The 88,979-nt window shown below is 63.6% G+C and carries 91 protein-coding genes, 1 tRNA gene and 1 riboswitch (1 of these 93 only partly in view); of the genes, 45 read left to right on the forward strand and 47 right to left on the reverse strand.

All coding sequences use genetic code 11. From position 1 onward, the window contains the following. On the forward strand, positions 1–1,794 hold the 3' portion of the coding sequence (locus tag NKG99_RS12415) for a M23 family metallopeptidase (protein ID WP_352867761.1). It extends 174 nt beyond the left edge of the window; 1,794 of the gene's 1,968 nt are visible here — the last part of the coding sequence; the start codon falls outside the window, past its left edge; its stop codon occupies positions 1,792–1,794. 30 nt (positions 1,795–1,824) lie between these two features. Here the strand turns inward: NKG99_RS12415 and NKG99_RS12420 are convergent, their stop codons facing one another. Continuing rightward, positions 1,825–3,384 (reverse strand): MFS transporter, encoded by a 1,560-nt coding sequence (locus NKG99_RS12420; RefSeq protein ID WP_352867764.1) that lies wholly within the window; start codon positions 3,382–3,384, stop codon positions 1,825–1,827. 152 nt (positions 3,385–3,536) lie between these two features. Here NKG99_RS12420 and NKG99_RS12425 point away from each other — a divergent pair, with 152 nt between their 5' ends. Then, entirely contained in the window at positions 3,537–4,169 is a 633-nt protein-coding gene (locus NKG99_RS12425) for a TMEM175 family protein (RefSeq protein ID WP_352867765.1), read from the forward strand. Here NKG99_RS12425 and NKG99_RS12430 read toward each other — a convergent pair. The 8 genes from NKG99_RS12430 to NKG99_RS12465 form a co-directional block, all read right to left on the reverse strand. Further along, the gene (locus NKG99_RS12430) at positions 4,143–5,663 is read right to left on the reverse strand and encodes a L,D-transpeptidase family protein (RefSeq protein ID WP_352867958.1); all 1,521 of its coding nucleotides are present in this window, start codon (positions 5,661–5,663) and stop codon (positions 4,143–4,145) included. The two genes, NKG99_RS12425 and NKG99_RS12430, sit on opposite strands and share 27 nt — an antisense overlap. A 150-nt stretch (positions 5,664–5,813) precedes the next feature. After that, positions 5,814–6,179 (reverse strand): MmcQ/YjbR family DNA-binding protein, encoded by a 366-nt coding sequence (locus NKG99_RS12435; RefSeq protein WP_352867768.1) that lies wholly within the window; start codon positions 6,177–6,179, stop codon positions 5,814–5,816. A 60-nt stretch (positions 6,180–6,239) separates the two neighbouring features. Beyond that, complete coding sequence (clpB, locus tag NKG99_RS12440) at positions 6,240–8,846, reverse strand: ATP-dependent chaperone ClpB (protein ID WP_352867770.1); 2,607 nt, start codon at positions 8,844–8,846, stop codon at positions 6,240–6,242. Positions 8,847–9,068: 222 nt separating this feature from the next. Further along, positions 9,069–9,986 carry a DUF4167 domain-containing protein gene (locus NKG99_RS12445; protein WP_352867773.1) on the reverse strand — a complete coding sequence of 306 codons (918 nt, stop codon included), beginning with the start codon at positions 9,984–9,986 and terminating at the stop codon, positions 9,069–9,071. Between the two features lie 307 nt (positions 9,987–10,293). After that, a complete protein-coding gene (gene prmC / locus NKG99_RS12450) occupies positions 10,294–11,172 on the reverse strand; it encodes a peptide chain release factor N(5)-glutamine methyltransferase (protein WP_352867776.1) in 879 nt (292 codons plus the stop codon). Then, the gene (prfA, locus tag NKG99_RS12455; protein ID WP_352867779.1) at positions 11,165–12,244 is read right to left on the reverse strand and encodes a peptide chain release factor 1; all 1,080 of its coding nucleotides are present in this window, start codon (positions 12,242–12,244) and stop codon (positions 11,165–11,167) included. Before prfA ends, prmC begins: the two co-directional genes overlap by 8 nt. A gap of 10 nt (positions 12,245–12,254) precedes the next feature. After that, positions 12,255–14,525: a phosphoenolpyruvate--protein phosphotransferase gene (gene ptsP / locus NKG99_RS12460; protein WP_352867781.1), complete on the reverse strand. Its 2,271-nt coding sequence runs from the start codon at positions 14,523–14,525 to the stop codon at positions 12,255–12,257. A gap of 83 nt (positions 14,526–14,608) precedes the next feature. Further along, positions 14,609–15,862: an aspartate kinase gene (locus tag NKG99_RS12465; RefSeq protein ID WP_352867783.1), complete on the reverse strand. Its 1,254-nt coding sequence runs from the start codon at positions 15,860–15,862 to the stop codon at positions 14,609–14,611. Between the two features lie 259 nt (positions 15,863–16,121). Between NKG99_RS12465 and NKG99_RS12470 the strand changes: the two genes are divergently transcribed. Further along, positions 16,122–17,963, forward strand: coding sequence for a CHASE3 domain-containing protein (locus NKG99_RS12470; RefSeq protein ID WP_352867786.1), 1,842 nt, complete (start codon positions 16,122–16,124; stop codon positions 17,961–17,963). Between the two features lie 27 nt (positions 17,964–17,990). Here the strand turns inward: NKG99_RS12470 and NKG99_RS12475 are convergent, their stop codons facing one another. Beyond that, the gene (locus NKG99_RS12475; RefSeq protein ID WP_352867788.1) at positions 17,991–18,227 is read right to left on the reverse strand and encodes a putative glycolipid-binding domain-containing protein; all 237 of its coding nucleotides are present in this window, start codon (positions 18,225–18,227) and stop codon (positions 17,991–17,993) included. A gap of 256 nt (positions 18,228–18,483) precedes the next feature. On the opposite strand from NKG99_RS12475, the gene ubiG reads away from it, so the two are divergent. Further along, positions 18,484–19,233 carry a bifunctional 2-polyprenyl-6-hydroxyphenol methylase/3-demethylubiquinol 3-O-methyltransferase UbiG gene (gene ubiG, locus NKG99_RS12480; RefSeq protein WP_352867791.1) on the forward strand — a complete coding sequence of 250 codons (750 nt, stop codon included), beginning with the start codon at positions 18,484–18,486 and terminating at the stop codon, positions 19,231–19,233. Positions 19,234–19,348: 115 nt separating this feature from the next. On the opposite strand, the gene NKG99_RS12485 is transcribed toward ubiG, so the two are convergent. Then, on the reverse strand, positions 19,349–20,263 hold the full coding sequence (locus NKG99_RS12485) for a DMT family transporter (protein WP_352867793.1): 915 nt from the start codon (positions 20,261–20,263) through the stop codon (positions 19,349–19,351). Positions 20,264–20,360: 97 nt separating this feature from the next. Here NKG99_RS12485 and NKG99_RS12490 point away from each other — a divergent pair, with 97 nt between their 5' ends. Then, on the forward strand, positions 20,361–20,846 hold the full coding sequence (locus tag NKG99_RS12490; RefSeq protein WP_352867960.1) for a MarR family winged helix-turn-helix transcriptional regulator: 486 nt from the start codon (positions 20,361–20,363) through the stop codon (positions 20,844–20,846). 4 nt (positions 20,847–20,850) lie between these two features. Here the strand turns inward: NKG99_RS12490 and NKG99_RS12495 are convergent, their stop codons facing one another. Genes NKG99_RS12495 through NKG99_RS12510 form a run of 4 tightly spaced genes read right to left on the reverse strand, consistent with a single transcriptional unit; the run spans position 20,851 to position 23,248 of the window. Further along, positions 20,851–21,276, reverse strand: a complete 426-nt coding sequence (locus NKG99_RS12495; protein ID WP_352867796.1) for a DUF1178 family protein — start codon at positions 21,274–21,276, stop codon at positions 20,851–20,853. After that, complete coding sequence (locus NKG99_RS12500; RefSeq protein ID WP_352867798.1) at positions 21,273–22,139, reverse strand: carbon-nitrogen hydrolase family protein; 867 nt, start codon at positions 22,137–22,139, stop codon at positions 21,273–21,275. Before NKG99_RS12500 ends, NKG99_RS12495 begins: the two co-directional genes overlap by 4 nt. Before the next feature lie 11 nt (positions 22,140–22,150). Then, positions 22,151–22,420, reverse strand: coding sequence for a glutaredoxin 3 (grxC, locus tag NKG99_RS12505; RefSeq protein ID WP_352867801.1), 270 nt, complete (start codon positions 22,418–22,420; stop codon positions 22,151–22,153). A 27-nt stretch (positions 22,421–22,447) separates the two neighbouring features. Next, the gene (locus NKG99_RS12510; protein WP_352867962.1) at positions 22,448–23,248 is read right to left on the reverse strand and encodes a ComF family protein; all 801 of its coding nucleotides are present in this window, start codon (positions 23,246–23,248) and stop codon (positions 22,448–22,450) included. 64 nt (positions 23,249–23,312) lie between these two features. Here NKG99_RS12510 and NKG99_RS12515 point away from each other — a divergent pair, with 64 nt between their 5' ends. After that, entirely contained in the window at positions 23,313–24,185 is an 873-nt protein-coding gene (locus tag NKG99_RS12515) for a methyltransferase domain-containing protein (protein WP_352867803.1), read from the forward strand. Between the two features lie 89 nt (positions 24,186–24,274). Here NKG99_RS12515 and NKG99_RS12520 read toward each other — a convergent pair whose 3' ends face one another. The 5 genes from NKG99_RS12520 to argJ form a co-directional block, all read right to left on the reverse strand. Beyond that, on the reverse strand, positions 24,275–24,454 hold the full coding sequence (locus tag NKG99_RS12520; RefSeq protein ID WP_352867806.1) for a Flp family type IVb pilin: 180 nt from the start codon (positions 24,452–24,454) through the stop codon (positions 24,275–24,277). Positions 24,455–24,563: 109 nt separating this feature from the next. Then, positions 24,564–24,878, reverse strand: a complete 315-nt coding sequence (locus NKG99_RS12525) for a hypothetical protein (protein WP_352867808.1) — start codon at positions 24,876–24,878, stop codon at positions 24,564–24,566. Between the two features lie 128 nt (positions 24,879–25,006). Further along, entirely contained in the window at positions 25,007–25,429 is a 423-nt protein-coding gene (locus NKG99_RS12530) for a (deoxy)nucleoside triphosphate pyrophosphohydrolase (protein ID WP_352867810.1), read from the reverse strand. Between the two features lie 8 nt (positions 25,430–25,437). Further along, positions 25,438–26,190, reverse strand: coding sequence for a GNAT family N-acetyltransferase (locus NKG99_RS12535; RefSeq protein WP_352867813.1), 753 nt, complete (start codon positions 26,188–26,190; stop codon positions 25,438–25,440). Positions 26,191–26,219: 29 nt separating this feature from the next. Then, positions 26,220–27,461: a bifunctional glutamate N-acetyltransferase/amino-acid acetyltransferase ArgJ gene (argJ, locus tag NKG99_RS12540; protein ID WP_352867815.1), complete on the reverse strand. Its 1,242-nt coding sequence runs from the start codon at positions 27,459–27,461 to the stop codon at positions 26,220–26,222. Here argJ and NKG99_RS12545 point away from each other — a divergent pair. Together NKG99_RS12545 and NKG99_RS12550 are read left to right on the forward strand one after the other, a co-directional pair. Further along, positions 27,391–27,804 (forward strand): hypothetical protein, encoded by a 414-nt coding sequence (locus NKG99_RS12545; protein WP_352867969.1) that lies wholly within the window; start codon positions 27,391–27,393, stop codon positions 27,802–27,804. The genes argJ and NKG99_RS12545 overlap by 71 nt on opposite strands. Positions 27,805–27,959: 155 nt before the next feature. Next, positions 27,960–28,559 carry a TetR/AcrR family transcriptional regulator gene (locus NKG99_RS12550; protein WP_352867818.1) on the forward strand — a complete coding sequence of 200 codons (600 nt, stop codon included), beginning with the start codon at positions 27,960–27,962 and terminating at the stop codon, positions 28,557–28,559. Between the two features lie 81 nt (positions 28,560–28,640). Here NKG99_RS12550 and NKG99_RS12555 read toward each other — a convergent pair whose 3' ends face one another. After that, entirely contained in the window at positions 28,641–29,558 is a 918-nt protein-coding gene (locus NKG99_RS12555; protein ID WP_352867820.1) for a peptidylprolyl isomerase, read from the reverse strand. A gap of 247 nt (positions 29,559–29,805) precedes the next feature. Between NKG99_RS12555 and secA the strand changes: the two genes are divergently transcribed. Then, positions 29,806–32,538, forward strand: coding sequence for a preprotein translocase subunit SecA (gene secA, locus NKG99_RS12560; RefSeq protein WP_352867822.1), 2,733 nt, complete (start codon positions 29,806–29,808; stop codon positions 32,536–32,538). A gap of 366 nt (positions 32,539–32,904) precedes the next feature. Here secA and NKG99_RS12565 read toward each other — a convergent pair whose 3' ends face one another. Beyond that, positions 32,905–33,159 (reverse strand): hypothetical protein, encoded by a 255-nt coding sequence (locus NKG99_RS12565; protein WP_352867824.1) that lies wholly within the window; start codon positions 33,157–33,159, stop codon positions 32,905–32,907. Positions 33,160–33,253: 94 nt separating this feature from the next. On the opposite strand from NKG99_RS12565, the gene NKG99_RS12570 reads away from it, so the two are divergent. Continuing rightward, positions 33,254–33,676: a hypothetical protein gene (locus NKG99_RS12570; RefSeq protein WP_352867826.1), complete on the forward strand. Its 423-nt coding sequence runs from the start codon at positions 33,254–33,256 to the stop codon at positions 33,674–33,676. Positions 33,677–33,699: 23 nt separating this feature from the next. On the opposite strand, the gene NKG99_RS12575 is transcribed toward NKG99_RS12570, so the two are convergent. After that, positions 33,700–33,975 carry a DUF6471 domain-containing protein gene (locus tag NKG99_RS12575; protein WP_352867829.1) on the reverse strand — a complete coding sequence of 92 codons (276 nt, stop codon included), beginning with the start codon at positions 33,973–33,975 and terminating at the stop codon, positions 33,700–33,702. Between the two features lie 105 nt (positions 33,976–34,080). Here NKG99_RS12575 and NKG99_RS12580 point away from each other — a divergent pair, with 105 nt between their 5' ends. Both NKG99_RS12580 and NKG99_RS12585 read left to right on the forward strand, forming a co-directional pair. Continuing rightward, on the forward strand, positions 34,081–35,481 hold the full coding sequence (locus NKG99_RS12580) for a lipopolysaccharide biosynthesis protein (RefSeq protein WP_352867831.1): 1,401 nt from the start codon (positions 34,081–34,083) through the stop codon (positions 35,479–35,481). After that, positions 35,481–36,761, forward strand: coding sequence for a GNAT family N-acetyltransferase (locus NKG99_RS12585; RefSeq protein ID WP_352867834.1), 1,281 nt, complete (start codon positions 35,481–35,483; stop codon positions 36,759–36,761). The genes NKG99_RS12580 and NKG99_RS12585 overlap by 1 nt, the downstream gene beginning before the upstream one ends. Positions 36,762–36,803: 42 nt before the next feature. Here NKG99_RS12585 and NKG99_RS12590 read toward each other — a convergent pair. After that, positions 36,804–36,888, reverse strand: a tRNA-Leu gene (locus NKG99_RS12590). A 238-nt stretch (positions 36,889–37,126) separates the two neighbouring features. Here NKG99_RS12590 and NKG99_RS12595 point away from each other — a divergent pair. Together NKG99_RS12595 and NKG99_RS12600 are read left to right on the forward strand one after the other, a co-directional pair. Continuing rightward, positions 37,127–37,714, forward strand: coding sequence for a YqaA family protein (locus NKG99_RS12595; RefSeq protein WP_352867836.1), 588 nt, complete (start codon positions 37,127–37,129; stop codon positions 37,712–37,714). Positions 37,715–37,749: 35 nt separating this feature from the next. Then, entirely contained in the window at positions 37,750–38,268 is a 519-nt protein-coding gene (locus NKG99_RS12600) for a disulfide bond formation protein B (RefSeq protein ID WP_352867839.1), read from the forward strand. Positions 38,269–38,538: 270 nt separating this feature from the next. Here NKG99_RS12600 and NKG99_RS12605 read toward each other — a convergent pair whose 3' ends face one another. Both NKG99_RS12605 and NKG99_RS12610 read right to left on the reverse strand, forming a co-directional pair. Then, complete coding sequence (locus NKG99_RS12605; protein WP_006328497.1) at positions 38,539–39,096, reverse strand: HNH endonuclease; 558 nt, start codon at positions 39,094–39,096, stop codon at positions 38,539–38,541. Between the two features lie 128 nt (positions 39,097–39,224). Then, positions 39,225–39,866, reverse strand: a complete 642-nt coding sequence (locus tag NKG99_RS12610) for a DNA-3-methyladenine glycosylase family protein (RefSeq protein ID WP_352867842.1) — start codon at positions 39,864–39,866, stop codon at positions 39,225–39,227. A gap of 74 nt (positions 39,867–39,940) precedes the next feature. Between NKG99_RS12610 and gluQRS the strand changes: the two genes are divergently transcribed. Further along, entirely contained in the window at positions 39,941–40,816 is an 876-nt protein-coding gene (gene gluQRS / locus NKG99_RS12615; protein ID WP_352867845.1) for a tRNA glutamyl-Q(34) synthetase GluQRS, read from the forward strand. A gap of 150 nt (positions 40,817–40,966) precedes the next feature. After that, positions 40,967–41,842 carry a DMT family transporter gene (locus NKG99_RS12620; protein ID WP_352867848.1) on the forward strand — a complete coding sequence of 292 codons (876 nt, stop codon included), beginning with the start codon at positions 40,967–40,969 and terminating at the stop codon, positions 41,840–41,842. A 161-nt stretch (positions 41,843–42,003) separates the two neighbouring features. On the opposite strand, the gene NKG99_RS12625 is transcribed toward NKG99_RS12620, so the two are convergent. Continuing rightward, positions 42,004–42,855 carry a YihY/virulence factor BrkB family protein gene (locus tag NKG99_RS12625; protein WP_032906951.1) on the reverse strand — a complete coding sequence of 284 codons (852 nt, stop codon included), beginning with the start codon at positions 42,853–42,855 and terminating at the stop codon, positions 42,004–42,006. A 55-nt stretch (positions 42,856–42,910) separates the two neighbouring features. Here NKG99_RS12625 and NKG99_RS12630 point away from each other — a divergent pair, with 55 nt between their 5' ends. The 7 genes from NKG99_RS12630 (at position 42,911) to NKG99_RS12660 (ending at position 48,438) form a co-directional block, all read left to right on the forward strand. Then, a complete protein-coding gene (locus NKG99_RS12630; protein ID WP_352867851.1) occupies positions 42,911–43,777 on the forward strand; it encodes an SDR family oxidoreductase in 867 nt (288 codons plus the stop codon). Between the two features lie 23 nt (positions 43,778–43,800). Beyond that, positions 43,801–43,992, forward strand: a complete 192-nt coding sequence (locus tag NKG99_RS12635; protein WP_352867854.1) for a twin transmembrane helix small protein — start codon at positions 43,801–43,803, stop codon at positions 43,990–43,992. Positions 43,993–44,016: 24 nt separating this feature from the next. Next, positions 44,017–44,598: a cob(I)yrinic acid a,c-diamide adenosyltransferase gene (locus NKG99_RS12640; RefSeq protein WP_352867857.1), complete on the forward strand. Its 582-nt coding sequence runs from the start codon at positions 44,017–44,019 to the stop codon at positions 44,596–44,598. Positions 44,599–44,625: 27 nt separating this feature from the next. Further along, on the forward strand, positions 44,626–45,426 hold the full coding sequence (locus tag NKG99_RS12645; protein WP_352867860.1) for a rhomboid family intramembrane serine protease: 801 nt from the start codon (positions 44,626–44,628) through the stop codon (positions 45,424–45,426). 180 nt (positions 45,427–45,606) lie between these two features. Then, entirely contained in the window at positions 45,607–46,356 is a 750-nt protein-coding gene (locus NKG99_RS12650; RefSeq protein ID WP_352867864.1) for an electron transfer flavoprotein subunit beta/FixA family protein, read from the forward strand. Between the two features lie 157 nt (positions 46,357–46,513). Continuing rightward, complete coding sequence (locus NKG99_RS12655; protein WP_352867866.1) at positions 46,514–47,443, forward strand: electron transfer flavoprotein subunit alpha/FixB family protein; 930 nt, start codon at positions 46,514–46,516, stop codon at positions 47,441–47,443. A 116-nt stretch (positions 47,444–47,559) separates the two neighbouring features. Then, positions 47,560–48,438: a 3-hydroxybutyryl-CoA dehydrogenase gene (locus NKG99_RS12660; protein WP_352867869.1), complete on the forward strand. Its 879-nt coding sequence runs from the start codon at positions 47,560–47,562 to the stop codon at positions 48,436–48,438. Positions 48,439–48,739: 301 nt separating this feature from the next. Here NKG99_RS12660 and NKG99_RS12665 read toward each other — a convergent pair whose 3' ends face one another. Beyond that, on the reverse strand, positions 48,740–49,378 hold the full coding sequence (locus NKG99_RS12665; protein WP_352867871.1) for an NrsF family protein: 639 nt from the start codon (positions 49,376–49,378) through the stop codon (positions 48,740–48,742). A 1-nt stretch (position 49,379) separates the two neighbouring features. Next, entirely contained in the window at positions 49,380–49,931 is a 552-nt protein-coding gene (locus NKG99_RS12670; RefSeq protein ID WP_352867873.1) for a sigma-70 family RNA polymerase sigma factor, read from the reverse strand. 203 nt (positions 49,932–50,134) lie between these two features. Between NKG99_RS12670 and NKG99_RS12675 the strand changes: the two genes are divergently transcribed. The 3 genes from NKG99_RS12675 (at position 50,135) to NKG99_RS12685 (ending at position 53,976) form a co-directional block, all read left to right on the forward strand. Next, complete coding sequence (locus NKG99_RS12675) at positions 50,135–51,142, forward strand: iron ABC transporter substrate-binding protein (RefSeq protein WP_352867876.1); 1,008 nt, start codon at positions 50,135–50,137, stop codon at positions 51,140–51,142. 174 nt (positions 51,143–51,316) lie between these two features. Continuing rightward, a complete protein-coding gene (locus NKG99_RS12680) occupies positions 51,317–52,897 on the forward strand; it encodes an ABC transporter permease (RefSeq protein ID WP_352867964.1) in 1,581 nt (526 codons plus the stop codon). Further along, the gene (locus tag NKG99_RS12685; RefSeq protein ID WP_352867879.1) at positions 52,894–53,976 is read left to right on the forward strand and encodes an ABC transporter ATP-binding protein; all 1,083 of its coding nucleotides are present in this window, start codon (positions 52,894–52,896) and stop codon (positions 53,974–53,976) included. Before NKG99_RS12680 ends, NKG99_RS12685 begins: the two co-directional genes overlap by 4 nt. Before the next feature lie 38 nt (positions 53,977–54,014). Here NKG99_RS12685 and NKG99_RS12690 read toward each other — a convergent pair whose 3' ends face one another. From NKG99_RS12690 to NKG99_RS12710, 5 genes are all read right to left on the reverse strand, one after another. Beyond that, on the reverse strand, positions 54,015–54,824 hold the full coding sequence (locus tag NKG99_RS12690) for a phosphodiesterase (protein ID WP_352867966.1): 810 nt from the start codon (positions 54,822–54,824) through the stop codon (positions 54,015–54,017). Positions 54,825–54,886: 62 nt separating this feature from the next. Beyond that, entirely contained in the window at positions 54,887–55,987 is a 1,101-nt protein-coding gene (locus NKG99_RS12695) for a sn-glycerol-3-phosphate import ATP-binding protein UgpC (RefSeq protein WP_352867882.1), read from the reverse strand. Between the two features lie 18 nt (positions 55,988–56,005). Continuing rightward, complete coding sequence (locus NKG99_RS12700) at positions 56,006–56,920, reverse strand: ABC transporter permease subunit (protein ID WP_352867885.1); 915 nt, start codon at positions 56,918–56,920, stop codon at positions 56,006–56,008. A 7-nt stretch (positions 56,921–56,927) separates the two neighbouring features. Beyond that, entirely contained in the window at positions 56,928–57,812 is an 885-nt protein-coding gene (locus tag NKG99_RS12705) for a carbohydrate ABC transporter permease (RefSeq protein ID WP_352867887.1), read from the reverse strand. Between the two features lie 111 nt (positions 57,813–57,923). Continuing rightward, positions 57,924–59,276 carry an extracellular solute-binding protein gene (locus tag NKG99_RS12710; protein ID WP_352867890.1) on the reverse strand — a complete coding sequence of 451 codons (1,353 nt, stop codon included), beginning with the start codon at positions 59,274–59,276 and terminating at the stop codon, positions 57,924–57,926. A 244-nt stretch (positions 59,277–59,520) separates the two neighbouring features. Between NKG99_RS12710 and NKG99_RS12715 the strand changes: the two genes are divergently transcribed. Further along, on the forward strand, positions 59,521–60,561 hold the full coding sequence (locus tag NKG99_RS12715) for an endonuclease/exonuclease/phosphatase family protein (protein WP_352867893.1): 1,041 nt from the start codon (positions 59,521–59,523) through the stop codon (positions 60,559–60,561). 64 nt (positions 60,562–60,625) lie between these two features. On the opposite strand, the gene tlpA is transcribed toward NKG99_RS12715, so the two are convergent. Next, positions 60,626–61,315, reverse strand: coding sequence for a thiol:disulfide interchange protein TlpA (tlpA, locus tag NKG99_RS12720; protein ID WP_352867897.1), 690 nt, complete (start codon positions 61,313–61,315; stop codon positions 60,626–60,628). 34 nt (positions 61,316–61,349) lie between these two features. Here tlpA and argH point away from each other — a divergent pair, with 34 nt between their 5' ends. The 3 genes from argH (at position 61,350) to lysA (ending at position 64,415) form a co-directional block, all read left to right on the forward strand. Next, positions 61,350–62,750, forward strand: a complete 1,401-nt coding sequence (gene argH / locus NKG99_RS12725) for an argininosuccinate lyase (protein WP_352867899.1) — start codon at positions 61,350–61,352, stop codon at positions 62,748–62,750. A 117-nt stretch (positions 62,751–62,867) separates the two neighbouring features. Then, a complete protein-coding gene (locus tag NKG99_RS12730) occupies positions 62,868–63,074 on the forward strand; it encodes a lipoprotein (protein WP_352867902.1) in 207 nt (68 codons plus the stop codon). A 72-nt stretch (positions 63,075–63,146) separates the two neighbouring features. Further along, positions 63,147–64,415 (forward strand): diaminopimelate decarboxylase, encoded by a 1,269-nt coding sequence (lysA, locus tag NKG99_RS12735; RefSeq protein WP_352867905.1) that lies wholly within the window; start codon positions 63,147–63,149, stop codon positions 64,413–64,415. 32 nt (positions 64,416–64,447) lie between these two features. On the opposite strand, the gene NKG99_RS12740 is transcribed toward lysA, so the two are convergent. Then, positions 64,448–64,750, reverse strand: coding sequence for an ArsR/SmtB family transcription factor (locus tag NKG99_RS12740; protein WP_352659115.1), 303 nt, complete (start codon positions 64,748–64,750; stop codon positions 64,448–64,450). Positions 64,751–64,800: 50 nt separating this feature from the next. On the opposite strand from NKG99_RS12740, the gene NKG99_RS12745 reads away from it, so the two are divergent. The 3 genes from NKG99_RS12745 (at position 64,801) to NKG99_RS12755 (ending at position 68,992) form a co-directional block, all read left to right on the forward strand. Beyond that, entirely contained in the window at positions 64,801–65,742 is a 942-nt protein-coding gene (locus NKG99_RS12745; RefSeq protein WP_352867908.1) for a threonine/serine dehydratase, read from the forward strand. Between the two features lie 218 nt (positions 65,743–65,960). Continuing rightward, entirely contained in the window at positions 65,961–68,549 is a 2,589-nt protein-coding gene (locus NKG99_RS12750; protein ID WP_352867911.1) for a TIGR02302 family protein, read from the forward strand. A 116-nt stretch (positions 68,550–68,665) separates the two neighbouring features. Beyond that, on the forward strand, positions 68,666–68,992 hold the full coding sequence (locus tag NKG99_RS12755) for a glyoxalase superfamily protein (protein WP_502910934.1): 327 nt from the start codon (positions 68,666–68,668) through the stop codon (positions 68,990–68,992). On the opposite strand, the gene NKG99_RS12760 is transcribed toward NKG99_RS12755, so the two are convergent. After that, a complete protein-coding gene (locus tag NKG99_RS12760) occupies positions 68,958–69,839 on the reverse strand; it encodes a LysR family transcriptional regulator (RefSeq protein ID WP_352867914.1) in 882 nt (293 codons plus the stop codon). The genes NKG99_RS12755 and NKG99_RS12760 overlap by 35 nt on opposite strands. Before the next feature lie 208 nt (positions 69,840–70,047). Here NKG99_RS12760 and NKG99_RS12765 point away from each other — a divergent pair, with 208 nt between their 5' ends. Then, entirely contained in the window at positions 70,048–70,995 is a 948-nt protein-coding gene (locus NKG99_RS12765) for a DMT family transporter (protein WP_352867917.1), read from the forward strand. On the opposite strand, the gene NKG99_RS12770 is transcribed toward NKG99_RS12765, so the two are convergent. From NKG99_RS12770 to NKG99_RS12780, 3 genes are all read right to left on the reverse strand, one after another. Then, positions 70,996–71,367: a response regulator gene (locus NKG99_RS12770; protein WP_352867920.1), complete on the reverse strand. Its 372-nt coding sequence runs from the start codon at positions 71,365–71,367 to the stop codon at positions 70,996–70,998. A gap of 75 nt (positions 71,368–71,442) precedes the next feature. Further along, a complete protein-coding gene (gene hpt, locus NKG99_RS12775; RefSeq protein ID WP_352867923.1) occupies positions 71,443–71,985 on the reverse strand; it encodes a hypoxanthine phosphoribosyltransferase in 543 nt (180 codons plus the stop codon). A gap of 20 nt (positions 71,986–72,005) precedes the next feature. Beyond that, positions 72,006–72,647: a hypothetical protein gene (locus tag NKG99_RS12780; RefSeq protein ID WP_352867925.1), complete on the reverse strand. Its 642-nt coding sequence runs from the start codon at positions 72,645–72,647 to the stop codon at positions 72,006–72,008. A 195-nt stretch (positions 72,648–72,842) separates the two neighbouring features. Between NKG99_RS12780 and ftsE the strand changes: the two genes are divergently transcribed. From ftsE to NKG99_RS12795, 3 genes are all read left to right on the forward strand, one after another. Next, on the forward strand, positions 72,843–73,502 hold the full coding sequence (ftsE, locus tag NKG99_RS12785; protein ID WP_010911739.1) for a cell division ATP-binding protein FtsE: 660 nt from the start codon (positions 72,843–72,845) through the stop codon (positions 73,500–73,502). Further along, on the forward strand, positions 73,495–74,490 hold the full coding sequence (locus NKG99_RS12790; protein WP_352867928.1) for a cell division protein FtsX: 996 nt from the start codon (positions 73,495–73,497) through the stop codon (positions 74,488–74,490). The genes ftsE and NKG99_RS12790 overlap by 8 nt, the downstream gene beginning before the upstream one ends. Before the next feature lie 86 nt (positions 74,491–74,576). Next, on the forward strand, positions 74,577–75,302 hold the full coding sequence (locus tag NKG99_RS12795; protein ID WP_352867930.1) for a YdcF family protein: 726 nt from the start codon (positions 74,577–74,579) through the stop codon (positions 75,300–75,302). Positions 75,303–75,306: 4 nt separating this feature from the next. Here the strand turns inward: NKG99_RS12795 and NKG99_RS12800 are convergent, their stop codons facing one another. After that, positions 75,307–75,957 carry a pyridoxamine 5'-phosphate oxidase family protein gene (locus NKG99_RS12800; RefSeq protein WP_352867931.1) on the reverse strand — a complete coding sequence of 217 codons (651 nt, stop codon included), beginning with the start codon at positions 75,955–75,957 and terminating at the stop codon, positions 75,307–75,309. Positions 75,958–75,978: 21 nt separating this feature from the next. After that, positions 75,979–76,449, reverse strand: a complete 471-nt coding sequence (locus NKG99_RS12805) for a nuclear transport factor 2 family protein (RefSeq protein WP_352867932.1) — start codon at positions 76,447–76,449, stop codon at positions 75,979–75,981. A gap of 122 nt (positions 76,450–76,571) precedes the next feature. Here NKG99_RS12805 and NKG99_RS12810 point away from each other — a divergent pair, with 122 nt between their 5' ends. Together NKG99_RS12810 and NKG99_RS12815 are read left to right on the forward strand one after the other, a co-directional pair. Further along, positions 76,572–77,474, forward strand: coding sequence for a LysR family transcriptional regulator (locus NKG99_RS12810; RefSeq protein ID WP_352867933.1), 903 nt, complete (start codon positions 76,572–76,574; stop codon positions 77,472–77,474). A 116-nt stretch (positions 77,475–77,590) separates the two neighbouring features. Beyond that, entirely contained in the window at positions 77,591–78,379 is a 789-nt protein-coding gene (locus NKG99_RS12815; RefSeq protein ID WP_352867935.1) for a lysophospholipid acyltransferase family protein, read from the forward strand. A gap of 22 nt (positions 78,380–78,401) precedes the next feature. On the opposite strand, the gene NKG99_RS12820 is transcribed toward NKG99_RS12815, so the two are convergent. From NKG99_RS12820 to NKG99_RS12830, 3 genes are all read right to left on the reverse strand, one after another. Beyond that, entirely contained in the window at positions 78,402–79,028 is a 627-nt protein-coding gene (locus NKG99_RS12820; RefSeq protein WP_352867937.1) for a LysE family translocator, read from the reverse strand. A 90-nt stretch (positions 79,029–79,118) separates the two neighbouring features. Further along, complete coding sequence (locus tag NKG99_RS12825) at positions 79,119–80,066, reverse strand: aldo/keto reductase (RefSeq protein WP_352867939.1); 948 nt, start codon at positions 80,064–80,066, stop codon at positions 79,119–79,121. Between the two features lie 122 nt (positions 80,067–80,188). Continuing rightward, the gene (locus NKG99_RS12830; protein WP_352867940.1) at positions 80,189–80,710 is read right to left on the reverse strand and encodes a gamma-glutamylcyclotransferase; all 522 of its coding nucleotides are present in this window, start codon (positions 80,708–80,710) and stop codon (positions 80,189–80,191) included. A gap of 151 nt (positions 80,711–80,861) precedes the next feature. Between NKG99_RS12830 and NKG99_RS12835 the strand changes: the two genes are divergently transcribed. Next, positions 80,862–81,860: a DUF2125 domain-containing protein gene (locus NKG99_RS12835; protein ID WP_352867943.1), complete on the forward strand. Its 999-nt coding sequence runs from the start codon at positions 80,862–80,864 to the stop codon at positions 81,858–81,860. A gap of 10 nt (positions 81,861–81,870) precedes the next feature. Next, positions 81,871–82,794, forward strand: a complete 924-nt coding sequence (locus NKG99_RS12840; RefSeq protein ID WP_352867945.1) for a sugar kinase — start codon at positions 81,871–81,873, stop codon at positions 82,792–82,794. Positions 82,795–82,801: 7 nt separating this feature from the next. Here NKG99_RS12840 and NKG99_RS12845 read toward each other — a convergent pair whose 3' ends face one another. Together NKG99_RS12845 and hisC are read right to left on the reverse strand one after the other, a co-directional pair. Further along, positions 82,802–83,737 (reverse strand): prephenate/arogenate dehydrogenase family protein, encoded by a 936-nt coding sequence (locus tag NKG99_RS12845; RefSeq protein WP_352867948.1) that lies wholly within the window; start codon positions 83,735–83,737, stop codon positions 82,802–82,804. 6 nt (positions 83,738–83,743) lie between these two features. After that, positions 83,744–84,853, reverse strand: coding sequence for a histidinol-phosphate transaminase (gene hisC / locus NKG99_RS12850; RefSeq protein WP_352867949.1), 1,110 nt, complete (start codon positions 84,851–84,853; stop codon positions 83,744–83,746). Positions 84,854–84,988: 135 nt separating this feature from the next. After that, positions 84,989–85,066: riboswitch (SAM riboswitch) on the forward strand. Positions 85,067–85,178: 112 nt separating this feature from the next. Here hisC and metX point away from each other — a divergent pair. The 4 genes from metX to NKG99_RS12870 all read left to right on the forward strand — a co-directional run bounded on the left by metX (position 85,179) and on the right by NKG99_RS12870 (position 88,900). Further along, positions 85,179–86,348, forward strand: coding sequence for a homoserine O-acetyltransferase MetX (gene metX / locus NKG99_RS12855; protein ID WP_352867951.1), 1,170 nt, complete (start codon positions 85,179–85,181; stop codon positions 86,346–86,348). Further along, the gene (gene metW, locus NKG99_RS12860) at positions 86,345–86,959 is read left to right on the forward strand and encodes a methionine biosynthesis protein MetW (protein WP_352867954.1); all 615 of its coding nucleotides are present in this window, start codon (positions 86,345–86,347) and stop codon (positions 86,957–86,959) included. The genes metX and metW overlap by 4 nt, the downstream gene beginning before the upstream one ends. An 11-nt stretch (positions 86,960–86,970) precedes the next feature. Next, the gene (locus NKG99_RS12865) at positions 86,971–87,771 is read left to right on the forward strand and encodes a Stf0 family sulfotransferase (protein ID WP_352867968.1); all 801 of its coding nucleotides are present in this window, start codon (positions 86,971–86,973) and stop codon (positions 87,769–87,771) included. Between the two features lie 121 nt (positions 87,772–87,892). Continuing rightward, a complete protein-coding gene (locus tag NKG99_RS12870) occupies positions 87,893–88,900 on the forward strand; it encodes a glycosyltransferase (protein WP_352867956.1) in 1,008 nt (335 codons plus the stop codon). Positions 88,901–88,979 lie beyond the last annotated feature (79 nt).

Here is an 88,979-nt window from a genome sequence, read left to right on the forward strand (position 1 = left end):
GACGGCCGCCAGCAGCTGGCCACCCCACCCGAGATCGCCGAGTTGATCAGTCTTGCCGGCAACGGCGATTCCGGCGAGGTCGCCAAGACGACCAGGCTGGTGGCGCCGCGTCAGATCGCCAAGGCCAAGGACCGCCGGCGCATGGAAGTGTCGATGGTGACAAAGGTCGGCGACCGCGACGTCATCCACACCATGCCTTTCGTGCAGATCAAGATGGCACTCGCCGCGGGCCACACCACCAGCCGCGCCTACCCGCCCTTCGATCCGATGCAGGTGTTCGGCGACGATGGCGACGACGGTGCTCAGCCGGCGTTAGCCTCGGCCGCCTCCGGCCAGATCTACGGCGCCAAGGTCGAAAGCGAGATGAGCCTGAAGACCGTCGATTTCCCGGTCGAGACGGCTTCCTTCGACGAAAAGAGCGACCTGTCTGCCGACGAGGTGGAAAAAGTGGTGCGCGAGGCCGGCACCGATCTCAGCGACGGCGCCGTGCAGGTTGCTTCGCTTCACTATGTCGACCCGCAGCGGTTCGGCGAGGCCTTTGCCGAGAGCATGGCGGGCTCCTATGACGTCAAGATCGTGCCGGAGAACGTCTCGGTGGCGCCGCGCGCCGCCGCCGACGACCAGGCGCCGGCTTTCGCCGAGGAAATCATCCCCTTCACCAAGGATCTCGATGTCACCGAGGCTTTTGCTGATTCGGGCTACACGGGTGAAGACGCCACCGGCATGGCCGAAGCGATCGCCAAGCTGTTGAACGCGACAGCGCTCAAGGCCGGAACCGTGCTGCGTGTCGGGCTTGAGGTTCATGGCGATACCGCCAAGGTCGTGCGCACCAGCGTCTACGACAGAACACAGCACATCGTCACCATCGCGCTCGACGATCGCGGCCAGTATGTGCCGGCGCAGGAACCCGATCCGAATCCCGAATTGCTGACGGCCTTCGATGATTCGTCGGCTCCGGTGGTGGTGCGCGGCAACCTGCCCAACATCTATGACGGCATCTACCGCACAGCCTATTCGTACGGCATGTCCAAGGCGATGACCAAGCAGCTGATCAAGCTGCTGGCGTCTGGCGTCGACTTCCAGTCCCGGCTCAACCCCGCCGACCGCATCGAAGTGCTGTTTTCGCAGCCCGATGGCGACGACCAGACCTCGGACAGCTCCGAGCTTCTCTACGTCTCGGCGACGTTCGGCGGCCAGACGCGCAACTTCTACCGCTTCCAGATGCAGGACGGCAGCACCGACTATTTCGACGAGAACGGCTCGAGCTCCGAGCAGTTCCTGCTGCGCAACCCGTTGCCCAACGGCAGATTTACCTCCGGGTTTGGTGCCCGCAGACATCCGATCCTTGGCTATGTCCGCATGCACACCGGCACCGATTGGGCCGCTCCCATCGGATCGCCGATCATCGCCGCTGGCAATGGTGTCGTCGAGAAGGCGGGTTGGTCCGGCGGCTATGGCAAGCAGATCATCCTGCGCCATGCCAACGGCTACGAGACATCATACAATCACCAAAGCGCCTTCGCCAAAGGCATCGAACCCGGTGTGCGCGTGCGCCAGGGGCAGATCATTGGTTATCTCGGCCAGACCGGTCTCTCCACCGGTCCGCACCTCCACTACGAGCTGATCGTCAACGGCACCAAAGTCGATTCGATGCGCGTCCGGCTGCCGGTCGGCAAGGTGCTGAAAGGCGATGACCTCGTCGCCTTCAAGCGCGAGCGCGAGCGCATCGACGATCTGCTGAAGCAGGAAGACAGTGACTCGCTGAAGGTTGCGAGCGCCAAGATCGACGGTTGATTCCGTCGGCCTCCATCCTTGCTGAATTTCTCAGCCTTGCGGATTTTCGGCATCCCGCGGCCATGGCAGCGGTTGCCCGGAAATGGTCGTCCAGGCGATGACAGCCGAAAGCAGGCAAAGCAGCGCTGTCACCGCGGAGACAGCGGCAAACGCAGCGTCGCTCGCGGCAAGCCTTGCCGCGTCGACGGCGGGCGCAAGCGCTACCGTTGCCGGTTCGCCAAAGCCAGGCACGCCGGGCGTTGCATTGCCATCCAGCGCATGCGCGTAGACCCAGGCGGCGAGCGAACCCATTGCCGCCACCGCGATCAGGCCGCCGATGCGCGAGACGGCATTGTTGATGCCGGAGGCCGCACCCGTATCCTTGTCTTCCACCGCCGTCATGATCGCGGTCGACAATGGCGACACGACCAGCGCCATGCCCAGCCCCATCAGCGCCATCAGCGGGAATGTTCCCGTCCAGAAATTGTGGATGCCGGCATGGGCGAGCAAGGCAAGTCCGGCAAAGGCGAAAGCCACGATGAGGCTGCCGCAGGCGATCGGAAAACGCGGGCCGATCCGGTCCGACAACTGGCCGACCGGCCCTGACAAAAGCGCGATCGATGCCGACAGTGGCAGGAAGATGAAGCCGACCTCGGCCGTACTCAGTCCCCAGCCGGCGATCAGCAGCATCGGCAGATAGAAAAGATTGGCCGACAGCGCGAAATAGAGGAAGAACGTCGCGACATTGGCGCCGGCGAAAGCGCCGACGCGAAACAGCGACAGGTCGATCATCGGCTCGCGCTGCCGAAGTTCGAAAAAGATAAAGACGACAAGCAGCGCGACACCGGCTGCAATGCTCGGCCCCGACATGTGGTCCTCGCCGCTGGCACTTGTCGAGGTTAGTCCATAGGCGAGCGCGCCGAAGGCCAATGTGGCGAGCGCGGCACCGCCAAGCTCCAGGCTGCGTTTCTCCGTCGCCGCATCGGCTGGAACCTTGGCCAGCAGGAGATAGATCGAGATCAGCCCGAGCGGCAGGTTGATGGCGAAGATCGCCCGCCAGATGCCGTCGCCGAAGGCCGACAGCACGAAGCCGCCAAACACCGGGCCAAGTGCCGTGGTCAGTGCCGACGCCGCCGCCCAGATGCCGATGGCGCGGCCGCGTTCTTTCTTCGGATAGGCCTTGGCGATGATGGCGAGACTGCCCGGCACCATGATGGCCGCACCGATGCCCTGCACCGCGCGAAATCCAATCAGCACAATTGCATTCGGCGCCAGCGCACAGGCAAGCGAAGCGGTAACGAACAGCGCAATGCCCGCCACGAAGGCGCGGCGCAGCCCGAATCGGTCACCGGCGGCACCCCCGGCAAGGATCAGCGCCGAGAGCGTCAGCGCATAGGCGTTGGAAATCCACTGCGCTTGCGCCAGGCTGGCGCCGAGGTTGACGCGGATCGCCGGCGTGGCGATGGCGAGGATCGAGCCATCGATGAAGCCGAGCGCCGAGGCCAGGATGGCCGCTATCAGCACAAATCGCCGCTGCGCTTGCGGGCAGAAGGTTCGATTCGTGCCCGGACTGGTAAGCGGGACGGCGGCGGCGGCACTTGGTGAATGCATGAAACCTTGCTTAGACCTCCAGTGCATCGGCAACAACGAGCCAGTGGCTTGCTGTCGTTGAAACCAGCCACATTGCCGGGATTGCGCCTGTTCTGATGCAAACGGCGGCAGCCATGTTAGGTTTCCTGGGAATTTGCAACGGGGAGAAATCGATGAAGCGGCCACTTGAAGCATCGGCGGAAGGACGCGGCCGTATCGTCGGCATCACCGACGGGGTGTTTGCCATCGCGCTTACCCTGATCGTTCTCGAAATCAGGGTGCCGGCGCACGAGGCGATCCATTCCGAAGGCGAGCTGCTTGCCGCGATCGCGGCACTGGCGCCACGCTTCCTGACTTACGCCTTGAGTTTCCTGACGCTGACCATCTTCTGGTTCGGCCAGCAGGCGCAGCATGGTCTGATCGCCAGATCCGACCGACGGCTTGCGACGTTGAACCTCTGCTTTCTCGCCTTCATCGCGCTGCTGCCGTTCTCGACCGACCTTCTGGCCGACTTCCTCGAGTTCAGAACCGCCGTGCTGGTCTACTGGCTCAATCTGCTGATGCTCGGCGTCACCCTGTTCGCCAGCTGGCGCTATGCGGAGAAGAACGGCTTCCTGGCAGAGGGCATCGACGCGGAAACGAAACGCACGGTCTATCTGCGCATCGTCAAGGCGCAAATCCTGTGGGCGATCGGCGCCGCACTGTCATTCGTCAATCCCTTGCTCGGCATCGGCTTCATCCTGGTCGTGCAGTTGGTCTATGCCGCCGCGCTTCGGAGTTCACTGCTGCGCAAAGTCATCGGCTGAAGGTCCGCCGACAAACTCCACCGTCACGCCCGGCGAAACCAGCTTGGCCAGCTCACGGGCATCCCAGTTGGTCAGGCGCACGCAGCCATGGCTTTCAGTCTTGCCGATCTTCGATGGGTCCGGTGTGCCATGAATGCCGTAGGTCGGCTTGTCCAGCGCGATCCAAACCGAGCCGACAGGACCGTTCGGGCCTGGCGGAATGGTCAGGACCTTGTTGTTTTGACCCTGCTTGAAATTGATGCTGGGGTTGTAGGTGTAGTTCGGATCGAGCGCGACGCGCGACACCGCATGCGTGCCGGACGGTGACGGCGTATCCGACGAGCCTATGGTGGCGGGATAGGCTGCCACCAGCTTGCCGCCGGCATCATAGGCGAAAACCTCTTTCTTGTCCTTGTCGGCGACGATGCGGGCCACCGGCGTCGACACCAGCCTGCCGAAATTGGCGACCTTGATGATCGTGCCGGGGCGATTGAAATTGAGGTCCGGGTTGAGCGCCTTGAGATAATTCTCGTCCATGTGGAAGCGCTCCGCCAGTGCTTCGGTCACCGACGTATAGCCCATCCGGTCGAGCTGCGCCTTTTGGCTGTAGTCTTCCGGGATCGAGGCGACATACGGGCCGGCCGCATCCTCCGGCGTGATCGTGTAGTTGGCGAAAGCGTCGCCGCCGGATTGCGCCAGTGCCGACTGGATGCCGACAGCATCCGTCGATCGCAGATTGCTGCCGGTGATCTGGTTGTAGGCGGCGAGTGCCTTGTCGACATTCGAACCGAATCGCCCGTCGATGACGCCAGGCGAAGCGCCACCCCGGTCGAGCAGCACCTGCAGCGCCGCGACGTCCTGGCGTGCTCCCAGCGAAAGCGACGGGTCGATGGTCTTGCCGCCGATCTTCGGCGGCAGTCCCGCCTGATCCTCGGGCATGGCCTGTTCGGTAGGTGCCGCGGGCTCGACAGAGTCTATCGAGGCCTCGTCCAGCGGCTGACGCGTGATGGTGCGCGGCTCTGCCGGCTGCGGTGCATCGGGAAAATTGTTGTCGTAGCTGCCATCGTCCTGCAGTGGCGGCGGATAGGCCTCCACGGAATTGTCACCGTTAGGATCGTATTCGTCCGCCGGCGGCGGGATGACCCGGCCTTCCTCTTCCAGTTGCTTGCGGCGGAACCGCGCCATGTCTTCCGGATCGTCGAGATAGTAGCGGTCATTGTCATCGGGGGCGCGGCCCAGTTCGCGCAGCCGTGTCTCGCGACGCAGCACTCGACGGTCGAGCCGCGTCTGCGGCGGTTGGATGGCGATGACCTTGCCGGTATCGGCATCGACAATGACGCGGTTGCCCCTGGCGTCGTAATAAATGTCCACATTGCCGTCCTGCGCGAGCAGGACGCCACCGTTATTGGCGGCACGGACAATCGTTGGTGCGCTGTCCTGCGTCGGCGCGGCAAGGGCATTGGAAGACAAAAACCCGCCGGCAAGTACCGAGAGGGTGAAGATCGTGCGCAGCATGGTGGCGAAGCTCTCCGGTCCGTAATTGCCGCCGCCCGGCAGTGTCCCTGTAAGGCGAACCCCTTCGCCAGCAAACCAGTTAGTCACCATATGGTTCCAACATGAACCGGGCATGAAGATGGCGGTTTCCGGCGCATCGGCGAATATTATCTAGCTTGCGGCAAGTCCCAATTCCTTGCGCACCTGCTTGGTCAGCTTCAGGGCGACAAGGCGATGGCTCTCGCGCAGATAGTCCTTCAGCGCACTATCATCCATGCTCTGGCTTGTCCGACGCTGGATCCATGTCATGCCGCGCGAGGCAAGATAGGGCGCGGGCCGCAGACCCGGCTGCTCCTTGAGCACATCATAGGCGATATCGGAGCATTTGAAGGTCACGAAAAGTTGGTCGCCCTGGCCCCAGCCGCCGATCGCAAAGACCTTGGCTCCGACCTTCCAGACATGGGCACCGCCCCATTGGACGACATGGGTCGTCGAGGGCAGCGAGGCGCAGAAGCTGTTGTAGTCGTCCAGCGTCATCAGTGCTCTCGTTTTTCGTATGAAAACGCCGCGCGTCCAGAATGGACGCGCGGCGTTGGATCAGGCCGCCGCTTCCGCCGCGACGATCGTCGGCTTCGATCGGAAGTTCAGCCGGTCGGAACCGGCTGTCGCCTTGACTGTCGAGCCGTCAAGAATGTCGCCAAGCAGTATCTTCTCCGCCAGGGGATCCTGCAACTCCTTCTGCATCACTCGCTTCAGCGGCCGCGCGCCGTAGGCCGGGTCGTAACCCTTGGCCGCCAGCCAGTCGATCGCCTCCTGATCCAGCGAAAGCGTGATCTTGCGGTCGACAAGCAGGCTCTCCAGCCGCTTGAGCTGGATCTCGACGATGCGGCCCATATCCTGCCGGCGCAGCCGGTGGAACAGGATCACCTCGTCGACGCGGTTGAGGAATTCCGGCCGGAACGATGCCCTCACCACGCCCATCACCTCGTCTCGCACGGCGTCGACATCCTGGTCCTCGCCGAGATTGACGAGATATTCAGCACCGAGGTTCGAGGTCATGATGATCAGCGTGTTGCGGAAGTCGACCGTGCGGCCCTGGCCATCGGTCAGGCGGCCGTCGTCGAGCACCTGCAACAGCACGTTGAAGACATCGGGATGCGCCTTTTCGATCTCGTCGAACAGCACGACCTGATAGGGCCGCCGCCGCACCGCTTCGGTCAGCGCGCCGCCTTCCTCATAGCCGACATAGCCGGGAGGCGCGCCGATCAGCCGGGCAACCGAGTGCTTCTCCATGAACTCCGACATGTCGATGCGCACCATGGCGCTCTCGTCGTCGAACAGGAAGCTCGCCAGCGCCTTGGTCAGTTCGGTCTTGCCGACGCCTGTCGGCCCGAGGAACATGAACGAGCCGATCGGCCGGTTCGGATCCTGCAGGCCCGCACGCGCCCGACGCACGGCTTTCGAGACGGACTGCACCGCTTCGCCCTGGCCGACGACGCGCCTGCCGATCTCGTCTTCCATGCGCAGCAGCTTGTCGCGCTCGCCCTGCAGCATCTTGTCGACCGGAATGCCGGTCCAGCGCGAGACGATATGGGCCACGTGGTCGGGAGTGACCACCTCTTCGACCATGCCGACCTTGCCGTCCTGGGCCTCGGCCTCCTTCAGCTTCTTTTCCAGTTCCGGGATCTTGCCATAGGCAAGCTCGCCGGCGCGCTGGAACTCACCCTTGCGCTGGGCGATGGCAAGGTCGTTGCGCGCCTCGTCGAGCTGCTTCTTGAGGTCGGCGGCGAGCCCGAGCTTCTGCTTCTCGGCCTGCCACTTGGCGGTGATCTCGGCCGATTCCTCCTCGAGGCCGACGAGTTCCTTTTCCAGGCGGGCGAGCCGGTCCTTCGAGGCATCGTCCGTCTCGACCTTCAGCGCTTCGCGCTCGATCTTGAGCTGCATGATGCGGCGATCGATCTCATCCAGTGCTTCGGGCTTGGAATCGACCTGCATACGCAGTCGCGAAGCGGCTTCGTCGACGAGGTCGATCGCCTTGTCCGGCAGGAACCGGTCGGCGATATAGCGGTTGGACAGCGTCGCCGCCGCCACCAGCGCCGAATCCGAGATACGCACCTTGTGGTGCTGCTCGTATTTTTCCTTCAGGCCGCGCAGGATCGATACGGTGTCTTCCACCGTCGGCTCATCGACGAACACCGGCTGGAAGCGGCGGGCAAGGGCTGCATCTTTCTCGACATGCTTGCGGTACTCGTCGAGCGTGGTGGCGCCGACACAGTGTAATTCACCGCGCGCAAGCGCGGGCTTCAACAGGTTCGACGCATCCATGGCGCCGTCCGCCTTGCCGGCGCCGACCAGCGTGTGCATCTCGTCGATGAACAGGATGATGTTGCCGCTGGCCGAGGTGACTTCGGAGAGCACGGCCTTCAGCCGCTCCTCGAACTCGCCGCGGTATTTGGCGCCGGCAATCAGCGCGCCCATGTCGAGCGCCATCAATTGTTTGTCCTTCAGCGATTCCGGCACGTCGCCATTGACGATGCGCAGCGCCAGACCCTCGGCGATCGCCGTCTTGCCGACGCCCGGTTCACCGATCAGCACCGGATTGTTCTTGGTGCGGCGCGACAGCACCTGAATGGTGCGTCGGATCTCGTCGTCACGGCCAATCACCGGATCGAGCTTGCCGGCACGCCCATCCGCGGTCAGATCGCGCGCATATTTCTTCAGCGCGTCGTAGCCCTGTTCGGCACTCGCTGAATCGGCGGTGCGGCCCTTGCGGACGTCGTTGATGACCTGGTTGAGCGCCTGCGCGGTGACACCGGCCTTGGCCAGGATGTTGGCGGTCTTGGCCGATTTCTCCATGGCGAGCGCCTGCAGCAGCCGCTCGACGGTGACAAAACTGTCGCCGGCCTTCTTGGCCAGTTCCTCGGCGGTCGAGAACACTTTTGCCAGCGGCTGCGCCAGATAGAGCTGGCCATTGCCGCCCTCGACCTTGGGCATCGCCTCAAGCGCCGTCTCGACGCCAAGCTTGACGTCGCGGACGTTGCCGCCGGCGCGCTCGATCAGCGATGCGGCTAGGCCCTCGTCATCGTCGACGAGCACTTTCAGGATGTGTTCAGGCGTGAACTGCTGGTGGTTACGGGAGAGCGCCATGGTCTGCGCGGACTGGATGAAGCCTCGCACGCGCTCGGAGTATTTCTCAAGATTCATATCTGTCTCCTTCCATCACCGGCCCGCTTTGCGGCACCGGATCAGATTGCGGTGACGAATCCGCCCATTCGAGCCGGATCCTGTTCAGCCGAGATATGGTGCATAGGCCATGCTGTCTCAAGGCGCCTTGATGTCGGTCAACGCATAATATTCCATCGCGGCACAAAACAAAAACGGCGGGGATTTCTCCCCGCCGCTCAAAGTGTTTGAAATGTCGTTCGATCAGTTGTCGATGTCGACAATGGCCGGTTCAGCGTTGCCGCCGTCGGCCGGGGCCGCAGCCACCTCGCCAGCTTCGGCATTGTCGCCACCGCCCTCGACCTGATTGGCGTTGACGCGCGGACGGCGCGGACGCCTCGGGCGACGGGCAGCACCGCTTTCGGCGGCCGCCTCATTGAGCTCGGCCCGGGCGGCAAGGCCCGCTGGCGAAAGGTTCTCGAACAACGGAGCAGGTTCGGCCGCCGCAACGGACTCGGTCGGCGAAGCGGCTTCGCCCTGAATTGCGGGCTCGTTGCTCTGGGGCTGACCACCTTGCTCGGCGGACGATGAATAGTCGCGCTGGCCGCTCTGGCCGTAACCGCCATTGGGGCGACGATCGCGATGGCGTCCACCATTGTTGTCGCGGCCACCATTGTTGCGCCCGCTATTGTCGCGGCCACCTTCCCGGTTGAGCGCAACCTCGGCCGGCATGCCTTCGATGACCGGCTGCGGGCCGGCGCCATGGTTGATCACCGGCACCTGGGCGTCGGAAACAGTGTTGTTGTTGCCGGTATTGTCGAAATCGTCGCGATCCTCGTCGCCGTCATCATCGAAATCATCGCGATTCTGCTGCGTGTTCTGGATCGGCATCTGCGCCTGCGCGGCCGCGATGATGCGATTGTAGTGTTCGGCGTGCTGGAGATAATTCTCCGCCATGACCCGATCGCCGGAGCTTTGCGCGTCGCGGGCAAGGGTGGCGTATTTTTCGGCGATCTGCTGAGCCGAACCGCGGATCTTGACGTCCGGGCCATTGCTCTCGTAGTTGCGCGTCAGGGGGTTCGGCCCCTTGCGGTTGTTGTTGTTATTGTTGTTATTGTTGCTACCGCCGCCGCCACTGTTGTTGCGACCGCGCATGCGCCTGTTCTGCTGTTGTGGCCTCATCAAACTCTCTTCATTGTCATCTTGAAATTTTCGAAAACTCTTCACGAACGGAGGCGCTCATGCAGCCAGCCGCTTCGTCTCTTCACCGGCGTTCGCCCGCATCAATTGCGTTGGCGCCACGTGCCATCCTGTTCCGGTTACATCACTTGCCGGACGATTCCCGCACGAAGCTTGGGCATCGGTTGCGCAAGAAGGCAGCTATTTCCAAGGAAAACCGAATCGCTAAGAGCACTGCCTGCTTCGTCTCATCCGGTTAAGGCGACCCTAGCCGCATTCCCCGGCATTGCCAAGCGCTTTTTGCACTGCGTCAAGGCTTTATCCTTTCAAAGACAAGAACCCTGTCGTTTCCGCCAAAATCCCGAAAAGCACCGCCCGGCACGTAGCCGGCAGCAGTGAATATCTCCGAGACTTGGTCGCGCTGCGTGTGGCCGATCTCGACCGCAATCCTGCCTTCAGTTTCCAAAAATCTCGCCGCCTCCGCGGCGATGATCCTATAGGGGTTCAGACCGTCCGCGCCGCCATCCAAGGCAAGGCGCGGGTCGAAATTGCGGACTTCGTCCTGCAGATTTCCAATGTCTTCGGAGGGTATATAGGGAGGGTTTGCGGCAATTACATGGTACCGGCCCGAAACTTTTTCGAACCAGTCCGACTGGAGCGCTGTGAACCGCCCTGCAAGGCCCAGTTGCCCGGCATTGCGGGTCGCCGTCGCCAGCGCGCCCGCGGACAGATCGACACCGGTGGCGATCGCGGCCGGCACGGCGCTGAGCAGCGCCAGCGCGATGGCGCCGGTACCGGTGCCTAGATCGAGGATGCGGCATGCGCCATCCCGGACCGCAATTGCCTTGACGAAAGGCAGCATCGCGTCGACCAGCGTTTCGGTATCCGGCCGCGGCTCCAGCGTTTCCGGCGACAGCGACAGGCGCAAACCATAGAATTCGCGATAGCCTAGGATGCGATGCACCGGCTCGCCGCCGGCCCGGCGCCTTAAGGCGGCATCGATTTGGGCAACGACGCCAGCGTCGACCTTGCGTTCGGGGTCCGCGATGGCTTGCGTACGCGTGGTGCCGGAAAAATGCTCGACGATCAGCCGCGCATCGAGCGCCGGATCATCGGTAGCGGCAGCGGCAAGCCGAGCCTGCGCTTCCCGCAGCAGCGGCCCGAGCGTCTCGGGCAGTTGATCAGCCATCGATACCGATGTCGGCAAGCAGCTTCGACTGGTGATCGGCGATCAGCGCGTTGATGATCTCGTCGAGCTCGCCCATCATCACCCGGTCGAGCTTGTAGAGCGTCAGGTTGATGCGGTGGTCGGTGACGCGGCCTTGAGGGAAATTGTAGGTGCGGATGCGCTCGGAGCGGTCGCCGGAGCCAACCTGCGACTTGCGTGATTCGGAGCGCTCCTCGTCGGCCTTGCCACGCTCGAGGTCATAGAGGCGGGCGCGCAGGATCTGCATGGCCTTCGCCCGGTTCTGATGCTGCGACTTCTCCGCCTGCACCACCATGATGCCAGTCGGCAAATGAGTGATGCGCACAGCCGAATCGGTGGTGTTGACGTGCTGGCCGCCCGAACCCGAGGCGCGCATCGTGTCGATGCGGATGTCTTCGGGCCTGATATCTATGTCGACCTCCTCGGCTTCCGGCAGCACGGCGACGGTGGCGGCCGACGTGTGGATGCGCCCGCTCGCCTCGGTCGCCGGCACGCGCTGCACGCGGTGCACGCCGGATTCGAATTTCAGATGCGCAAAGACGCCCTTGCCCGACACCGTGGCGATGATTTCCTTGTAGCCGCCGGCGTCGCCGTCGCTGGCCGAGGCCGTCTCGAAACGCCAGCCGCGTTCGGCCGCGTAGCGCTCATACATGCGAAACAGGTCGCCGGCGAAAAGCGCCGCCTCATCGCCGCCTGTGCCGGCGCGGATTTCGAGAATGGCGTTCTTGTCGTCGGCGGCATCCTTGGGCAACAGCAGGATCTGGATGTCCTTCTGCAGCGCCTCGATGCGTTCCTCGACCTCCGGCAGGTCGGCCTCGGCGAGCGCCCGCATCTCGGCATCGGTGCCCTTGTCGGCAAGCATGGCTTCGAGGTCGGCCTGCTCATGCTCGGCCAAGCGCAGTGCCCTGACTTTGGCCACCATGTCCTGGATTTCAGCATATTCGGACGCCATCCGCACATAGGCATCCGGCGCCGGGCCAGCCGACATCTGCGCTTCGAGCATCTCGAAACGCTTGACGACTTGATCCATACGATCGCGGGGCAGGTTGACCATGATGAGGCTGCTACAATGGAATCGAACGGTCGTCGGCAAAGGCCTGCAGCAGCGCCCGCATCGGCAAACCCTGCGCCGGCGCCATCAGATTGTCGTCGAAGAATGCCTCCAACTCATCCAGCGGCAGTTCCGTCAGCATCGCCTTGACCGGGCCGATCGAGGCCGGCGACATCGAGATCGAGCGGAAGCCGAGGCCGATCAGCGCCATCGCCGAGATAGGTTTTCCGGCGAGTTCGCCGCACAGGGTTACCGGCGTGTGGTTGCGGACACCGGCATCGGCGATCTGCTTCAGGACGCGCAGGAACGGCGCCGACAGCGTGTCGAAGCGGTTGGCCAGTTGCGTGTTGCCGCGGTCGACAGCCATGACGAACTGGAACAGGTCGTTCGAACCGACCGAGACGAAATCGACCGCTTTCATCAATTCGTCGAGCTGGAACAAGAGCGACGGCACTTCCAGCATCGCCCCGAGCTTCAGGCTGGTCGGCAAATGATGGGCAAAGCGTGACAAATGCCGCACTTCGCGGTCGATGATCTCGCGTGCCTGGGCGATCTCGCCAAGCTCGGTCACCATCGGCAGCATCAGCTTGAGCTCACGCCCGCCGCTGGCTTTGAGCAAGGCGCGGATCTGGGTGCGCAGCAGCCCCGGCCGGTCAAGCGTCAGGCGGATCGCCCGCCAGCCAAGCGCCGGATTCTCTTCCTGGATGGAGCCCTTGAAGTAGGGCAGCACCTTGTCGCCGCCGATATCGATGGTGCGGAAGGTGACGGGCTTGCCGCGCGCCGCCTCCAGCACGTCTCGGTAGAGTTTTTCCTGGGCCTCGGCCCGGGGAAATGTCGAGGCGACCATGAACTGCAGCTCGGTGCGAAACAGGCCGATGCCGGCCGCACCCGATTCGACGAGCTGCGGCAGGTCGACGGCAAGGCCGGCATTCATCAAAAGATCGACCTGGACACCGTCCCTGGTCGTCGACGGCTTCTTGCGCAGCTCGCGATAGACCTCTTGCCGGCGCGCCCGGAACCGCACCTTTTCGGCATAGGCGGCTTCGAGATCGGCCTGCGGCCGCAAATGGATCACGCCCTCTTCGCCATCGACGATGATGGCATCGCCGTTTTCCGCCATGGAAACGGCGCCCTTCATCTGGCCGGCGACAGGGATGCCCATGGCGCGCGCAACGATGACGACGTGGCTGGTCGCGGCACCGTCCTCGAGCACCAGCCCGCGCATCTTGTCCCTGGGATAGTCGAGCAGTTCGGCGGCTCCCATGGAGCGGGCGACGATAATGGCGTCCTTCGGCAGCGATGCGGCGACATCCTCCGGCCCACGCCCCATCAACTGGCGCAGCAGCCGGTTGGCGAGGTCGTCGAAATCACTCATCCGTTCGCGCAGATACGGATCGGTCATGTGCAGCATGCGGGCGCGCATGTCGCTCTGCACCTTTTCCACGGCAGCCTCGGCGGTCAGGCCGTTGCGGATCGCCTCCTCCAGCCGGCGCACCCAGCCGCGATCGTTGGCGAACATGCGATAGGCTTCCAGAACCTGGCGATGCTCTCCCTCGAAGGCGACGTCGCGGCGTTCCAGCATGTCGTCGATGGAGAGCCTTAGCGAGCCGAGCGAGGTTTCGAGCCGGCGGACCTCTTCCTCGCTGTCCTCGTTGAACAAATTGGTGACGACGATGCGCGGCTCGTGCAGCACGACATGGCCAAGCCCGACGCCTTCATTGAAGGACAGGCCAGTGAAGCTGACCGGGCGGCGCAGATCAAGTTCGAGGCCTGGCCTGGTCAGCCGCGCCAGATCGCCGGTGGCGATCATCTCGGCGATCACCATCGCCGTCGTTTCCAGCGCCTCGACCTCGTCGTCGCGGTAATGGCGCATGGTCTTGTTCTGCACCACCAGCACGCCCAGCGTGCGCCCTGCCCGCAGCACCGGCACGCCGAGGAAGGAATTGTAGATCTCTTCCCCGGTCTCCGGCAGGTAGGCAAATGCCGGGTGTTCCTGCGCATTGGAAAGGTTGAGCGGCCGCGCACTGGCCGCGATCGTGCCGACCAGGCCTTGCCCCAATCGCAACTGCGCCAGATGGACGGCGTTCGGGTTCAAACCCTCGGTGGCGTAGAGTTCGAGCACCGAATCGGAGCGCAGCACATAGAGCGAGCAGACTTCGGCGACCATATTGGAGGCGATGTCGCGCACGATCCGGTCAAGCCGCTCCTGCGGCTCCAGCGGCTCTTGCATGAGCTCGCGGAGCCGTTTCAGCAAAACGCGCGGGCCACTGGCCTGATCACGCATCGCGGCTTGTTCTCCAATGGGCATTCTGCCCGACGCAGTTTCCACCGCGACCGGCGCACACGCAACAACTCAAATCGTTCTCGCTACTGCTTATCCAGACCGTAGACGGAATGCAAAGTACGAACCGCAAGTTCGGTGTACGGACCGTCGATCAGGATCGAAATCTTGATCTCCGAAGTCGTGATGGCACGGATGTTGATCGACTTGTCTGCCAGCGCCTTGAAAGCGGTGGCGGCGACGCCGGCATGGCTCCTCATGCCGATGCCGATAACCGAAACCTTCGACATGCCCGCCTCCGACTGCACGACATCGTAGCCGATCTCGGCTTTCAGCCGCTCAAGCACGGCCAGCGCCTTGTCGACATCGCCCGACGGCACGGTGAATGTCATGTCGGTAGACTTTCCGTCCTCGGAAATGTTCTGGACGATCATATCGACGTTGATGTTGGCCTCGGCCAGCGGTCCGAAGATGCCGGCGGCAACGCCCGGCCGGTCGCCGACCCGGCGCAGCGAAATCTGCGCTTCGTCCTTGGCATAGGCAATTCCGGTGACGACCTGCTGTTCCACGATCTCTTCCTCGTCGCAAATGAGCGTTCCGGGCGGATTGAGCAAATCCCCCATTCCGGGCGCGTCGGGATCGTCGAAGGACGACCGCACGAAGGTACGCACCCTGTGCACCATGGCAAGCTCGACCGAACGCACCTGCAGAACCTTGGCACCGAGCGAGGCCATTTCAAGCATTTCCTCGAACGATATCTTGGCCAGACGCCGCGCCTTGGGCTCGATGCGCGGATCGGTGGTGTAGACCCCGTCGACGTCGGTGTAGATGTCGCAGCGATCGGCCTTGACCGCCGCCGCGATGGCAACCGCGCTGGTATCGGAGCCGCCGCGGCCTAGCGTGGCGATGCGATTGTCCGGGCCAATGCCCTGGAATCCGGCGATCACCGCCACCTGGCCCTCGCCGAAGCGCTTGATCAGGAACGCGCCGTCGATATCGAGGATGCGCGCCGCGCCATGCGCATTGTCGGTCTTGATCGGGATCTGCCAGCCCTGCCAGGAGCGTGCATGCACGCCCATGTTCTGCAAGGTGATTGCCAGAAGGCCGGCCGTGACCTGTTCGCCGGACGCGACGACCGCGTCATATTCGCGTGCGTCGTGCATCGGCGAGGCCTCGCGCGTCCAGCCGACCAGTTCATTGGTCTTGCCGGCCATCGCCGAGACGACCACCGCCACCTGATGGCCGGCGTCGACCTCGCGTTTGACGTGACGCGCCACATTGCGGATGCGGGCGATGTCTGCGACGGAGGTTCCGCCGAATTTCATCACGATGCGCGCCATGGAAGCGAAATGCCTTTGACTGAAACCGGACCCCAGCCCAAAAGCGGAATCCCGAAAAGCGGAAGACCGGCTGACGCCGGCCGCTGAATGCGCGCCTCCTTAGCCAAATGACGAAGGTTTCGCAAGGCTGGCGGCGGATTGCCGGCTTCAAGAAGGTTGGCATATTGCGTTCCGCCGCCGCGCCGCTTACGAAATACTGCCCTTTGGGGGAATTCCTGTTGGCTCGGTCTGGCAAATGATTGCTCGTCTTCGACGCGCCATGCGATGGCAATCGCTCCCGCTCTTCACTGGCTTCGCGGTGTTGGCGCTGATCGTCGGCAGCCGCGCCATGCTGGTCGAGGGCCAAAGGGCCAATCGCGCCGCCGCGCGAGAGGCAAGCGAGTATCAGGAACTGCTTTCCGGCCTGCTTTCGCTGGCGCAAGACGCGGAGGGCGGCCAGCGCGGCTATCTGCTGACCGGCGAGAAATCCTATCTCGAACCCTATCGGCGGGCTGTCGGCGCAATTCCGGGGCAACTTGCACGCATCGACAGCATGACGGCCCCGGACGACCAGGTCGTCCAGCAGATCAACCATATCAAGGACGCGCTTTCGCAAAAGCAGGCTGAACTGGCCGAGACGATTGCGCTGTACGACCAGGGCAATGCGACGAAGGCGCTGGATCTGGTCCGCAGCGGCCAGGGCAAGGCCGTCATGAACGAAATCCGGACCAGCATGGATACGATCCGACGCATCGGCGCCGCCGCCGTCGCCGCGCGCGACAGCCGTACCGACCAGGTCGAAGCCTGGCTGCGCATCGTTTCATTGGCGGCGCTGCTGGCGATCTTCCTGCTTGGCGCCTACACGATCAGGCAATCGCGCCGCCGCTTCCGCGAGGTGGTCCTCGCCCAGGAAGAACTGATGCGCAATAACATCGCGCTCGGCCATGAGATCCAGACGCGCGAAAAGGCCGAATCCCAGATACGCCAGATGCAGAAGATGGAAGCGGTCGGCCAGCTGACCGGCGGTATCGCCCACGATTTCAACAACATGCTGGCTGTGATCATCAGTGCCATGAACCTCGCCCAGCGCAAGCTCGGGCGCGGCGAACACGACATCGAAAAATTCATCGAAGCGGCGGTCGACGCGGCAAACCGTGCCGCCAATCTGACGGCCCGGCTTCTCGCCTTCTCGCGCCAGCAGCCGCTGGCGCCGCAGATCGTCGACGCCAACCGTCTGCTGACCGGAATGTCGGACCTGATCCGGCGGGCGCTCGGCGAAACCATCCGCATCGAAACCGTGCTGGCGGGCGGCTTATGGAAGATCCATGCCGACCCGAGTCAGATCGAGAACGCCATTCTCAACCTCGCCGTCAACGCGCGTGACGCCATGGGCGATGGCGGCAGGCTGACCATCGAGACCGCCAACAGCCATCTCGACGACAGCTACGCCGCCACCCATGCCGATGTCGAGGCGGGCCAGTATGTGATGATCGCCGTCAGCGACACCGGTTCGGGCATGGCCCCCGAAATCATAGCCAAGGCCTTCGAGCCCTTTTTCACCACCAAACCGGTCAACAAGGGAACCGGCCTGGGACTGAGCCAGGTGTTCGGCTTCGTCAAACAGTCGGGTGGCCACGTCAAGATCTATTCCGAACCCGGCGAAGGCACGACGGTCAAGATCTACTTGCCGCGATTCTTCGACCCGGAGGAGCCTGTCGTGCCGAGCGGGCGCGGCGAGAATCCCGCGGCTCCGATCACCGAAACGATCCTTGTCGTCGAGGACGATGCCCGCGTGCGGGCCTCCACCACGGATGCCTTGCGCGAACTCGGCTACACCGTCATCCATGCCGCAAGTGGCCAGGAGGCGTTGCAGAAGCTGGCGGAAAACCCCGGCATCGCACTTCTGTTCACCGATATCGTCATGCCGGTCATGAACGGCCGCAAGCTGGCGGAAGAAGCGGTCGCGCGCATGCCGCGGCTCAAGGTCATCTTCACCACCGGCTTCACCAGGAACGCCGTGGTCCACAATGGTGTGCTCGACCATGACGTGCACTTCCTGGCCAAGCCCTTCACCATCGAACAGTTGGCGGCGAAACTGCGCGACGTGCTGGACACGAATTAGGCCGTATCGGAAATGATCCTGGTCGCTTCAGCCTGACGCAGCCGAGCTTGTCCACAGGCCGGGATAATCGACTACGAACCCGCGCGGCGAAACCTCGAGGACCTTGTCATAGCCGAACATGGGCGCGGCATAGGCGTAGCGAGCCTCATCGAGACGGCGGTAACTCTGTTCGAGGCGCACCAGCTTGATCTCGGGGAAGGTCAGGTAGGCGGCCGGGGCGGGCGTCGCCTCGCCGATGCCGAGGTCGAACCGGCGGATCGCCAACAGCTTCGATGCGCCCGGCGGGCCAATTGTGTTTCGATGAGGTTCCCGACAGGTGACATGTCCTGACTGAACCTGTTGCTTTGGCCGCATCGAAAAATGCTGCCTTGACATTCGCGGTGTCACGCCCGACTTCCTAGCGCATGACCCGAAATCGGAGTCGATTTCGAAAAGGATCATGCGCAGAATCTAAAGTGCTACAGCGTCCTTTGCGCATCCAAAAGGACGCGCGGCGCTGTAGTGTCGAGGAGACCAACCGATGCCAGAGCCCCGACGATCGACGATCGATGCCGGAGAAGTGGAACGCTTTTCCGCTCTTGCCGCCGAATGGTGGAACCCGAACGGCAAGTTCCGTCCGCTGCACAAATTCAATCCGGTCCGGCTGTCCTATATCCGCGACCAGATAGCGACGCGCTTTGGCCGCGATCCGCGCGCTGCAAGACCATTCGAGGGCCTGCGCATCCTCGACATCGGCTGCGGCGGCGGCCTGTTGTGCGAGCCGATGGCGCGTCTTGGCGCCGAGGTGGTGGGCGCGGATGCCTCCGAAACAAACATCGAAGTGGCGAAGCTGCACGCGGCCGAGGGCAATGTCAGCGTCGACTACCGCGCCACGACGGCCGAGGACCTTGCCGACGCCGGTGAGAAATTCGACGTCATCCTCAACATGGAAGTGGTCGAGCATGTCGCCGACATCGACCTGTTCGTCGCCAAATGCGGCGAGATGGTCCGGCCGGGCGGCATCATGTTCGTGGCCACCATCAACCGCACTCTGAAGGCGCTCGGTCTGGCCATCATCGGCGCCGAATACGTGCTGCGCTGGCTGCCGCGCGGCACCCACCAGTTCGGCAAGCTGGTGCGCCCGGAAGAGCTTGAGAAGGCACTTGGCAGGGCTGGCCTCACCGTCATCGACCGCACCGGAGTCACCTACAATCCGCTCGCCGACCGTTGGGCGCGCTCGAAGGACATGGACGTCAACTACATGGTGCTGGCGGAAAAAAGTTCGGTCTGACCCTATTCAGAATCGAGCGGCCGATAGCCGCCGCGCCAGTAGATCACCTTGGGCGGCTCGGCCGACACCGGTGGCGAAGACAACGAAACCGGCGCCGGCTGAGGCGCGAAGGCGCTCACGCCGCCTGGCGTTGCGCCTTCGTGCTGATCTGATTTTGTGCACTGGTGGTGATGAAAACGCCGGCGGTGATGATGACCGCGCCCGCCCAGGTCAGCAGCTGATAGTGCTCGCCCAGAAAGATCGTGCCGGCAAACAAGCCGACGGCCGCCGCCACGTAGCCGATCTGGCTGAGATAGACCGGACCGCCGACCGCCTGCAGCCGGAAGAAGAAGGCGAACATCGCCGACGCCGACGCAGCCTGCGCGACGACCACCATCGGCACGCCGCTCAGGGGAGCGAAGGCCGTGACGCCGAACAGAGCGAGAATTCCGACCAGCAGTATCGCCGCCGATGCCAGATGGCTGCCGACGGCAAGCTCGATCGGGCCAGTGCCTTCCGGCCAGTCGACCGTGCGGTAGATGTTGCCGGCGGCAAGGCTGACCGGGATGAGCAGCCCCATCACCACCCAGAACAAATCGGCCGGCTCGCCGGCCTCGCCGCGCGTCACCGCCACCATGATGGCGCCGACAAAGCCGACGGCAATGCCGACAATTCCCAGCACGTTCGGGCGCCGGACACGCAGCAGGATCGAGAACACCAGCGTGATGACCGGCGACAGCGTGAACATGATGCCGGTGTAGCCGGCGCCAAGATGCGGGATGGCCGAGAACATCAGGAGATTGGGCACGGCATAGGACACTGCGGCGGTGACGAAGAAATAGCGCAATTTGTGCGCGGTGAGTTGGACACGCTGGCCGCGCAGCAGCAAGGAGCACAACAGCACGCCGCCGGCGCCAAGTGAGATGACGAAAGCCCAGACCATGGCCGGAACGCCGGCCGCCGTGGCGAGCTTGCCGAAGGGCAGCGTCAGGCCGAGCAGGCCGCCGGTGACGACCAGCAGGCCGAGCGCCGAATCCCAAAGAAATTTCATAATCGAACCCTGTCGCGAGCGGCCCTTGGCCAGCATTGCATCTTGCGGTAAGATAATGGAAAGATTCTTAACGTCAAGATATATGATGGTGAGACTGTTGGACAGGGCGGCAAGAGCGATCGAGCAATGGAAGCGGGAGCGGCCCGATCTGGACGTCTCGCCGATGGCCGTGCTCGGGCGGCTGAACGAGGCCTCCTCGCTGATCGCCCGCGAGCGGCTGGCGCCGTTGTTTGCCCGTTACGGACTGCAGTCCGGGGAATTCGATGTGCTGGCGACGCTGCGCCGCTCGGGATCACCTTACGCGCTGACGCCGACCGCCCTCTATGAAGCGACGATGGTGACGTCCGGCGCCATGACCAACCGGCTCGACCGGCTCGAAACGTCCGGATTGATCCTGCGCGGACCACATCCCAACGATCGGCGCGGCATTGTCGTGCGGTTGACCGAAAAGGGTCTCGCTTTGATCGACGAGGCAGTTACCGCCCACGTTGCCAACGAGCACGAGATTCTAGCGAGCCTGACACATGCAGAAAAGGAAACGCTCTCTCGGCTGCTTGAGAAATTGATCGGCAGCGTGAGCTAGCCGGTCAATTTCGATCATCCGGGAACACCGGAATCGGCATGAACTCGACGCCGTCCTCGGCCAGGCTCTTGGCCTCGTCCAGCGTCGCCTCGCCATAGATGCCGCGCGCGTCGCTTTCGCCGAAATGGATTTTTCGGGCTTCCTCGGCGAATTTGTCACCGACATAGTCGGCATTCTCGCGCACCTTCTCGGCCATCGCCTTCAGCTGCGCCAAAGCCTGCTTCTGCGCCTCGCCCATGGCGAGCGCGATCGTTTCCTGCTTGCGCGCCGTGGAGACGGCCGGCGCCATCAGCGCTTTCCGCACCTTGTGCGAGCCGCAGGTCGGGCAATCGACAAAGCCGCGCTTCTTCTGGGTGTCGAAATCGTCGTTGCTGCGAAACCAGCCTTCGAATTCGTGCTCATGCTCGCAGATCAGGGCAAAACGGATCAAGAGGCCGCTCCCCTGAGACGCGGCGCCTCGCCCAGGCCGGCATTGACAGCAAAATCCCGCGCATTTTTCAAATTGGGGATCTTCTTGCGCGCGGCAAGCGACTGCGCCGGGTCGATCTCCGCGACGATCACCGCCGGCTCGTCATGCGCGGCTTCCGCGATGATACGGCCCCACGGATCGACGATCAGCGAATGACCGTAGGTCTCGCGGCCGTCTTCATGCAGGCCGCCTTGCGCGGCGGCAACGACATAGGCGCCGTTCTCGATGGCGCGCGCCCTGAGCAGCACATGCCAGTGCGCCTCGCCCGTCTGGCGGGTGAAGGCGGCAGGCACGGAAAGCAGGTCGGCGCCAGCCAGTGCCTCGGCGCGGAACAATTGCGGAAAGCGCAAATCGTAGCAGACCGCGAAACCCAGTTTCGCGCCGTCGATCTCGGTGACGACGGCCTCGGTGCCCGGCTCGTAGGCGGCGGATTCGCGCCAGCTCTCGCCATTGTCGAGATCGACGTCGAACATATGGATCTTGTCGTAGGTGGCGAGCGTGGCGCCATCCGGGCCGAACAGCAGCGCCCGGTTGGCGAGCTTGCCGTCGGCGCGCAGGATGGCGGTCGAGCCGATATGCAGGAAGACGCCGAGCTCCTCGGCCAGTCCGCGCGCGGTCGCGACGATGATGTCCTTGTCCTCGGACGTGAAGGAGGCGGCGCGCGCTTGCCTGTCGCGGATCAGCGCGCCGGTCATTTCCGGCGTCTGGATATAGGTCGCACCCTGCCCGGCCGCTTCACGCACCAGCCGTTCGAGATCGACCGCGTTGCGCTCGGGGCTTTCGCCTGAACGCATCTGGATTGCAGCGGCCTTGAAAACACCCATCGCCATCTTCCTCAATTCGTCGCGCCGTTGGCGAGCAACCTGTCCAGCCGGCCTTCGGCTTCCAACTCGTGGAGGTCGTCGCAACCGCCGACATGCGTATCGCCGACGAAAATCTGCGGAAAGGTCGAGCGGCCGTGGGCGCGGGAGATCATCTCCTGGCGCAGCTCCGGCGAGAAGGAGGCATCGTGTTCGGTGAAGGCGACGCCTTTGCGTTCGAGCAGCCGCTTGGCTGCCGTGCAATAGCCGCACATCATGCGGGTATAGATGGTGACATCGGTCATGACGAAATTCCGCTGTTCGTTGCCGACTTATATAGTCGTGGACTCGTCCGCCCGGAAGTCCCCCGGCAACACGCGCGCGAAGGTCAGCACGTCGACGGCGGCCGCACCTCCTCTTTTCAGCGCCTTGGTGGCGGAACGCACGGTGGCGCCGGTGGTGTAGACATCGTCGATCAAAAGCACTCGGCGGCCGGCGATCTCGATTTCCGCCTCGGCGGGCACGCGAAAGGCGGCCCGCACATTCTCCTCGCGCTCAGCCCGCTCCAGCCCGACCTGCTGGCGGGTGAGTTTTACGCGCCGCACCGCCGAGGGCGCGAAGGGCAATTCGCTGAGCGCCGAGACCGCCCTTGCCAGTTCCGCCGACTGATTGAACCGTCGCCTGAAAAAGCGCCGCCAGTGCAGAGGCACCGGCACCACCACATCCGCCTGCGCGATGAGATCGGCACCGGCGCGCACCATCCAGCGCGCCATCCATGGCGCGAGATCGGTGCGATCCTGGTATTTCAGCCCCTGCACCATCTGGCGGGCGACGCCGGAATAAGCGACCGCCGCCCGCGCCCGCTCGAAAGGCGGCGGATCGGCAATGGCCTCGGCGGATAGAAAGCCTTCGCCCATATGGTGGGTGAACGGGGTGCCCATCACCGGGCACCATGGTCGTTCCAGCAGCCTGAGCTTCGGCCAGCAGGCGCCGCACAGCACGCCGGGCTGCGAGACATGCCGCCGGCAACCGGCGCAGACCGGCGGAAACAGGATGCGAGCCGGCCAGCCGAGAGCCGATCGGGCGAGACTGCGTATCTCGACGGACTTGATCTTGGGCATCGGATCGGCCACGTGGTTGGTCCTGCGCGTCACTATATCCACTATCTTAGAGCATGGACAAACAAGGATCCGCCCGTTGCAACCGATAATGGATACCTCTCTGTGGCTGGCGCACAAGCGGCGCGCGCTTGCCCAGCCGGCCGACGGCGCGGACTTCCTCATGCGCCGCACCGCCGAGGATCTTGCCGACCGGCTGGGTGCCGTCGAGCGCCGGTTCGGCAAGGCGGCTGTGCTGTTTTGCCAGACGCCGACGGCAGCCGAAATGCTCGCCGAGAGCGGCAAGGTCGCCGACATTGTCCGCGTCGAGACGGACACGGCTTTCCTGAACGGCGGCGCCGGCTTGATCGCACCGCTCGAAACCGTGCCGTTCGAGCCGGAGAGCCTCGATCTGGCGGTCTCGCTTCTGTCGCTGCAGGCGATGAACGACGTTCCCGGCATGCTGATCCAGATCCGCCGCGCGTTGCGGCCGGACGGGCTTTTCCTCGGCGCCTTTGCCGGCTCCGGCACGCTTTTCGAGTTGCGCGAAAGCCTGCTTGCGGCGGAGACCGAGCTTTATGGCGGCGCCAGCCCGCGTGTCATCCCGTTCACCGACGTGCGCGAGGCCGGTGCGCTTCTGCAGCGCGCCGGTCTCGCTCTGCCGGTCGCCGATGTCGAGACGGTGACGGTGCGCTATGACAGCCTGTTTAACCTGATGGCGGACCTGCGGGCCATGGGCGAGACCAGTGCGCTCACCGATCGCAGCCGGAGGCCGGGCTCGCGCGCGCTGTTTGCCCGCGCGGCGGAGATCTACGCAGAGCGGTTTTCCGACCCCGATGGCCGCGTGAGGGCAAGTTTCTCGATTGTCTGGATGTCCGGCTGGGCGCCCGATGCATCGCAGCAAAAACCGTTGAAGCCGGGTTCGGCCAAGGTTTCGCTGAAGGCAATCCTGGAGGCGCCAGACGGGCAATGATCCTGCCCGCGGGCGCTAGAGCATGATGCCGAAAAGTGTGAAGCGGTTTTCGGACGACATCATGCTCTATCTCTTTGAATTAGTCCGGATCAAGGTGTGAAAGCGTTCGCAAGCCTGCTGCTGTTGTCGCTGAACAGCCAGATGATCCCGTCGCGGACCTGACCGATACCGCCGACTATGGCCAATGACAGCACGGCGATGATCACGCCATATTCGACGGCCGTGGCGCCCGTCTCGTCTTTCAGAAAACGCAGCAGCACTGCTTTCATGGCCTGAACCCCTCTCGCCCGGACCTTACCGCCGACCTGTTAAGAAAGGTTAACGGCAAAGGCTTAACAGGCGGTGAAACCGCCGCCTTTGCGAAAACTCTTAACCATGTCAGCAGTCGCCGCTGCTTCTGCCATTGGACCTGATGATGCAGACCGAACCGGGCTGCGGCTGCAGCACACTGCGGCGCAGCGTATAGGTTTCGCGATGGCTCACCGAGCCGGTGGCCGTCATGTCGAGCCCGGCAAGACCGTCGCGAGCAGACAGCGGGCGTGTCTGGTTGTCGAGGAAAGAGGTTGCGATCAGCGCCAGCGCCACAGCGGCCGAACCGAACAGCAGCGTTACGCGCAATATCCCCATGCCCGCGTCGGCGGCGCGAAAGCCGCGTTCGGGCCGGATCGGGTCCCAATCCCTGTCTAGGCTCATGCTATCGCTCCCCAGCGTATCGGCGGCGCGGCCGCGAACGGCCATGCATCAATTTTTCACGATGAGATAAATCTTCCATTAACGCTGGCTGATACGACGCCTCGATCGGCAATCGGACGGGAGCGCCCTCAGAGAAGATCGATGAGGAACGGGATCAGCGGCGCATCGGCCGGCGGCATCGGGTAGTCGCGCATCTGCTTTGGCCGCACCCATTTCAGCGCCTGCCCTTCCCTCGGGTGGGCGATGCCGCGAAAGCGCCGGCAGATGAACAGCGGCATCAGCAGATGGAAGTCCTCATAGGAGTGGCTGGCGAAGGTGAGCGGCGCCAGGCACGGAATGTCGGTTTCGACGCCGATTTCCTCGCTCAGCTCGCGAATGATGCATTGTTCGGGCGTCTCGCCGGGCTCGACCTTGCCACCGGGAAATTCCCACAGCCCTGCAAGCTGCTTGCCCTCGGGCCGCTGCGCCAGCAGCACCCGGCCGTCGGCATCGACCAGCGCGCAGGCGGCGACCAGAAGCAGGCGCTTGCCGGCGATCGTCACATCAATCATGCCCAACTTCACTCATGCCCGGGCGGCCGGCGGTAGTGGTAGCGATAGACTTCGTCGAAGCCGAGCGAATGGTAGAGCGCCAGCGCCGGCACATTGCCGGCCTCGACCTGCAGCCAGGCTTCCCGCGCGCCACGCAACCGCGCCCATTTCAGCGCCGACAGGATCAGGTTGCGGCCGTGGCCCTTGTTGCGCGCCGACTTGTCGGTGGCGATCTCGAACAGGCCGGCCAGATCGCCGTCATGCACGCAGATAAGCGTTGCCAGCGGCTCGGTTCCATCTTCGAGCGCGAACAGTCCGGCCTCGGGCTGGATGGCACCGATGATCTCCGACAGCCCAGGCCGCAGCGAAACATCCGAACCGCTGACCTTGAGCGAGGCGCCGATAAAGCGGCTGATGTCCTTCAGCGGAATCTGGTCCATGGCGGCGTCGAGTTGCGCGTCGGCCAGCGGCAGCCGCATCACCAGCGACTCGTCGAACCGGCTCCAGCCTTCCTTGTCGAGATGGCTGGCGAGATCGGGACCCGACAGCGGCGACATGCGGAACGTCAGCGGCCTGCCATAGGCATCGAAACGGCGGCTGGCCCGGCCGATACGGTCGGCAATGTGCTGGATGTCACCGGGATCGAGCGGATTGACCGAGTTCAGCCGCTTGGCCGGATGGCCGGCGGTCAGCCGCACCACCCAGGTGCCGTCATAGTGGACGGCGGCTGCCGGCCAGGCGCGAAAGCCGGCCGCCTCGTAGCGGCGCACGATCGCGAGCATGCTTGCCGGATGCCTGGAGCCCAAAACCATCAGCTCCGATAATCGCCATTGATGGCGACATATTCCTTGGTGAGATCGCAGGTCCACACCGTCGCCTTGCCGCGGCCGATGCCGATATCGGCGCGGATGCGGATATCGTCGCGCTTCATATAGGCCGACGTCGCCTGCTCGGAATAGGAGGGATCACGCTCGCCTTCATGCGCCAGCCTGTTGTCGCCGAACCAGATCGACAGCCGGTCGCGATCGGCGGGCTCGCCGGCCTTGCCGACAGCCATGACGACGCGGCCCCAATTGGCGTCCTCGCCGGCGACCGCCGTCTTGACCAGCGGCGAATTGGCGATCGACAGCGCGATGCGCTTGGCCGAGCGCGCCGATTTGGCGCCGGTGACGGTGACTTCGACCTGCTTGCGGGCACCCTCGCCGTCGCGCACCACTTGCAGCGCCAGCGATTTCAGCACCTTGCCGAGCGCCCGGCGGAACGCGCCAAGGCGGGCATCCTTAGGGTCGGTTATCTCAGGCGCGCCACGCTTGGCGGCCTTGCCCGTGGCGAAGATCAGCAACGTGTCGCTGGTCGAGGTGTCGCTGTCGACGGTGACCGCGTTGAACGTCTTGGCCGTGCCGCGCGACAACAGATCCTGCAGGACAGGGGCGGCGATCGGCGCGTCGGTGGCGACGAAGGAGAGCATCGTTGCCATGTCGGGCGCGATCATGCCGGCGCCCTTGGAAATGCCGTTTATGGTAACGTCGGTGTCGCCCAGCTTGACAGTCGCTGTCGCCACTTTCGGATAGGTATCCGTGGTCATGATCGCCTTTGCCGCTTCGGTCCACAGGTCAGGCTTGCCGTTGCTGACCAGACCGGCCAGCAGATGGCTGAACTTGCTGGTGTCGAGCGGCTCGCCGATGACGCCGGTCGACGCCAGGAAAACCTCGCTTGCCTTGCAGCCCGCCGCCTTCGCCGCCGCCTCGCCCGTCAGTGCGGTCGACTCGCGGCCCTTCTTGCCGGTGAAGGCGTTGGCGTTGCCGGAATTGACGACCAGCACCCGCGCCTTGCCGGCGCCGAGATTCTGCCGGCAGAAATCGACCGGCGCCGAGGGGCATTTCGATTTCGTGAACACGCCAGCGACGGCAGTGCCTTCATCGAAGACCATGGTCAGCAGATCGGTGCGGTTCTTGTACTTTATCCCCGCCTCGGCGGTGGCGATGCGCACCCCCTCGATGGCCGGCATTTTGGGGTACTTCTTCGGCGCAAGCGGCGAAATCGTCGTGGACATGCAGACCTCGGGCGGCAAAAATCGCAAGGGAAGGCCGGTTTGCCCGATACGCCGCGCGGGCGCAAGGGCGTTGTCTTCGCTTTGCAGGACGGGCCAACTCGGGATTAAGCTTGCATTTCAAATCTGTTGGCGTCGCCGCGAGCTATGGCGTTATGAGGTGATCGAGGGCAATGACCTCGGCAAGCGTGAACTCGAACGCAGTATCGGCGAGTTCTCCCCATTCATGCCGATAGGAATTTCTTCCTTGACCCGTGAGGGCAGCTATGCTACATGTTCGACCATGGTGCTGATTGCGCCAGTGACCCGCCGCACAGGCGGGTTTTTGCGTTGGGGGCTTCGCTAACCAACACGCTGATAAAGGCTCCAAAGGAATTGGTTATCGCGGACTCGTTGCCCGGCGCGACCATCACCGCCCTCCAGAAGCTTGAAAACGGTCCGTTTCGTTTCACCGGGACCTCACCTATACTGCCAGCAAACTTGTTGGCGAGGATGACAGAAATGACCGAGGACGCCGATCCGGCGCGCAGATCGATCGGTGCGCGGCGCAACCCCGACAGCGCCGATGCCATTCTCGAAGCCGCCGAGGCCGTGCTGGTCGAGGCCGGCTATGCCGGTTTCTCGATCGAGGCGGTGGCGCGGCGGGCGCGTGCCGGCAAACCCACCATCTATCGCTGGTGGCCGAGCAAGGCGGCATTGCTGCTCGAAGTCTACCAGCGCCAGAAACGCGTCGACGTTCCCGATACCGGGCGACTGGAGGAGGATCTCGTCGGCTTCCTGAAGAACCTGTTCTCGCACTGGCGCGAGACGTCGTCGGGCAGCGTGTTCAGGTCGCTGATCGCCGAGGCACAGTCGGATGATACGGCGGCGGCGGCCCTTGCCGACTATGCGCTGGGCCGACGGTCCCATACCGGCCAGATCATCGAACGCGCAAAGGCAAGAGGCGAAATCCCGGCCGACATCGATTCGGCTGTTGTTGCCGACCTGATCGCCTCCTTCGCCTGGAGGCATCTGTTGACCAACCGGCTCGACGAGGACGAAGCGACGATACGCAAGGCAGTCGGTTACGTGATGCGAGGCATAGCGGCGCCCGGAAGGTAAAAGGCGACCGATGCTGGCCAACGAAAAAGGGGCGCGGCAACCCTTGGCTGCCGCGCCCCTTTGCAAAGAATTCTTTCAGGCTTACTTGGCGCTTTCCAGCGTATCGACCGCCTTCTTCAGTTTCGCGTCGGGGATCTCGACCTTGGCGCCGGCACGCAGCGACTTGACCAGCGCGAAATACTTGTCGCGGATGACCGCCTGCTTGGCCTGGTCCTTGACGTCGTCGAAGGCCGGCGGCTGCTTGGTGCGCTTGTCCTCGAGCTTGATGACATGCCAGCCGAACTGCGACTGCACCGGCTGCTCGGTGTATTTGCCGACCTCGAGCGCGAAGGCTGCCTTGTCGAACTCCGGCACCATCTGGCCGGGTCCGAACCAGCCGAGATCGCCGCCGCTGGTCTTGCCCGAGGGATCGCTGGTGTGCTCGTTGGCGAGCTTCTGGAAATCGGCGCCGCCGTCGAGCTGCTTGATGATGGCCTCGGCCTCTTCCTTCGTCTTCACGAGGATGTGACGGGCGTGCACCTCGTTGGTGGGCGGCGTGTTGGCGATCTCCTGGTCGTAGCGGGCGCGAACCTCGGCGTCGGTGACCTTGTCGACAACGCCCTTCTCGACCATCTCGCCATGCAGCGCGCGCTGCTGCAGGAAGGCCATGCGGCGCTGGAAGTCGGGATCCTTGTCGAGCCCTGACGCGACGGCCTGGGCGGCCATGACGCGGATTTCGATGGCGGCCGAAAGGGCGGCGGCGCGGCGCTGCTCGGGCGGCAGCTGCGAGAACTGCTGCGACAATTCACCTTCGGCAAGCACCAGGTCGGCCTCGGTCAGGGGCTGGCCGTTGACCGTGGCGATCACCGTATTCGGATCGACCGGTGCCGCGGCCGGCGCTGCCGCATCCGCCGGAGCGGGAGCGGTTTGCTGCGCCATAAGCGGCGACAGCGAAAGGGCCGACAGGCCGAAGGCCAGACCGAGGCTGGCGAGCGACGCGCGGCGGAACAACAAGGACATAAGGTGACTCCGGTGGGGATTGTAAGGAGGGGTGGCTTCCAGATCAGCCAGATCGTGGCGGAATTTGGCGCGCCCGGCAGGGCCAGCGCGGCGTTGACATCAGTTGAGCCCCCTCTTATCTGTCCAACGACTTTGCGTCCAGAACCGTTTTCCGGGCGCTTTTTGTGTTTGTCCACGTTCACGTGGAATTGATGGGGCCGGCCGGCGCCTATCTCAAGATTGAGAATTCTATCGAAAGGACCATTGGATGGTCAGTCTCGGCGGTCTCGCCCGTAAGGTTTTCGGTTCCTCCAACGACCGTCGGGTCAAATCGACCCGGCCTCGTGTCGAGGCGATCAACGCCATGGAAAACGAGATGCGGGCGCTCTCCGACGAGGAGTTGGTCGGCCGCACCGCGAAATTCCGCCAGGACATCGCCAACGGCGCCACGCTCGACGACCTTCTGGTGCCAGCCTTTGCCACCGCCCGCGAGGCGGCGCGCCGCGTGCTCGGCATGCGTCCCTTCGATGTCCAGCTGATCGGCGGCATGGTGCTGCACAATGGCGGCATTGCCGAGATGCGCACCGGCGAGGGCAAGACCCTGGTGGCGACGCTGCCGGTCTACCTCAACGCGCTCGCCGGCAAGGGCGTCCACGTCGTCACCGTCAACGACTATCTCGCCACCCGCGACTCCGAATGGATGGGCCGCGTCTACAAGTTCCTCGGCCTCTCGGTCGGCGTCATCGTGCACGGCCTGTCCGACGAGGAGCGCAGCGCCGCTTACGCGTCCGACGTCACTTACGCGACCAACAACGAGCTCGGCTTCGACTATCTGCGCGACAACATGAAATACGAGCGCGCCCAGATGGTGCAGCGCGGTCACAATTACGCGATCGTCGACGAGGTCGACTCCATCCTGGTCGACGAGGCGCGCACGCCGCTGATCATTTCCGGTCCGCTCGAGGACCGTTCGGAAATGTATAACACCATCGACACCTTCATCATCCAGCTGCAGCCGCAGGATTATGAGATCGACGAGAAGCAGAAGACCTCGATCTTCACCGAGGAAGGCACCGAGAAGCTCGAAAACCTTTTGCGCGACGCCGACCTGCTCAAGGGCGAGTCGCTCTACGACGTCGAGAACGTCGCCATCGTCCACCATGTCAACAACGCGCTGAAGGCGCACCGGCTGTTCCAGAAGGACAAGGACTACATCGTCCGCAACGGCGAAATCGTCATCATCGACGAGTTCACCGGCCGCATGATGCCGGGCCGCCGCTATTCGGAAGGCCTGCACCAGGCGCTCGAAGCCAAGGAGCATGTGGCGATCCAGCCGGAGAACCAGACGCTCGCCTCCGTCACCTTCCAGAACTACTTCCGCCTCTACAAGAAGCTTTCCGGCATGACCGGCACGGCGCTGACCGAGGCCGAGGAATTCGGCAACATCTACAATCTCGACGTCACCGAGATCCCGACCAATTTGCCGGTCATCCGCATTGACGAGGACGACGAGGTCTACCGGACGGTCGAGGAGAAATACAAGGCGATCGTCAGGGAGATCCGCGAAGCCAGCGCCAAGGGTCAGCCGACGCTGGTCGGCACCACCTCCATTGAAAAATCCGAGCAGCTGGCCGAACGCCTGCGCAAGGAAGGCTTCAAGGACTTCGAGGTGCTGAACGCCCGCCACCACGAGCGCGAGGCGGCGATCGTCGCCCAGGCCGGCAAGCCCGGCGCCATCACCATCGCCACCAACATGGCCGGTCGCGGCACCGACATCCAGCTCGGCGGTAACGCCGACATGCGCATCGCCGACGAGCTGGGCGACATGCCGGAAGGCCCCGAGCGCGAGGCCATGGAAAAGGCCATCCGTGACGACGTCGAGCGCCTGAAGGAAAAGGCGCTCGCCGCCGGCGGCCTCTATGTGCTGGCCACCGAGCGCCACGAATCGCGCCGCATCGACAACCAGCTGCGCGGCCGCTCCGGTCGTCAGGGCGACCCCGGCCGCTCGAAATTCTTCCTGTCGCTGCAGGATGACCTGATGCGCATCTTCGGCTCCGAGCGTATGGACGGCATGCTGCAGAAGCTCGGCCTCAAGGAAGACGAGGCGATCATCCATCCCTGGATCAACAAGGCGCTGGAAAAGGCGCAGAAGAAGGTCGAGGCGCGCAACTTCGACATCCGCAAGAACCTTTTGAAATACGACGACGTCTCCAACGACCAGCGCAAGGTGGTGTTCGAGCAGCGCATCGAGCTGATGGATGGCGAAGGCCTCTCTGAAACCATCGGCGAGATGCGCGAGGGCGTCATCGACGAGATCGTCGCCAAGGCCATTCCCGAAAACGCCTATGCCGAGCAGTGGGATGTCGCCGGCTTGAAGGCCGAGGTCGCCGAGTTCCTCAATCTCGACCTGCCGATCGACGAGTGGGCCAAGGAAGAGGGCATCGCCGAGGACGACATCCGCGAGCGCATCACGCAGGCCGCCGACGCCGCCGCCAGGGAGCGCGCCGAGCGCTTCGGCCCGGAGGTGATGAGCTATGTCGAACGTTCGGTGGTGCTGCAGACGCTCGACCATCTGTGGCGCGAGCACATCGTCAATCTCGACCATCTGCGTTCGGTCGTCGGCTTCCGCGGCTATGCCCAGCGCGATCCGCTGCAGGAGTACAAGAGCGAGGCGTTCGAGCTGTTCCAGGCGATGCTGGGCAATCTGCGCCAGGCCGTCACCGCGCAGCTGATGCGCGTCGAACTGGTCCGCCAGGCCGCCGAAGCACCGCCTCCGGAAGCCCCCGACATGTTCGGCACCCACATCGACGGCACCACCGGCGAGAACGACTTCGAAGGCGGCGAGACCGCCCTGCTGGTCCGCCCGGAGACAACCGCCATCGTCGCCCCCGAAGACCGCGACCCCAACAATCCTGCCACCTGGGGCAAGGTCGGCCGCAACGAAGCCTGCCCGTGTGGGTCGGGGAAGAAATACAAGCATTGCCACGGCGCGTTCGCGTAAGCGCGGCGCCTCTTTCCCTTCTCCCCGTCACTATACGGGGAGAAGGTGCCCGAAGGGCGGATGAGGGGCGGCGCAAGCGTTTGCGACTAGCCAAGCCAATCTCCCCACCTGAGGGGGAGATGGCCGGCAGGCCAGAGGGGGGTGCTGTCCCGCCGCGCCTACGCTGCTTTCAGCCGCACCATCTCAGCCTCGAACTCGAACCTCAACTGCGCGGCTTTCCTCATTCGGTGTGGATAGGCTGTTGCGAACGGGCGATGGCCGCAGCGCAAATCTCCGGTCTAATGTAGCAAACGGACCAGAGGTGGCGCGGGGATCGCTAGCCGCATAGACCGCCCCCCTGCCCGAGCTTCTTTTGCCTTGTCGCGGCTAGGTCCGCTTGGCTGCCTGCTTTTCGCGGCGCTCTTTCTCGCGGGCGGACCGCATTGCGCGGCGGTAATCAACAATCCAGCCGGAACTGAACTGCGGCATGAGTTGCATAGGAAGCCGCAATCGCTTGCCGTCTTGGATTGCTTTTGCGATCTTTGCCCTGCTCGGCCCGAACAAGAACAGGAACGTCGATTCCATATCAGTGTTTCCCGTTTTCATATCGAAAACGGTTTGATATTCCAGAAGTCCGTCCAAATTGAATCCGAGGCCTCGTTCGTCAGTTTTCCCAAAAGCGCTAAGCAAATAGTCGCCCTCGCTATCCGGCTGTATGATCTTTGCAATTTTGGAAATGGGCAGTGACGTCGAAGGCCGGCGAGTTCCCGGCATTTCGCACCCTTATGAAAACCTGGGGATCGCTGCTGCCGTAATAAACAGCCGTTCCGCCGGTGACGGCAAGATACGCACGGGTCTCCAGTTCGCCCATTTCGCGAGTGGTGGCAACGGCATCTTCGGCGGCGGCGGTCGCTCGTTGATTGACAACCAGCGTGTTTCTGACCAGCCACACAGCCCAAGTGCTAACGCATACGCTGAAGAGAGCGGAGAACGCTGCGATCCACTGTGCGTACGTATCAGACGGCGTAGTGTAGGTTTTCCAGAAGCTGGGCGGCTGGACTGGCTTTTCGTCCCCGTCGGCTTTCTGCTCGTTGTGCTGCTGTCCGTTTTTGCTATCGGCTGGATCACGAAACCCCGGAACCGCCCAGACAAGAACTAAAAGGGCAATCCCGAGGCCTATGGCTAGGCCAAGTGCAGTGTCTGCGATCCTATCGCGCTGAGACATTGAAGTAAAAACGCCGCCGTGAATTTGCCCCTAGAGAGCTTATTGCGCACGTTTACCTCTTTCTCGTCAACGCCCATCGCATTCAGCTTTTCAACGAGCTGCGAATAGGTGACGCCCTTCCGCCGAAAGCCGCACCGCCTGCCGGCACCTAGCCCTTCGCTATCGCTCCGGGCGTTCGCCGTTCGAAAAGCCAAGCAATTGGCTTTTCGTCCGCTGCGCGGACCACGCCTCACCCCCGTATAGGGACGGGGCGAAGGAGAAGCTCACCCAACCGTTTCTTAATGTGTTTTCGCTACACCCAACCTCGAAAAAGAAGCGGAAAACGGAGAGAAATCGGGGTGCGCTTTTCCGCGGCCACGACTGCCGGGCGGTTCTTGCCGCAGCGTTGGGCGCTGCGCATGGGGCCGCTGCTTGGCCGCATCGATGCCGTGCTGTTCACCGCCGACGAGCGCGGCGAGGCCGGCCGCATGTCGGTCATCGCCTTCTCCATCCGCATCGTCAGCGCCGTCATCGCCTTCATCAGCCAGGTGCTGATGGCGCGCTGGATGGGCTCGTTCGAATACGGCATCTTCGTCCTCGTCTGGGTGACGATGGTCATCGTCGGCAACCTCGCCTGCCTCGGCTTCCACACCTCGGTCATCCGCTTCATTCCCGAATACCGCGAGCGCGGCCTGATGGACGAGCTGCGCGGCATCGTGCTGGCCAGCCGCCTGTTCGTGCTGATCGCCTCCACGCTCATCGCCGGGCTCGGCGCGCTCGGCGTCTGGCTGGCGGCACCCTGGATCGAAAGCTACTATGTGATCCCGTTCATCCTCGGCGTCATCTGCCTGCCGATGATCGCCATGTCGGACCTTCTGTCGGGACTGGCACGCGCCAACAGCTGGGCGCTGTTTGCCCTGTCGCCGACCTATCTGGTGCGACCCATCCTGATCCTGCTGTTCATGGCGCTGATGCTGGCGGCGGGCTACGCCCCCGACGCCAGGACGGCGATCTTCGCCTCGATCGCCGCCACCTACGCCACCACGCTTGGTCAGCTGATCGGTGTCACCCAGCGCATGGAACGGCAGATCCCGGCCGGGCCGATGAAGGTGCATTTCGCGCAGTGGTTCGTCGTCTCGCTGCCGATTTTCCTGGTCGAAAGCTTCTTCTTCCTGCTCACCAATGCCGACGTGCTGATGGTCGGCGCCTATATGGATCCCAACGACGTCGCCGTCTATTTCGCCACGGTGAAGACGCTGGCGTTGGTGCATTTCGTCTATTTCGCCGTCAAGGCCGGCGTTGCCCAGCGCTATGCGCAGTTCACCCATGGCGACCCGCAAAGGCTCGCCGCCTTTGCCCGCGAGACGGTGTCGTGGACGTTCTGGCCATCGCTGTTGATGGCGCTGCTGGTGCTGGCGCTCGGCGAACCGATGCTGGTGCTGTTCGGCCCTGAATTCAGCAGCGGCTATCCCTTGCTGTTCCTGCTCGTCTTCGGCGTCGTGGCCCGCGCCGCCGTCGGCCCCTGCGAAAGCCTGCTGACGATGAGCGGCAACCAGAACATCTGCGCCGCCGTCTATGCCATGACGCTGGCCTTCAACATCGCCCTCAACGTGGTGCTGATCCCGATGTTCGGCCTATGGGGCGCGGCAATGGCCACCGCCTTTGCCATGATCTTCGAAGCCGGCGCGCTGTCCTTCACGGTGTGGCGCAAGCTCGGCATCGTCATGCTCATCTTCGTGCCCGCGAAAGGAGCCGCGTGATGGCCGCCATCCCGTTGCTTGAGGAAACCAGCGGCGGCACCGCCGGCGCCATGGTGTCCGGCCTTGCCGGGCTGGCCCGCGACCCCGACCCCGCTCATATCGAGATCTTCGCCAACAACCGGCCCGAGCGCAAACTCGCCATCTACCCGGCATCGGCCGGCTTCGACCTGGTCGAGGAGCTGGATTACCTCTGCGCCCGCGCGATCGAGCCCAACGTCTTCTTCAACCCGCGCTTCCTGGCGCCGGCCATGCCCCGGCTGGAGGATCGCGAGGTGCGGCTGGCGGTCATCCGCGACGGCGACGAATACCGCAACCGGCTGCGCCTTCTGGTGCCGTTCTCGGTGGAACGGCCGGCCATGCCGCTCGGCGTGCCGGTCATGCGCACATGGTCGAGCCCGTTCGGGCCGCTCGGCACGCCGCTGGTCGACCGCGACGACCCGGTCGGCGTCGTCGAGGACTTCTTCTCGATGCTGTCGCGCCCTCACCTCAAGCTGCCGAAAGTGTTCGTCCTGCCCGATATCCGGCTCGATGGCCCGGTGGCGAGCCTGCTTGCCACCGTTGCCGAGACGCGCGGCCTGATGCTGGTCACCACAGGCCAGACCCAGCGCCCGGCGCTCGAGAGCGAACTCGATGGCGACGACTATCTGAAGGCCTCGCTGCGCCCGCACCATAATCGCGAGTTCCGCCGCCTGAAGCGCCGCCTTGGCGACCTCGGCAGACTGGAGCATGTCGTGGCGCGCGGGCTCGAGGACATCCGCCACGCCATCGAGAGCTTCCTGACCCTGGAAGCGGCCGGCTGGAAAGGTCGCGAACGCACCGCCATGGCAATCGACCGCTACCGCGCCGCCTTCGCCCGCGAGGCCGTGCACCGGCTGGCCGAGCAGGACATGTGCCGCATCCATTCGCTGACGCTCGACGGCCGCACCATCGCCTGCCTGATCGTCTTCGTCGAAACCGGCGTCGCCTACACCTGGAAGACGGCCTATGACGAGACGCTGGCCAGCTATTCGCCGGGCACGCTGCTGATGATCGAGGTGACCAGGCAGCATCTCGACGATCCCAACATCATGATGACCGATTCCTGCGCCGTGCCCGACCACCCGGTGATGAGCCGGCTGTGGGCCGAGCGCAAGCCGATGGGCACGCTGGTGATCGGCCTGACGCCGGACGCCGACCGCCTGACCCGCCAGGCCGCCTCGCAACTGCACCTCTACCGCGAAACCCGCAACATGGCCCGCCTGCTGCGCAACCGCATGAAGAGCCTGCTGGGGCGGCGGTAGGAGCCTGTCCCAAAACACGGATTGGCTGCCGGGAGAAAAGTTTGGTGCCCCTAGCCGGGATCGAACCAGCACTCCTTGCGGAACTCGATTTTGAGTCGAGCGCGTCTACCAATTCCGCCATAGGGGCTCAGGCCGGGCGGCCTGGATGGCGCGGGACTATACGGTTGGGGGCCTGTTCGTCAACTGGCCAATTCTCCGGCATGAGTTCTCCGGCATGCCGGATGCGACCAAACTGCGTCTTTCGATTTCGTGACGGCGCTGCCATTGTGCAGTGCGGAAAATCTTTCTAGACAGGCGGCGCGTCAAAGCGCGGCATGTTCGGAAAGATCGCCGCGCACCTTTGGGGCGACATGCTAGGAGTGGCGATGCTTCGCGGACTTTACGACTGGACCTTGTCGCTGGCGGCCCGCAAATCCGCCGAATGGTGGCTGGCCTTCATCGCCTTCGTCGAAAGCTCGGTGTTTCTGGTGCCGGCCGACGTGCTCTATCTGCCGATGGCGCTGTCGCGGCCGGATCGCGCCTACCGCTATGCGCTGATCGCCACCGTCGCCTCGGTGCTGGGCGGCATCGCCGGCTGGTTTATCGGCCATTACGCCTATGACGCGGTGGCGCGGCCGATCCTCGAATTCTACGGCAAGTACGACGAGTTCGAGACGCTGCGCGCGGGCGCGGGTGTCGGCTTCATCATCCTGATGCTGGTCACTTCGGGCGCGGCCCATTTGCCGCCGATCAAGGTGGTGACGATCCTGTCCGGCGTCATCGGCGTCAATTTGCTGCTGTTCATCGTGCTGGCGATCGTGGCGCGCGGCGGCCGCTTCCTGCTGCTCGCCTGGCTTTTGCGCCGCTATGGCGAGCCGATCCGCGAGTTCATCGAAAAGCGTCTCGGCCTGATCGCCGGTGGCGCGGCGGCTGCCCTGATTTTGCTCTATATAACAGTCAAATACGCCCTCTGAAGACAGCCATCGCGAGCCGGACGGAGCCGATTGAAATGACCGCGACGATGAATGCCGATCCCGCACGCCAGCGGACGCGCACGGCCCTGTTCCTCGCCGTCGCCATGGCCGCCACCGTCGGCTCGGCGCTCGGCTTCCAGTATCTCGGCGGCTACATCCCTTGCCACCTCTGCCTGGAGCAGCGCACACCCTACTATATCGGCGTGCCGCTGATGGTGCTGGCGGCGATTGCGTCGATGCTGCACGCACCGGCTTGGCTGACGCGTGGCCTGCTGGCTGTCGGCGGCCTGCTGATGCTCTACGGCCTCTATCTCGGCGTCTATCACTCCGGCGTCGAATGGCAGTGGTGGGCCGGCCCGACCGATTGCACCGCGGGTGCTGGACCGGTCGACACCGGCGGCAAGGGCGTGCTCGACGCGCTCGACAAATTCGTGCCGCCATCCTGCGACAAGGCCGCACTGCGCATCCTTGGCCTGTCGCTGGCCGGCTGGAACGCCATCGCCAGCCTGATCCTCGCCGCCGTCGCCTTCCGCGGCGCTTTCGCGCGCGACTGAGCCAGCGCGAGACAGAAACTCGCGCCGCCCGGCCTGTGGCTGGACTTGAGGTGTTGCCGCCGCCCCTTTGCCCTGCCGGGCATTTCTCCCGGTATGGCGACGGGGAGAAAGACGCTGTCATCGCCGATTTCGCCAATCACCAACGTTGCGAGGCCGAGGGTGCCGCAGCTTCCCTTCTTCCCGTCACTATACGGGGAGAAGGTGGCGGCAGCCGGATGAGGGGCAGCACCAACTTCGGCAGTTGCCTTGCCATAGCTGATGTGCCGAACTCTACGGCTCCAGCTCGACATCCCAGTAGAGGTAATCCATCCAGCTCTCATGCAGATGGTTGGGCGGGAACAGGCGGCCGTTATTGTGCAGATCATGCACTGTCGGCTGGAAGGGCTTCTGCAGCGGCCACATCTTGGCGTGCGCCGGCATCATGCCGCCCTTCCTCAGATTGCAGGGCGAGCAGGCGGCAACGACATTCTCCCACGTCGTGGCACCGCCGCGATGGCGGGGGATAACGTGATCGAAGGTCAGGTCCTCCGGCGTGCCGCAATACTGGCACTGGAAGCGGTCACGCAGGAAGACGTTGAAGCGGGTGAAGGCCGGATGCCTCGACGGCTTCACATAGGCCTTGAGGCTGACCACGCTCGGCAGCTTCATCGAGAAGGTCGGCGAGGAGACGGCGTGCTCGTATTCGGCGACGATGTTCACCCGATCGAGGAACACCGCCTTGATCGCGTCCTGCCAGGACCAGAGCGACAAGGGGTAATAGCTGAGCGGGCGGTAATCCGCATTCAGCACTAGTGCTGGAAGCCCATCCGGAGATACGGCAACCGTCACGTGTTTACCTCCTTGGTTCTAGAACCGAACGGCGAGGATACTGTAAGCCCGACATGACAGGGATGTGAAGCGGATTGTCGCGTCGTCGAAGCGGCAAAAAGACATGATTTTCAGGCTTTTTTGCGGTTTCAGGCCGGCGGTGCGGCGTCTCGCCCTCTGGTTTCGCGATAATAGGACCAGAAAAGCCGCGACGCGACACCTCGCCAGGGGCTCCATGATTCGGCGAGTTGGATCAGTGTTTTCTCCGGCGGACGCGGGTCGATGCCGAGCGCGTGGCCGACCGCGCTCTGCAAGGCGACGTCGCGCGCTGGGAAGATGTCGGGGTGCCCAGCGGCAAACAGCAGGTACACTTCCGCCGTCCATGGACCGATGCCGGACACCGCCGTCATCGTCGTAATCGCCTCCTGGGCATCGAGCGAACAGAGGTGATGCAGGTCGAGGCCGTCGACCACCGCCTGGGCAACAGCGATCAGGCCACGCTGCTTCGGCCGCGACAGGCCGGCCTCGCGAAACATGTCTTCGCCGGCGGCAAGGATAGCCCGCGGCGTCAGCGGATCGACGAGTTTGACCAGCCGGCCGAAGATCGCATCGGCGCTGGCGCGCGACACTTGCTGAGAGACGACAATCGAAGCCAGGCTTCGAAACCCCGGTTCGGAAAGCCGCAGCGGCACCTCGCCGGCCATGCCGCGTACCTTTTCCAGGCGCGGGTCGATCACGCAAAGCGCATCGAGCCCCCGGGCAATGTCGTCCGATGTCACGATACGCTGCATGCTTTCTTGTTCCTTGAGCGGCTGCACGGTAGCAATTGGCAGAACCGCCGCACAACCCGATTGCCGCCCAAGAGATGACACTCCTGACATTCCGCTTCGCGCCCAGCCCCAATGGCGACCTGCATCTCGGCCACGCCTACTCGGCGCTGCTCAACCAGAAGCTGGCGAATGCCGCGGCCGGCCGGCTGCTGCTGCGCATCGAGGATATCGACACGGTGCGCTGCACGCCGCAATTCGAGGCCGGCGTGCTTGCCGACCTGAAATGGCTGGGGCTTGGCTGGGAAGAGCCGGTGCGCCGCCAGTCCGAGCATTTCGCCGAGTACAAAGCGATGCTTGACCGGCTGATCGCGGAAGAACTCGTCTATCCCGCCTTCATGAGCCGTGGCGAGATCCGCGCCTTTATCACCGACAGCGAAAAGCACGGACGCGACTGGCCGCGCGATCCCGACGGCGTACCGCTCTATCCCGCCGCCGACAAGGCGCTGCCGATGAAGGAACGCAAGCGGCGGATCGCCGAGAATACGCCCTTCGCCTGGCGACTGGATGTCCGCGCCGCCATGGCGCGTGTCGGCAAGGCCCTGTCATGGACCGAGTATTCCGACGAGACACTGCTTGCGACGCGCTCTGTCGAAGCCCGCCCGCGGGAGTGGGGCGACGTGATCGTGGCGCGCCGCGACATCCCGACCAGCTACCACCTCGCCGTCGTCATGGACGATGCGCTGCAAGGCATCAGCCACGTCGTGCGCGGGCAGGATCTGTTTTCCGCCACCGGCGTGCAGCGCCTGCTGCAGCAACTCCTCGGGCTGCCGCAGCCTGCCTATTTCCATCATCGTCTCATCCTCGGGCCCGATGGACGAAAGCTGTCCAAGAGCCTCGGCGACACCGGCCTTGCCGCCTTACGCAACGCCGGCGCATCGCCTGATGACGTCAGGCGGATGGTCGGGCTTTAAGCCGGGCGAGATCAGAGAAACCACCTGCCAAACGTCCCGGCCGTTGAATTCCGATGATGCATGGATCAATGGTTTCGCTTTGCGCGTCGGATTGAAGCGCAGTAGAGCAGCGTCACGGTCAACTCTCCCCAGCACGGCGGTCTCCGGAACATGCACAGCATAAAGCGGTTCATTCCCGCCACCTTCGTTGTCCTGTGGGCCACCGGCTTCATCGGCGCGCGCTACGCCATGCCGTGGGCGGAGCCGTTCACCTTCCTTGCCGCGCGTTTCGTCATCGCCGCCATTCTGCTGGCTGTTTTGATGCTTGTGCTGGGCTCCAAGAGAGCCACCCGCGAGGAAGCGCTGCATGCCACCGGCGCCGGCATCCTGATGCACGGCGTCTATCTCGGCGCCGTCTTCTGGGCCATCCACAGGGGCATGCCGGCCGGCTTTTCGGCCCTGATCGTCGGCCTGCAGCCGCTGATCACGGCGGTGCTCGCCGGCAAGTTTCTCGGCGAGGCGATTCTGCCGCGCCACTGGCTTGGCCTTGGCATCGGCCTCATCGGCATCGTCATCGTGCTGTGGCCGAAGCTCGGCGCGCTCGGCGGCGGCGTAACGGCGGCGACACTGACCGCCTCGCTGGTCTCGGTGCTCGGCATGAGCGCCGGCACCATCTGGCAGAAGCGCTTTGCCTCCGGCGGCGACCTCGTCGCGGCGACCATGTGGCAATATGTCGGTGGTGCGTCGCTGATGATACTGGCCGCGCTGGCCTTCGAGACGCACACTGTCGTCATCAACGGCGAATTGATCTTCGCCATGGCCTGGCTGGTGCTGGTGCTGTCGCTCGGCGCCATCTTCCTGCTGATGGTGATGATCCGCGACGGCGAGATGTCGAAAGTGGCCTCGCTGTTCTACCTGGTACCGGCGGTGACGGCCATCATCGCCTGGGCCTTGTTCGACGAGCAGCTCAACGCGCTGCAGATTGTCGGCATGGCGATCACGACATTCGGCGTTGGCCTGGCAACAGCTCGGCCGAACAAGGGATGAATTGAGGAACTGAGGAATTGAGGAACTGAGGAACTGAGGAACTGAGGAACTGAGGAACTGAGGAACTGAGGAACTGAGGAACTGAGGAACCCAAGCGACAGCCCATTCTTCAATTCTTCAATTCTTCAATTCTTCAATTCCTCTATCCGCCCAGCACCGACTCATCCGACCCGCGCGCGTGCCTCAAGATAGCGGCTGATCGCTGCATTGAGCTCGCCGCCAAGGATGAAGATCGCCGAGACCATGTAGAGGAAGACCACGGCGATCATGATCGAGGCGAGGCCGGCATAGGTCGTCACGTAGGACGAGAAATGGTCGAGATAGGTGGCGAAGACAGTCGAACCGACAAGCCATCCGGAAAGCGTGAAGATGATGCCCGGGACGATCGACACCAGGCGGCGCTTGCCCGCCGGCAGCCAGAAATGGACGGCAAACAATCCGCCGACGATGACCGCCGAGGCGATCACATAACGCCACAGCGTGATGGTGCCCATATAAGGCTTGATCCAGTCGATATGGGCTTCGGCGAGTCGCGCCAGCAGCGGCGCGAACACCAGGAGCACGCTGATCGCCAGAAACCCGGCCGTTGCGATGAGCACGAAGATGATGCTCTGGACCCGGCGGTAGATGATGCCGCGCGTTTCCGAGACGCGATAGGCGCGGTTGAGCGATGTGCGCAGCGCCTCGATGCCGTTCGAGGCAAAATAGGCGGCAAGCAGCACGCCGTAGGTCAAGAGGTCGGTGCGCCTGACGGTCAGCACATTGAGCACTTCGCGCGCGATCGGCTTGGCGATCTGTTCGGGCCAGGTGTCGAACACCAGGTGCACGGCCGTGTCGGAGAACGCCTGCGCGCCGAGGAAGCTCGCCAGCGTCGTGGCGAAAATCAGGAACGGGAACAGCGCCATCAGCGATGTGATCGCCAGATGGCTGGCCATCGCCCAGCCATCATCGGTATTGAAATGGCCAAGCGCGTCGTAGAGGACCCGTTTGAGGGCAACGATCTTCCGCAACAAGAACCGTGCCCTCCAATTGTCTCCACGCCGGGAATATGGGAAGGGATTGCGGCAAATGGCAACCCTTGGCGAAACCACGAGCAGTCCGGCGCAAGAATTGCGCTCGATCATCGTCACCGGCGCATCCTCGGGAATAGGCGCGTACTGCGCCCGCGCGTTGAAGGCGGAAGGCTGGCGGGTGTTCGCGACGGCGCGCAAGCCCCGGGACATCGCCGCACTCGAGGCCGACGGCATCGAGGCCTTCTATCTCGATTATTGCGAGCCGGACTCCATCGCCGCGCTGGTTACGGCGGTGCTCGACCGCACGGGCGGCAGGCTCGATGCCCTGTTCAACAACGGCGCCTATGCGCAAGCCGGCGCCGTCGAGGATTTGCCGGTGGCAGCGCTCAAGGAGCAGTTCGAGGCGAATTTCTTCGGCTGGCATGACCTGACCCGCCGGCTGGTGCCGGTGATGCGCCGCCAGGGTTACGGCCGCATCGTCCACTGCTCGTCGATCCTCGGCCTGACGCCAGTGCGTTTTCGCGGCGCCTATTCGGCGTCGAAACACGCGCTGGAAGGTCTGATGCTGTGCCTGCATCAGGAAGTTGGGGGCAGCGGCATCCATGTCTCGCTGATCGAGCCGGGGCCGGTAACGTCGAAGATCGCCAGCAATGCGCTTCCCTGGTTCTTGAAGAACATCGAGCACGAGACTTCGGTCCACCGCCTCGATTATGCGGCGCAACTGGAGCGGCTGCGGGCTGGCGGCAGCCAATCGGCCTTGAAGCCCGGGCCGGAAGTGGTTCACGCGGCGCTGCGCCATGCACTTCTGTCGCGGCGCCCGCGCGCCCACTATGTGGTAACGGTGCCGGCCAGGATCGGTGCGGTGCTCAAACGCATCCTGCCCGCATCGATGCTCTACCGCATCCTTGCCAAACGCGCCTGAATCAACTGAACTGGGAACACACCATGGCAACCGCCTTCAACATCCTCGCCATTCTGGTCATGGTCGCCGTGGTGATCGTGCTTGTTCGCGGCCTCATCAACATGATGCGCGGCGGCTCCGGCGTCACCTCGAACAAGCTGATGCAAGCACGCGTTCTGTTGCAGGCCGTGGCGCTGGCGCTGATCCTGCTTGCGGTGTATTTCACCCGCAAGTGAGGATATCGGCGGCCGGGAGGCGACGTGGTCAAGCTCAACAAGATCTACACCCGCACCGGCGATGATGGCACCACGGGTCTCGGCACCGGCGAACGGCGGCTGAAATCCGATCTGCGGGTGGACGCCTACGGCACGGTCGACGAGGCCAATGCCTGCATCGGCATCGCCCGGGTGCATACGGCATCGGCTCACCCCGCGATCGACGACATGCTTTCCCGCATCCAGAACGATCTATTCGACCTCGGCGCCGATCTCGCCGTGCCCGACGACGGCAAGCCGCTCGGCTATGAGCCGCTTCGCATCGTCGCCGTGCAGACCGACCGGGTCGAGAAGGAGATCGACCTGCTCAACAAGGAGCTTCAGCCGCTCAAATCCTTCGTGCTCAATGGCGGCACACCGGCGGCCGCCGCCCTTCACCTTGCCCGCACCGTGGCGCGGCGAGCTGAACGGCTGATGGTGGCCCTGGCCCAGGACCCGAACGAACACGTCAACCGCGACGGGCTGAAATACATCAACCGCGTCTCGGATTTCCTGTTTGTCGCCGCCCGGGCGGTCAATGACAACGGAAACGCCGACGTGCTATGGGTTCCCGGCAAGAACCGCTGATGGTCGAAAGCGGAAGAGGGCCTGGGCATGTTCATCCCGCTTTACGACACCAACAGGCTGCGGCACATCCGCCTGCAATATGTGACGATCGGGCTGATCGTGGCCAACGCCCTGGTCTATTTCGCCACCGCGCTAGGCGGCGAGAGTTTCACCAATGCCGCCGTGCTTGGCCTCGGCTTCATTCCGTCGGTCGTGCATGACACAGCCGAGCTTGACCCTCGCTTTATCGTCATCCCCGAAAGCCTGAGCTATCTCAGCTATTCCTTCCTGCACGCCGACATCTTCCACCTCGGCGGCAACATGCTGTTCCTGTGGGTGTTCGGCGACAATGTCGAGGATGCGCTCGGCCACATCCGCTACCTCATCTTCTACCTGTTATGCGCTGTTGCGGGAGCGGCCTTCCAGGGGCTCGTCGCCTGGGATTCGCAAGTGCCGCTGATCGGCGCGTCCGGGGCCATCGCCGGCGTGGTCGTCGCCTATCTGATCCTTTATCCCAGGGTGAAGGTCTGGGTGCTGGCCTTTGCCCGCATCCCGCTGCGCATTCCAGCGTTCATCCCGCTCATTCTGTGGGTGCTGTTCCAGGTGGTGATGTTTGCCGCCGGCGGCGAGGACCAGATCTCCTGGGCCTGCCACATAGGCGGCATCATCGCCGGCGCCATTCTGGTGCTCATATTGCGCAGCCGCGGTGTGCCGCTGTTTGCAGGCCCTGACGAAGACGTCGCGCCCACCGCTCCCAACCAACAGCACGTTGCCACGGAACCGCTGATCCCAGATCCACCCGCCGCGACGCCGCGCTGGGGGCGAGGAAGCGCTCCCAGTTCGGACTGAACCGATTTGGCTGCTTGCAGCGTATTGACGTGCAGGGTTGCCGCAACTACGGAAACGTCTCCGCCGCGGCCTAAGGCGGTCAAAGACCAGAATTTCCATCCGGAATGTCGGCTTTCGACAACTCAGAAAGGGCGCAGGCTGTTATAGCGCGCCCAACTAGCGTGAAGAGGTGACAGGCAAATGAAGATCCTTGTGCCCGTGAAGCGGGTTGTGGATGCGAACGTCAAGGTTCGCGTGAAAGCTGATGGTTCGGCGGTGGAACTCGCCAACGTCAAGATGGCGATGAACCCGTTCGACGAGATCGCGGTGGAAGAAGCGATCCGGCTGAAGGAAGCCGGCAAGGCGGAAGAGATCATCGTCGTTTCGATCGGCCCGCAGCAGGCGCAGGAAACCCTGCGCACCGCGCTCGCCATGGGCGCCGACCGCGCCATCCTGGTCAAGACCGACGAACAGACCGAGCCGCTCGGCGTCGCCAAGGTGCTGAAGGGCGTCGTCGACGCCGAACAGCCCGGCCTCGTCATCCTCGGCAAGCAGGCGATCGACGACGACAGCAACCAGACCGGCCAGATGCTGGCGGCGCTGCTGGGCTGGGCGCAGGGCACCTTCGCTTCCAAGATCGTGCTCGAGGGCGACAAGGCCAAGGTGACGCGCGAGGTCGACGGCGGCCTGCAGACGGTGGAACTGAAGATGCCGGCGATCGTCACCGCCGACCTTCGCCTCAACCAGCCGCGCTATGCCTCGCTGCCCAACATCATGAAGGCCAAGAAGAAGCAGCTCGACGAGAAGAGCCCGGCCGACTACGGCGCCGACGTCAAGCCGCGGCTGAAAGTCATCAGGACCGAGGAGCCGAGTGGCCGCAAGGCGGGCGTCAAGGTCAAGAGCGTCGCCGAGCTGATCGACAAGCTCAAGAACGAAGCCGGCGTGCTCTAGGAAATCCGATGAGGCCGGCCTGCAAACGGTCGGTTTCTCCGCTTCCGGTGCTCACGTACTGAAGTACGCTCCGCTCCGGTTCTCGAAACCAACCGTTTTCGACTCGGCCTGACCGGATTTCAGGGAGCCGCGAAAACGAAAGTCAGGAATATCATCAATGGCTATTCTTCTGATTGCAGAACACGACAACGCCACCCTTTCCGACCAGACCGCCAAGGCGCTGTCGGCGGCGCTGCGGATCGGTTCGGACGTGCATGTGCTGGTTGCCGGCAAGGGCGCCAAGCCGGCGGCCGACGCTGCCTCCAAGCTGAAGGGCGTGAGCAAGGTGCTCTTGGCCGAAGCCGACGAACTCGCCGAGCGCCTCGCCGAACCGACGGCGGCACTGGTTGTGTCGCTGGCGGGCGCCTACGACACCATCATCGCGCCGGCGACCTCGTCGGGCAAGAATGTCGCGCCACGCGTGGCTGCCCTGCTCGACGTCGCGCAGGTGTCCGAGATCATCGAAGTCGTCTCGCCCGACACCTTCAAGCGGCCGATCTATGCCGGCAACGCCATCCAGACGGTGCAGTCGACCGACGCCAAGAAGGTGATCACGGTCCGCACCGCCTCTTTCCAGGCCGCCCCCGAGGGCGGCTCGGCCTCCATCGAGACCGTCAAGGCCGCGGCCAATCCGGGCCTGTCCACCTTCGTCGAGAACAAGCTCTCGGAGACCGACCGTCCGGAGCTGACCTCGGCCAAGATCATCATCTCGGGCGGCCGCGCGCTGGGTTCGGCGGAGAAGTTCCAGGAAGTCATCCTGCCGGTCGCCGACAAGCTCGGTGCAGCCGTCGGCGCTTCCCGCGCCGCCGTCGATGCCGGCTATGCGCCGAACGACTGGCAGGTCGGCCAGACCGGCAAGGTCGTCGCCCCTGATCTCTACATCGCGGTGGGCATCTCCGGCGCCATCCAGCACCTTGCCGGCATGAAGGATTCGAAGGTCATCGTCGCCATCAACAAGGACGAGGAGGCGCCGATTTTCCAGGTTGCCGACTACGGCCTCGTCGGCGATCTCTTCGTCATTTTGCCGGAGCTGCAAAAGGCGCTTTGACGCTTTCTGCCAAAGCGTATTAAATGGTGAGGGTGGGGTAGACGAAGTCGCCCCGCCCTTTTAGTTTGCACCGCACAAAAAGCAGGCCGCAAAGGCCTTTTGACGGGATCGGTGTAATGAGCAAGATCGAGACGATCGGCATCATCGGCGCGGGCCAGATGGGCGGCGGCATCGCCCATGTCTCCGCGCTTTCGGGCTACAAGGTGCTGATCCACGATATATCCCCCGACCGCATCGAGAAGGGCATCGCCACCATCAGCGGCAACATGGCCCGGCAAGTGGGGTCCGGCAAGCTCGAGGAGAAGGTGCGCAACGACGCGATGGCGCGCATCTCTTCCGCGCCGGCGATGGCGGATCTTGCCGGCGCCGATCTGGTGATCGAGGCGGCGACCGAGGACGAGACGGTCAAGCGCAAGATCTACGCCCAGCTTTGTCCGCAGCTCAATCCCGAAGCTATCCTGGCGACCAACACCTCGTCGATCTCGATCACGCGGCTTGCCGCGCAGACCGACCGGCCGGAGCGGTTCATCGGCATACATTTCATGAACCCGGTGCCGCTGATGAAGCTGGTCGAGCTGGTGCGCGGCATCGCCACCGAGGACCAGACCTTCGAGGCGGCCAAGACCTATGTGAAGCAGCTCGATAAGACGATCACGGTCTCGGAGGATTTTCCGGCCTTCATCGTCAACCGCATCCTGCTGCCGATGATCAACGAAGCGATCTACACGCTCTATGAGGGTGTCGGCTCGGTCGATGCCATCGACACCGCCATGCGGCTCGGCGCCAACCATCCGATGGGGCCGCTGCAGTTGGCTGACTTCATCGGGCTCGATACCTGTCTGTCGATCATGCAGGTGCTGCATGACGGCCTGTCGGACTCGAAGTACCGCCCTTGCCCGCTGCTGGTGAAATATGTCGAAGCCGGGTGGCTCGGCCGCAAGACCGGGCGCGGCTTCTACGACTATCGCGGCGAGCATCCCGTTCCGACGCGCTGATCAAACCGCGTCAGCAGCAGACTCTTTTCGGGACCGGTTCTGATCAAGACGCCACGGCCAGTGGCGCGGGCGGTTCTTCCCGATCGGCCCTGCTTTCGCCGTCCGGCGCCAAGGAAACGCAGCCATGGCCGGCCGCCTCGCCGCAATTGGCGTTGATCGCAGCCAGCCCATGCTGGCGCCGATCACGTGAGTGCGGCCGTCCCAGGTGAAGTCCAGTCCATAGCGGTGCTGTCGCTAACCGACAAACGGTTGCCGGCATGATTAAGGATCGGCGAGCACGGATCGTGATCGCCGTGGCGCACTACCAGCGCACGAAGAATCGCCCGCCAAGCGCGCCAAGCAGCGCGAGCGCCGCGATCGCCAGCGAGTACCAGGTGGCGACGAAAAGCGGCGAGTCGTCGAAGCAGTGCGCGGCGTAGAAGGTCGCCGCGAGCCCGCCGGCGAGCAGGCCCGCAGCCGCGCCGGCAAGCACCGGCCGTGTCGGTGCGCCATAGCGCAGCATCCACAGGAAAATGGCAAGCGGACCGATGCCGATCAAAGGGATGAATGCCATGCAGATCATCATGTTGGAGCCGACCATCCTTGTGCCCCACAGCGCCTCCGGCACCATGAAAAGCTCCAGAACCACCGCCACGGCTATCAACACCGGCGCAGCGGCCATCCAGGCCATTGCCCGGCCCGTCGAGGCTCCCGGCGTCGACAAGGCGCGGACCAGGGCAAAGGCACTGACGGCAAGCACGATGGTGAAGACGAATTTGGAAAGAAAGCGTATCGTGTGGGCGGCCGCCATGAAGTCCGGGCGCGGACCGATGGTCAGCAGGAAAACGACGGCCGCGATCACCGCGGCCGCACCGGCGGCCACCCACCAGGCCGATTGCAACGGCATCGCCTTGCTCCGGGCATCGGCATCCAGCGCCTTGATGAGATCGTCCGTCCTCATGTCATTCCCGCCCGAATCGCCCCTGCCCGAACCGCTTGGCTATCGCGGCAAGTCCCCGATGCAGCGACACACGCACCGCCGTCTCGCTGATACCGAACTTTGCCGCCGTCTCTCCAATGGAGCGGCCTTCCACCGAAACGGCTGAGACCACCGAGCGCTGTGCCGGCGACAGGCCGTCCAAAGCCCGGGTGATGTCGCGCTCGCTGACGGTTTCCGTTTCCGGCTCGGCGAACGTCTCGGCGATATCGTCGACATCGATCTCGATGCGCCGTCCACGCCGCCGGAACGCGTCGATGAGCTTGAAGCGGGCGATTGCATAGATCCACGGCAACACCGGCGCATCCTGGCGCCAGGTATGTCGTTTCACATGAATGGCCAGCAAGGTTTCCTGCACGACATCCTCGGGATCGACCCCGCCCCGCACGATCTTGCGCCTGACAAAACCGCGCACCAGCGCGGCAATCCGGTGCAGAAAGTCGGCATAGGCCCTTTCATCTCCCGCGATCGCGGCCCGCATCAGCCGGGAAAGCTCGGCCTCGTCCTTGCCGCTCACAAGAGTTCACTCCCCCGATTTTCGCGTCTCGGCGCTGATTTGTTACGTGGCCGGCGAAATAATGTCCAAGCCAAACTAGCGGCAAATCACGAAAGTTTGCAGGCGCTCGATCAAAATCAGCAAAGCAATGTTGACTATCCTGGTCAGGTATCGATAGGTGCGGCCCTGAAAGACCGAAGACCCCGGAGATCGAGGACAGTGACATGAAATACGCTCTTTCCACCCTCGTCGGCGCCACCGTGCTGGCAATCACCCTGCTCGCCGGTCCGGCCATGGCGGAGGATGATGGCATCATTGTCTACAATGCGCAGCACGAGAGCCTGACCAAGGCATGGGCCGAAGGCTTCACCAAGGAGACCGGCATCAAGGTCACCGTGCGCAATGGCGGCGACAGCGATTTCTCGAACCAGATCGTCGCCGAGGGCGCTGCTTCGCCCGCGGACGTGTTCCTGACGGAAAACTCGCCGGCCATGGTGCTGGTCGAAAATGCCGGCCTGTTCGCGCCGGTCGAAGCCGACACACTGGCCCAGGTTCCTCAGGACTATCAGCCGGCCAGCGGCAAATGGGTCGGCGTCGCGGCGCGCAGCACGGTGTTTGCTTATAACAAGACCAAGCTGACCGCCGACCAGCTGCCCAAGTCGATGCTTGACCTCGCCGATCCGAGTTGGAAGGGCCGTTGGGCGGCCTCCCCCTCGGGCGCCGATTTTCAGGCCATCGTCAGTGCGCTGCTTCAGCTCAAGGGCGAGGCCGCCACGGCGGACTGGCTGAAAGCGATGAAGACCAATTTCACTGCCTACAAGGGCAACAGCACGGTGATGAAGGCGGTCAACGCCGGCGAAATCGAAGGCGGCGTGATTTACCATTATTACTATTTCGGCGATCAGGCCAAGACCGGCGAAAACAGCAAGAATGTCGAGCTGCATTATTTCAAGAACCAGGATCCGGGCGCGTTCGTCTCGATTTCCGGCGGCGGTGTGCTGGCTTCGAGCAAGCATCCGAAGGAAGCCCAGGCCTTCCTGAAATGGGTGACCGGCAAGGGCGGCCAGGACGTGCTGAAGACCGGCGATTCCTTCGAATACGCGGTCGGCAAGGGTGCGGAGTCCAACCCGAAGCTGGTGCCGCTCGCCGATCTGCAGGCGCCGAAAGTCGATACCACGACGCTGAACTCCAAGAAGGTCACCGACCTGATGACGGCAGCCGGCTTGCTTTAGTTGCCATTCCTCCTAAAAGGACAACCGACCACGCTCCCGCGGGAATTCGCCTTCCGCGGGAGTGATTTTGCTTTTCGAGATGGCATTCGTCGATGACGACACGCTGTGTTCCCGACCGCGATCGCGGTCCTTCAATTGCTGCCGCTGGACGGCAACGGCGCGGCGTCTGACCTGATGCAGTCTGCGGTCGATCTCGCGCGCTCGGGCCTGCCTTCGGGCACAGGCCGAAGGGCTCGGCGACGCGCACCGCTTTGGCTGGTCATCGCCGCCGTCTTCGTTGCGCTGCTGGCGCTGCTGCCGCTTGCCTTCATCATCTGGATCGCGGTGCGGACCGGCTGGGAAACCGTCTCGGCGCTGGTCTTCCGGCCACGTGTCGGCGAGCTTCTGGTCAATACTATCCTGCTGGTCGCGCTCTGCGTGCCGATCACCATCGTGCTGTCGGTTGCCCTGGCCTGGCTGACCGAGCGCAGCGACTTGCCGGGCGCCCGGTTCTGGGCCTGGCTGTGCGTGGCGCCGCTCGCCATCCCCGCTTTCGTGCACAGCTATGCCTGGATCACCATGGTGCCAGGACTGCACGGCCTGTGGGCCGGCGTCCTGATTTCCGTGATCGCCTATTTCCCGTTCCTGTATCTGCCGGTGTCGGCGGCGTTGCGCCGTCTCGATCCCGCTCTCGAGGACGCCGCCGCCGCACTCGGCCTTGGGCCCCGGCGCGTGTTCTGGCGTGTCGTGCTGCCGCAATTGCGGCTGGCCATCTGCGGCGGTTCGCTGCTGGTCGGGCTGCATCTGCTGGCCGAGTACGGCCTCTATGTCTTCATCCGCTTCGACACCTTCACCACGGCGATCGTCGACCAATTCCAGTCGACCTTCAACGGCCCGGCCGCCAACATGCTGGCCGGCGTGCTGGTGAGCTGCTGCTTCGTGCTGCTCGGCCTCGAAGTGCTGGTGCGCGGCGAGGAGCGCTATGCCCGCGTCGGCTCCGGCGCCGCGCGCTATCAGCAGCGCACAAGCCTCGGACGGGCCACCGTCCCTTGCCTCGCCTTGCTTGTCGTCACCACGCTGCTGGCGCTTGGCGTGCCGTTCGTCACCATCGGCGGCTGGCTTGCCGCCGGCGGCGCGGCTGTCTGGCGCTTCGACGAGATCGGGCTGGCGCTTGGCCAAACGCTGTTCCTGGCGCTCGCCGGCGCATTGCTCGCCACGGTCGCCGCCATGCCGATGGCCTGGATCTCGATCCGAGCGCCGGGGCCATTGCAGCGTCTGCTGGAGGGCTGCAACTACATCGTCGGCTCGTTGCCGGGGGTCGTCATCGCACTGGCGCTGGTCACCATCACGGTGCGCATCGCGCTTCCGCTCTACCAGACCCTGTTCACCATCCTGATGGCCTATGCGCTGATGTTCCTGCCGCGCGCTCTGGTCAGCCTGCGGGCCTCGATCGCGCAGGCGCCGGTCGAACTCGAACGCGCCGCTTCCAGCCTCGGACGGCCCCCGCTGCAGGCGCTGTGGTCGACCACGATCCGCCTGTCGGCGCCAGGTGCCGCGGCCGGCATGGCGCTGGTGGCGCTCGGCATCATGAACGAACTGACCGCCACCCAGATGCTGGCGCCGAACGGCACCCGCACGCTGGCGATGGCGTTCTGGTCCTACAGCGGCGAGATTGATTATGCCTCCGCGGCCCCTTACGCCTTCATCATGGTGGCCATGTCGCTTCCCTTGACCTGGCTGCTTTACGTCCAGTCGAAACGGATGGCCGGACGATGAGCTTTCTCGAAATCAGCGGCCTGCACAAGCATTACGGCCCGGTGGCGGCGCTTGCCGGCGTCGACCTGAGCGTCGCCAGTGGCAGCCGCACGGCAATCGTCGGCCCGTCCGGCTGCGGCAAGACGACCCTGCTGCGGCTGATCGCCGGCTTCGAGGCCCCGGACCAGGGCCGCATCACGCTCGACGGCGAGGTGCTGGCCAATGGCGGCGCGGCGGTGCCGGCATATCGCCGCGGGATCGGCGTGGTGGCGCAGGATGGCGCCCTGTTCCCGCATCTGACCATTGGCGACAATATCGGCTTCGGCATGGCCCGCAGCGAAGACAAGCGCACCGAGCGCATCGTCGAGCTCGCCTATATCGTCGGGCTCGACAAGGCGATCCTCAAACGCCGCCCGCACGAGCTCTCCGGCGGCCAGCAGCAGCGTGTGGCACTGGCCCGCGCCATGGCGATGAAGCCGAGACTGATGCTTCTCGACGAGCCGTTCTCGGCGCTCGATACTGGCCTGCGCGCCTCGATGCGCAAGGCGGTGGCCGAGCTTCTGGAAACCGCTGGCATCACCACCATCCTGGTGACGCACGACCAGGCCGAGGCGCTGTCCTTCGCCAGTCAGGTCGCGGTGATGCGCGACGGCAAGTTCTCGCAGATCGGTACGCCGCGCGAACTCTATTTCAAGCCGAAGGACAGGATGATCGCCGAGTTCCTCGGCGACGCCATCATCCTGCCGGCAAAGATATCGGGCGGCTTCGCCAATTCTCCACTCGGCCGCATCGCGGTCGACACCAACGACAGCCGCGACATTGCCCGCATCATGCTGCGGCCGGAGCAGATCGCGCTGAAAAGAACGTCGCGCGAGGGCATGTCGGGCACTTCGGACATGCTGTTCGGCGAAGTGACGGAATCGGAATTCGCCGGCTCGATGTGCACGATCGCGGTGCGGCTCTTGAACAATGCCGATCCGCCCGATGCGGCCGCGATCGGCAACACGCCGCTGGTGCTGCGCAAACCGGGCATGGACGCGCCGGCGGTCGGCGAGATCGTCCGGCTGACCGTATCGGGAAAGGCGCATGTCTTCACCTGAACGGTCGAAAGCTTTTCGGCGCTGCGCCTCAATCCGACTCACACGGTGATGCGTTCGCCGGTCTCGCCGGAATAGATCGGCCACTGTTCGAGAAAATCGCAGCCGTGCACGACCACGTGCTCGTTGGCGCTGTCGACGAGGACGACCGCGTAGGAGGGCGGCGCTTGCTCGACAATCTCGCTCGATCGGTCGAGGGCAAGTTCGAACCTGGCATGCAGGCCGCGCTGCGCCGAGAACGGAATGCCGGCGACCGTGCCTGCGATGTCGCGATGGACGTGGCCGAAGAAGATGTGGCGGACGTTACCATGACCCCGAAGCAGGCCCAGCAACCGTTCGGGTTGCTCAAGGGCGAGCGGATCGAGTTGCGGCAGGCCGAGCGTGACCGGCGGATGATGCATGAAGACATAGGCGGGCCGGCCTGCCGCTTCTTCGAGCCGGGCTTCCAACCAGGCAAACCGCTTGTCGCACAATTCGCCTTCGACACGGCCCTCCGCCAGGCAATCGAGGAACAGCAGCACCTCGTCGGCTGTTTGGCGAGCCGACTGCACGAAGCCGTTCTCGTCGACCGGAATTTCAGGAAACGCCGCAACAAGATTGGCCCGCCGGTCATGGTTTCCCGGAAGCAGTTGAAAGGGCACCGACAGCTCGCTCAGAGAGGCGCGGAGATCGGCATAGCTTTCGGGCGCGCCGGTCTCGGTCAGGTCGCCGGTGAAGACGCAAAGCGCGGCATCGGCATGATGCGCATTGATGTGCGCGATGCATGAAGCCAGCCGCTGATGCAGGTCGGCGCCATAGCGGCGCTCGCCTTGCCGGCCAAGATGGACATCGGTGACCTGGATAATCTTCATTGCGGGCTTCTTCGGCTTGCCGGTGGTGCCGGTCCAGTCATCGGCGACAATGGCTTCAGAAATCAAAGTGCCGGTTCCGGCACCGAAGCCTTGAAGACCTCGAGACGGGTTCCCGCATCCGACGAGAAGAAATGCAGATCGTCGGGCGAAAACCGCAGACCCACCGCGCTGCCGGGTTCCGGGTGGACGGCCTCCGAGGTCATGACGGAAAACGGCGCGCCGTCTAGATCGACATAGATGACGCGGCCCGCGCCCAGTTCCTCGATCAGGTCGACGGTCGCATTGAGCGCGCCTGCGGTGCCCGGCGCCACCAGCCGCACGGCTTCCGGCCGGATACCGACCGCCACCTGCGTGCCGACCGCCAGGCCGGCGCGCGGAACGGCAAGATGCCGGCTGCCGGCGAGCAGCGAGACCCCGTCGAGGTCCACTGTGCCTTCAAGAATGTTCATGGCCGGCGCACCGACGAAGGTGGCGACGAAACGGCTGGCCGGACGGCTGTAGATCTGGGCTGGCGTGCCGACCTGTTCGACGCGCCCGCCATTCATCACCACCAGCCGGTCGGCAAGCGTCATCGCCTCGACCTGGTCATGGGTTACGAAGACAGACGTCGCTTTCAGCCGGCGATGCAGCTTGCGGATCTCCGAGCGCATCTGGACGCGCAGTTTCGCGTCAAGATTGGACAGCGGTTCGTCAAAGAGAAAAACCTTGGGCTCGCGGATCATCGCCCGGCCCATGGCGACGCGCTGCCTCTGGCCGCCGGACAACGCCATCGGCTTGCGGTCGAGCAGATGTTCGAGCTCCAGCGTGCGGGCGACCGCCTGGATGCGCAGCTGGCGCTCGGCGGCGGCAACGCCCGCGACCTTGAGCGAATAGCCGATGTTCTGCGCTACGCTCATATGCGGATAGAGCGCGTAGTTCTGGAACACCATGGCGCAGCCGCGCTCACGCGGCTCCAAATTGTTGACCACGGTGTCATCGATAGCGATCTCGCCGCCGGATATGTCCTCCAGTCCCGCGATCATCCGAAGCAGCGTGGACTTTCCGCAGCCTGATGGCCCGAGGATGACGACGAATTCGCCCGATGCGATGTCGAGGTCGACGCCATGCACGACCTGCATTTTGGCGTAGCTTTTCTTGACGTCGCGAATGGTGATGGAGGCCATCTTTCGTCTCCTTTCAGGTCACTTTTCGGTGGCGATCAGGCCGCGCACGAACCAGCGCTGCATGGCCACGACAACGATCAGCGGCGGCAACATGACGATAAGCGTTCCGGCCATGGCGATGTTCCATTCCGGAATGCCGCCGACATTGGGGATGAGCTGCTTGAGTTCCGTGACCGCCGTCGCATGCGACTGGTCGGTGGTGATCAGCAACGGCCACAGATACTGGTTCCACGCCCACAGGAACATGATGGTCCCAAGCGCGGCCATGTTGTTGCGCGACAGCGGCAGCAGGATGTCGATGAAGAAACGCAGCGCGCCGGCGCCGTCCATGCGCGCGGCCTCGGTCAGTTCATCCGGAACGGTGAGGAAGAACTGCCGGTACAGGAAGGTCCCGGTGGCGGTCGCGACCAGCGGCAGGATCAGGCCGGTATAGGAATTGAGAAGGCCGAGGTTGAGCGAAACCTGGACGCCCGATACCTTCTCGATCAGCCAGCTGATTCCGGTCAGGTCGAGGATGGTCTGATAGGGCGACAGCACATTGGCGACGACCGCGTAGGTCGGCACGATGCGCACTTCCAGCGGCAGCATCAGCGTCACGAAGATCAGCCAGAATATGAAGGTGCGGCCGGGATAGCGGAAATAGACGATCGAGAAGGCGGTGAGCGCCGATATGATCACTTTGCCCGCCGCGACGCCGACGGCCATGATGAAACTGTTCAGAAGCTTGGGGCCGAGGTCGGCCGTCGTCCAGGCCGTCTTGATGTTCAGCCAGAAGTCGCTGCCCGGCAGCAGCGACATCGGTACGTCGTTGACATCCCCGAGATTGTGCGACGCCGCGATGGCGACGATCACGAACGGCGCGACGCACAAGACGAAGCCGATGAACAGGATCAGATGCGTGAAGAAATTGAGGAAGGGGGTGCGCTCTACCATATCGGCATCACCTGTAGTGCACGCGCCGCTCGATGAAGCGGAACTGGAAAATGGTCAGCACGACGATGAGCACCATCAGGATGATGCTCTGCGCGGCGGCGCCCGAATAATCGAGGCCTTTGAAGCCGTCGGAATAGATCTTGTAGACCATCAGATTGGTGGCGTTCGCAGGGCCGCCGGCGGTCATGATGTCAACGATGCCGAAGGAATCCTGGAAGCTCTCGGTGATGTTGATGACCAGCAGGAAGAAGATCGTCGGCGTGATCAGCGGGAACTGGATGTCACAGAAGCGCCTGACGACGCCGGAGCCGTCCATTGCGGCTGCCTCTATCAGCGAACGCGGAATGGCCTGGAACGCGGCGAGGAAGAAGATGAAGTTGTAGCCGACATACTTCCAGGAAAAGGCGATGATGATCGAGGCCATGGCATCTGTGCCGTCAAGGCCGGGATCCCAGAAGCCGGGCCAGACCTGGTTGACGACGGCCATGAAGCCGGCTTCCGGCGCAAGGATGAAGCGGAACGCCATTGCCAGCGCCGGCGCCGCGATGCCGTAAGGCCAGATCAGCACCACGCGATAGAAACGCGATCCGGCAAGTTGCCGATCGGTCAAGGCGGCCAGCACGAGGCCAATGAACATCGCAAGCCCGGTGCTGACGGCGGCAAAGACAACACTGGCGATGATCGAGTTCCAGTAGTCGGTATTGGAGAGGATCGAGCGGAAATTATCGAGCCCGACCCAGATGTTGCCGCCGCCCCAAGGCTGCTGCAGCGTCAGCGACCAGTACACGGCCTGACCGGCGGGCCAGTAGAAGAAGGTGAAGATCAAGAGGAGCTGAGGCACCGCGAAAAGGATGCCGATCGTCCAGCTGCCAAAGGTAACGCGTTTTTCCATCGGTCCGCCGATGCCGCTCAACGGCCAGTCACGTGTGCATTAGATACGCGAAACACCCGCCCGTCGACTCAAGCATGAGGCTCGACGGGCGGCCTGAAAATCGCCTGTGGGTCAGGGCAGGGTCTTGCCCGGATAGGTCTGCTGGAAGCGGTCGAGGATGGCGTCGCCATTCTTGACCAGCGTGTCGAGGCCTTCCTGGACACTGACCTTGTTGGCGAAGATCGCCTGCATCTGGGTGCCGAACTCGGCGCGGATCTGGGTGAAATTGCCCAGCCGCACGCCGCGGGTGATTTCGGTCGGCTCGGACGCGGTCAGGCTGGCGATCGCGACTTCGCGGCCCTTGTAGGGCGCCTTGTCGTAGAAGCCGGTGGACTTCATGTAGTCGAAGCCCGACTTGGTCACCGGGATGTAGCCGGTGTTGGTCGACCAGAACAGGGCGGTCTTGGGGTCATGGATGAAGTTGAGGAACGCGGCCGCGCCCTTGTATTCGGCATCCGACTTGCCGGAGAGAACCCAAAGCGAAGCGCCGCCGACGAGTGAATTCTTGCGCTCGGTGCCGGCATAGACGGGCAATTCGGCGACATCCCAGTTCATGCCTGCCTTCTGCGTCTTGCCGACCGTGCCGTGGTCGCCGACCGAAGTCATGATGACCTGGCAGGTGCCGGAGGCGAAGGCCTGGACCATGTCCTGGCCGAGGTCCTTCGACTTGATCTTGATCAGGCCGGCATCATACCACTTCCTTAGGTCGGTCACGTATTGGACGAACTTGGTCTTGTTGACTTCCAGACGCGCGTCGAGGCCGTCATAGCCATTGTTCCTGGTGGCGATCGGCTGATTGTGGATGGCCGAGAACTGCTCCATCAGCTGCCAGCTTTCGTTGGCCGAGATATTGATCGCCATCGGGCATTCATAGCCGGCGTCCTTCATTGCCTGAAGATCGGTGCCAACGTCTTCCCAGGTCTTCGGCGCTTCGGTCTTGCCAATCTTGGCGAAGGCGTCCTTGTTCCAGTACATCAGCGCGGTCGAGGAATTGAACGGGAAGGACAGCATCTCGCCCTTCGAGGTCGCGTAGTAGCGGGCGATGCCGGGGAAATAGTCGGCGTAGTCGATCTTGTAGCCGTTTTCTTCCATCAGCTTGTCGGCCGGCTTGTAGGCGCCCGACAGCATCATGGTGGCAGTGCCGACATCATAGACCTGGACGACGGCCGGCTGCTTGCCGGCGCGGAAGGCGGCGATCGTGTTCTGCAGCGTGGCGTCGTAGTTGCCCTGGCTGGTGCAGACGACTTCATAGTCGGCCTGCGAGGCGTTGAAGTTCTTGCACAGAGTGTCGACGACGCGGGCAAGGTCGCCCGAAAGGCCGAACCAGAAATCGAATTTCACCGGCTCTGCGACGGCGGGCATGGCAAGCGCGATGCTGAGCGCGCCTACGGCAAGGGCGGCAAAGCCCCGCTTGATGATGGTCATGATTTCTTCCCTCTTGAGTGGCTGTTGACAAGGGTCTTGCGCAAGTCCTTGCCCGCTCTCTTAGAGAAGGTATGTGACAGTTCTGCTGTGGCCCCTCAGGCCTGTGGACAGCCTGTCTCTCCTCCCTCCAGCGGTTGCGCCGGCATGAAAATGTCATGCCGGCGCTCTAGGTAGCTAGGGCGGCTGTCAAGGACGTAAAGACCTGAAGAGCAGTCATGATTATCCGGCTAAAGGGATGAATGAAATGCTGGTGCCACAGCTGACACATGTTCCACTCGCCGAGCGCCAGGCCATGCGCGACGGTCCCCGTGATAGCGCCACCCATCTTCGTTTGGCCGGCGCCACACCGGCACTTGGCCAGATCGAGATCGGCGGTAAGGCTTCACGCGAAGGCACGGGCGAAACGCTCACCGTCGTGGCCTGGAACGTCGAACGGCTGCGCCATGGCGATGCCATCGCGGCAACGCTTGCCGACCAGTCACCGGATGTCGTGCTGCTGTCCGAGGTCGACGAAGGCATGGCGCGCTCAGGCAACGGCCATCCCTTGCGCGCCCTTGCCGACCGTCTCGGTCATGCCTTCGCCTATGGCGTCGAATTCGTCGAGCTCGGCGGCGGCAATGAGACTGAGCAGGCTGCAACCGGCGCCGTCCAGAATACGGAAGGCTTCCACGGCAATGCCGTGACCAGCGCCATCCCGCTGCTTCGCCCTTTCCTGGTCCGCCTCGACGCGGCTGGCGGCTGGTTCCTGCCGGAGCGGGGCCAGCCGCGAATCGGCGGGCGCATGGCCATCGGTGGCCAGGTGCGGATCGGCGACCGCAGGGTGACGGTCGTCTCGGTGCATCTGGAAAACCGCACCGATCCCGCCGGCCGGGCCATCCAGGTCAGCCATCTTCTCGATGCCATCGACAGATATGATCCAGAGGCGCCGGTGCTGCTCGGCGGCGACTTCAACACGCTGACATCGAGCCATGAGGACCGCCACGACGATCCCGACGCCTGGGCGGCGCGCATCGCGGCCGAGCCTGATCGGCTGATCGATGTCGAACGCCATGAACCGCTGTTCGCGGTCTTCGCCGGGCGCGGTTACGACTGGAAGGCCGCCAACAGGCTCGACCTGCCCACGCAGCGGCGCGAGTTCGGCGATCCTACCCCGACCGGCCACATCGACTGGTTCTTCACGCGCGGCCTTGTCGCAACAGCCCCCGCCGTCCTTCCGGCTGTGCTGGCGGACGGCAGCCCGAGCTCCGATCATGAAGCAATTGTCGTGACGGTTCGCATCGCCTGACTAGCGCGGCCAGCCGGCTACACCAGAGAAGTAGTCAGTCGCCCTTCTCCGGAAAAACCCGACGCTAGAAGCTTTCGGGCTTGAGCGCCGTCTCGACCAGTCTCCTGGCGTCCGGTCCCGACCATTCGGCCGGGCCGTTCATATGGGCGAGCAGGCAGCCCTCGCCGTCGATCAGCATGGTGACGGGAAGGCCGAGCGCGAGGCCGCGCTTCTTAAGGTCATTGAACAGCGCCATCGTCGAATCCCGGTAATAGCCGAGCGTCGTGACGCCGGTATCGCTGAGGAATTTCTTCGGCTTCACATCGTCGCCGGCATCGACATTGACGGCGACCACCTGAAAGGCATCGCTGCCCATTTCCTTCTGCAGCGCATCAAGCGCCGGCATTTCGGCGCGGCACGGCGCGCACCATGTCGCCCACAAATTAAGCAGCACCGTCTTGCCGGCATGGTCGGCAAGCGTCATCAGCTTGCCGTCCGGACCGTTAAAGGCGAGGCTTTTCAAGGATTGCGGCGGATCGGCCGGCAACAGTGCAGCGACCTGACCGGTGGCCGAGGCCGCGACCTTCTTGGCGCGATCGCTCTTGGCGGCGCAGGCGACATCGTCCTTGCTGTCGCCGACGACAGCTTGTGCCGGTGCATTGTTGCCAGACCGGCTCTCGCTGACATATACCGCGACCGCGCCGGCCAGCGCGCCCGCCACCAAGGCGGCGAGGATCAGGCGCGAGGCCGGGAAGAATCTATTGCCGTCTGCCATTTTCTCAAACTGCTCCGAAGCACGGGTTATAGCCATGAGCGACAAGAAAACCAGCAACCAGATGTGGGGCGGACGTTTTGCCTCGGGTCCGGCCGCGATCATGGAAGCGATCAACGCGTCGATCTCCTTCGACCGCAAACTCTATGCGCAGGACATCAAAGGCTCGATCGCCCATAGCGAGATGCTGGCGCAAACGGGCATTATTTCGGCGGCCGATCAAGAAAAAATCGCTCACGGGCTGAACACGATCCTGAAAGAGATCGAGGCCGGCAGCTTCGAGTTCTCGACCCGGCTGGAAGACATCCACATGAATATCGAGGCGCGCCTTGCCGACCTGATCGGTCCGGCGGCCGGCCGGCTGCACACCGCCCGCTCGCGCAACGATCAGGTGGCGGTCGACTTGAGACTGTGGGTCAAGGATGAGTGCTTTCGTGTCGCCGAGGCGTTGAAAGGGCTGATCAAGGCACTGCTGGAGCGGGCCGAGGAGCATGCGGCGACGGTGATGCCGGGCTTTACCCATATGCAGGCGGCCCAACCGGTGACCTTCGGCCATCACTGCATGGCCTATGTCGAAATGTTTTCGCGCGACCTGTCGCGTGCGCGCGATGCAATCGAGCGGATGGACGAAAGCCCGCTCGGTGCCGCGGCCCTCGCCGGCACCAGTTTCCCGATCGACCGCCACCGGACCGCCAAGGCGCTCGGCTTCCGTGAGCCGATGCGCAATTCGCTCGACAGCGTTTCGGACCGCGATTTCGCGCTGGAGTTCCTCGGCATGGCGGCGATCTGCGCCACGCATCTGTCGCGACTGGCCGAGGAGATCATCATCTGGTCGACGCCGCAGTTCGGCTTCGTCAGGCTGTCGGACTCGTTTTCCACCGGCTCCTCGATCATGCCGCAGAAGAAGAACCCAGATGCGGCCGAATTGGTGCGCGGCAAGACAGGCCGCGTCACCGGCCATCTGGTCGGCCTGCTGACGGTGATGAAAGGGATGCCTTTGACCTATGGCAAGGACATGCAGGAAGACAAGGAATCGGTGTTCGATGCCGCCGAGACGCTGGACCTGATGCTGGCCGCGATGACCGGCATGGTTTCGGACATGACGGTCAACGCGGCCGCGATGAAGAAGGCCGCCGGCGCGGGTCACGCGACAGCGACCGATCTTGCCGACTGGCTGGTGCGCACGCTCGGCCTGCCGTTCCGCGAGGCGCATCATGTCACCGGCCGGGCGGTGGCTCTGGCCGAAGAGAAGAAGGTCGGGCTGGAGAAGCTTTCGCTGGAGGATCTGCAGTCGATCGATCCCGCCATCACGGCGGACATATTTTCGGTGCTGGCGGTGCAGAACTCGGTCAAGAGCCGCACCAGTTTCGGCGGCACCGCGCCGTCGGAAGTGAGGAAACAGATCCGCACCTGGAAAAAGCGACTGGCGAAAGCGTGATTCCGGCTGCTGCGACCAGCAATATCCCTGATATTGCGACCAGCAATATCCGGGGTGCAATACGCCGAGAACTCGGCTAAAAGCGGCGGCTGGCAAACGTTTCGGACGGATGGATCGATGACCGGAAGCAGGATTTGGGTGACTCTGACGCTTCTGGCGGCGATCGCGGCCGTTTCGGCCTGCGGCAGGAGGGGCGGTCTCGACACGCCCTATGAGGCAGCCGTGCAAGCGCGCAAGGATGCCTCGAAGGCGCACCAGCCAGTACCGCCGGAGCCGGAAAAACCGGTCGAGGACAAGAAGTTCATCCTCGACCCGCTGATCTAGAGCAGCCATGCGACTGGGTTTTGGTCCTTCTAAACCCGATCTCATCGTGCTCCAACTTCCGGAACCACTCTCGTGAACCATTTCGACTACCGCGACGGCGTGCTCCATGCCGAGGACGTGGCGATCCCCGATATCGCCGCGCAGGTCGGCACGCCGTTCTACTGCTATTCGACGGCCACGTTGACCAGGCACTACCGGGTGTTCGCGCAGGCCTTTGCCGGGCTCGAAACGCTGGTCTGCTACGCCATGAAGGCCAATTCCAACCAAGCCGTTCTGCGGACGCTGGCGAAGCTCGGTGCCGGCGCCGACGTGGTTTCGGAAGGGGAGTTGCGCCGGGCGCTGGCCGCCGGCATCCCGGCAAGCAAGATCCTGTTTTCGGGCGTCGGCAAGACCGCACGGGAAATGGACTTTGCCCTTGCCGCCGGCATCCTCTGTTTCAACGTTGAATCCGAGCCTGAACTCGAGCTCCTGTCGGCGCGAGCCGTGGCGCTCGGCAAGGTGGCGCCGATCTCGCTGCGCATCAATCCCGATGTCGACGCCAGGACCCACAAGAAGATTTCCACCGGCAAGGCCGAGAACAAGTTCGGCGTTCCGTGGCAAAAGGCGCGTCAGGTCTATGCCCGCGCGGCAAAGCTTCCCGGCATCAAGATCACCGGCATCGACACCCATATCGGCAGCCAGATCACCGAGCTGCAGCCTTTCGACGACGCCTTCGCCCTGCTTGTCGATCTGGTCGGCGCGTTGCGAACTGACGGCCATGTCATCGAGCATATCGATCTCGGCGGAGGCCTCGGCATTCCCTACCGCATCGACAACAATCCGCCGCCCCTCCCCGATGCTTATGCCCAGATCGTCAGGAAGCATGTCGGCAAGCTCGGATTGAAGGTGATGTTCGAGCCGGGCCGGCTGATATCAGGCAATGCCGGGATCCTCGTCTCGGAAGTGATCTTCGTGAAGGAAGGCGACGCCAAGAACTTCCTGGTCGTCGACGCCGCCATGAACGATCTCATCCGACCGACGCTCTACGATGCTTTCCACGACATCCGTCCGGTCGTGCAGCCGCCGGCCGACGCGCCGCGCATGATGGTCGACGTTGTCGGCCCGGTCTGCGAGACCGGCGATTATATCGGCCTCGACCGCGATCTGCCCAGGCTGAAGTCCGGCGACCTGATTGCCGTCTTCACCGCCGGCGCCTATGGCGCGGTGCAGGCAGGCACCTACAACACCCGCCTGCTGGTGCCGGAAGTTCTGGTCGACGGGGACCGCTTCCACGTCGTGCGTCCGCGCCTGTCCTATGACGACCTGATCGGGCTGGATTCCGTACCCGATTGGCTCGCATAGAGGCCACATCGTCTCGAACGCCGACGGTAGCGCTATAGCCGGTTCTGGATGAGCGCCCTTGTTTCGGCGATCCTATCCTCGTCGCGGCGATAGAATGTCCATTGCTTGATGCGCCTGGCACGCAACAAGCCGGCTTGGGTGAGCACGCGCATATGCTCGCTGAGCGTCGCCTGTGTGATGCCGAGCTTCTCGGCGATCAGCAGCGCGCAGACGCCGTCCTCGACCAGATCGCCATCCGCCTGGGGTGGGAAATGCGCGCGCGGATCCTTCAGCCAGTCGAGTATCTGCAGCCTGCGTTCGTTGGCAATCGCCTTGAAGACATCGACCTCTTGCATTTAGCCATTTTGCCAAGTTACTAATTACTGTCAATCCCGAGGAGACGTCGATGACGAACGGCAACACTGTCACACGCGAGCGCATTGCCGCGATGGAACCGCGCATCCGTCCCTATGTGCGCCACACACCGGTGCTGCGCGTCGACATGGCCGACTTCGACCGGCCGCCGCTGGCGATCGACCTGAAGCTCGAATGCCTGCAGCATTCCGGCTCGTTCAAGGCGCGCGGCGCCTTCACCAATCTCCTGGAACGGCCGGTTCCCGAGGCCGGTGTCGTCGCCGCGTCGGGCGGCAACCATGGTGCTGCCGTCGCCTATGCCGCCATGCGGCTTGGCCACAAGGCGACCATTTTCGTGCCCGAAGTGAGCCCGCCGGCCAAGCTCGAGCGGATCCGCTCCTACGGCGCCGATCTGATCGTCGGCGGCGCCCGCTATGCCGAGGCACTGGCCGCCAGCGAACGGTTCGCCGAGGAAACCGGCGCCTTGCAGATCCATGCCTTCAACCAGCAGGAGACGCTGATCGGCCAGGGCACGCTTGGGCTGGAAATCGAGAGCGATTTGCCTGAGATCGACACATTGCTGGTCGCCGTCGGCGGCGGCGGCCTGATCGGCGGCATCGCTGCCTGGTTTGCCGGCCGCATCCGCATCATCGCCGTCGAGCCGGAAGGGGCACCAACGCTTTACCGCGCCTTTGAGGCCGGACACCCCGTCGATGCGCCGGCCGAGGGCATCGCCGCCGATTCGCTGGCGCCAAAGCGTGTCGGCGAGATGATGTTCCCGATCGCCGAGGCCTTTGTCGAACGCTCGATCCTGGTCAGCGACGACGACATCATCGCCGCGCAAAAGGCGTTGTGGAACCGGGTTCGCATCATTTCCGAGCCGGGTGGCGCCGCCGCCTTTGCCGCGATCCTGTCCGGCCGCTATTCGCCAGCGCCGGGCGAACGCGTCGCCGTGCTGGTCTGCGGGGCAAATGCGAACCCGGCAACCTTCTGACTGCAGCATGGAACTATAATAGCGGCCTTCACGTTTTTCCAAACCGCCTCGCCTTTGCCGTGTTTGCTGGTATTCTTCGAGTCGTGAGGCTTGGGCTATCCTGCCCGCCCACAGCATGATCCCGAAAAGTGGAATCCGGTTTTTGGGATAGATCATGCTCAAGAGATAGAGCCCCATGCCTGTTTTTTCGGGATGGAATAGGGCTCGAGGAAGGGCCGATGACGCGACGACCCACCTTCAGCAGCAATCGCGGCCTGGCCGGGCGCCTAGCCTTGAGCCGGCTGGCGACGCGGGTCTCGATGATGGTCGAGCGCGGCTGGCCGTTGCTGCTTCCGCTCGTCATCGTCGCCAGCCTGTTCCTCAGCGCCTCCTGGCTCGGCCTCTTCTCCCGGCTGCCGGATATGGCGCGCATCGGCCTTGTCGCCGCCTTCGCCATCGCGGCACTGGCCGCGCTCTATCCCCTGCGCTTCTTCCGCCTGCCGGGCGCCGCCGAAATCGACCGCCGCATCGAGGCGGCCAATCAATTGCTGCACAGCCCGGTGCTGGTGCAGACCGACCGGCCTAGCGGTAGGGAAAGCAGCTTCTCGCAAGCGCTCTGGCGCGAGCACCAGAAGCGCATGGCCGGAAAGCTCGACAGCCTCGGCGCCGACCTGCCGCGCACACGGGTGCCGGAGCGCGACCCCTGGGGACTGCGCACGGTGGCGGCACTTTTGCTCGTTACCGCCTTCGCCTTCTCCTTCGGGCCGACGGGCGGCAGAGTCAGCGACGGGTTCAATGCCCGTGGCGCGCAGGATACCGTGCCGCCGCGCATCGACGCCTGGGTGACGCCACCGGCCTACACCGGCAAGCCGCCGATCTTCCTGACCGCCGACGCCAACCAGGCGACGCCGACCTTCACCGTTCCCGAAGGCAGCGATGTGTCGTTGCGCGTGACCGGCGGTTCGGGCGAGGAAACGCTTGCCTACGCCGACAAGAGTGGCAATTCCCGCGCCATCGAGCCGGCCGGTCCGCAGGCCGCCACAGCCAAGCCAGCGGCAAGCCCGGCGACGCCGTCCAAGATACGCCAGTTCACCGGCAAGCTGACCGGCGACGGCACGCTGACGCTGACATCGGGCGAGGATCAGCTCGGCCGCTGGGCCTTCGCGGTCATAACCGACAAGCCGCCGCGGATCCGCTTCGTCGGCGAGCCGAAGCGGGCCGCCAACGGCGCCTTCGAACTCAACTACCAGATCGACGACGACTATGGCGCCGCCACCGCCAAGACGGTGTTCACGCTCGCCGATCCGCAGGCACCGAATGCGCATCCGCTCTATGGTCCGCCTGAAATGCCGCTTTCGCTGCCGCGACGCGGCGGCAAGTCGAATGCGGCCAAGACCTCCAAGGACCTGACCGAGCATGTCTGGGCCGGCAGCAACATCAAGCTGACGCTGGTTGCCACCGACGATGCCGGGCACACCGCATCAAGCGAAACCAAGACGCTGATGATGCCGGAGCGGCCGTTCGCCAATCCGCTGGCGCGAGCCGTGATCGAGCAGCGCCGCCTGCTCGCGCTCGACGCCAATGCCAAGCCGCGCGTGCTCGACCTGATGGACGCCATTACGCTGCGGCCGGAAGACACGTTCGACAACATGTCCCACTACCTCGCCATCATGAGCGCCCGCAGCCGGTTGAAGATGGCCGACAGCGACGATCAATTGCGCAGCGAGGTCTCCTATCTCTGGGAAATCGCGCTCGGCATTGAGGAAGGCAATCTCTCGGCCGCGGAAAAGCGGCTGCGCCAGGCACAGCAGGCATTGCAGGACGCCATCAAGAATGGCGCCAGCGACGCCGAAATCGAAAAGGCGATGAAGGAACTGCGCGAGGCGATGAACCAGTTCCTGCAGGAATTCGCGGAGCGCGCCAAGCAGAATCCCAGCGCCCCGCAGATGCAGCAGAATGGCCAGGAACTGCGCCAAAGCGATATCGACCGCATGATGGATCAGATCGAGAATCTGGCGAAGTCGGGCGACCGCGACAAGGCGCAGCAATTGCTGTCGCAACTGCAGGACATGATGAACAATCTGCAGGCCGGCCGTCAGCAGCAAGGCGGCCAGCAGGATAGCGAGATGCGCCAGCAGATGGACAAGCTCGGCGATATCCTGCGCCGCCAGCAGGAGATGATGAACGACACCTTCCGCATGGACCAGATGCAGCGCGGCGAACGCCAGCGCGGACAGAACCGCGACGAACAGCTCGGCCAGGACGAGCAACAAGGTCAATCAGGCGAAAACGGCAAGCCGAACGAGGGCGGCCAGCCGAAGCCGATGACGCCGCAGGAATTCGCCGATGCGCTGAAGCAGCTGCAGCAGGGTCAGGGCCAGCTGAAAAGCGACCTCGAGCAGTTGAAGAAGGGGCTCGAGGGCATGGGCATGGAGCCCAATGAAGGATTTGGCGAGGCCGGCAAATCCATGGGCAATGCCGAACAGGCGCTCGGCGAGGGCGAAGGCGATGAGGCCGTCGGCCATCAGGGCCGGGCGCTGGAAGCGCTCCGCAAGGGCGCCAAGGACATGATGAAGCAGATGCAGGCCATGCAGGGCGACCAGAGCGGCAGCGAACAAGGCGGCCGCCAGCAGAATGCCGATCGTGACCCGCTCGGCCGGCCACGCGCCAGCCAGGGGCCCGATTTCGGCGATTCGGTGAAGGTGCCCGACGAGATCGATGTGCAGCGCGCCCGTCAGATTCTGGAAGCGATCCGCAAGCGGCTCGGCAACGCGCTGAGTCCCGACATCGAACGCAGCTATCTGGAACGGCTGCTCGAGCTGAAATAGAGCAATTCCAGGAAAAGTGTGAAGCGGTTTTCCGTCCGGAATTGCGATAAAACAACAAAGGGATTGCCGCCCCGCCTCGACCACACCCGAAAACCCTCCCGGACGGTTGCAGCACCATGCCTAAACTTGGCGCTGTCATCCCTATCCTGCGCATCTTCGATATTGCCAAGGCGCGTGAATTCTACGTCGGCTTCCTCGGCTTCGAAGTGCGGTGGGGGCATAGCTTTGACGACAACGCGGCGACGGTGCCTCGGCATTGCCGTGCGCATAAGGGTCGAGGATATCGCGGCGCTGCATGGCGAATTGATCGGCAAGAAATACCGCTTCGCCAGGCCCGGCCTGGAAGAAAACGCCATGGAAGACCCGCGAGGTATCGGTCGCCGACCCGTTCGGCAACCGCCTGCATTTCTACGAGGATGCCGCCGGCTGATTCAGCCTGTTGACGAACGCCTCGCGGATTGCCTCCTGCATGCCGTCGATCGCCTCGCCTGACGCATTCGGGTTGCGGTGCATCACCACATTCGAGGAATCGATGGCGCCGAACCCGTCCGCGGTCGTCAGTTCACGGCAGCCGTCGGGAATGTTGCTGCGCGAAATCGGTGCGATCGCCAGTCCGGAGGTGACGGCGAGCTTGAGGCCGCCGGTGGTGTCGCTGGTATAGGCGACACGATAGGCAAGACCGCGCTGCTCCAGTGACTTGATGGCGAAGTCCTTGCACCAGCCTGCCCGGTTGTAGAGCGCGATCGGCACCGGCTGTTCCTCATGCATGTGGTGCAGGGTCGACGTCACCCACACGGTCGGATCGTGCATCAGCACTTCGCCGCCGGCAGGATCCTGCCATTCGAACACCACGCACAGATCGAGTTCGCCCGCGGCAAGCGCCGCTATCTGTGCCCCCGAATGCGCATAGCGCACGGTGACCTCGACCTGCGTGTGGCGCTTCGAAAAGGCGCCGAGCGCGCGCGACAGGATGGCGTGGCCATACTCCTCCGGAATGCCGATGCGCACCGGCCCGCCAAGCGGCGCCGCCGCCATCGAAGCCGCCGTCTCGTCGAGCAGCGAGACGATGCGGCGGGCATTGACGATGAGTTCGCCGCCGCGCCGCGTCAGCGCGACGCCGCGCGAGCCGCGCTCGAACAGGCTGTCGCCGATCAGCTCTTCGAGCTTCTTCATCTGCATCGACACCGCCGACTGGGTGCGGCCGGCCTGCTCCGCCGCCTTGGTGAAATTGCCGGTCTCGGCAATCGCCACGAAGGTGCGCAGGAGGTCGCTGTCGAGGGTCGGTCGCATGAAATCCGCCATAAGGAAATTTGATCGCTGGCATCATTCCAATTCGTTTGCAACATGTCAAACGCAGGACGATAGTGGCCACTCCCATTGGATATGCGGCTGCGAAATCAGCCGCGGACCAATCAAGAGTCCTCACTCGTGCCCGCTGCCCGAAACGGTGGCGGGTTCTTTTTAGCTTGCGGTCGCGGTACTGGAGCCTGGAATCGTCATGCGGAACCGGATGGTGCGCGGCATCCTGAGCCTGTGTCTCGGCGTGCTGGTCTTCTCGTTGCAGGACCCGCTCGTCAAAGCCGTGTCGAGCGGTTATCCGGTGACCGAAGTGATGGCGATCCGATCGATCGTCGCCTTGCCGATCCTGATTGTTCTGGTCCATACCGATGTCGGCCTGCGGGCGATCCTGTCGAAGCGATTCGGCATGCTGACGATGCGCGCCTTCATCCAGTTCACCTCCTATACGATGTACTATCTCGCCATCGCCGCTTTGCCGCTCGCCGACGCGGTGGCGCTCTACTTCATGGCGCCGCTGTTCATCATGGCGCTGGCCGGGCCGTATCTTGGCGAGCGCGTCTCCTGGCAAACGATGGCAACCGTGCTGATCGGGCTGTTCGGCGTCCTTGTGATGCTGCGCCCGGGCGCAGGGCTGTTCGACTGGGCGGCACTGCTGTCGCTGGGCTCGGCGGCGCTCTATGGCTTTTCGCAGCTGATGGCCCGCAAGATAGGCGATACCGAATCGTCCACCGTCATGGCCTTCTATCAGAACGGCGCCTATCTGGTCGGCGCCGCCGTGGTTGCCGGCGCGTTTCACCTTGCCGGCATCACCCATGCCGTCCACCCGAGCCTGGAATTCCTGGTGCGGCCCTGGCTGTGGCCGATGCTGCCCGATTTTCTCAAGATGGCGGCCTGCGGTTTCGTCGCTTCCGCCGGCATGATCCTGCTGTCGCAGGCCTACCGGATGGCGCCGGCCAACCGCGTCGCCACCTTCGAATACACCGGCATTCTGTGGTCGCCGCTGTGGGGTTTCCTGTTCTTCGCCGAAATGCCGCGGTCGACGACCGTGATCGGCGCGGCCCTCATAATCGGCGCCGGCCTGCTGGCGCTCAACACCGAACGGCGCAAGAGCGCTCCACCCGCGCTCACTGCTGCCGATCCAGCCTGATCAGGCGAAGCAGATCAGAGCCCGTTCGACGCGCGAGCGGATTTCGGCCAGCGTGAAAGGCTTCTGCACGACATCGAGGATGATGCCGTTCAATTCCTCGGCGCGCTCGCGCTGGTCGGCATAGCCGGTCATCAGCATGATCTTCATCGCCGGAAAGAGCGCTGCCGCCGCGATCGCCATCTCGATGCCGTCCATCTCCGGCATGCGGATGTCGGAGACGACGAGATCGTAGCCGCCACGCGCGGCCTGGATCAGCGAAAGCCCTTGCGCGCCGTCCGCCGCGATATCGATTGTATGCCCGGCGCGTTCAAGCGCGCGGGCGGCCAGGGTGCGTACGGACTCATCGTCCTCGACGATCAGAAGCTTTGCCATGACCGGCATACTTGGCGCTGAAAAGTTGACTTTTCCTGAAAGCGCGCAGGGTCGGTGGATCTTTTTGGAAGCCGCTCACGCGTCCCCTTTCACGACGCCGACAAACGGCAGTTCGCGAAAAGCGTGCGCGACATCCATGCCGTAGCCGACGACGAAATAGTCGGGGCAGTCGAAGCCGACGTAGTCGGCATTGAGCGCGGTCTGGCGGCGCATGCGCTTGTCGAGCAGCACGGCGACGGAACAGCTCTTGGCGCCCCTCGACAGCATCAGGTCGCGGGTGAAGCTCAGCGTCTTGCCCGATTCGAGAATGTCGTCGATCAACAGCACGTCGCGGCCGGCGACCTCATTGTCGATGTCGCGCAGCACCTTCACCTCGCCGCTGGTGGTGCCAGCGCCATAGCTGGAGATGAAGATGAACTCGACCTCCGGCGACAGGCCGACATCGTGCATGGCGCGGATAAGGTCGGCGGCGAAGATGAACGACCCCTTCAGCACCGAAATCACCAGCAGATCGTGATAGTCGTGGCCGGCGATCTCCTTGGCGAGCTCAAGGTTGCGCCGGGCGATCGCCGATGCTGAAAACAGGACTTCGATGTCCTTGCCGCGTACGATTGGCATTGGTGTTCCTCGATAGTCGCCTATTGAGCGAAAGTGACTAAAACGGTTCTTACGCCGTTCTTAGGCACGTCGAGCCGGCTGGCAAAGCCGAATCTTTCGCGCGGCGCCAGCGCGCGGCCGGATGTCCCCAACGTATAGCGGGTTGTGCGCCCGTCATTGCTCGTCACCCGAATTTCGAGCGGCGGCAGTTGCACAGGTTTCGCACCATCGTTGGCGGCCTCGCCATCGACGAACAGCGTTGGGTTCGGCCCCGAGGCGTCGATGCGTGACGTGACGCCTGAAATGCTGAGCGCCGACGCCTGCGCGCCGGACAGGAACGGCGCCTGGCGCACCAGCGCATGCCCACCCGAGACCCAGAAGGCGGCAAGGGCGGCCCCTAGGCCGGCGACCCAGAAGATCGGCCCGCCGCGCGAGGCCGGTGGCCGCTCCGCCGGGGCCTCGGGCTTGCGCAGCATGTCCATGCCCTCGATGGCCGGTGTGACGATCGCACGCGGCAGCGGCAAAACGCTTTCCACGACAGGGACAAGACGCGGCATCACCACATAGTCGGCATCGACGATGTCGGCAGCCGAACCACGCATGAACCGGTCCGCTACGGCAATTGCCGCCGGATCGGTCATGATTTCGCCGGAAACCGGGCGCGCGGTTCGATCGTCAGCCATATGGCCCCAGCATTGCAGAACGTGTTCGCTTTTCGTTTCTTTTTGCGTAAACACAAATGGTTAACGCTTCCCCACCGGAGCCCTCGTGACGAACCGAAAGAACGCAGGAATTAACCGCCGGTTAACCATGCCGGCCGATGGTCTTTACCCAGAACAGGCCGGCTCGCCGCCGTGCCGAATTTCAGGTCGCCGAAATTGATTCGCTTCGAAAATGTCGGCCTCCGTTATGGCATGGGTCCGGAAATCCTCCGCGACATCTCCCTGCACATTCCGGAGCGCTCCTTCCAGTTCCTGAGCGGGCCTTCGGGCGCCGGCAAGACGACGTTGCTGCGCCTGCTGTTCATGTCGCTGAAGCCGACGCGCGGGCTGATCACCATCTTCGGCAAGGACCGCTCGCGCATCTCGCGCACCGAGTTGCCGCATCTGCGGCGCCGCATCGGCGTGGTGTTCCAGGACTTTCGCCTGCTCGACCACATGACCACCTACGAGAATGTCGCGCTGCCGCTGCGCGTGCGCGGGCGCGAGGAGGCGAGCTACCGCACCGATGTCACCGAACTGTTGAAGTGGGTTGGGCTGGGCGAGCGCATGCATGTGCTGCCGCCGGTTCTGTCCGGCGGCGAGAAGCAGCGCGCCGCGATCGCCCGCGCGCTGATCGAGCAGCCGGAGATCCTGCTGGCCGATGAGCCGACCGGCAATGTCGATCCGCCGCTGGCGCGACGCCTGCTGCGGCTGTTCATCGAACTCAACCGTCTCGGCACCGCCGTGGTGATCGCCACCCACGATCTCGGCCTGATGGAACAGGTCGACGCGCGCCGCATGATCCTGGCCGGCGGAAGGCTGGACATTTATGACTGAACTGTCCGCCGGACATCTTGTCGAACGAACGCAGGACGCCGAGGCTACCGAGGCAAGGCCGCGCGCCCAGCGCAGGATGGCACCGATCGTGCCGGCGCAGAACATCGCCGGCCGGGCGCTGGTGCTGGTCATCGCCATCATGACCTTCCTTTCCTGCCTGACCTTCGGTGCGGTGACGCTGGTGCGCGACACGGCTTCCGTCTGGGAGAACCAGATCTCGCGTGAGGCGACGATCCAGGTTAAGCCGGTCGACGGTCTCGACATGGAGGCAGCCCTTGCCCAGGCTTCGCAGATCGCCGGCGAATTTCCCGGCGTCAAGGCGACCCGGATCATCGATCGTGAGGCGACCGCCAGGCTGTTGGAGCCGTGGCTCGGTTCGGGCCTTAACATCGACGAACTGCCGGTGCCGCGCCTGATCATCGTCACCATCGACGAGAGCAGCCCACCCGATTTCGCCGCCATGCGCGCCGCGATCACGCCGAAACTGCCGAGCGCCTCGCTCGACGATCACCGCACCTGGGTCGACCGGCTGGTGGCCATGGCCCGCACGACGGTGACCATCGGCATCGCCGTGCTGGCGCTGATGCTGTCGGCGACCGTGCTGACCGTGGTGTTCGCCACACGCGGCGCCATGGCCGGCAACGGCCACATCATCGAAGTACTGCATTTCGTCGGCGCCGAAGCGCGCTTCATCGCACGCGAGTTTCGCCGGCATTTCCTGGTCACCGGCATGAAAGGCGCGGCAGCCGGCGGCGCGGCCGCTGTGCTCGTCTTCATCGCCTTTTCCTGGTGGTCGTCGCGCAACATGGCAACGCCGCAGGCCGACCAGGCGACCGCCCTGTTCGGCAATTTCGCCATCGGCTCGGCGGGCTATCTCGGTGTCGTCTTGATGGTGCTGGTGATCGGCGGACTGACGGCGGCAACCTCGCACGCCACCGTCGTTGCCTATCTCAGCGACATCGACGTCCGCCAACCGGACGCGGGCTAACGACATGGACAGATCACGGATGGAGAATTCACGTAACGCAAAGTGCGTCTTTTAACTACCCAAGGTCGCATTTCAGGATTAACCATATGGCGATGGACGCGCGGGATTCAACCGGTACGGCTGGGCAGATGCCAGTGGTGGTTGCCCGTTCGCATGACCGCCGCACAGTGAGCCGGATAAGGGCCGCGTTGCGTATGTCCGCTCTCTCCTTGCTCGTCCTCGCGACTTTGTTTGCCGGCGGCTTCGGCTGGTTCGCCAACAAGGTCAGTCACCTGACGACCCCTGCCAATCCAGCCAGGGCCGACGCGATTATCGTGTTGACCGGCGGCCAGTCCCGCCTTGACGCGGCGATGGACCTGCTTGCGTCGGGCAAGGGCGAGCGGCTGCTGATCAGTGGCGTGCATCCTTCCGCCAGCCGTCGTCAGCTGCAGGCGGCGACCGGTGGCGACAAGCGATTGTTCTCCTGCTGCGTTGACATCGACCGTGCCGCGCTCGACACGATCGGCAATGCCGAGGAAAGCGCCAAATGGGTGGAGAGCCATGCCTATGGCACGGTGATCCTCGTCACCAATAATTATCATATGCCGCGCAGCCTGCTGGAAATGGGCCGGCTGCTGCATGGCGCCAAGCTTGAGCCCTATCCGGTGGTCAATTCCAACCTCGACAATGGCGGCTGGCTGACCAAGCCGCGGGCATTGCGCGTGCTGTTCACCGAGTACAACAAATATTTGCTGGCGCTGGCGCGTGGCATCGTGCCGGTGAAGCCAACTCCAGCCGGTATAGCGCTGGCCGAAACCGCGGCCGGCGGCTGAACCATTATTCCCCGGCGGCCGCGCCTGCCCTGGAGGCAGCGCCCGACATCCCCTTGAGCCGCGCGACCTCCCGTTCGAGGCGCTCGATCCGCTTGTCTCTCTCGCCGAGTGCAGCCGCCACGTCGGCCGCCTCGAAACGCTGCGGAATATGTTGTGGGCAATTGGCATCCCAGGCCGAGACCGTGAACAGGATCACCTGCTCGGGGCGGGCCTTGTAGTCCTGAGGCATCAGCTTCGCCATCAGCTCGGCATCGTTCTCGACAACGCGCGCCGTACCCCAGAGCTTGATGCGCTGGCGGTGCATATAGTCGATCAGGAACAGGAAGGCCTGCGGATTGTCGGCCAGATTGCCCTGCGTGATGAACTGCCGGTTGCCGGCAAAATCCGCGAAGCCGATCGTGTGTTCATCCAGCACCTTGAGGAAGCCGGCCGGTCCGCCGCGATGCTGGATGTAGGGCTGGCTATCGCCATTGGCCGTCGCCAGGAAGACGCTGGTCTGCATCTCGATGAAGGCGGCAACGTCAGGGGTGATCGCGGCTTGCCAGCCGCCACGCTCCTCGACGCGGGCATAGGACTGGCGTGAACCCTTGCGTGCCTGGATCGCCTTGACGGTCGGCGTGAAGGCGACGTCGCTGGTGAAAGCATGCGCGTTCATCGAAAGCCTCCTGGAATTGCTCTAAAGCCCGAGTTCCGACAGTGTTGGGTGATCGTCCGGCCGCCGGCCGAGCGGCCAGTGATACTTACGATCAGCCGCGCCGATCGGCAGGTCGTTGATGCTGGCGATACGCAGGCGCATCAGGCCGTGTCCGTCGAATTCCCAGTTCTCGTTGCCGTAGCTGCGGAACCATGAACCGCTGTCGTCGTGCCATTCATAGGCGAAGCGCACGGCGATGCGGTTGTCGTGGAAGGCCCAGACCTCCTTGATCAGCCGGTAGTCGAACTCGCGGCTCCATTTGCGCGTCAGGAACGCCTGGATCGCATCGCGGCCTTGCAGGAATTCGGCCCGGTTGCGCCAGCGGCTGTCCGTCGTATAGGCAAGCGCGACCCGTGCCGGATCGCGGGAGTTCCAGGCATCCTCGGCCATGCGCGCCTTTTGCGCTGATGTCTCGGCTGTGAACGGCGGCAGCGGTGGCCGGGCTTCGGACATGATTGCTCCTTGCAGGTTGTGGCCATGCTACAGGCAGGCCGACAACAACAATATAAAGCCTTCCATCGTTCCGATGCAGATGACATATTTGCAACTCGTCCTTCCATTTTCCGGAAGAAGCTGTGGATCGTCTCGAAGCAATGTCTCTCTTTGTCGCCGCGGTGGAGGCCGGCAGCCTGTCCGCGGCAAGCCGCCGTTTCGGCATTCCGCTGGCAACGGTCAGCCGCAAGGTTTCCGATCTGGAACGCCATCTCAACACACGCCTCTTGAACCGCTCGACGCGCCGGCTGACGCCGACCGATGCCGGCCAGGCCTATCTTGCCGCCTGCCGCCGCATCCTCGACGACGTCGGTGAGGCCGAACGCACGGCTGCCGGAGAATACAGCGCTCCAACCGGCGAACTGGCTATCACCGCGCCGGTCGTCTTTGGCCGCCTGCACGTGCTGCCGGTCGTCACCGGCTTTCTCGCAGCCTACCCCGACGTGGACATACGCCTGACATTGGCAGACCGCATAATCCAGCTGGTCGAGGACCATTTCGACCTCGCCATCCGCATCGGGCAGTTGCCCGATTCGAGCCTGGTCGCGATGGGCGTCGGCGCGATCCGCCGCGTCGTTTGCGCCAGCCCGGCCTATCTGGCCGAACACGGCACGCCGATCACCCCGGAGGACCTCGAAACACACGATTGCATCACCTTCGAGGGACTTGCTTCCGCCGCCACCTGGAGCTTCACCAAGGGCAAGGCCGAAATCCCGGTCCAGGTCCGTTCACGGCTTCAGGTCAACAGCGCTGAAGCGGCCATCGACGCGGCGATCGCCGGCGTCGGGCTGACCAAAGTGCTCTCCTACCAGATCGAGGCCGCGCTGCGGTCCGGCTCGCTGCGCGTCCTGTTGGAGGAGTTCGAGCCGGCGCCATGGCCGGTAAGCCTGGTGCATGCGGGCCACGGCCTGTTGCCGGTGAAGCTGCGTGCCTTCCTCGATTTTGCCGCGCCGCGCCTGAAGGAGCGGCTGGCGCGGTTGATGTAGCGGAACCTGGACCGTCGACGGATCGCTCTTCATCGCCGATCGGAGCGCCCGTCGGCCATTTCCTTTTTCCCCGCGCTTGGTGTAACCAACGCTCACCTCCTCACCGGGCCTCCCCCATGCTCTATGCCAGATCGCTGACGTTCAATTTCGTCTTCTACGTCAACCTGATCGTCCAGATGATCCTTTGGACCCCCTATTATTTCCTGTCGCCCCGTCACCGCGCCTGGTTCGTGCCGAAATTCTGGTCGCGCACCTCGATGTGGCTCTTTGACAAGATCGCCGGAACGAAGAATGACATCACCGGCCAGGAAAACCTGCCGGCAGGCTCGTTCATCCTGGCGCCCAAGCACCAGTCGTTCTGGGACGCGATCGCCTTCTTTCCCTTCCTCCAGGACCCGCTCTACATTTTGAAACGAGAGCTGACCTGGATCCCGTTCTTCGGCTGGTACATCATGAAGATGCGGATGATCCCGGTTAACCGCGGCAGCCGCTCGAAGGCGCTGAAGGCCGTGGTCGCCGCGACCAAGGAGGAGATGGCGCGCAACCCTCGCCAGCTGATCATCTATCCCGAGGGCACGCGCCGGGCGCCGGGCGACGAGCCGGCCTACAAATACGGCATCGTCGAAATCTATGCTCAGCTTGGCGTTCCGGTCGTGCCGGTTGCCCATGTCGCCGGCCTTTATTGGCCGCGGCGGAAATTCCTGCGCTACCCCGGCACGATCAAGGCGCGCTTCCTGCCGCCGATTCCACCGGGACTGAGCAAGGACGAATTCATGGCCCGGCTGATCGGGGAAACGGAAGCTGCCTGCGACCAGTTCCTGATTGATGCGGCGCGCGGCCCGAACCCACCCGCCTTGCCGCCGACAGCGGTGAAGCGGTTGCGGGAACTCGGCGCTAAAGCCTGAGCGAAAACTCCGGGGCCAGTTTTCAGCGGAACACGGCCAGCGCGGTGGTCAACACCAGCGTCCCGGCAAAGACCAAATTGACGATCCGCGAGGTTGCCGGCTGGCGCAGGAACCGCGCGAACGCTGCTCCCGCGACGAGCCACACCGCATGGATGGCGACGATCATCAGGGCGAGAACCGTCAGCCCAAGCCATGGACCGATCTCAGCGACGCCTTGTTTCGACGAAGCGCCGGCGAACACGGCGGCGATCGCCACATAGGCCTTTGGGTTGGCGACAGCGAGAAGAAACCCGGCCAGCCATGTTGGACGCGAAGCCTCGCCAGCGCGCGCCGCCAAGGGTGGTGCCGTGGCGATCTTAAAGGCGAGATAGAGAATGTAGGCCGCGGACGCGACAGCCAGCAGCGGCGCCAGCTTCGGCATCGAGGTGAGCACAGCCATGACCCCGGTCGCGACAACCAAAAGCACGGCGATCGTGCCCAGGATGATCCCGCAGGCATAACCCAGCGAGTGGCGCAGGCCGAAGGCGGCACCGACGGCGGTGACGCTTATCGTTGCCGGCCCCGGGCTGCCCATGACGACCGTGGCGGCAAGCACCAGCGCGAGCAGCTGACGCCAAAGGTCCGGCTGCGAAAGCAGCGGCTCAGTCATCTCACCCTCTGCCTTGCCCCTGCGAAAAACGGTATGGCAAGACGAGAGGGTGGTCTTGGACGTTCGTGCGAGGAGCGGTCGCCGAAAGCTTCAGCCGCTCGCCTTGTCGAGTTCGGCCATGTCGTTGCCGCTCAGTTTCAGCGACGCCGCCTTGATCAGGCTGTTCATCTGCTCGGGCTTGGTCGCGCTGGCGATCGGCGCGGTCACACCTGGCCGCGCGATCACCCAGGCAAGTGCGACTTCCGCTTGCTTGGCCGAATGCCTGGCCGAGACCGCGTCCAGTGCCGCGAGGATGCGATATCCGCGCGCATTGAGATAGTCCTTCACCCCGCCGCCACGCGGGCTTTGGCCAAGATCGGCCTCGCGGCGGTATTTGCCGCTGAGAAAGCCCTTGGCCAGGCTGAAATAGGTGATGACGCCGATGTCCTCGGCCACGCACAGATCGCGCAATGGCCCATCGAAGGACGAGCGATCGTAAAGATTGTATTCCGGCTGCAGCACTGCGTAGCGTGGCAGGCTGCGCAGGCTCGCCACATCGAGTGCGGCGCGCAACTGAGCGGCGTCGAGGTTCGAGCAGCCGGCATAGCGGATCTTGCCCTTGGCGAGCAGCTTTTCATAGGCGCCAAGAGTTTCCTCGTAGGGCGTCGTCGGGTCCGGCCAGTGCGACAGATAGAGGTCGATTGTGTCGGTCTGCAGCCGCTTCAACGATGCGTCGACGGCCTTTTCGATGTATGCGGCGGACAGGTCCTTGTGGCCCTGCCCCATATCCGAACCGACCTTGGTGACCACGATGACCTTGTCACGATTGCCACGGTCCTTCATCCACTTGCCGATGATGGTTTCCGACTCTCCGCCCTTGTGGCCGGAGACCCAGCGCGAATAGGCGTCCGCCGTATCGATGGTGTTGAGGCCGGCGCCGACGAAGCGGTCGAGCAGGTCGAACGAGGTTTTCTCGTCGGCGGTCCAGCCGAAGACATTACCGCCCAGAACCAGCGGCGCGATGGAAAGGTCGGTGCGACCGAGACGGCGTTTCTGCAAGGCGTATCTCCGGGATAATTGGGGCGGGCGAATGGCGCCCGCGGGGCTGAGGTTCGGAGCCTAACCTAGGTCTTGACCGATCGAGGTCAAAAGCCTGGCCGCCTTTTTCCGCAGCGCCAGCTTCACAAAGGCGCGACCTGCCGCGCCACCTCTTCCAGCCAGTGGTCGCGAATGCCCAGCGCCTCGAGGTGCTCCAGAGTGCTCAGCACATAGTCCTCGTTGATGCCGGACTGGCCGGCCGCACCGCGCACCACGGCCGCCGCCTCCGCCGCGTCGAGGGCGCCGGCATATTGCTCGTGCTGGCGGTCGACGATATAGGCCACCGCCTCGACCGTCCGGCCTCCGTCGAGACGAATCTTGAGCAAGCGCTCGAGATAGACGTTGGTGACCAATTCGCGCTCGCGCAGATAGGCGATGACCTCGTCGCGCAAGTCGCCGGGAACGCGGAACGCCAAGCCGATGCAGGAGCCGCCACGATCTAGGCCGAGCACCAGCCCCGGCCGTTCACGCGTGCCGCGATGCACGAAGGAATAGACGCAAAGCGAGCGCCGGTAGCCATGCAGGCGGGCACGCTGTGTCTCGACATGCGCGAAACCCGGCCGCCAGATCAGCGAACCATAGCCAAACACCCAAAAATCGCCCATATCGCCGCGCCTGATTGCAAAAGATGCCAACACCGCACCGGGACCGGTGTCTTTTCCGCCTGTCCCCGTCTACCTATTCGTCTCTGTCTACCTATTGTTGGCGGGATCGACTGTCCGTCCGCAACACCCATGCGTTAACGAGAGCCAAAGCATGACGTCAAGTGACGAACGCCAGCCGAGTAAACGTCGCCGCCTGTTGTGGCTTGCCGCGCTCGTCGTGGTGCTGTTTGCCATCTACAGCGGCGGCTGGTTCTATCTGGCTGACCGGGTCAGGAGCGAGGCCGACAAGGCGGTTGCCACGCTGAACAAAACTGGCGTCGAAGCCGGCTGCGCCAACCTCCAGGTCAGCGGCTATCCCCTGAGCTTTACCGTCTCCTGCGACAATTTGGCTTACGAGGACGATGCCAGGAACATCGCCGCTTCGGCCGGCAGCTTCAACGCAGCCGCCCAGATCATCCAGCCTCTGTCACCGGTTGCCAATCTGCGCGGCCCGCTCAGGACTTCCGTTCCAGGCATGGCGCCGCTGTGGATCGACTGGGACAATCTGCAGGCCAACGTCAAATTGTGGTGGCCGCTACCGCAGCGGATTGCCCTGGAGGCGGAGGGCCTGTCCGGCCAGACCGATCCGGCCGACGATACCGACCCGGTGCAATTGTTCAGCGCCGGCAAGGCGGCCGGCCAACTGCGGCCGAATGGGTCGGACATCGACTATCTCGGCAGTTTCGGCGATCTCGAGATCGACCCCGGCGCGATCGGCGGGCGCGTGCTGCCGGCGCTCGATGCCAGCGGCGACGCAACGCTGAAGAACGGCGTCGCGTTGATTGGCACGCAGGTGAAAAGCCTGCGCGGCCAGGCGATCGAAATCCGCAACCTCGACCTGTCGTCGGGGACGGCGCGCATCACTGTTTCGGGACCGCTCTCGGTCGATGCCGAGGGCCTGGTCAACGCCGATCTGATGATCAGGCTGAAGGACCCGAAGGCGGTGGCGGCCATCCTCGGTGCCGCCATACCCGAGCAGAAAAGCCAGATCGAGCAGGGCTTTTCTGCCCTGGCGGTGCTCGGCAACGAACCGTCGATGCCGCTCAAGGTGGTCAAGGGCAAGGCCTCGTTCGGCTTCATCCCACTGGGCAAGATCAAGCCGCTCAATTAAGCATCCCAGTATGAACAGACCGGCAAAACTTCTAAGCGTCGGCGCGCTGACGCTCGACACCATCCTGCGTGTCGAGACACTGCCCGTGCATCAGGGCAAGTTCATCGCCTCCGACGGCGTCCAGATCGCCTCGGGCATGGCCACCAGCGCTGCCTGCGCCGCCCATCGCCTGGGCGCCGAGGTATCGCTGTGGGCGAGCGCCGGCGACGATGTCATCGCCGACCAGCTCATCGCCAGCGTCGAGGCCGAAGGCGTCGATTGCACCTTTGTGCGCCGCGTCAGAGGCGCCCGCTCGGCGCTGGCCTCGATTCTGGTCGACGCGCATGGCGAGCGCATCATCGTGCCGTTCTATGACAGGCTTGCCCAGGCCGATCCCGAAGCCTTGCCGGTCGCCGACCTCTCCGCATTCGATGCCGTACTGGTCGATGTCCGCTGGCCAGGTGCGGCAGCACTTGCCCTGAAGGCGGCGCGCGCCGATGGTCGGCCGGCGATCCTCGATGCCGACACCGCGCCGCTGGAGGTCCTGGAACAGCTGTTGCCGCTCGCCACGCACATCGTTGCATCGGAGCCGGCGGCGCGCATTGTCTGCGGCCAGGCGCTCGATCCGGAAACGGCTTGCGCCGATCTCGCCAGCCGCACCGACGCCTTTGTCGCGGTGACTGGCGGCGCGGCGGGGAGTTGGTGGCACGACCGTTCCGCAGGCTGTGTGCGCCACGTCGCGGCGCCGAGAATCAAAGCGGTCGACACATTGGCGGCCGGCGATGTCTTTCACGGCGCCTTCGCCGTGGGGATGGCCGAAGCCATGCCGGTCGAGCAGGCGCTGCGCTTTGCCAGTGCGGCCGCCGCGCTCAAATGCCTACACTTCGGCGGCAGGCTTGGTGCCCCGGACCGCGCCGAGACTTTGGCCATGGTTGCCGCGACCTGGCCCGCCTGAAACAGACTTAGGTCTTTGCCGGGTGTTCGACCGCCTGGCGGCCAAAATCGGGCACGTCGATGTCCTGGCCGGCCTCGATGATCGAGCGGCGCACGGCGCGGGTGCGGGTGAACAGGTCGAAGAGTTTTTCGCCGTCACCCCAGCGGATCGCGCGTTGCAGCGACGCCAGATCTTCCGAGAACCTCGCCAGCATTTCGAGGATGGCATCCTTGTTGTGCAGGCACACATCCCGCCACATCGTCGGGTCGGAGGCGGCAAGACGCGTGAAGTCACGAAAGCCGGAAGCCGAATATTTGATCACCTCGGACTTGGTTACCGACTGCAGATCATCGGCGGTGCCAACGATGTTGTAGGCGATGATGTGCGGCAGATGCGAGACGATGGCCAGCGTCATGTCGTGATGCTGGGGATCCATCGTGTCGATGTTGGCGCCGCAGCGGCGCCAGAATTCCGACAGCCGTGCCAGCGCGTCCGGGTCGGTATCGGGCAGCGGCGTGAAGATACACCAGCGATTGTCGAACAGGTCGGCGAACCCGGCATCGGGGCCGGATTTTTCCGTGCCCGCCAGCGGATGACCGGGAATGAAGTGGACGCCGGCCGGCACATAAGGCTGCATCTGCGCGATGACGGATGCCTTGGTCGAGCCGACATCGGTCAGGATCGCGCCCGGCTTCAGCGCCGGTGCGATTTCCTCGGCCACGGTGCCGGACGAGCCGACCGGCACCGAGACGATGACCAGATCGGCATCGCGAACCGCCTCCTTCGCATCGGTGGTGTAGCTATCGCCCAGCCCAAGTTCTTTCGCTCGCGCCAGCGTCGCGGCACTGCGGGTCGAGATAGCGACGTGGTGGGCCAGACCCTCGCGGCGGATGACGCGGGCCAGCGACGAGCCGATCAGGCCGATGCCGACCAGCGCGATCTTTTCAAACATCGGTGATGTCATGGTGTTCTAGCTTTTCAGGAATGTCGTGAGTGCGGCGACAACGCCGCGATTGGCCTCTTCGGTGCCGACGGTCATGCGCAGCGCGTTGGGAAAGCCGTAGCCGGAAACGCGCCTCAATATATAGCCGCGCGCCGTTAGATACTCGTCCGCCGCAGCTGCGGAATGTTTGTTGTCCTCGGGAAAATGAACGAGGACGAAATTGCCGACGCTCGGCGTCACCCGCAGTCCAAGCTTTGTGAACTCCTCGCTCAGCCATGCCAGCCAGGTCTCGTTGTGCGCGATGCTGCGCTCGATATGGGCGCGGTCGCGGATCGCCGCGATGCCGGCCTCGATCGCCGTTGCATTGACGTTGAAGGGGCCACGCACGCGGTTGATTGCGTCGACGATGTGCATCGGCCCGTACATCCAGCCGATCCGCGCCCCGCCAAGGCCGATCTTGGAGAAAGTGCGGGTCATCACCACGTTCTCGGCGCTGCCGACGAGCTCGATGCCGGCTTCGTAGTCGTTGCGGCGGACATATTCTGCATAGGCCGCGTCTAACACCAGAAGCACGTGCTTGGGCAGACCTGAGTGCAGCCGGCGCACCTCCTGGAACGGCACATAGGTGCCGGTCGGGTTGTTGGGATTGGCGAGGAACACGATCTTGGTGCGCGGCGTGACGGCGGCCAGGATGGCGTCGATGTCGGCGCGCTCGTCTTTTTCCTTGATCGTCACCGGAACGGCACCCGCCGACTGGATGTAGATCTTGTAGACCATGAAGGCGTGTTCGGTGATGACAGCCTCGTCGCCGGGCGCCAGATAAGTCTGCGCCAGCAGGCCGAGGATCTCGTCGGAGCCGTTCGAGCAGATGATGTTGGCCGGGTTCAGGCCATGCACTTCGGCGATCGCTTCGCGCAGCCGCCTGGCGGTGCCGTCGGGATAGATATCGAGCTTTCCGGCAATCTCGCGCGCGGCTTCGATCGCCTTTGGCGACGGACCGAGCGGGTTCTCGTTCGATGACAGCTTGTAGACCTTGGCGATGCCGGCGGGCGCCGTGCTCTTGCCCGGCACATAGGCATCGATGTCCATGATGCCCGCGCGCGGGGTTGGACGTGCCTTGTCCGGTGTCTGGCTCATGTCGTAAAATCCGTCGAGAACGCTCCTCAGGGAAGCCGCAGCGGAAATACAAGCCGTGGCCCGCAATGTCGAGAGGTGACCGCCTCGGGACAAAGGCTGGCCGTTGACGCCAGCACGCCACGGGCCTAGAAGGGTGCGAACTTCCGTGGTGATTTGGCCGGTCGGCTTGCAGCCACGTTAAACAACTTGCTAAAGGGCCGTTTGCATCCTGTAACCGGCTTTGCGACTGCAATGCCGGTTTTTTGTTGTCCGCGCCGGCCGGATACCGCATCGGCATCGATTTTCGAAAAGCACGGTGCAGGGATCAAGGTGTGAGATGGATGCAATGGCCGCTCTGCGTGCTCGCAAAACCAACAACGAGGCCGACCAGCCATCGAGCCCGGTTTTGCGTTTTGGGCCTGACAAACCGCTCAAGCTGGACGCCGGTACGCTGCTGTCGCCGTTCCAGATCGCCTACCAGACCTATGGCACGCTGAACGACGCCCGCTCCAACGCCATCCTCGTCTGCCATGCGCTTACCGGCGACCAGCACGTCGCCAGCACCAATCCGGTGACCGGCAAGCCGGGCTGGTGGGAGGTGCTGATCGGCCCCGGCAAGATCATCGACACCAGCCGCTTCTTCGTCATCTGCTCCAACGTCATCGGCGGTTGTCTGGGTTCCACCGGACCGGCCTCGACCAATCCCGCCACCGGCAAACCCTATGGGCTCGACCTGCCGATCATCACCATCCGCGACATGGTGCGCGCGCAGCAGATGCTGATCGACCATTTCGGCATCGAAAAGCTGTTCTGCGTGCTTGGCGGCTCGATGGGCGGCATGCAGGTGCTGGAATGGGCGTCGAGCTACCCGGAGCGCGTCTTCTCGGCGCTGCCGATCGCCACCGGTGCGCGCCATTCCTCGCAGAACATCGCCTTCCACGAGGTCGGCCGGCAAGCTGTCATGGCCGATCCGGACTGGCATGGCGGCAAATATTTCGAACACGGCAAACGCCCGGAAAAGGGCTTGGCGGTGGCGCGCATGGCCGCCCACATCACCTATCTGTCGGAGGCCGCCCTGCACCGGAAATTCGGCCGCAACCTGCAGGATCGCGAAGCTCTGACCTTCGGCTTCGACGCCGACTTCCAGATCGAGAGCTATCTGCGCCACCAGGGCATGACCTTCGTCGATCGCTTCGACGCCAATTCCTACCTCTACATGACCCGGTCGATGGACTATTTCGACCTCGCCGCCGACCATGGCGGCCGGTTGGCCGACGCCTTTGCCGGCACCAAAACCCGCTTCTGCCTGGTGTCCTTCACCTCGGACTGGCTGTTTCCGACCGAGGAGAGCCGCTCGATCGTGCATGCGCTCAACGCGGCCGGCGCGTCGGTATCCTTCGTCGAGATCGAGACCGATCGCGGCCACGATGCTTTCCTGCTCGACGAGCCGGAACTGTTTGCCGCCATCAATGGCTTCATCGGCTCGGCGGCCCGGGCGAGAGGATTGAGCCAATGAGCGTCAACCGCGACCAGCGTGTCGACCTCGAGGTCGTCGCCAATCTCATCCCGCCGCGGTCCCGCGTGCTCGATGTCGGCTCGGGCGACGGCTCGCTGCTCGAATTGCTGCAAGACAGCAAGCAGGTCGATGGCCGGGGATTGGAGCTGTCGCAGCGCGGCGTCAACGAATGCGTGGCGCGCGGCCTCTCGGTCATCCAGGGCGATGCCGACAAGGACCTCGAATTCTATCCCGACAAGGGCTTTGACTTCGTCGTCCTGTCGCAGACGCTGCAGGCCACCCGCAACCCGAAGCTGGTGCTCGACGAATTGCTCAGGATCGGCAACCGGGCGATCGTGTCCTTCCCCAATTTCGGCCATTGGCGCGTGCGCCTTTCGCTGTTCCTCAACGGCCGCATGCCGGTGACCAAGGACTTGCCCTATTCCTGGTACGACACGCCCAATATCCATTTCTGCACCATCCGCGACTTCGTCAATCTGTGCGACGAACTCGGCGCAACCGTGGAAAAAGCAACCGCACTCGACGCCAATGGCCAGAAGATCGGCCTGTCGATGCCGTGGTGGTTCTGGAATTTCTTCGGCCAGCAGGCTGTGTTCTTGCTGAAGCGGTAGTCTTGATCGCCATGCATCTTTTTCGTAGGCGCCCTCTGCCAGTTGAAATCCCGCCGGAAATGCTGGCTGGGTTGAAAGCCGGAATTCTCATCTGCACCTCACCGCGCAGCGGCAGCAATCATCTGGCCGGATTGATGGCGGCCACCGAGCTTGGCAACCCCCTCGAGTGGTTCGGTGGCCGCCGTGTTCTCGCAATGCCGAACTATCCTCGCGATCCCCGTGCCCAGGTTTTGCGTGCATTGAAAGATGGGCGGTCTCCCTCTGGAATTTACGCTGCCAAACTGTTTGCAAGCCAGTTTTTGCAGGTGGCCAAGACTGTGGATCTCCCAGCCAGCCTTCCAGGACTGCACTACGTGCGCTTGACTCGCCGCGATCTCCTTGGTCAGGCAATCTCTTGGTCACGCGCTCGTCAGACCGGTCGGTTTCGCTCTACTGAGGCTGTTCAGAACTCACCACGCTATGACGGCGCATCGATAGCGGAGGCCCTTGAAAAAATCGTGCTGGAGAATCTGTCGTGGGACATCTGGCTTGCAAAAAACGGATTGTCTTTCCTGTCCTTGACATACGAGGAACTCTTGGCAAATCCACAGGCCAGCCTTGAGAAAGTCGCGGGTCTGGTAGGCGCGCAACTCACATTTGAATCTGCTGAATCTGCACCAGCCCCCAGTTCAGGTCTCGAAATCCAACGAGACAACGTCAATATGGAGTGGAGGGAGCGCTTCTTGTCGCAATACTCGGACCCCTCAAAATTCAACCTCAGCAATCATCGCGCTTTCGGCACTCTTAGAAACCTGGGCCAGCGTCCGATCTGATCGAAAAGGCGATGTGAAGATCATAGGTGACAAGGAGCGCTTTGCGAATCTACTGCCGCTTGATCCGTAGGGTTGTCTTTACATTGGGTTGCGGCGACGATAGCCACCTAGACGCTGATAAATGGTCGGTGCAGAGATGGTTGAGGAACGCGCAACATACTCGCTCGTCTTGGAAATGGAGAACGCCAAATCCATAGATTGGGGCGAAGTCGGCGTTGGACTGAAGGCGCTGGCGCGTGAAATCACTTCGGTTTCCTCAGCCGGCTTGGCCAGACCGAAGGTTGTCATCTCCCACGGCGGAACAGAGGCGGATGCAAAAACGCTTCGTAGCGACATCACAGCGGAAGCGCCGCAACTGGAACGAGTTGCCGACGTCATCTTTGCCGCTTGCCCAGGAGGGCGATATTACGACCTGAAGAATAATGGAATCTTGAAAGCCGATGGGGACGTAATTGTCTTATCCGACTCAGATACCGTAGCTGAACCCGGATGGCTATCAACTTTACTTGAGCCGTTCGCACAATCTGAAATTGTTTGCGTGAACGGATATACCTACCTATTGCATGATGACTTCTTTTCTAGAACATTTGCTTTGATTTGGTTTTTTCCAATGGCACATGGAGACGGGAGATTTGCTTCAAAGAGGGCAATTAATGCCAATAATATAGCTTTTCGGCGCGACTGGATTACAAAAAATCCTTTTCCAAAACATAATGGGTTCAAAGTCTCCTGCACATTGCTGATGCGCAAGCTAAAACTTGAAGGTCACAAGATCTATAATGTCAATGCACGCGCTTACCATTACTCGCCACGTGGCTGGAAATTCTTTTACTGGCGTGCACTGGTAACCGGTCGCGATGCCGACCGCAAATATGTGGAGCTTAGCGCGCCTAGCCGCACGCAACGGGTGGCGAAGTCGTTCAGCCGATGGTTCACCATGTCGTGGCGCACAACACGACGTATTGTCGGCCATGCCCGAGAAGCAGGGATGCCGCTTTGGCAAATTCCATTTTCCCTGATTGTCGGTCAGGCATTTTATGGCTTGGCGTTTTGGGGCCAGTTCAGTTTCGCTGCCGGCATGGTTCGCGACGAAATCGAGACCGTGCCTGACTATGTCGGGCACAGCTAGCCCGGATATCTCACACTGTCTTTTGGCGTAGGTCTGAAGCGGGGATTTTGCGAGCGCGTGAGTTGCAGGCAAGGGCTGT

Source organism: Mesorhizobium sp. M1409 (assembly GCF_040317535.1).
In the GTDB taxonomy this organism is placed as follows: Bacteria; Pseudomonadota; Alphaproteobacteria; order Rhizobiales; family Rhizobiaceae; genus Mesorhizobium.

Bases quoted from the DNA above. Each gene is read 5' to 3' on its own strand.
- NKG99_RS12795 (WP_352867930.1), top strand. From the start codon at position 74,577: ATGGCGATGGACGCGCGGGATTCAACCGGTACGGCTGGGCAGATGCCA.
- NKG99_RS12470 (WP_352867786.1), top strand. From the start codon at position 16,122: ATGCGATGGCAATCGCTCCCGCTCTTCACTGGCTTCGCGGTGTTGGCG.
- NKG99_RS12800 (WP_352867931.1), bottom strand. From the start codon at position 75,957: ATGAACGCGCATGCTTTCACCAGCGACGTCGCCTTCACGCCGACCGTC.
- NKG99_RS12715 (WP_352867893.1), top strand. From the start codon at position 59,521: ATGCTGGTGCCACAGCTGACACATGTTCCACTCGCCGAGCGCCAGGCC.
- NKG99_RS12485 (WP_352867793.1), bottom strand. From the start codon at position 20,263: ATGAAATTTCTTTGGGATTCGGCGCTCGGCCTGCTGGTCGTCACCGGC.
- clpB (WP_352867770.1), bottom strand. From the start codon at position 8,846: ATGAATCTTGAGAAATACTCCGAGCGCGTGCGAGGCTTCATCCAGTCC.
- NKG99_RS12870 (WP_352867956.1), top strand. From the start codon at position 87,893: ATGGTCGGTGCAGAGATGGTTGAGGAACGCGCAACATACTCGCTCGTC.
- hpt (WP_352867923.1), bottom strand. From the start codon at position 71,985: ATGCCAATCGTACGCGGCAAGGACATCGAAGTCCTGTTTTCAGCATCG.
- NKG99_RS12695 (WP_352867882.1), bottom strand. From the start codon at position 55,987: ATGGCCTCCATCACCATTCGCGACGTCAAGAAAAGCTACGCCAAAATG.
- NKG99_RS12740 (WP_352659115.1), bottom strand. From the start codon at position 64,750: ATGCAAGAGGTCGATGTCTTCAAGGCGATTGCCAACGAACGCAGGCTG.
- prmC (WP_352867776.1), bottom strand. From the start codon at position 11,172: ATGGCTGATCAACTGCCCGAGACGCTCGGGCCGCTGCTGCGGGAAGCG.
- prfA (WP_352867779.1), bottom strand. From the start codon at position 12,244: ATGGTCAACCTGCCCCGCGATCGTATGGATCAAGTCGTCAAGCGTTTC.
- tlpA (WP_352867897.1), bottom strand. From the start codon at position 61,315: ATGGCAGACGGCAATAGATTCTTCCCGGCCTCGCGCCTGATCCTCGCC.
- NKG99_RS12840 (WP_352867945.1), top strand. From the start codon at position 81,871: ATGAACAGACCGGCAAAACTTCTAAGCGTCGGCGCGCTGACGCTCGAC.
- NKG99_RS12675 (WP_352867876.1), top strand. From the start codon at position 50,135: ATGAAATACGCTCTTTCCACCCTCGTCGGCGCCACCGTGCTGGCAATC.
- NKG99_RS12815 (WP_352867935.1), top strand. From the start codon at position 77,591: ATGCTCTATGCCAGATCGCTGACGTTCAATTTCGTCTTCTACGTCAAC.
- argH (WP_352867899.1), top strand. From the start codon at position 61,350: ATGAGCGACAAGAAAACCAGCAACCAGATGTGGGGCGGACGTTTTGCC.
- NKG99_RS12710 (WP_352867890.1), bottom strand. From the start codon at position 59,276: ATGACCATCATCAAGCGGGGCTTTGCCGCCCTTGCCGTAGGCGCGCTC.
- NKG99_RS12545 (WP_352867969.1), top strand. From the start codon at position 27,391: ATGCGCACCCCCTCGATGGCCGGCATTTTGGGGTACTTCTTCGGCGCA.
- NKG99_RS12525 (WP_352867808.1), bottom strand. From the start codon at position 24,878: ATGAGCCTAGACAGGGATTGGGACCCGATCCGGCCCGAACGCGGCTTT.
- NKG99_RS12465 (WP_352867783.1), bottom strand. From the start codon at position 15,862: ATGGCGCGCATCGTGATGAAATTCGGCGGAACCTCCGTCGCAGACATC.
- metX (WP_352867951.1), top strand. From the start codon at position 85,179: ATGGCCGCTCTGCGTGCTCGCAAAACCAACAACGAGGCCGACCAGCCA.
- NKG99_RS12595 (WP_352867836.1), top strand. From the start codon at position 37,127: ATGCTTCGCGGACTTTACGACTGGACCTTGTCGCTGGCGGCCCGCAAA.
- NKG99_RS12845 (WP_352867948.1), bottom strand. From the start codon at position 83,737: ATGACATCACCGATGTTTGAAAAGATCGCGCTGGTCGGCATCGGCCTG.
- NKG99_RS12705 (WP_352867887.1), bottom strand. From the start codon at position 57,812: ATGGAAAAACGCGTTACCTTTGGCAGCTGGACGATCGGCATCCTTTTC.
- NKG99_RS12500 (WP_352867798.1), bottom strand. From the start codon at position 22,139: ATGGGTGTTTTCAAGGCCGCTGCAATCCAGATGCGTTCAGGCGAAAGC.
- NKG99_RS12755 (WP_502910934.1), top strand. From the start codon at position 68,666: ATGCCTAAACTTGGCGCTGTCATCCCTATCCTGCGCATCTTCGATATT.
- NKG99_RS12780 (WP_352867925.1), bottom strand. From the start codon at position 72,647: ATGGCTGACGATCGAACCGCGCGCCCGGTTTCCGGCGAAATCATGACC.
- NKG99_RS12520 (WP_352867806.1), bottom strand. From the start codon at position 24,454: ATGAAAGCAGTGCTGCTGCGTTTTCTGAAAGACGAGACGGGCGCCACG.
- NKG99_RS12865 (WP_352867968.1), top strand. From the start codon at position 86,971: ATGCATCTTTTTCGTAGGCGCCCTCTGCCAGTTGAAATCCCGCCGGAA.
- NKG99_RS12600 (WP_352867839.1), top strand. From the start codon at position 37,750: ATGACCGCGACGATGAATGCCGATCCCGCACGCCAGCGGACGCGCACG.
- NKG99_RS12430 (WP_352867958.1), bottom strand. From the start codon at position 5,663: ATGCTGCGCACGATCTTCACCCTCTCGGTACTTGCCGGCGGGTTTTTG.
- NKG99_RS12635 (WP_352867854.1), top strand. From the start codon at position 43,801: ATGGCAACCGCCTTCAACATCCTCGCCATTCTGGTCATGGTCGCCGTG.
- NKG99_RS12750 (WP_352867911.1), top strand. From the start codon at position 65,961: ATGACGCGACGACCCACCTTCAGCAGCAATCGCGGCCTGGCCGGGCGC.
- NKG99_RS12745 (WP_352867908.1), top strand. From the start codon at position 64,801: ATGACGAACGGCAACACTGTCACACGCGAGCGCATTGCCGCGATGGAA.
- gluQRS (WP_352867845.1), top strand. From the start codon at position 39,941: ATGACACTCCTGACATTCCGCTTCGCGCCCAGCCCCAATGGCGACCTG.
- NKG99_RS12680 (WP_352867964.1), top strand. From the start codon at position 51,317: ATGCAGTCTGCGGTCGATCTCGCGCGCTCGGGCCTGCCTTCGGGCACA.
- grxC (WP_352867801.1), bottom strand. From the start codon at position 22,420: ATGACCGATGTCACCATCTATACCCGCATGATGTGCGGCTATTGCACG.
- ptsP (WP_352867781.1), bottom strand. From the start codon at position 14,525: ATGCGTGATCAGGCCAGTGGCCCGCGCGTTTTGCTGAAACGGCTCCGC.
- NKG99_RS12585 (WP_352867834.1), top strand. From the start codon at position 35,481: ATGGCCGCCATCCCGTTGCTTGAGGAAACCAGCGGCGGCACCGCCGGC.
- ubiG (WP_352867791.1), top strand. From the start codon at position 18,484: ATGCCAGAGCCCCGACGATCGACGATCGATGCCGGAGAAGTGGAACGC.
- NKG99_RS12690 (WP_352867966.1), bottom strand. From the start codon at position 54,824: ATGAAGATTATCCAGGTCACCGATGTCCATCTTGGCCGGCAAGGCGAG.
- NKG99_RS12620 (WP_352867848.1), top strand. From the start codon at position 40,967: ATGCACAGCATAAAGCGGTTCATTCCCGCCACCTTCGTTGTCCTGTGG.
- NKG99_RS12435 (WP_352867768.1), bottom strand. From the start codon at position 6,179: ATGACGCTGGACGACTACAACAGCTTCTGCGCCTCGCTGCCCTCGACG.
- metW (WP_352867954.1), top strand. From the start codon at position 86,345: ATGAGCGTCAACCGCGACCAGCGTGTCGACCTCGAGGTCGTCGCCAAT.
- NKG99_RS12730 (WP_352867902.1), top strand. From the start codon at position 62,868: ATGACCGGAAGCAGGATTTGGGTGACTCTGACGCTTCTGGCGGCGATC.
- NKG99_RS12650 (WP_352867864.1), top strand. From the start codon at position 45,607: ATGAAGATCCTTGTGCCCGTGAAGCGGGTTGTGGATGCGAACGTCAAG.
- NKG99_RS12760 (WP_352867914.1), bottom strand. From the start codon at position 69,839: ATGCGACCGACCCTCGACAGCGACCTCCTGCGCACCTTCGTGGCGATT.
- NKG99_RS12660 (WP_352867869.1), top strand. From the start codon at position 47,560: ATGAGCAAGATCGAGACGATCGGCATCATCGGCGCGGGCCAGATGGGC.
- secA (WP_352867822.1), top strand. From the start codon at position 29,806: ATGGTCAGTCTCGGCGGTCTCGCCCGTAAGGTTTTCGGTTCCTCCAAC.
- NKG99_RS12550 (WP_352867818.1), top strand. From the start codon at position 27,960: ATGACCGAGGACGCCGATCCGGCGCGCAGATCGATCGGTGCGCGGCGC.
- NKG99_RS12770 (WP_352867920.1), bottom strand. From the start codon at position 71,367: ATGGCAAAGCTTCTGATCGTCGAGGACGATGAGTCCGTACGCACCCTG.
- NKG99_RS12645 (WP_352867860.1), top strand. From the start codon at position 44,626: ATGTTCATCCCGCTTTACGACACCAACAGGCTGCGGCACATCCGCCTG.
- NKG99_RS12610 (WP_352867842.1), bottom strand. From the start codon at position 39,866: ATGCAGCGTATCGTGACATCGGACGACATTGCCCGGGGGCTCGATGCG.
- NKG99_RS12445 (WP_352867773.1), bottom strand. From the start codon at position 9,986: ATGAGGCCACAACAGCAGAACAGGCGCATGCGCGGTCGCAACAACAGT.
- NKG99_RS12790 (WP_352867928.1), top strand. From the start codon at position 73,495: ATGACTGAACTGTCCGCCGGACATCTTGTCGAACGAACGCAGGACGCC.
- NKG99_RS12420 (WP_352867764.1), bottom strand. From the start codon at position 3,384: ATGCATTCACCAAGTGCCGCCGCCGCCGTCCCGCTTACCAGTCCGGGC.
- NKG99_RS12835 (WP_352867943.1), top strand. From the start codon at position 80,862: ATGACGTCAAGTGACGAACGCCAGCCGAGTAAACGTCGCCGCCTGTTG.
- NKG99_RS12765 (WP_352867917.1), top strand. From the start codon at position 70,048: ATGCGGAACCGGATGGTGCGCGGCATCCTGAGCCTGTGTCTCGGCGTG.
- NKG99_RS12700 (WP_352867885.1), bottom strand. From the start codon at position 56,920: ATGGTAGAGCGCACCCCCTTCCTCAATTTCTTCACGCATCTGATCCTG.
- hisC (WP_352867949.1), bottom strand. From the start codon at position 84,853: ATGAGCCAGACACCGGACAAGGCACGTCCAACCCCGCGCGCGGGCATC.
- NKG99_RS12555 (WP_352867820.1), bottom strand. From the start codon at position 29,558: ATGTCCTTGTTGTTCCGCCGCGCGTCGCTCGCCAGCCTCGGTCTGGCC.
- NKG99_RS12830 (WP_352867940.1), bottom strand. From the start codon at position 80,710: ATGGGCGATTTTTGGGTGTTTGGCTATGGTTCGCTGATCTGGCGGCCG.
- NKG99_RS12425 (WP_352867765.1), top strand. From the start codon at position 3,537: ATGAAGCGGCCACTTGAAGCATCGGCGGAAGGACGCGGCCGTATCGTC.
- NKG99_RS12655 (WP_352867866.1), top strand. From the start codon at position 46,514: ATGGCTATTCTTCTGATTGCAGAACACGACAACGCCACCCTTTCCGAC.
- argJ (WP_352867815.1), bottom strand. From the start codon at position 27,461: ATGTCCACGACGATTTCGCCGCTTGCGCCGAAGAAGTACCCCAAAATG.
- NKG99_RS12535 (WP_352867813.1), bottom strand. From the start codon at position 26,190: ATGCTCGCGATCGTGCGCCGCTACGAGGCGGCCGGCTTTCGCGCCTGG.
- NKG99_RS12630 (WP_352867851.1), top strand. From the start codon at position 42,911: ATGGCAACCCTTGGCGAAACCACGAGCAGTCCGGCGCAAGAATTGCGC.
- NKG99_RS12665 (WP_352867871.1), bottom strand. From the start codon at position 49,378: ATGAGGACGGACGATCTCATCAAGGCGCTGGATGCCGATGCCCGGAGC.
- NKG99_RS12685 (WP_352867879.1), top strand. From the start codon at position 52,894: ATGAGCTTTCTCGAAATCAGCGGCCTGCACAAGCATTACGGCCCGGTG.
- NKG99_RS12820 (WP_352867937.1), bottom strand. From the start codon at position 79,028: ATGACTGAGCCGCTGCTTTCGCAGCCGGACCTTTGGCGTCAGCTGCTC.
- NKG99_RS12805 (WP_352867932.1), bottom strand. From the start codon at position 76,449: ATGTCCGAAGCCCGGCCACCGCTGCCGCCGTTCACAGCCGAGACATCA.
- NKG99_RS12570 (WP_352867826.1), top strand. From the start codon at position 33,254: ATGGGCAGTGACGTCGAAGGCCGGCGAGTTCCCGGCATTTCGCACCCT.
- NKG99_RS12530 (WP_352867810.1), bottom strand. From the start codon at position 25,429: ATGATTGATGTGACGATCGCCGGCAAGCGCCTGCTTCTGGTCGCCGCC.